At 35.4% G+C, this 115,343-nt stretch carries 100 protein-coding genes and 4 tRNA genes (2 of these 104 running past the window's edge); 38 read left to right on the plus strand and 66 right to left on the minus strand.

From position 1 onward, the window contains the following. The 7 genes from QLS97_RS00980 to dnaE all read right to left on the minus strand — a co-directional run. Window positions 1-157 carry the 5' portion of a GIY-YIG nuclease family protein gene (locus tag QLS97_RS00980; protein WP_121340787.1) on the minus strand. Its footprint begins 92 nt before the window's first position, so the window shows 157 of its 249 coding nt (coding positions 1-157); its start codon is at window positions 155-157; the stop codon falls past the left edge of the window. Between the two features lie 66 nt (window positions 158-223). Next, window positions 224-300: transfer RNA gene (locus QLS97_RS00985), tRNA-Asp, on the minus strand. 509 nt (window positions 301-809) lie between these two features. Then, window positions 810-883: transfer RNA gene (locus QLS97_RS00990), tRNA-Asp, on the minus strand. Window positions 884-969: 86 nt separating this feature from the next. Further along, window positions 970-1,896 (minus strand): DUF58 domain-containing protein, encoded by a 927-nt coding sequence (locus QLS97_RS00995; protein WP_282713831.1) that lies wholly within the window; start codon window positions 1,894-1,896, stop codon window positions 970-972. Window positions 1,897-2,120: 224 nt separating this feature from the next. Beyond that, the gene (gene trxA / locus QLS97_RS01000; protein ID WP_024980008.1) at window positions 2,121-2,438 is read right to left on the minus strand and encodes a thioredoxin; all 318 of its coding nucleotides are present in this window, start codon (window positions 2,436-2,438) and stop codon (window positions 2,121-2,123) included. Window positions 2,439-2,791: 353 nt separating this feature from the next. Further along, window positions 2,792-3,655, minus strand: a complete 864-nt coding sequence (locus tag QLS97_RS01005) for an outer membrane beta-barrel protein (RefSeq protein ID WP_282713832.1) — start codon at window positions 3,653-3,655, stop codon at window positions 2,792-2,794. A gap of 162 nt (window positions 3,656-3,817) precedes the next feature. Next, window positions 3,818-8,362, minus strand: coding sequence for a DNA polymerase III subunit alpha (gene dnaE / locus QLS97_RS01010; RefSeq protein WP_282713833.1), 4,545 nt, complete (start codon window positions 8,360-8,362; stop codon window positions 3,818-3,820). A gap of 643 nt (window positions 8,363-9,005) precedes the next feature. Here dnaE and leuC point away from each other — a divergent pair. From leuC to leuB, 4 genes are all read left to right on the plus strand, one after another. Next, window positions 9,006-10,400 (plus strand): 3-isopropylmalate dehydratase large subunit, encoded by a 1,395-nt coding sequence (leuC, locus tag QLS97_RS01015; protein ID WP_282713834.1) that lies wholly within the window; start codon window positions 9,006-9,008, stop codon window positions 10,398-10,400. Between the two features lie 169 nt (window positions 10,401-10,569). Continuing rightward, the gene (leuD, locus tag QLS97_RS01020; protein ID WP_282713835.1) at window positions 10,570-11,166 is read left to right on the plus strand and encodes a 3-isopropylmalate dehydratase small subunit; all 597 of its coding nucleotides are present in this window, start codon (window positions 10,570-10,572) and stop codon (window positions 11,164-11,166) included. Between the two features lie 135 nt (window positions 11,167-11,301). Then, on the plus strand, window positions 11,302-12,828 hold the full coding sequence (locus QLS97_RS01025; protein ID WP_282713836.1) for an alpha-isopropylmalate synthase regulatory domain-containing protein: 1,527 nt from the start codon (window positions 11,302-11,304) through the stop codon (window positions 12,826-12,828). Window positions 12,829-12,861: 33 nt separating this feature from the next. After that, entirely contained in the window at window positions 12,862-13,923 is a 1,062-nt protein-coding gene (gene leuB, locus QLS97_RS01030) for a 3-isopropylmalate dehydrogenase (RefSeq protein WP_282713837.1), read from the plus strand. Window positions 13,924-14,075: 152 nt separating this feature from the next. Here leuB and QLS97_RS01035 read toward each other — a convergent pair whose 3' ends face one another. Next, window positions 14,076-14,438, minus strand: coding sequence for an RNA-binding regulator (locus QLS97_RS01035; protein ID WP_099713722.1), 363 nt, complete (start codon window positions 14,436-14,438; stop codon window positions 14,076-14,078). Window positions 14,439-14,593: 155 nt separating this feature from the next. Beyond that, the gene (locus tag QLS97_RS01040) at window positions 14,594-15,079 is read right to left on the minus strand and encodes a DUF6252 domain-containing protein (RefSeq protein WP_282713838.1); all 486 of its coding nucleotides are present in this window, start codon (window positions 15,077-15,079) and stop codon (window positions 14,594-14,596) included. A gap of 201 nt (window positions 15,080-15,280) precedes the next feature. Between QLS97_RS01040 and QLS97_RS01045 the strand changes: the two genes are divergently transcribed. From QLS97_RS01045 to QLS97_RS01055, 3 genes are all read left to right on the plus strand, one after another. Continuing rightward, window positions 15,281-15,838: a 30S ribosomal protein S16 gene (locus QLS97_RS01045; RefSeq protein ID WP_282713839.1), complete on the plus strand. Its 558-nt coding sequence runs from the start codon at window positions 15,281-15,283 to the stop codon at window positions 15,836-15,838. Window positions 15,839-15,853: 15 nt separating this feature from the next. Then, complete coding sequence (rimM, locus tag QLS97_RS01050) at window positions 15,854-16,378, plus strand: ribosome maturation factor RimM (protein WP_282713840.1); 525 nt, start codon at window positions 15,854-15,856, stop codon at window positions 16,376-16,378. A gap of 142 nt (window positions 16,379-16,520) precedes the next feature. Further along, a complete protein-coding gene (locus QLS97_RS01055) occupies window positions 16,521-17,228 on the plus strand; it encodes a tRNA1(Val) (adenine(37)-N6)-methyltransferase (protein WP_282713841.1) in 708 nt (235 codons plus the stop codon). A 56-nt stretch (window positions 17,229-17,284) separates the two neighbouring features. On the opposite strand, the gene QLS97_RS01060 is transcribed toward QLS97_RS01055, so the two are convergent. Continuing rightward, entirely contained in the window at window positions 17,285-18,586 is a 1,302-nt protein-coding gene (locus QLS97_RS01060) for a TlpA family protein disulfide reductase (RefSeq protein ID WP_282713843.1), read from the minus strand. 328 nt (window positions 18,587-18,914) lie between these two features. Between QLS97_RS01060 and QLS97_RS01065 the strand changes: the two genes are divergently transcribed. The 4 genes from QLS97_RS01065 to QLS97_RS01080 all read left to right on the plus strand — a co-directional run bounded on the left by QLS97_RS01065 (window position 18,915) and on the right by QLS97_RS01080 (window position 22,745). Next, window positions 18,915-20,093 (plus strand): acyl-CoA dehydrogenase family protein, encoded by a 1,179-nt coding sequence (locus QLS97_RS01065; protein ID WP_282713844.1) that lies wholly within the window; start codon window positions 18,915-18,917, stop codon window positions 20,091-20,093. 91 nt (window positions 20,094-20,184) lie between these two features. After that, the gene (locus QLS97_RS01070) at window positions 20,185-20,967 is read left to right on the plus strand and encodes a DUF3050 domain-containing protein (RefSeq protein ID WP_282713845.1); all 783 of its coding nucleotides are present in this window, start codon (window positions 20,185-20,187) and stop codon (window positions 20,965-20,967) included. 63 nt (window positions 20,968-21,030) lie between these two features. Then, complete coding sequence (locus tag QLS97_RS01075; protein ID WP_282713846.1) at window positions 21,031-21,768, plus strand: SGNH/GDSL hydrolase family protein; 738 nt, start codon at window positions 21,031-21,033, stop codon at window positions 21,766-21,768. Window positions 21,769-21,848: 80 nt separating this feature from the next. Further along, on the plus strand, window positions 21,849-22,745 hold the full coding sequence (locus tag QLS97_RS01080) for a serine/threonine protein phosphatase (protein WP_282713847.1): 897 nt from the start codon (window positions 21,849-21,851) through the stop codon (window positions 22,743-22,745). A gap of 31 nt (window positions 22,746-22,776) precedes the next feature. On the opposite strand, the gene QLS97_RS01085 is transcribed toward QLS97_RS01080, so the two are convergent. From QLS97_RS01085 to trmB, 6 genes are all read right to left on the minus strand, one after another. Then, window positions 22,777-23,094, minus strand: coding sequence for a 2Fe-2S iron-sulfur cluster-binding family protein (locus QLS97_RS01085; protein ID WP_073205174.1), 318 nt, complete (start codon window positions 23,092-23,094; stop codon window positions 22,777-22,779). Window positions 23,095-23,275: 181 nt separating this feature from the next. After that, window positions 23,276-23,515, minus strand: a complete 240-nt coding sequence (locus tag QLS97_RS01090; protein ID WP_113636516.1) for a NifU family protein — start codon at window positions 23,513-23,515, stop codon at window positions 23,276-23,278. Window positions 23,516-23,583: 68 nt separating this feature from the next. Beyond that, window positions 23,584-24,711, minus strand: a complete 1,128-nt coding sequence (locus QLS97_RS01095; RefSeq protein WP_282713848.1) for an Mrp/NBP35 family ATP-binding protein — start codon at window positions 24,709-24,711, stop codon at window positions 23,584-23,586. A gap of 202 nt (window positions 24,712-24,913) precedes the next feature. Beyond that, entirely contained in the window at window positions 24,914-25,243 is a 330-nt protein-coding gene (locus tag QLS97_RS01100) for an MGMT family protein (RefSeq protein WP_199074752.1), read from the minus strand. Between the two features lie 41 nt (window positions 25,244-25,284). Beyond that, window positions 25,285-25,920 carry a LysE family transporter gene (locus QLS97_RS01105; RefSeq protein ID WP_282713849.1) on the minus strand — a complete coding sequence of 212 codons (636 nt, stop codon included), beginning with the start codon at window positions 25,918-25,920 and terminating at the stop codon, window positions 25,285-25,287. 30 nt (window positions 25,921-25,950) lie between these two features. After that, window positions 25,951-26,628, minus strand: coding sequence for a tRNA (guanosine(46)-N7)-methyltransferase TrmB (gene trmB / locus QLS97_RS01110; protein ID WP_282715517.1), 678 nt, complete (start codon window positions 26,626-26,628; stop codon window positions 25,951-25,953). Between the two features lie 179 nt (window positions 26,629-26,807). On the opposite strand from trmB, the gene QLS97_RS01115 reads away from it, so the two are divergent. Further along, entirely contained in the window at window positions 26,808-28,412 is a 1,605-nt protein-coding gene (locus tag QLS97_RS01115) for a L,D-transpeptidase family protein (protein WP_282713850.1), read from the plus strand. A 264-nt stretch (window positions 28,413-28,676) separates the two neighbouring features. Next, a complete protein-coding gene (locus tag QLS97_RS01120; RefSeq protein WP_282713851.1) occupies window positions 28,677-30,722 on the plus strand; it encodes a M13 family metallopeptidase in 2,046 nt (681 codons plus the stop codon). Window positions 30,723-30,815: 93 nt separating this feature from the next. On the opposite strand, the gene QLS97_RS01125 is transcribed toward QLS97_RS01120, so the two are convergent. Then, the gene (locus QLS97_RS01125; RefSeq protein WP_282713852.1) at window positions 30,816-31,325 is read right to left on the minus strand and encodes a nuclear transport factor 2 family protein; all 510 of its coding nucleotides are present in this window, start codon (window positions 31,323-31,325) and stop codon (window positions 30,816-30,818) included. 13 nt (window positions 31,326-31,338) lie between these two features. Then, a complete protein-coding gene (locus tag QLS97_RS01130) occupies window positions 31,339-33,795 on the minus strand; it encodes an AsmA family protein (RefSeq protein WP_282713853.1) in 2,457 nt (818 codons plus the stop codon). Between the two features lie 507 nt (window positions 33,796-34,302). Between QLS97_RS01130 and QLS97_RS01135 the strand changes: the two genes are divergently transcribed. Next, window positions 34,303-35,880 (plus strand): L,D-transpeptidase family protein, encoded by a 1,578-nt coding sequence (locus QLS97_RS01135; protein ID WP_282713854.1) that lies wholly within the window; start codon window positions 34,303-34,305, stop codon window positions 35,878-35,880. Window positions 35,881-35,973: 93 nt separating this feature from the next. Here QLS97_RS01135 and QLS97_RS01140 read toward each other — a convergent pair whose 3' ends face one another. The 4 genes from QLS97_RS01140 to QLS97_RS01155 form a co-directional block, all read right to left on the minus strand. Further along, window positions 35,974-36,288: an HPF/RaiA family ribosome-associated protein gene (locus QLS97_RS01140; RefSeq protein WP_282713855.1), complete on the minus strand. Its 315-nt coding sequence runs from the start codon at window positions 36,286-36,288 to the stop codon at window positions 35,974-35,976. 250 nt (window positions 36,289-36,538) lie between these two features. After that, a complete protein-coding gene (locus QLS97_RS01145; RefSeq protein WP_282713856.1) occupies window positions 36,539-36,886 on the minus strand; it encodes a GIY-YIG nuclease family protein in 348 nt (115 codons plus the stop codon). A 664-nt stretch (window positions 36,887-37,550) separates the two neighbouring features. Continuing rightward, window positions 37,551-38,324, minus strand: coding sequence for a protein NO VEIN domain-containing protein (locus tag QLS97_RS01150; RefSeq protein WP_282713857.1), 774 nt, complete (start codon window positions 38,322-38,324; stop codon window positions 37,551-37,553). Between the two features lie 506 nt (window positions 38,325-38,830). Next, on the minus strand, window positions 38,831-40,918 hold the full coding sequence (locus QLS97_RS01155; protein WP_428831778.1) for a prolyl oligopeptidase family serine peptidase: 2,088 nt from the start codon (window positions 40,916-40,918) through the stop codon (window positions 38,831-38,833). A 305-nt stretch (window positions 40,919-41,223) separates the two neighbouring features. On the opposite strand from QLS97_RS01155, the gene QLS97_RS01160 reads away from it, so the two are divergent. After that, window positions 41,224-42,351, plus strand: coding sequence for a Fic family protein (locus QLS97_RS01160; protein ID WP_282713859.1), 1,128 nt, complete (start codon window positions 41,224-41,226; stop codon window positions 42,349-42,351). 106 nt (window positions 42,352-42,457) lie between these two features. Here the strand turns inward: QLS97_RS01160 and QLS97_RS01165 are convergent, their stop codons facing one another. From QLS97_RS01165 to QLS97_RS01185, 5 genes are all read right to left on the minus strand, one after another. After that, window positions 42,458-44,665 (minus strand): TonB-dependent receptor, encoded by a 2,208-nt coding sequence (locus QLS97_RS01165; protein WP_282713860.1) that lies wholly within the window; start codon window positions 44,663-44,665, stop codon window positions 42,458-42,460. A 124-nt stretch (window positions 44,666-44,789) separates the two neighbouring features. Then, window positions 44,790-45,143 carry a hypothetical protein gene (locus QLS97_RS01170; protein WP_282713861.1) on the minus strand — a complete coding sequence of 118 codons (354 nt, stop codon included), beginning with the start codon at window positions 45,141-45,143 and terminating at the stop codon, window positions 44,790-44,792. 100 nt (window positions 45,144-45,243) lie between these two features. Further along, window positions 45,244-46,233, minus strand: coding sequence for an aspartate-semialdehyde dehydrogenase (locus QLS97_RS01175; RefSeq protein ID WP_282713862.1), 990 nt, complete (start codon window positions 46,231-46,233; stop codon window positions 45,244-45,246). Between the two features lie 211 nt (window positions 46,234-46,444). After that, window positions 46,445-46,864, minus strand: coding sequence for a large conductance mechanosensitive channel protein MscL (gene mscL, locus QLS97_RS01180; RefSeq protein WP_282713863.1), 420 nt, complete (start codon window positions 46,862-46,864; stop codon window positions 46,445-46,447). Window positions 46,865-46,955: 91 nt separating this feature from the next. Then, a complete protein-coding gene (locus tag QLS97_RS01185) occupies window positions 46,956-49,403 on the minus strand; it encodes a bifunctional UDP-N-acetylmuramoyl-tripeptide:D-alanyl-D-alanine ligase/alanine racemase (RefSeq protein ID WP_282713864.1) in 2,448 nt (815 codons plus the stop codon). Window positions 49,404-49,626: 223 nt separating this feature from the next. On the opposite strand from QLS97_RS01185, the gene QLS97_RS01190 reads away from it, so the two are divergent. Continuing rightward, window positions 49,627-50,232, plus strand: coding sequence for a hypothetical protein (locus tag QLS97_RS01190; RefSeq protein ID WP_282713865.1), 606 nt, complete (start codon window positions 49,627-49,629; stop codon window positions 50,230-50,232). Here QLS97_RS01190 and QLS97_RS01195 read toward each other — a convergent pair. Then, window positions 50,227-50,928: a porin family protein gene (locus QLS97_RS01195; RefSeq protein ID WP_282713866.1), complete on the minus strand. Its 702-nt coding sequence runs from the start codon at window positions 50,926-50,928 to the stop codon at window positions 50,227-50,229. The two genes, QLS97_RS01190 and QLS97_RS01195, sit on opposite strands and share 6 nt — an antisense overlap. Before the next feature lie 296 nt (window positions 50,929-51,224). Here QLS97_RS01195 and gnd point away from each other — a divergent pair, with 296 nt between their 5' ends. From gnd to QLS97_RS01210, 3 genes are all read left to right on the plus strand, one after another. Further along, window positions 51,225-52,124, plus strand: coding sequence for a phosphogluconate dehydrogenase (NAD(+)-dependent, decarboxylating) (gene gnd, locus QLS97_RS01200; RefSeq protein ID WP_282713867.1), 900 nt, complete (start codon window positions 51,225-51,227; stop codon window positions 52,122-52,124). A 63-nt stretch (window positions 52,125-52,187) separates the two neighbouring features. Further along, the gene (locus QLS97_RS01205; protein WP_282713868.1) at window positions 52,188-53,507 is read left to right on the plus strand and encodes a gluconate:H+ symporter; all 1,320 of its coding nucleotides are present in this window, start codon (window positions 52,188-52,190) and stop codon (window positions 53,505-53,507) included. Next, entirely contained in the window at window positions 53,432-54,946 is a 1,515-nt protein-coding gene (locus QLS97_RS01210; protein WP_282713869.1) for a gluconokinase, read from the plus strand. Before QLS97_RS01205 ends, QLS97_RS01210 begins: the two co-directional genes overlap by 76 nt. A 252-nt stretch (window positions 54,947-55,198) precedes the next feature. Here QLS97_RS01210 and QLS97_RS01215 read toward each other — a convergent pair. From QLS97_RS01215 to QLS97_RS01230, 4 genes are all read right to left on the minus strand, one after another. Continuing rightward, window positions 55,199-55,285 (minus strand) — tRNA-Ser (locus QLS97_RS01215). Between the two features lie 61 nt (window positions 55,286-55,346). Further along, complete coding sequence (locus QLS97_RS01220) at window positions 55,347-56,375, minus strand: asparaginase (protein WP_282713870.1); 1,029 nt, start codon at window positions 56,373-56,375, stop codon at window positions 55,347-55,349. Next, the gene (locus tag QLS97_RS01225; protein WP_282713871.1) at window positions 56,365-57,501 is read right to left on the minus strand and encodes a 1-acyl-sn-glycerol-3-phosphate acyltransferase; all 1,137 of its coding nucleotides are present in this window, start codon (window positions 57,499-57,501) and stop codon (window positions 56,365-56,367) included. Before QLS97_RS01225 ends, QLS97_RS01220 begins: the two co-directional genes overlap by 11 nt. Before the next feature lie 65 nt (window positions 57,502-57,566). Further along, window positions 57,567-58,334 carry a TatD family hydrolase gene (locus QLS97_RS01230; protein ID WP_282715518.1) on the minus strand — a complete coding sequence of 256 codons (768 nt, stop codon included), beginning with the start codon at window positions 58,332-58,334 and terminating at the stop codon, window positions 57,567-57,569. Window positions 58,335-58,483: 149 nt separating this feature from the next. Between QLS97_RS01230 and QLS97_RS01235 the strand changes: the two genes are divergently transcribed. Continuing rightward, window positions 58,484-58,924: a retropepsin-like aspartic protease gene (locus QLS97_RS01235; RefSeq protein ID WP_282713872.1), complete on the plus strand. Its 441-nt coding sequence runs from the start codon at window positions 58,484-58,486 to the stop codon at window positions 58,922-58,924. 56 nt (window positions 58,925-58,980) lie between these two features. Here the strand turns inward: QLS97_RS01235 and odhB are convergent, their stop codons facing one another. Together odhB and QLS97_RS01245 are read right to left on the minus strand one after the other, a co-directional pair. Continuing rightward, window positions 58,981-60,207, minus strand: coding sequence for a 2-oxoglutarate dehydrogenase complex dihydrolipoyllysine-residue succinyltransferase (gene odhB, locus QLS97_RS01240; protein WP_282713873.1), 1,227 nt, complete (start codon window positions 60,205-60,207; stop codon window positions 58,981-58,983). 159 nt (window positions 60,208-60,366) lie between these two features. After that, complete coding sequence (locus QLS97_RS01245; RefSeq protein WP_282713874.1) at window positions 60,367-63,141, minus strand: 2-oxoglutarate dehydrogenase E1 component; 2,775 nt, start codon at window positions 63,139-63,141, stop codon at window positions 60,367-60,369. A gap of 119 nt (window positions 63,142-63,260) precedes the next feature. Here QLS97_RS01245 and QLS97_RS01250 point away from each other — a divergent pair, with 119 nt between their 5' ends. Then, complete coding sequence (locus QLS97_RS01250) at window positions 63,261-63,803, plus strand: hypothetical protein (protein ID WP_282713875.1); 543 nt, start codon at window positions 63,261-63,263, stop codon at window positions 63,801-63,803. A gap of 60 nt (window positions 63,804-63,863) precedes the next feature. On the opposite strand, the gene QLS97_RS01255 is transcribed toward QLS97_RS01250, so the two are convergent. After that, entirely contained in the window at window positions 63,864-64,217 is a 354-nt protein-coding gene (locus tag QLS97_RS01255; RefSeq protein ID WP_282713876.1) for a hypothetical protein, read from the minus strand. Between the two features lie 160 nt (window positions 64,218-64,377). Further along, window positions 64,378-65,352 (minus strand): polyprenyl synthetase family protein, encoded by a 975-nt coding sequence (locus QLS97_RS01260; protein WP_282713877.1) that lies wholly within the window; start codon window positions 65,350-65,352, stop codon window positions 64,378-64,380. Window positions 65,353-65,548: 196 nt separating this feature from the next. Between QLS97_RS01260 and QLS97_RS01265 the strand changes: the two genes are divergently transcribed. The 5 genes from QLS97_RS01265 (at window position 65,549) to QLS97_RS01285 (ending at window position 72,458) form a co-directional block, all read left to right on the plus strand. Then, on the plus strand, window positions 65,549-66,070 hold the full coding sequence (locus tag QLS97_RS01265) for a YceI family protein (RefSeq protein ID WP_282713878.1): 522 nt from the start codon (window positions 65,549-65,551) through the stop codon (window positions 66,068-66,070). A 126-nt stretch (window positions 66,071-66,196) separates the two neighbouring features. Next, the gene (locus tag QLS97_RS01270) at window positions 66,197-66,793 is read left to right on the plus strand and encodes a TetR/AcrR family transcriptional regulator (protein ID WP_282713879.1); all 597 of its coding nucleotides are present in this window, start codon (window positions 66,197-66,199) and stop codon (window positions 66,791-66,793) included. 3 nt (window positions 66,794-66,796) lie between these two features. Then, a complete protein-coding gene (locus QLS97_RS01275) occupies window positions 66,797-68,137 on the plus strand; it encodes a TolC family protein (protein WP_282713880.1) in 1,341 nt (446 codons plus the stop codon). 5 nt (window positions 68,138-68,142) lie between these two features. Further along, on the plus strand, window positions 68,143-69,204 hold the full coding sequence (locus QLS97_RS01280; protein WP_282713881.1) for an efflux RND transporter periplasmic adaptor subunit: 1,062 nt from the start codon (window positions 68,143-68,145) through the stop codon (window positions 69,202-69,204). A 77-nt stretch (window positions 69,205-69,281) separates the two neighbouring features. Further along, window positions 69,282-72,458, plus strand: a complete 3,177-nt coding sequence (locus tag QLS97_RS01285; protein WP_282713882.1) for an efflux RND transporter permease subunit — start codon at window positions 69,282-69,284, stop codon at window positions 72,456-72,458. Between the two features lie 108 nt (window positions 72,459-72,566). Here the strand turns inward: QLS97_RS01285 and QLS97_RS01290 are convergent, their stop codons facing one another. Then, on the minus strand, window positions 72,567-73,007 hold the full coding sequence (locus QLS97_RS01290) for a LexA family protein (RefSeq protein WP_282713883.1): 441 nt from the start codon (window positions 73,005-73,007) through the stop codon (window positions 72,567-72,569). Next, window positions 72,998-74,272 carry a Y-family DNA polymerase gene (locus QLS97_RS01295; RefSeq protein WP_282713884.1) on the minus strand — a complete coding sequence of 425 codons (1,275 nt, stop codon included), beginning with the start codon at window positions 74,270-74,272 and terminating at the stop codon, window positions 72,998-73,000. Before QLS97_RS01295 ends, QLS97_RS01290 begins: the two co-directional genes overlap by 10 nt. Window positions 74,273-74,675: 403 nt before the next feature. On the opposite strand from QLS97_RS01295, the gene QLS97_RS01300 reads away from it, so the two are divergent. Next, on the plus strand, window positions 74,676-75,338 hold the full coding sequence (locus QLS97_RS01300; RefSeq protein WP_282713885.1) for a hypothetical protein: 663 nt from the start codon (window positions 74,676-74,678) through the stop codon (window positions 75,336-75,338). Window positions 75,339-75,437: 99 nt separating this feature from the next. Here QLS97_RS01300 and QLS97_RS01305 read toward each other — a convergent pair whose 3' ends face one another. Further along, the gene (locus tag QLS97_RS01305) at window positions 75,438-76,310 is read right to left on the minus strand and encodes an AraC family transcriptional regulator (RefSeq protein ID WP_282713886.1); all 873 of its coding nucleotides are present in this window, start codon (window positions 76,308-76,310) and stop codon (window positions 75,438-75,440) included. 189 nt (window positions 76,311-76,499) lie between these two features. On the opposite strand from QLS97_RS01305, the gene QLS97_RS01310 reads away from it, so the two are divergent. Next, complete coding sequence (locus QLS97_RS01310; RefSeq protein ID WP_282713887.1) at window positions 76,500-77,096, plus strand: T9SS type A sorting domain-containing protein; 597 nt, start codon at window positions 76,500-76,502, stop codon at window positions 77,094-77,096. Window positions 77,097-77,174: 78 nt separating this feature from the next. On the opposite strand, the gene QLS97_RS01315 is transcribed toward QLS97_RS01310, so the two are convergent. From QLS97_RS01315 to aspS, 18 genes are all read right to left on the minus strand, one after another. Continuing rightward, complete coding sequence (locus QLS97_RS01315) at window positions 77,175-78,158, minus strand: Gfo/Idh/MocA family protein (protein ID WP_282713888.1); 984 nt, start codon at window positions 78,156-78,158, stop codon at window positions 77,175-77,177. Between the two features lie 53 nt (window positions 78,159-78,211). Further along, window positions 78,212-78,928, minus strand: coding sequence for a DsbA family oxidoreductase (locus QLS97_RS01320; protein ID WP_282713889.1), 717 nt, complete (start codon window positions 78,926-78,928; stop codon window positions 78,212-78,214). A gap of 183 nt (window positions 78,929-79,111) precedes the next feature. Continuing rightward, on the minus strand, window positions 79,112-80,482 hold the full coding sequence (locus tag QLS97_RS01325; RefSeq protein ID WP_282713890.1) for an NADH-quinone oxidoreductase subunit N: 1,371 nt from the start codon (window positions 80,480-80,482) through the stop codon (window positions 79,112-79,114). 12 nt (window positions 80,483-80,494) lie between these two features. Next, window positions 80,495-81,937, minus strand: a complete 1,443-nt coding sequence (locus QLS97_RS01330) for a complex I subunit 4 family protein (RefSeq protein ID WP_282713891.1) — start codon at window positions 81,935-81,937, stop codon at window positions 80,495-80,497. 9 nt (window positions 81,938-81,946) lie between these two features. Beyond that, window positions 81,947-83,833, minus strand: a complete 1,887-nt coding sequence (nuoL, locus tag QLS97_RS01335; protein ID WP_282713892.1) for an NADH-quinone oxidoreductase subunit L — start codon at window positions 83,831-83,833, stop codon at window positions 81,947-81,949. A gap of 6 nt (window positions 83,834-83,839) precedes the next feature. Further along, window positions 83,840-84,160, minus strand: coding sequence for an NADH-quinone oxidoreductase subunit NuoK (nuoK, locus tag QLS97_RS01340; protein WP_066079401.1), 321 nt, complete (start codon window positions 84,158-84,160; stop codon window positions 83,840-83,842). A 1-nt stretch (window position 84,161) separates the two neighbouring features. Continuing rightward, entirely contained in the window at window positions 84,162-84,674 is a 513-nt protein-coding gene (locus QLS97_RS01345; protein ID WP_282713893.1) for an NADH-quinone oxidoreductase subunit J family protein, read from the minus strand. Next, entirely contained in the window at window positions 84,674-85,219 is a 546-nt protein-coding gene (locus QLS97_RS01350; RefSeq protein WP_282713894.1) for a NuoI/complex I 23 kDa subunit family protein, read from the minus strand. Before QLS97_RS01350 ends, QLS97_RS01345 begins: the two co-directional genes overlap by 1 nt. A gap of 111 nt (window positions 85,220-85,330) precedes the next feature. After that, window positions 85,331-86,383 (minus strand): NADH-quinone oxidoreductase subunit NuoH, encoded by a 1,053-nt coding sequence (gene nuoH, locus QLS97_RS01355; RefSeq protein ID WP_282713895.1) that lies wholly within the window; start codon window positions 86,381-86,383, stop codon window positions 85,331-85,333. Next, complete coding sequence (locus tag QLS97_RS01360) at window positions 86,376-87,425, minus strand: NADH-quinone oxidoreductase subunit G (protein ID WP_282713896.1); 1,050 nt, start codon at window positions 87,423-87,425, stop codon at window positions 86,376-86,378. The genes nuoH and QLS97_RS01360 overlap by 8 nt, the downstream gene beginning before the upstream one ends. 18 nt (window positions 87,426-87,443) lie before the next feature. Continuing rightward, a complete protein-coding gene (gene nuoF / locus QLS97_RS01365) occupies window positions 87,444-88,811 on the minus strand; it encodes an NADH-quinone oxidoreductase subunit NuoF (RefSeq protein ID WP_282713897.1) in 1,368 nt (455 codons plus the stop codon). Between the two features lies 1 nt (window position 88,812). Beyond that, window positions 88,813-89,343 carry a complex I 24 kDa subunit family protein gene (locus QLS97_RS01370; protein WP_282713898.1) on the minus strand — a complete coding sequence of 177 codons (531 nt, stop codon included), beginning with the start codon at window positions 89,341-89,343 and terminating at the stop codon, window positions 88,813-88,815. Window positions 89,344-89,429: 86 nt separating this feature from the next. Continuing rightward, window positions 89,430-90,668: an NADH-quinone oxidoreductase subunit D gene (locus QLS97_RS01375; RefSeq protein ID WP_282713899.1), complete on the minus strand. Its 1,239-nt coding sequence runs from the start codon at window positions 90,666-90,668 to the stop codon at window positions 89,430-89,432. Between the two features lie 35 nt (window positions 90,669-90,703). After that, window positions 90,704-91,225: an NADH-quinone oxidoreductase subunit C gene (locus tag QLS97_RS01380; protein ID WP_282713900.1), complete on the minus strand. Its 522-nt coding sequence runs from the start codon at window positions 91,223-91,225 to the stop codon at window positions 90,704-90,706. A 3-nt stretch (window positions 91,226-91,228) separates the two neighbouring features. Then, on the minus strand, window positions 91,229-91,777 hold the full coding sequence (locus QLS97_RS01385) for an NADH-quinone oxidoreductase subunit B (RefSeq protein ID WP_131991280.1): 549 nt from the start codon (window positions 91,775-91,777) through the stop codon (window positions 91,229-91,231). 87 nt (window positions 91,778-91,864) lie between these two features. Further along, the gene (locus tag QLS97_RS01390) at window positions 91,865-92,230 is read right to left on the minus strand and encodes an NADH-quinone oxidoreductase subunit A (RefSeq protein WP_091172430.1); all 366 of its coding nucleotides are present in this window, start codon (window positions 92,228-92,230) and stop codon (window positions 91,865-91,867) included. Between the two features lie 298 nt (window positions 92,231-92,528). Continuing rightward, a complete protein-coding gene (locus QLS97_RS01395; protein ID WP_007137066.1) occupies window positions 92,529-92,723 on the minus strand; it encodes a cold-shock protein in 195 nt (64 codons plus the stop codon). Window positions 92,724-92,855: 132 nt separating this feature from the next. After that, window positions 92,856-94,601 carry an aspartate--tRNA ligase gene (gene aspS / locus QLS97_RS01400; protein ID WP_282713901.1) on the minus strand — a complete coding sequence of 582 codons (1,746 nt, stop codon included), beginning with the start codon at window positions 94,599-94,601 and terminating at the stop codon, window positions 92,856-92,858. A gap of 228 nt (window positions 94,602-94,829) precedes the next feature. On the opposite strand from aspS, the gene QLS97_RS01405 reads away from it, so the two are divergent. After that, window positions 94,830-95,177, plus strand: a complete 348-nt coding sequence (locus QLS97_RS01405) for a toxin-antitoxin system YwqK family antitoxin (protein WP_282713902.1) — start codon at window positions 94,830-94,832, stop codon at window positions 95,175-95,177. A 388-nt stretch (window positions 95,178-95,565) separates the two neighbouring features. Here the strand turns inward: QLS97_RS01405 and QLS97_RS01410 are convergent, their stop codons facing one another. The 7 genes from QLS97_RS01410 to QLS97_RS01440 form a co-directional block, all read right to left on the minus strand. After that, window positions 95,566-97,251, minus strand: a complete 1,686-nt coding sequence (locus tag QLS97_RS01410; RefSeq protein ID WP_282713903.1) for a sodium/sugar symporter — start codon at window positions 97,249-97,251, stop codon at window positions 95,566-95,568. A gap of 350 nt (window positions 97,252-97,601) precedes the next feature. Beyond that, window positions 97,602-98,621, minus strand: coding sequence for a UDP-glucose 4-epimerase GalE (gene galE / locus QLS97_RS01415; RefSeq protein WP_282713904.1), 1,020 nt, complete (start codon window positions 98,619-98,621; stop codon window positions 97,602-97,604). Beyond that, on the minus strand, window positions 98,618-99,670 hold the full coding sequence (locus tag QLS97_RS01420) for a UDP-glucose--hexose-1-phosphate uridylyltransferase (RefSeq protein ID WP_282713905.1): 1,053 nt from the start codon (window positions 99,668-99,670) through the stop codon (window positions 98,618-98,620). Before QLS97_RS01420 ends, galE begins: the two co-directional genes overlap by 4 nt. Continuing rightward, window positions 99,671-100,840, minus strand: coding sequence for a galactokinase (galK, locus tag QLS97_RS01425; protein WP_282713906.1), 1,170 nt, complete (start codon window positions 100,838-100,840; stop codon window positions 99,671-99,673). Between the two features lie 96 nt (window positions 100,841-100,936). Further along, the gene (locus QLS97_RS01430; RefSeq protein ID WP_282713907.1) at window positions 100,937-103,363 is read right to left on the minus strand and encodes a DUF4982 domain-containing protein; all 2,427 of its coding nucleotides are present in this window, start codon (window positions 103,361-103,363) and stop codon (window positions 100,937-100,939) included. 34 nt (window positions 103,364-103,397) lie between these two features. Further along, the gene (locus tag QLS97_RS01435) at window positions 103,398-104,453 is read right to left on the minus strand and encodes a glycoside hydrolase family 53 protein (RefSeq protein WP_282713908.1); all 1,056 of its coding nucleotides are present in this window, start codon (window positions 104,451-104,453) and stop codon (window positions 103,398-103,400) included. 1 nt (window position 104,454) lies between these two features. Continuing rightward, window positions 104,455-105,510, minus strand: coding sequence for an aldose epimerase family protein (locus QLS97_RS01440; RefSeq protein ID WP_282713909.1), 1,056 nt, complete (start codon window positions 105,508-105,510; stop codon window positions 104,455-104,457). Window positions 105,511-105,608: 98 nt separating this feature from the next. Here QLS97_RS01440 and QLS97_RS01445 point away from each other — a divergent pair, with 98 nt between their 5' ends. Then, on the plus strand, window positions 105,609-106,607 hold the full coding sequence (locus QLS97_RS01445; RefSeq protein ID WP_282713910.1) for a GntR family transcriptional regulator: 999 nt from the start codon (window positions 105,609-105,611) through the stop codon (window positions 106,605-106,607). A gap of 40 nt (window positions 106,608-106,647) precedes the next feature. On the opposite strand, the gene QLS97_RS01450 is transcribed toward QLS97_RS01445, so the two are convergent. Beyond that, window positions 106,648-106,727, minus strand: a tRNA-Leu gene (locus QLS97_RS01450). Window positions 106,728-107,017: 290 nt separating this feature from the next. Between QLS97_RS01450 and QLS97_RS01455 the strand changes: the two genes are divergently transcribed. From QLS97_RS01455 to bioB, 8 genes are all read left to right on the plus strand, one after another. Further along, a complete protein-coding gene (locus QLS97_RS01455) occupies window positions 107,018-107,959 on the plus strand; it encodes a ribose-phosphate pyrophosphokinase (RefSeq protein ID WP_282713911.1) in 942 nt (313 codons plus the stop codon). 98 nt (window positions 107,960-108,057) lie between these two features. Then, window positions 108,058-108,669, plus strand: a complete 612-nt coding sequence (locus QLS97_RS01460; RefSeq protein ID WP_282713912.1) for a 50S ribosomal protein L25/general stress protein Ctc — start codon at window positions 108,058-108,060, stop codon at window positions 108,667-108,669. Between the two features lie 319 nt (window positions 108,670-108,988). After that, entirely contained in the window at window positions 108,989-109,663 is a 675-nt protein-coding gene (gene pth, locus QLS97_RS01465) for an aminoacyl-tRNA hydrolase (RefSeq protein ID WP_282713913.1), read from the plus strand. A gap of 153 nt (window positions 109,664-109,816) precedes the next feature. Next, window positions 109,817-111,856: a T9SS type A sorting domain-containing protein gene (locus QLS97_RS01470; protein ID WP_282713914.1), complete on the plus strand. Its 2,040-nt coding sequence runs from the start codon at window positions 109,817-109,819 to the stop codon at window positions 111,854-111,856. Between the two features lie 98 nt (window positions 111,857-111,954). Then, window positions 111,955-112,884, plus strand: a complete 930-nt coding sequence (locus tag QLS97_RS01475) for a bifunctional riboflavin kinase/FAD synthetase (RefSeq protein ID WP_282713915.1) — start codon at window positions 111,955-111,957, stop codon at window positions 112,882-112,884. A gap of 116 nt (window positions 112,885-113,000) precedes the next feature. Continuing rightward, on the plus strand, window positions 113,001-113,450 hold the full coding sequence (locus tag QLS97_RS01480; RefSeq protein ID WP_282713916.1) for a hypothetical protein: 450 nt from the start codon (window positions 113,001-113,003) through the stop codon (window positions 113,448-113,450). A gap of 225 nt (window positions 113,451-113,675) precedes the next feature. Beyond that, the gene (locus QLS97_RS01485) at window positions 113,676-114,113 is read left to right on the plus strand and encodes a hypothetical protein (RefSeq protein WP_282713917.1); all 438 of its coding nucleotides are present in this window, start codon (window positions 113,676-113,678) and stop codon (window positions 114,111-114,113) included. Window positions 114,114-114,178: 65 nt separating this feature from the next. Next, window positions 114,179-115,264, plus strand: coding sequence for a biotin synthase BioB (gene bioB, locus QLS97_RS01490; protein WP_282713918.1), 1,086 nt, complete (start codon window positions 114,179-114,181; stop codon window positions 115,262-115,264). A 65-nt stretch (window positions 115,265-115,329) separates the two neighbouring features. On the opposite strand, the gene QLS97_RS01495 is transcribed toward bioB, so the two are convergent. Then, window positions 115,330-115,343, minus strand: partial view of a T9SS sorting signal type C domain-containing protein gene (locus QLS97_RS01495; protein ID WP_282713919.1) — the end only. Its footprint extends 3,844 nt past the window's final position; only the last 14 of its 3,858 coding nucleotides appear in the window; the start codon falls outside the window, past its right edge; the stop codon is at window positions 115,330-115,332.

The following is a 115,343-nucleotide window of genomic DNA, read 5'->3' on the forward strand; positions in this document are numbered from 1 at the left end:
TTTCAAATTCTTTGAAATACACCAAAACCCATGGACTTTTTCCAGAAGTGTATCGGCTTAAATCATTATTGTGTTCTAAAATACGCTTACCAAGATCTTGTGTAAATCCTTTGTAAAATAATCCTTGATGATTTTTTATGATGTAAACAAAATACATATCGATTACTATTTGAATTTTACAAAAACAAAAAAAGCTTTTCTATTACGAAAAGCTTTTTGTTACTGGCGGTCTGGACGGGACTCGAACCCGCGACCCCATGCGTGACAGGCATGTATTCTAACCAACTGAACTACCAAACCAGTATTTTAATCTATAACATTCTAATCCTTAAACCCAGTTCTGGAATCGAACCCGTCTCGTCCCAAAAGACGAGATGACAGGCATGTATTCTAACCAACTGAACTACCAAACCAGTATTTTAATCTATAACATTCTAATCCTTAAACCCAGTTCTGGAATCGAACCCGTCTCGTCCCAAAAGACGAGATGACAGGCATGTATTCTAACCAACTGAACTACCAAACCAGCATTTTAATCTATAACATTCTAATCCTTAAATCCAAGTCTTGAATCGAACCCGTCTCGTCCTAAAAGACGAGATGACAGGCATGTATTCTAACCAACTGAACTACCAAACCAGCTTTCTTTTTAAATCAAAAAAGCTATCCACAAAAGTGGAAAGCTTTTCATTGGTCTAACTACTAAACCCGCTACGAGTTACAAATTCGTAGCAAACAACACAACTAACTTTAGATACTTTATAGGGGCAAAAAAGCCTTTCTGTTACGAAAGGCTTTCCCCAATATTGCGGTCTGGACGGGACTCGAACCCGCGACCCCATGCGTGACAGGCATGTATTCTAACCAACTGAACTACCAAACCTCTGCGTTATTGCGGTGGCAAAGATACAATAGATTTCCGTTTACACAAGCGTTTTTTGAAAAAATAATTGATAAATTTTAACCTTATTATCCAAAGTTTTGTTTTTCAACCAAGTATGTCATTAAAATTTTTTCAAAACTTTCCCCAACACTTACCGGAATGTACTTTATTCGGTTTTGCGAGCAGGTCAAAGCGAGTTTCTTAAAGTAACTTTCTGTCTGTTTTTCGTATTCTTCTTTGACATTATCGGCAAAAACCGCTACTTCTTCTCCCGTTTCCACATCAATAAACTTCCTTGGAGCATTATCAAAGTCAAAATTTAACTCTGTTTTATTATCGACAACATGAAATAAGACCACTTTATGCTTATTGTGTTTCAAATGTTGCAGCGCATTGAACAACGCTTCTTCATTACCGGATTGAAACATATCCGTAAATAAGATAATCATCGAACGGCGGTGGATTTTCTCTGCTATTTGATGCAGGAAAGTAATTGTATCAGTACTTTTCTTAGTCGTAGGTTTCTCTAAAAGCCCTTCAAGTGTATTTAAAATCATTCTATGATGGCGATCACTGCCTTTTTCAGGCGCGTAGTACTCGTATGTATCCGAAAACACACTTATTCCCACAGCATCGCGTTGCTTCTTTAAAAGATTCATTAAAACCGCCGAAGCCAAAACCGAAAAGCCAATCTTATTCTCAAAAAAATTCTGACTGTCTTTTAGCTTCGGATAATGCATCGATGAGGAATTATCAATGATAATATGACACCGCAAATTAGTCTCTTCCTCGAAGCGCTTGGTGTACAAACGATCCGTTTTGGCAAACAATTTCCAATCAATGTGCTTCGTACTTTCCCCTACGTTATAAACTTTATGTTCCGCAAATTCAGCCGAAAAGCCATGAAACGGACTTTTATGCATTCCTGAAATAAAACCTTCCACAACCTGATTGGCCAGCAACTCCAGATGCTGAAAACTGGAAATGTTCTCTATTTGCGATTCGATTTTCATATTCCAAATATATTAAAAGATTGAACGATTTAAAAATTTAAAGATTGAAAAGAAAATAGAACCACCTTTGATTCTCTGATTTTAAAATCATGTTTAATCTGTTAATCTGCATTGTTTATTATATACCTGATTGAAACGCTGTAAATCCCACAAAAAAAGGCTTGACTTTCGCCAAACCTTTTTTTTGAATCTTTTCAGATTCTATATAAATCATAATCTACCGATTACAACAAAGCGTCTAAACTATCAGCGTAAGTTTGTTTTGGAGCAACTCCTACTTGTTTTCCTACCACTTCTCCGTTATGAAAAACCAATACTGTTGGGATATTTCTCACTCCGTATTTGGCTGCAAATTCTTGATTTGCATCAACATCTACTTTCCCTACAACAACTTTCCCTTCGTATTCATTGCTTAACTCATCAATGATTGGCCCTACCATTCTACAAGGTCCACACCATGCTGCCCAAAAATCCACCATTACCGGTTTGTCTGATTTCAAAACTACTTCTTCAAAAGTAGCATCTGTTATTGCTAATGCCATATTTATTTTTATTTAAGTTTATCGTTTGAATATTTAAAGTCTCAAACTCGGTTACAAATTTAGAAATTAAAAACTAATCAAACGCCATTCATAAATTAGTTTTGACTATTAATATATCGTCAATTCTTATCACTCGATTTCAATGTATTTAAGATTACAATAATCAAGAGCTACTTCCTGCTGTACGCTGTATCTTTTCCGGCTTAAAGAAAGCCAGAAAAGGATGCCACTCCCATCAGGGCTAGGACATTTGTGTCACAACAAAATCAATTTCCAAAGAAAATTCCTTCGCCTGCAAACAAAAAAAGCCATCTTTTCAGACAGCCTTTTGATAAATATTTAAAAATGGTTTATTACAAACTGTATTTGACCCCAAGAGTCAATCCCAATCCACTGATACCAACATAAGAACTCAATTCATCCATTGGTTTCGTTGTATCTACCGTATTAAATTGCGCGTTATTAGAATTACTGTCTAATCGATCCGTATAATTAGAATGCACCTGAGAAGTGTTACGTGTACTCAATCGATCTGTTCCATTAACGGTAAATTCAGTAGTTTCCTTATCTTTTCCATGCACCGTAAAATTACGGTATTCTAATTCTGCAAAAGCCGATAGATTTTTAGCTAATTTATAAGAAGTCCCTAAAGCCGCTTGAAAACCTACAGTTGGTTTTGGCCTGATTACATCTTTACTGAACACATTTACTCCCGGAGCAGCAACTGCATTTGTTTTAATCGTTAAATCTCCGTGAACCGGAACAATTACCCCTACTTTAGAATAGGTTTCAAATCCTTTTACTTCACCCAAGAACAACACAACTGCCGGAGCTAAATCAAAAGCAGTAATTTGACCAACAGATTTTAAGGTAGTTATTCCATCATCAACCCTTTTAACCATTGTTTTATCAGTACTGTTATAATAATTAATACCCATTTCCAAGCCTAAACGATCTGTAAAACGGTATCCAACAGCGCCACCAGCACGAAAACCCTCTCCAAAAGAACCTGTAACGCTTTCTTCAGAAACCAAATCTCCACCAACATAAACCTTGCTTAAAGCCTCTTGACCACCTACAGTAGGAAACTCAGTAGCAGCAGTTTGAACAAAATAAGATCCGCCTAATTTAAAATACCAACTTTCCTTTTTTTCAGTTTGCCCTATCATAACTATAGAACAAAACATAAATCCCAACAAAAATAATTGCTTTTTCATAATTTAGTATATTACCATTTTTACAAAAATAAACCATTTTTGATAAAAATTTCGCACTATTTAATACCAAATATATGTTAAAACTGATTAAAGTTTAAGCCCCAAGCACTTATAGACATTCAAATCTATTTTATTTTCTTGAACTATCAGCATTTGAAAAACCTAATTCAACTTAAAGTTAATCTGCATTTTTTCCAGTTCCACTAACAATTCATTCGAAATCTTGATTTTCAGTTTTCTGCTTGGCATAGTTAACTTGGTTACAACCTTAATTTCTTCGACTTCTTCGACTTTTGCTTCGGTATTTGTCTCTGGAATTTCGAGAGTTTCCATTTCAGAATCTTCATTTCCATCAACAAAAGCTACCTCTTCATTTTCAATTTCGACAGAAGCAATGGCAACGAGTCGTTTCGTTTTTTCCAACTCCATGATTTCAAAAGACACTGTATTATCCCCTTTATTATCTTGAAAAAGATGACTTAATTTATGGATAAAATCAGTTTCTAAATCCTTTATATTTAATAGTACAACTAATTTTCTAGCAAAAGTTTCTAACACATCTTGCAATTGCTTTACTTCCACAAATTGCAATCTCGGCTCTCCTTTTTTCCCAGTATCACGGTCTGTCCAGCCTTCTTTTACCAACACTTTCATGAAGGTAAAATTATTTTGAATAAAGAAATGACGGAACCTTAAATACTCTTCCCCAAAAATCCGAAATTCATAACTTTCATCATAACCCTCCAGAGTAAACATACCCCAGCCTTTTCCGTTTTTAGCCACACGATGCTGCACATTATTGATAATTCCCCCAAACGCGAGGTTTTTACTGACATGAAGCTCCATATTCTTCAACGCTTCCAATTTGGCATTACAAAAATGTTTCATTTCAAATTTGTAATCATCCAGCGGATGTCCCGAGATATAAATCCCAACAACTTCCTTTTCTTTAGCCAATTTCTCCATCGTACTCCAATCCTCGCAAGGCGGCACAATAGGCTCTGCGATTTGCACATCGCTACTTTCGCCAAACAAACTCACTTGCGATGAATTTTCATTTTCCTGAAACTTCGACCCATACCGAATCGCTTTCTCATAAAAGGTAATTCCATCACCATCATCATGAAAATATTGTGCTCTCGTTGTTCCTAAAAACGAATCGAAACCACCAGCCAAAACCAAATTCTCTAATGCTTTTTTATTCGCTGCACGTAAATCGATGCGCTTGGTCAAATCAAAAATCGATTTATATCTTCCGTCTTTTCTATTCTCCACAATTGTTGCCACAGCTCCAGAACCAACACCTTTTACAGCCCCCATTCCAAAACGAACGGCATAATCATCATTTACGGTAAACTTGTAAAACGACTCATTTACATCAGGTCCTAAAACTTGTAATCCCATGCGCTTGCATTCCTCCATAAAGAAAGAAACTTGCTTAATGTCACTCATATTATTAGACAAAACCGCAGCCATATATTCAGCAGGATAATTCGCTTTCAAAAAAGCCGTTTGGTACGCAATCCAGGCATAACATGTCGAGTGCGATTTATTAAAGGCATATTCCGCAAAGGCTTCCCAGTCTTTCCATATTTTCTCCAGTTTATCTTCGGCATGACCTTTGGCGGCAGCCTGAGAGATAAATTTAGGTTTCATTTTATCCAGAACGTCCTTTTGTTTTTTTCCCATCGCTTTACGCAAAACGTCGGCATCACCCTTGGAGAAATCCGCGAGTTTTTGGGACAAAAGCATTACCTGTTCTTGGTAAACGGTAATTCCGTACGTATCTTTTAGTAATTCTTCGCAAGCTTCAAGGTCATAAATAATTTCCTCTTCGCCGTTTTTTCGCTTGACGAAACTCGGAATATAAGCAATCGGTCCCGGACGATACAACGCATTCATGGCAATCAAATCGGGGAAAACCGTCGGCTTCAATTCCTTCATGTATTTTTGCATTCCCGGACTCTCATACTGGAAAATCCCTACTGTTTCTCCACGCTGGAAAAGCTCATACGTCTTCAAATCATCAATAGGAAACGTATCTGGATCGAGATCAATTCCAGTTCTGTATTTTACTAATTTGACCGTATCTTTTATCAAGGTTAGGGTTTTCAAACCCAAGAAATCCATCTTCAACAAACCGGCACTTTCCACCACCGAGTTGTCAAATTGAGTCACATACAAATCTGAATCTTTGGCGGTAGCCACAGGAACAAAATTCGTAATGTCGCTTGGCGTAATAATCACTCCACAAGCGTGAATCCCAGTATTTCTTAGATTCCCTTCTAAAACTTTGGCTTGCTGAATGGTTTCTCCACCCAAATCACTTTCATTAGCAAGACCTATTAATTCTTTTATTTTATCGTATTCTTCCGGACGAACCGCTTTCTTAATTATATCTTCTTTTTCACTCAAAAAACGCGCTAAATTCCATTTTGACGGCATCATGCCCGGAATCAACTTCGCAATTTTATCCGCTTCGAATAAAGGTAAATCCAGCACACGAGCGGTATCACGAATCGCCGATTTCGTTGCCATTTTACCATAGGTGATAATTTGCGCCACCTGTTTCGAACCGTATTTCCTGATCACATAATCCATTACGCTGCTTCGTCCTTCGTCATCAAAATCGATATCAATATCGGGTAGTGACACACGATCCGGATTCAGGAAACGCTCAAAAAGCAGGTTGTACATTAATGGGTCAATATTGGTGATTTTCAAACAATACGCCACCACGGATCCTGCCGCAGATCCCCTTCCAGGCCCAACCGAAACGCCCATACTTCTCGCCTCGGCAATTAAATCCTGTACAATCAGGAAATAACCCGGATAACCGGAATTGGATATCGTCAACAATTCAAAATCCAATCGTTCTTGAATTTCTTCAGTAATAACAGGATATCGTCTTCTTGCTCCTTCAAAAGTCAAATGCCTCAAATACGCATTTTCTCCTCGTACACCGCCATCAACTGCATCTTCGAAATTATTAAATTCAACCGGGATTTCAAATTTTGGAAGTAAAACTTCACGAGCCAAATCGAAAATTTCAATCTTATCCACAATCTCCGAAATATTGGAAATCGCTTCGGGCAAATTTGCAAAAAGCTGTTTCATCTCCTCTCCCGTCTTGAAATAGTATTCCTGATTCGGCAATCCATAACGATAGCCACGACCACGGCCTATAGGTGTAGTTTGCTTTTCACCGTCACGCACACAAAGCAAAATATCGTGTGCATTCGAATTCTCCTTGTCTATATAAAAGGTATTGTTTGTCGCAATAATTTTGACCTCATGTTTCCTTGCCAATGAAATCAAAGACGCATTCACCCGATTTTCATCTTCCTGATTGTGACGCATCACCTCAATGTAGAAATCTTCCTTGAACTCGTTTTTCCACCAGATCAAAGCTTCTTCGGCTTGGTTTTCACCAATGTTTAAAATCTTATTTGGGATTTCGCCATAAAGATTTCCAGACAAAACAATAATATCTTCTTTGAATTCCTGAATGACTTTCCTGTCGATTCTTGGCACATAATAAAATCCTTCAGTATAAGCTATGGAAGACATTTTAGCCAAATTATGATAACCTTTTTTGGTCTTCGCCAAAAGTACTATTTGGTATCCATTATCCTTAACCGACTTGTTTTTATGGTCTTCACAAACAAAAAATTCACAACCAACTATTGGTTTCATTAGAACTTCGGTAGGTGCTTCACCATTTTCGATTGCCGCTTTATTTTTGGCTTCAGCCGCTTTATTATGGTATAAAATATCGCGAACAAAATGAAAAGCACCCATCAAATTCGCATGATCGGTCATGGCAACCGCAGGCATTTTTTGTTGTGCCGCTGCTTTTACCAATGCCGCAATACTAATTGTAGACTGCAACACCGAAAACTGCGTATGATTGTGCAAATGCACGAAAGGTGCATCAATAAGTACTTTTTTATTCTCAGAAAGTTCTTGTCTTGAAACGGCCGGCGCTTGTTTTTCTCCAAACTGCTGACGGATTTTATCCGAAGCTTCCTTGAGATTTATATGTTTTAAACCAATGAGCTTAATCTCGCTTGGATTCTTACTTTGAAAGTCTTGAAAGTAACTGGCTGGAACATCCAGTTCCTCTTTTGTGAAAACGTCACGACGAATCAACTCCAAGAAACAACGTGTAGTTGCCTCGACATCGGCAGTAGCGTTGTGTGCTTCACCGAAAGGTTTATTAAAAAGATAAGAGTGCAGTTCCGTTAAAGTAGGCAGTTTGAATTTACCACCACGACCACCCGGCAATTTCAATAAAGAAGCGGTTACTTCGGTACAGGTATCCAGAATTGGCATGGAACTCATTTGACTTTCAACGCCCATTCTGTAAAATTCACAACCCATAATATTGATATCAAAACCTAAATTCTGACCTACAATAAATTTGGCTTTGCCTAAAGCTACATTGAATTTTTCTAAAACTTCTGCCAACGAAATACCATCGGCCTCCGCCAATTCAGTAGAAATACCGTGAATTCGTTCTGCGTCATACGGAATATTAAAACCTTCGGGCTTCACCAAATAGTCTTCGTGCTCGATGAGTTTTCCCATATCATCGTGCAACTGCCAAGCGATTTGAATACAACGCGGCCAGTTATCCGTATCTGAAATGGGAGCGCCCCAACGCTTTGGTAATCCTGTAGTTTCGGTATCGAATATTAAGTACATATCTGGATTTGAAGTGTTTGTGATTTTAAAAAATCGCAAAAAATGAATTTCAAATTTAGTTTTTTTTGAGTAGAATAGAAGTTAAGTTATCAACAAAAAACAAATTTATTTTCCAGAACTATTCTCCTATTAAAACTACAATCACTTTCAACAAATCACCTTGATATTCCCTTGTTAAAAAGATAAAAAGAGTCCGTATTGATTTTTTGGATGTCGTAGTATTTCATCAAAAAAAAATACTGAAATACGGCTAAAAAATATGCATTTTACTAATAAAATCAAACTAAAAAACAGCCTCAATAAAAATCAAATAGCGAATTTAAAATTAAAAAAAAGTTGATTTTAATTCCATTTTATTAAATATTCACAAACATAACAGCTTTTTATAAGTAAATTTTATCAATTTGATAAATATCAAAAACCTCCAAAAATTAATTTTTTATTGTATCTAAATAAAAAACTACACTACTAAAAAAGAAGCTTAAAAGATAAAAACCAGCAAAGAAATACCCTAATCTGATTTTGGGTATCGTATATAATGAAATATTAAAAAATAAAGACTTGATTCTTTTTTTAGTTTTGCCTTCATTGTTATCATCTTAGCCAACTTGGCTATAAAAAAATACATTAAAAACATATTAAAATGAGTACTACATTATTTGACAAAGTATGGGATTCGCACGTGGTGCGTAAAATTGAAGATGGACCAGACGTGTTTTTTATTGACCGTCATTTCATCCATGAAGTTACTAGTCCTGTAGCTTTTTTAGGTTTAAAAGAAAGAGGAATTTCAGTTTTATATCCAGAGCGCACTTTTGCTACTGCGGATCACAACACGCCAACTATAAATCAACATTTACCAGTTCAAGATGCATTATCTGCCAATCAACTTAAGGCATTAGAAGACAACGCAGCAGAATATGGTATTTCGCATTGGGGATTAGGTCACCAAAAAAACGGAATTGTGCACGTAGTAGGTCCTGAAAACGGAATTACTTTACCGGGTGCCACTATTGTTTGTGGAGATTCGCATACTTCTACGCATGGTGCTTTTGGAGCTATTGCTTTTGGTATCGGAACTTCTGAGGTTGAAATGGTTATGGCTACTCAATGTATCATGCAACCGAAACCAAAGAAAATGCGTATCAACGTAAATGGTGAATTGAGCAAAGGTGTTGGTCCAAAAGACGTTGCACTTTATATCATTGCACAATTAACTACTTCTGGAGGTACAGGATATTTCGCAGAATATGCAGGAGATGTTTTTGAAAACATGTCTATGGAAGGTCGTATGACTGTTTGTAACTTGAGTATCGAAATGGGTGCTCGTGGTGGTATGATTGCTCCGGATCAAAAAACATTTGATTTCTTAGAAGGAAGATTATACGCTCCAAAAGGTGAAGCTTGGACAAAAGCAGTTGAATATTGGAAAACCTTAAAAACTGATGCTGATGCAATTTTTGATGCAGAATTAAACATCAATGCTGCAGATATTGAACCAATGATTACGTATGGTACGAACCCTGGAATGGGAATTGGTATCTCAAAAAATATTCCAAGCGCTAACCAAGTAGAAGGTGGCCCCGAAACATATAAAAAATCTTTAGCCTATATGGGTTTTGAAGAAAACGACGTAATGATTGGTAAACCAATTGATTTTGTTTTCTTGGGAAGTTGCACCAATGGTAGAATTGAAGATTTCAGAGCTTTTACAGAAATTGTAAAAGGGAGAAAAAAAGCAGATAATGTTACGGCTTGGTTAGTTCCAGGTTCTCACGTAGTAGAAGCTCAGATTAAAGAAGAAGGGCTTTTAGACATTCTTACTGAAGCTGGTTTTGTATTACGTCAGCCAGGTTGTTCCGCTTGTTTAGCGATGAATGATGACAAAGTACCTGCAGGAAAATATGCGGTAAGTACTTCAAACAGAAACTTCGAAGGTCGCCAAGGTCCTGGTTCAAGAACATTATTGGCAAGTCCAATTATGGCCGCTGCGGCTGCAGTTACTGGAAAACTAACAGATCCTAGAGATTTGTTTTAAAAGATTTCAGAATGTAGAGTAACGATTTTTGATTTCAGATTTCGTTAAAATCGACACAGCATTCAGTTTAAATTATAGAATATAAAATAATATTAGTTAGCGTTTACGATTCCATTTTCCTTGAGGTAAATCTAAAATCATAAATCGTTAATCATAAATAAAAAATAAAATGGCATACGATAAATTTAATATCCTTACCAGTAGCGCAGTGCCGTTACCTATAGAAAATGTAGATACCGATCAAATCATTCCAGCACGTTTCTTGAAAGCGACCGAACGTGTTGGTTTTGGAGACAATCTTTTCAGAGACTGGAGATACAATGGAGATGGTACTCCAAAAGCAGATTTCGTATTGAATGACGCAACTTACAGTGGAAAAATATTAGTAGGCGGAAAAAACTTTGGTTCAGGTTCTTCTAGGGAACACGCGGCTTGGGCCGTTTACGATTACGGATTTCGTGCAGTTGTGTCTAGTTTTTTTGCAGACATCTTTAAAGGAAATTGCTTAAACATTGGTGTTTTACCAGTACAAGTGAGTCCTGAATTTGCAGAAACTATTTTCAAGGCTATTGAAGCTGATCCAAAAACAGAATTGGAAATAAATCTTCCGGAACAAACCATTACATTAAAAGCAACTGGTCAAAAAGAATCTTTTGATATTTCCGGATACAAAAAAGACAATATGGTTAACGGTTTTGATGATATTGATTATTTACAAAACATCAAAGAAGAAATTGTTGGGTTTGCCAATAAACTTCCTTACTAGAAACTAACAATAAAAATGCAGTTATCTCAAGCTCAATAGTATTGTTAAGCCAGATAACTGCTTTACCTTTTATAAAACACATCGGCAAGATTTCAAATTACCGAAGTCAAAACCACTTTTAGCATCAAATTTATAATGAAAAAAAGAAAAATTGAAATAATGGATACGACGCTCCGTGATGGTGAACAAACCTCGGGAGTATCATTTTCTGCTGCAGAAAAACTAACCATTGCGCAATTATTGCTGGAAGAATTAAATATTGATAGAATCGAAATTGCTTCAGCACGTGTAAGTGAAGGTGAGTTTCAAGGTGTAAAAGGGATTATGGCTTGGGCTAATGAGAAAGAATATTCTAACCGAATCGAAGTCTTAACCTTTGTTGATGGTGGACTTTCAATAGATTGGATGAAAAAAACGGGAGCTAAAGTTCAAAATTTACTAACCAAAGGATCTCTCAACCATTTAACGCATCAGTTAAAGAAAACGCCCGAACAACATTTTACCGAAATTGCTCAAGCCATTACTTTGGCTAAGGAAAATAATATTGAAACAAATGTTTATCTTGAAGACTGGAGTAACGGAATGCGCAATTCACCTGAATATGTGTTTCAATATTTAGATTTTCTGACCAAACAACCTATAAAAAGAGTATTACTACCGGACACTTTAGGCGTTTTGATCCCTTCAGAAACTTTTGAATTTATTTCGGAAATTATAGCAAGATACCCTGATACTCATTTTGATTTTCATGCCCATAATGACTATGATTTAAGTATCGCTAATGTAATGGAAGCTGTAAAAGCAGGAATACAAGGACTTCACGTAACCGTAAACGGAATGGGAGAACGCGCCGGAAATGCACCACTTGAAAGTACTGTTGCTGTAATAAATGACTTCTTTCCGCAAATAGAAATCGGTGTAAAAGAATCATCATTATACTCCGTAAGTAAATTAGTGGAGACTTTTACCGGTTATAGAATTCCTGCTAACAAACCTATCGTTGGCGACAATGTGTTTACGCAAACTGCCGGTATTCACGCTGATGGAGACAATAAAAACAATTTGTATTTTAATGATTTGCTTCCAGAACGTTTTGGAAGAAAACGAAAATACGCCTTAGGAAAAACATCCGGCAAGGCCAATATCGAAAAAAATCTTCAGGAATTAGGATTAAAATTAAATCAAGAAGATCTAAAATTAGTTACGCAGCGAATCATTGAGTTAGGCGACAAAAAAGAGACAGTCACCAAAGAAGACTTACCTTATATTATCTCTGATGTTTTAGACAGCCAGTCTTATCAAGAAAAAGTTGTTGTTGAATCATATATATTGTCTCACGCCAAAGGATTACGCCCATCGACCACTTTATCTCTAAAAATAGATGGGGAAGTCATTGAAGAGCATGCACAAGGCGACGGTCAATTTGATGCTTTTATGAATGCTTTGGCAAAAATATATAAAAGCAAAAATTTAGAATTGCCTAAATTAATCGATTATGCCGTACGAATCCCACCAGGAAGTAGTTCTGATGCTTTATGTGAAACCATAATTACCTGGACAAATAATGGAAAAGAATTCAAAACCAGGGGACTGGATTCAGACCAAACAGTTGCCGCAATTATAGCAACCCAGAAAATGTTGAATGTGGTTGCAGCCCAATAACAAATAGAAATACATTAATATAAAATAGACCTAATGAAATTTAACATAGCCCTTTTAGCCGGAGACGGAATTGGACCAGAAGTAATCAATGAAGCTGTAAAAGTTTCGGATGCTATAGCAAAAAAATTTAACCACGAAATCAATTGGACTCCAGCTCTTACAGGAGCTTGTGCTATTGATGCTGTTGGAGTTCCTTATCCTGATGAAACGCATGAAATTTGCATGGCTGCAGATGCAGTTCTTTTTGGAGCCATTGGGCACCCAAAATACGATAACGACCCAAGTGCTCCTGTAAGACCGGAACAAGGTTTATTATTGATGCGTAAAAAATTAGGGTTGTTTGCAAATGTACGTCCAACATTTACTTTCCCATCTTTGATTGACAATTCTCCTTTGAAAAGAGAACGCATCGAAGGAACTGATTTGGTTTTCTTGAGAGAACTTACTGGAGGAATCTATTTTGGAGAAAAAGGAAGAAAAGACGATGGCGAAACTGCATTTGACACCTGTACTTATACCAGACCTGAAGTACAGCGTTTAGCCAAAAAAGGTTTTGAATTGGCGATGACCCGAACTAAAAAACTATGTTGTGTGGACAAGGCCAATGTAATGGAAACTTCACGATTGTGGAGAGAAACTGTACAAGCTATGGAAAAAGACTATCCTGAAGTAACAGTAAGTTATGAATTTGTTGATGCGGTTGCCATGCGTTTGGTACAATGGCCGAATTCATATGACGTCTTGATTACTGAAAACTTATTTGGAGACATCTTAACGGATGAAGCTTCTGTAATATCAGGTTCTATGGGATTAATGCCATCTGCATCTGTAGGAGAACACACTTCATTGTACGAACCTATTCACGGGTCGTATCCACAAGCTACAGGATTAAATATTGCTAATCCATTAGCGACGGTTTTATCTGCTGCGATGATGTTTGAAGATGCTTTTGGATTAAAAGAAGAAGCAGAAGCTATTAGAGCAGTAGTTAACAAATCATTGGAACAAGGAATTGTAACAGAGGATTTAGCTGGAAAAGATGCAAAAGCGTATAAAACTAGTGAAGTTGGCGACTGGTTAGTTGCTAATCTATAAAGTTTCTTTTGTTTAAAAATTGAGTAATAGCTAAGATTACAACCTGAAAAACAACACTCACTTTTAGCTTTTACTCAGCTTTAAACAAAATAATAAGCAACAAAAAAGGTGTCAATAAATTGACACCTTTTTTTATATTGTAGAAAAAAATATTAATATCCTCCTCTGTTTCCACCACCACGGTTATCTCCACCACGGCTGTTTCCACCACCATAACCACCGCGTGAATCTCCACCACGACTGTTATTGTTAAAACTTCTTCTTTCACCTTCTGGTTTAGGCTCAGATTTGTTTACTACAATTGCACGTCCTTGAACAGTAGCTCCGTTCAATTCATCAATTGCTTTTTGAGCTTCGTCATCATTTGGCATCTCAACAAAACCAAATCCTTTACTTCTTCCAGTAAATTTATCAGTAATAATTTTAACTGAATCAACTGCTCCGTAAGCCTCGAAAGACTCTCTTAAATCTGCTTCCTCAATACTGAATGGAAGGCTTCCAACAAAAATATTCATATGTACTTATTTAAATAATAGAACAAATGTACTCTAATTTTTTTCTAATCTACTATATATTAGCTTATTTATGTTTTTATTTTAATTTCAAAAAAAGAAAACGAACATCCTAAAGCAAATGCTCAAAGTGTTTTAAGAAACCAACTCCTCGTAGATTACTGAACAAGAGAACGAACTACAGGAACCTTATAAAAAACTCCGTGCTGAAAATTAACAACCTGGCTGGCTAACGAGTTACTATTTGTATTTTCAGCATTAAACTTAAAAGTACCAGTGATGGTATTATTAACAGCGTCATATTCGGTTATTACAATTTGCCCCTCTCCTATCCCAAAACCTGTAGAAAAAGTAACCAAACCATTTGTAGCATCAGTGACTGTATAAATCGCTTTTTTGGACTCACTGGTTCCTAAAAAATAAGTTTGAGCAGTTGTAGATGTAGTTTTTAAGGATAGTGTTTCATTTGCTGTAAAGGATTCTATGAGCAAAGACCCATCAGCCGCTAGTGTTGCTCTAGATTGCACCCCTCTCCAAAACACATTATCCTTCATGCCTTGTAGTGAAGGATTATTAAAACTAATATCTTCTTCACAAGAGATTAAAGAAAAAAGCACGACAATAAACAAAAAATATTTTTTCATAAAATGCATCTTTTAGAGAAACAAAAGTATGACATTAGACCTTAAAAAAATAAAATTGTACTGAAAAATAAAAACAATAGCCATACCTAAAACAGTATCATTCATTAAAATACCAATCGAATTAGTATTTATCGATAAAAAATGTATCTTTGCACCCTTAATTAATCGAGGTCGAGTACCTCAAAATTTAATCACAAGATTATGTCAGTAAAAATTAGATTACAAAGACACGGTAAAAAACAAAAACCTTTTTACTGGGTTGTAGCAGCAGATGCTCGCTCAAAAAGAGATGGTAAATACTTAGAGAAAATAGGTACTTACAATCCAAACACTAACCCAGCAACTATCGAATTAAACCTTGATAGCGCAGTAAAATGGTTGCACAATGGTGCTCAACCAACTGATACTGCAAAAGCAATTCTTTCTTACAAAGGAGCTTTATTGAAACACCACCTTGATGGAGGTATCCGTAAAGGAGCTTTAACTCAAGAACAAGCTGATGCAAAATTAGCTGCTTGGTTAGAAGCAAAATCTGGAAAAGTTGATGCTAAAAAAGAAGGCTTAACAAAAGCGCAAGCTGATGTTAAAGCTAAAGCTTTCAAAGCAGAACAAGATGTTAATGCTAAACGTTTAGCTACAGCTGCTCAAGCAGAAGCTGATGCTATCGCTGCTGCAACTCCTGCTGTTGAAGAAGTTGCTGAAGTTGAAGTTGAAGAAGCTCCAGCTGCAGAAGAAAATAACGAAACAACTGAAGCATAATTTTAGAAGGCGAACATGCGTAAAGAAGATTGTTTCTATTTAGGTAAAATCGCTAAAAAATTTAGTTTCAAAGGGGAAGTTCTTGCCTATTTAGACACGGACGAACCTGAGTTATACGAAAACTTGGAATCAGTGTTTGTTGAATGCAACAAACACTTGGTTCCTTTTTTTATTGAAAGCAGTTCACTGCACAAAAACGACTTTCTTAGAATTCGTTTTGAAGATATGAATACCGAAGAAGATGCCGATGCTATTATAGGCAACGCCATTTATCTTCCTTTAAATATGTTGCCAAAACTTTCCGGCAATAAATTCTACTTCCATGAAGTAATTGGTTTTGAAGTTGAAGACAAACGTCTTGGCGTTGTTGGAAAAATCCAATCCATAAATGACACTACTGCCCAACCTCTTTTTGAAGTTTTAAACGGTGATGTAGAAATTCTTATCCCTATGATTGACCATTTTCTTGTAAAAATTGACAGGGAAAACAAAAAAGTCATCATGGATTTACCTGAAGGGTTGATCGAAATGTATCTTTAGAAAGTTTAATCGGTTATTTGTTTATTCGGTTAATCGATAAAATCAAAGACTTCATTTTACTATACTATTTATTGAAATCCAGTAAATCCGCATTTACAAAAAATCCGAAATCAAAAATCGTTAATTTACAATCTTAATCATCATGTTTTCATTCAAGCAATTCTCCATCCAACAAGACCGTTGTGCCATGAAAATTGGAACTGATGGTGTTTTACTTGGCGCTTGGACACCCATTGAAAACAATCCATTTAGTATTTTAGATATTGGAGCCGGAACAGGCGTAATCGCTTTAATGCTGGCGCAAAGAAGCAACGCGGAACAAATTGATGCTTTAGAAATAGACGAAGAAGCCTACGAGCAATCTGTAGATAATTTTGAAAATTCCCCTTGGAGTGATCGCTTATTTTGTTTTCATGTCGGTTTAGATGAATTTGTAGAAGAACCAGAAGACGAGTACGATTTAATTGTTTCCAATCCCCCATTTTATACTGATGATTACAAATCTGATAACGAGCAGCGTGATTTAGCCCGTTTTGCAGACGCTATGCCTTTTGAGGATTTGATTGAGGCTGCTGATTTATTACTTTCGGAAAACGGAATATTCGCTTTAATTATTCCTTTCAAAGAAGAAGAAAATTTCTTGGCACTAGCCTCAGCATACGAATTATACCCAGTAAAAATCACAAGAGTAAAAGGAACTCCAACTACCGAAATCAAACGCAGCTTACTCGCATTTACGCGAAAAGAAACTATTGATTTTCAAATTGACACATTAATTATCGAAACTTCAAGACATCAATATACTCCCCAATACATTGAATTGACTAAGGATTTTTACTTGAAGATGTAAGTGTCATAAAACCTAACAATAAAAGGTTCTAAATAAATGTAACACCAAAACGTGAACTATTTTTCAATTATTTTAGCAATCAACTCTAAGGAAATCTTATCTCCAGCACCGACAAATTTAATTTCACCTCTTTTATTTAGCAAAACGACTGTCGGATATGCTTTTATATTTAGTTGTTTTATAAAAGTATTGATACTATTTAATTTTATAAATGCTTGCTGCCATTTGACATTATTTTTTTTCACATATTCTAATACTTTTTCATTAGATTGATCAACAGCAATGCCAAGAATACTTATTTTTTTTTCGTTTAAATTATAGAATTCTCTAATTTGTGGATTAAATTTAAGACAAGGACCGCACCAAGTACCCCAAAATTCTAAAAGTAAAAAATCCTTATCTTTTAAAACATTTTTTAGAATAAAATTATTGTTGTCTAAATCTCTAAAAGAATAATTTAACGGTATTTTATTCTCAATTGCAAATCGTTTGATAGGCCCTTTTTTGATTGGACTTAGATACAATGAATCCATTTCAGACTGTCTTTTAATGGTGTAATTTGAATTATTGATAGTAATTGTATCATTAAAGGAATATTTGTACTGATTATTAAAAACAAAATCTTCTGAAAAATTAGTGTTTTTATCTTTAACATAGAATTGACTTTTAGTATAAAAATCAGAAAAATAAAACTCATAACCATCTACTTTCCCTACCCAAGCATCTACAAATTTAATAAAAGATAAATAAGGACTATCTTCTTTACTAATCTTTTGGGATATTGCATTCTCTCTATCAGGTACTAAAACAAACTTTCTTTCAAAATTTTTAATTTGATTATTTTCAAAATACTCAAATTTATAAACTGAAGGTAAATAACTGTTCACCAAAGCGTCCTCGTCAGCATTTTGATTTACTTCATATTCATATTTAATTTCATCACTAAAATCCTTATTCTTATTGGTATCTGCAATTAGTATTTGTTTATTCTTTTTAAACCCTATTAGTATAATTAGTTCTTGATCAATTTTCTTTTGCGATAAGGTTAGCGTATCTATTTTTAATTTTCTAAAATATTCAAGCGCTCTTTTCTTTTCGACTTTATTATTTTTAAGCAGATCGAAAGTATTTTGAACATAATCAATTGCCACGAAATGAAACCTTAAGGAATCTAGCAGAGGGATCCCTATGAAATTATCAGTATAAGACAAAGGTCTTAAATCCGACTCATATTGGTTTAAGTTAAAGGTGTCAGCATTACTTGTTAACTTTAATTTTATTTGCTTTGTTTGAGAAATTGAGACTTGTGCTAACAAACCAAACAAAATTACTGTAATTCGTTTTAAGGTCATATCCATGCTTTAGAGGCAACTTTTTAGTTAATGAAATGCAATGATTTAATTCTAATCTCAAGCAAATTAGGGATAAATTACAGAATTTTATCAATATATAAACCTACAAATTTATGATTAAATAAATAACTAAAGATTTTTATTCGGAGACATAAAGATCCTGCTTTAATACAATCCCCAAAATTCCATAGTTTCCTGTTTAATTGAACCTTTATTTGTACTTTAGACACTTGTATTCATTACAAAACGAATCGAATTCATAAAAATATAACATTTATTAATGCTTTTGTTATATTTCTTTCTGTAAATTTGCATCACTTAAAATTACCAAACCATGAAACCAGACTTATTTCAAGCTCCAGATTATTATAACTTAGACGACTTACTGACTGAAGAACACAAACTAGTGCGCGAATCTGCACGAGCGTGGGTAAAGCGTGAAGTATCTCCTATTATAGAAGAATATGCTCAAAAAGCAGAATTTCCAAAACAAATCATAAAAGGTTTGGGTGAAATTGGTGGTTTTGGCCCTTATATTCCTGAAGAATATGGTGGTGCCGGTTTAGACCAGATTTCATACGGTTTAATCATGCAAGAAATTGAACGTGGTGATTCTGGCGTTCGTTCTACCTCTTCAGTACAATCATCTTTGGTGATGTATCCAATTTGGAAATACGGAAATGAAGAACAGCGTATGAAATATTTACCAAAACTGGCTACTGGCGAGTTTATGGGATGCTTCGGATTAACTGAACCAAACTATGGTTCAGATCCAGGAAGTATGATTACCAACTTTAAAGATATGGGTGACCATTATTTATTGAACGGAGCTAAAATGTGGATTTCAAATGCTCCGTTTGCAGATATCGCCATTGTTTGGGCAAAAAATGAAGAAGGAAGAATTCACGGTTTAATTGTAGAACGCGGAATGGAAGGTTTCACCACGCCGGAAACCCATAACAAATGGTCGCTTCGTGCGTCTTCAACCGGAGAATTGATTTTTGATAATGTAAAAGTGCCAAAGGAAAACTTATTGCCAAATAAATCTGGATTAGGAGCACCACTTGGCTGTCTTGATTCAGCACGTTACGGAATTGCTTGGGGTGCTATTGGCGCTGCTATGGACTGCTACGATACCGCTTTGCGCTATGCCAAAGAAAGAATCCAGTTTGACAAACCTATTGCAGGAACTCAATTACAACAAAAAAAATTGGCCGAAATGATTACTGAAATTACCAAAGCACAATTATTGACTTGGAGATTAGGCGTTTTAAGAAATGAAGGCAAAGCAACAACTGCTCAAATCTCTATGGCCAAAAGAAACAATGTAGATATGGCCATTCATATTGCTCGCGAAGCCAGACAAATGTTGGGCGGAATGGGAATTACAGGAGAGTATTCTATCATGCGACACATGATGAATCTTGAATCTGTAATTACGTATGAAGGAACCCATGACATCCATTTGTTAATTACTGGAATGGATATCACTGGAATTCCAGCTTTTAAGTAGTAACAAACAACTATTAAAGTATTTATAAAATTGATAGAAAAAGCTTCTTGGAAACAAGAAGCTTTTTTATATTTACATAAAAATACCACTCATGAATATTGAAACAATCAACAATAGCATTCAGCCCCAAAAAGAACTATTGTTACAACATTCTTTATATAAAAAAGTAAAAACAATTGAGGACTTACAGTGCTTTCTTGAAAATCACGTGTATGCAGTTTGGGATTTTATGTCTTTATTAAAAGCATTACAGTCCAAATTAACGTGTACAACAACTCCTTGGTTTGCCACTGAAAATCCTGAAACCAGGTATTTGATAAACGAAATAGTCCTAGCTGAAGAATCTGATTTGACAATTGATGGTCGTCGCCAAAGTCATTATGAAATGTACATTGAAGCGATGGAAGCTTGTGGAGCAAATACTGCTGGAATCGAACATTTTTTATCCGAAGTAAATTCGCTTAAAAACATATTTGTTGCCATCAAAAAAAGCAATTTACACCCTAATATTAAAGCTTTCTTAGACTTTACTTTCAGAGTTATTGACGAAGGGAAATCTCATGAGATTGCAGCTGCATTCACTTTTGGAAGAGAAGATTTAATCCCAAGTATGTTTACCGCTATTTTGAAAAACTTTCAAGAAAATTTCCCGCAAACTGATTTGAGCAAACTCATTTATTATTTCGAAAGACATATCGAGTTAGACGCTGATGATCATGGTCCAATGGCAATGAAAATGATAACAGAACTTTGTGGAACTGATGATCAAAAATGGTCTGATGTAGAAGAAATTTCAATTTTAGCCTTAGAAAAACGCATAGGACTTTGGGATGCTATCGAAGAAACAATTATGATGAATGTAGAATTGGCTTAAAACCAATACTTCCAAATAAACGTAACTATTATTTAGAAATGAACTATATCAAATTTCAAAATAATGAAAAAACAATTCCAAGTAATAGTTACGTTCTTTTCATTGCTTTTTATGGTGAGTTGCAGTACTGAAAACCCAATTTCTGAAACAACTTCCATACCAATAGTTACAGTTCCGCAAACACAAGCCAAGTCTTATAATTATTTAGCCCTTGGAGACAGCTACACTATCGGACAGAGCGTATGTGAAACCTGCAGATTCCCAGCACAATTATCCAAAAGTTTAGGCAATTTGAATGTGAGCAATACTTATTCTTTGAAAATTATTGCACAAACCGGCTGGACTACTTCCAACTTAATTTCGGCAGTAAACACACAGAATCTAGCTTCTAATTATGATTTGGTCACGTTATTAATTGGCGTAAACAATCAATATCAAAACAGGAATTTTTCGTTGTATGAAAAAGAATTTCCTGAATTAGTAAAGAAAGCTATCGCTCTTGCAAAAGGGGATAAAACAAATGTAATTTTGGTTTCTATTCCAGATTACGCTTATACTCCTTTTGGTCAAACATCGGGAAACCAAACAACAATTTCTACAGAAATAGATCAGTATAATGCTTTTGCAAAAAAATACTGCGATGACAATGCGATAGTATTTATAAACATAACAGACATCACCAGACAAGGCTTAACAAACAAGAACCTTGTCGCTTCAGACGGATTGCATCCTTCTGAATTAGCGTATTCTTTATTTGTAGAGCGAATTTTACCAAAAGCAACGACTGCTTTAAACAATTAAAAACAATTCGGTAAAAGAAGTATCAATGAAAAAACAGCTTTCTTCGCTATTTTTTTTATCTTTATTTTTAAAATAAATAAATGTCCTCCCAAGAACGATTAACAAAAGCTTACAAAGAAGCCAAAAGAATTCCTTTTGACAATCAATCAAAATTTATCCTTTTTAGTGACTGCCACAGAAGCGACAACAGTTTTGCTGATGATTTTGCCAGTAATCGAAACGTCTATTTTCATGCGATGACCCAATATTATAACGATGGCTTTACGTATTGTGAGTTGGGTGACGGGGATGAATTATGGGAAAATATTTTTTTTAAAACTATTTTCGAAGCACACAAAAACGTCTATCTTTTACTAAAGAAATTTCATGATTCTAATAGGTACCATAAAATTTGGGGTAATCATGAAATGACTTTTCGAGATAAAGATCATGTAGAAAAAACGCTTACGACGTATACAAACACACAAAACGACAGAATTGAACCCTTGTTCACTGGTATACAATGCCACGAATCCATCGTTTTAGTGCATCAGGAAACCAATCAGGAATTGTTTTTAACTCATGGTCATCAGGCCGATTTCATGAATTATGTGGGTTGGAAAATCAATAGATTTATGGTGCGCATCTTATGGAAACCGTTGCAAATTTGGGGAATATCAGATCCCACAAGTCCCGCTAAAAATTATGTAGAACGAATAAAAATCGAACTGCGCATCAAAAAATGGATTGAGAACAATAATCGAAAAATTACTATTGTGGGCCATACGCATCGTCCTAGTTTTTCTTATCCAAGTCAGAACACGACACCCTACTTCAATGACGGAAGCTGCGTACATCCTAGAAGTATCACTGGAATTGAAATTGTAAATGGAACGATAACACTTATAAAATGGTTTATCGACACAAAGGAGAATGGCATTCTTCAGGTTGTAAGAGAAGTACTTGAAGGCCCGACAAATCTAAAAGATTACAAATAAAAAAGCGTTTGCCGAGGCAAACGCTTTTTTATTAATTTTCAGGAGCCAATTCCAGTTCTAATCCTTCGAGGCTTTCCGTGATTGGGATTTGACAGCCCAAACGACTGTTTGATTTTACGTAAAATGCTTCTGAAAGCATCGCTTCCTCATCATCACCCATTTCCGGTAAAGGTACGTCATTAAGAACATAACATTGACAAGAAGCACACATGGCCATTCCGCCACAAGTTCCTTCTACAGGAAGTTCATAGGCTTTACATAATTCCATGATATTCATGGCCATATCTGTAGGAGCCTGTAATTCATGCACTACTCCTTCTCTATCTTTAATTTTTATTAATACATCCATTTTTAAATTTGGAATTGGTTGGTTAATCAATTGTATACTTTTGGAATGCGGATTTTTTGTGCGTGAGGGATAGCAGCAAGCTACCGAAGTAGCGCGGATAGCCCGACGCTTTTAAGAAAAAAGGCAACTACCCATTATATCGAGTAGCCTTTTTTCTTAAAAGGGTCACGCCCCAAAAAAATTATAGAATATTTACAACGGTTTCTATTTGTGGTGCAAACTTTTTGATGGTGGTTTCCACGCCTGCTCTTAGTGTCATTTGGTTTACACTGCAACTGGTGCATGCTCCTTCGAGACGTACTTTTACGTGTTTGTCGTCCTCGATGGAAATCAGTGTGATATCACCACCGTCAGAATTCAAAAAAGGTCTGATTTCTTCGAGTGCTTTTTGAACTTCTACAAATAATTCTTCTGTTGTCATTTTCTTTATTTAAAGATTGAAAGATTAGAAAATTGAAAGATTAAAAATCATTTCAACCATTCTAGCTTCTATTTTTTTACTGCGGAACAACCGGCCATAGTTGTTATTTTAACAGCCTCTGTCGCAGGTAAATTTTCGTTTCTGCTTACTACTTCCTGCACTACGTTTCTAGTGATTTCTTCGAAAACAGTTTCGATAATTGAACCTGTTTGCATTGCTGCCGGACGACCGTAATCTCCTGCTTCACGAATAGATTGTACGATTGGCACTTCGCCAAGGAATGGAACTTCTAAATCTTCAGCAAGATTTCTGGCTCCTTCTTTTCCAAAGATATAGTATTTATTTTCAGGTAATTCTTCCGGTGTAAAGTATGCCATGTTTTCAATAATTCCTAAAACAGGAACATTTATAGCCTCTGACATGAACATAGAAACTCCTTTTTTAGCATCGGCCAAAGCTACTGCTTGTGGAGTACTTACTATAACAACACCCGTAATTGGTAATGATTGTACGATAGAAAGGTGAATGTCTCCTGTTCCTGGTGGCAAATCGACTAACATAAAATCCAATTCTCCCCAGTCTGCATCAAAAATCATTTGGTTCAACGCTTTAGAAGCCATTGGTCCTCTCCAGATTACCGCTTGACTTGGCGCCGTAAAAAATCCAATTGAAAGAATTTTTACTTCATAGCTTTCAACGGGTTTCATTTTTGATTTCCCATCGACTGTTACAGAAACTGGTTTTTCATTTTCTACGTCAAACATGATGGGCATAGACGGTCCGTAAATATCGGCATCAAGGATTCCAACTGAAAAACCCATTTTAGCTAGTGATACCGCTAGATTTGCAGTCACAGTAGATTTTCCTACTCCTCCTTTTCCAGAAGCAACTCCGATAATATTTTTTATTCCTGGAATTGATTTTCCTTTGATTTCTGGTTTGTCCGGAACCTCAACTTTACTATTGATTTTGATTTTTGCATCCGGAGATACTAATTCAAGAATTGTTTTTTTGATATCGTCTTCTGCACGCTTTTTAATGTGCATCGCCGGTGTGTGCAATACTAAATCTACCACAACCTCATCACCAAAAGTAATTACGTTTGCTATTGCACCACTTTCAACCATATTTTTCCCTTCTCCAGCTATAGTAATCGTTTCTAAAGCTTTAAGAATGTCTTTTCTATCTAATTTCATTTTTAGTTTACTGTTTTCTATTGGCATTTCAGCGCCAGAATATTATCTTTATTTAAACTGATTTCAGATTACAAAGATACTATGAAAAGTTCTTATTATAAAGGATTTGTATTGCATTTATTGATGACGAAATTGAGGGCGATTATTTAGAGAAAATACCGCTTTTGACCACAAAAAAGCTACTGTATTGAACTTTCAAAAACTACTCAATCCTAACTTCTGGTTGCCAGAAATGTTTTTCGAAATCTACAATTTGGTTATCAACAACTTCTATGCCTTCGTTTTCCAATAATTGTTGCATCAGATTTGTTCCGTCAAAATGAAGTTTTCCTGTGAGCAATCCTTTTCTGTTTACGACACGATGCGCCGGAACATCTTCAAGATTATGCGAAGCATTCATTGCCCAACCCACCATTCGAGCAGAACGAGCAGTTCCTAAAGCCTTTGCAATAGCGCCATATGAAGTGACTTTTCCGTAAGGAATTTGTCTGGCGATGGCGTACACACGTTCAAAAAAGTTGTCGTTTGACATATTTATAAAATCAGATAAAAAGATATTTATTCTGTTTAAAACTACCTCAAATAATATCGAATAATATTAATCAAGGTGATTAAAGCTATCAATCCTGTTATACTTCCTATGATGGTATTCATGTTTTTCATCATATAATCTGTTTTGCCTTCTATTTTCTGAAAGAAAGTGATGTATAAATAAAAAACTAAAAAAGAACCCAATACCACACCGGTAACAAAAACAAAAACATGGGAAATATCAAACACAAACAAATTATAAGAAGCTAAAGTGATGCTTACAAAAACATAATACGGAATGGGAAAAAAATTAAGTGCAGAGAGTAACATTCCAAGAAAAAAACGAGTAGAAGTACTCTTCTTTTTAATTTTCCCCTTCTTCGCTTTTGGCTTTTTGGCAATCAGCAAGAAGTAAATGGTCAGTACTGAAAATATAACAAATCCCACTTCTCGCAGCAACACAATAACATCTGGTCTGCCTTCAATATACCTTGCAAATAATATTGCCAATGTAGCTTGAAAAAAAATCACAATTACCGCTCCTAAAACAAACCAATACGCGCTTGTCTTTCCTTCTTTCAGATTCACTTTGGCGGCTGTCATATTGATTAACCCCGGAGGTGTAATCCCTACAAAAGCTGTAATTAAACCCAAAAACAAAGAAACAATTAAATTCATAGGCAAGATACGAGGATCAAAAAAGCAAAATTATTCTTTAATTTTAAATCGAATATACGTAATTGCTTTGTTAATTTCCAAATATTGTTTTTCATAAAAAGTTTGAAATGCGGTCACTTCCTCCGGACTTCCCTCATTTACATATACATTATGATTGGCATATAAAACTTCGTGTCCTTCGCCGTGCAATAACCCAAGGGTGTATCCGTGCATGAACTCGCTGTCGGTTTTTAAGTTTACGACACCGTCTTTTTTAAGGATTTTTTTATACAATTGCAAAAACTCCGAATTCGTCATTCTGTGTTTTGTGCGTTTGTATTTAATTTGTGGATCTGGGAAAGTAATCCAGATTTCGTCCACTTCATTTTCAGCAAAAATGTGGTTGATTAATTCGATTTGGGTTCTGATAAAAGCGACATTGTGCAACCCAGTATCAACAGCCGTTTTAGCTCCACGCCAGAAACGCGCTCCTTTGATATCGATTCCTACAAAGTTTTTATTTGGATATCTTTCGGCAAGACCTACTGAATATTCTCCTTTACCACAGCCTAATTCCAGCACTAATGGATTTTCGTTTTTGAAGAATTCCGAATTCCATTTGCCTTTAAGCGGAAACAAATCTCCTACTACTTCTTCTCTCGTTGGTTGAAAAACGTTATCGAATGTTTCGTTTTCCTTGAACCTTTTTAATTTATTTTTACTTCCCACTTTTTCAGAATATTTCGGCAAAATTAAGGAAATATATAAGACCGAACGACCAACAGACGAAAAAATGAAAAAACGTTTTGAAAATTAGTCCAATTACAACCCTTTCAACTCTTAACGGCACTGTTAATTCACTTTTAACCTATAAAATATTTCTTTACCTTTATACAAATAATCATGCCATGAGACACTTTGTTTTATCCATTGCAATTATATTATTTGGTTTTTTACCCTCTTCAGCTTACCGTAATAAAAACAAAACGGCTAATGAAACCACTTTTGCTCTAACACTATCAAAGTATAAAATTGACAAATCCACAATTCCAATTGACAGCACTTTAGTTCCCGTATTTTTCAAGAAATATCCCAATTTAAAAAAATACCAATCCGATGTAAAAGCGCTGTACAGAAAACGAAATTACCACTCCATTTGGTTTGATAAAAAAGGACTCATTGAGTTTGCCAATTTATTATATTCCAAAGTAAATCAACTGGAAGAAGAAGGTTTAAAATCGCGAATAGCTTACAAAGAAAAAATTGACGGTGTTTTTAATGACACTAATTCGGATGATCTATATCAAACCGAAACAGAACTGATGTTGTCATCCATGTATGTTTTTTATGCTAAAAAAGTATACAAAGGAATTGACACTGAAAAAATAGAAGAAATGGGATGGTTTTTACCTCGAAAAAATCTATCCTATGAAAATCTTTTAGACTCTTTATTAGTTGATCCTGGGCTATTAAGTAAAAACGAAAAACAACTGTTTGGGCAATATTACAAACTGCGAGATGTTTTAAAAAGATACCGCCAAATAGAGCAAAATGGTGAATGGAATACCATAACAATAGATTCTGTGGAAAAAATATTCAAACCAAAAGACAGTTCTAAAACCATTGGACAAATAAGACAGCGACTTGCCGTTACGGGAGATTTAAAACAAGACTCTAAAAGTAATGTGTACGATGCTGAATTAATGGAAGGCATATTGAATTATAAAAAGAGAAATGGCTACAAAACAGATTATCTCATTGCAGCCAAGCACATTCAACGCATGAATATCCCGATAGAGAAATATATTAAAACCATCATAGCAAATATGGAACGCTGCCGATGGATTGACCCAAAGCTCACAATAGCAGACGAACACATCATTATAAACATTCCTTCCTATAAACTCTTTTATAAAAAAGATGGTGTAAATATATTAGAGTCAAAAGTCCTTGTGGGGAAAAACATGACCGAAACAGTTGTTCTCAGTAGCAATATAACTAAAATAGTGTTTAGTCCTTATTGGAATATTCCCAAAAGCATCATTAAAAATGAATTAAACGATGCCATTGCACGGGACGAAAATTATCTGGAAAAACACAACATTGAATGGAACAATGGCAATGCCAGACAAAAACCCGGTCCCAGAAACTCCTTGGGGCTCGTTAAGTTTGTCTTTCCAAACTCTGATGATATTTATTTACACGATACGCCGTCTAAAGATTTATTTCAATACGAATACCGGGCGTATAGCCATGGCTGCATTAATATTGAAAAAGCGAAAGATCTGGCGCTTTTGATTTTAAAAGACGATCCGGATTGGCCTATAACACGCATCAATGAGGCCATGAAAGGCGAAAAGGAAACGGCTTACATCCTGAAAAAGAAAATCCCAATTCACATTGGTTATTTTACCGCCTGGGTAAATGATTTAGGAGAAATTAATTTTTACAACGACATTTATATAAGGGACGAGCGTTTAGCCGAACTGCTTTTCTCCGATGATTCTAAATAAATTTATTGTTTGGACCGCATCGTTTTATCATTCTATTTTACTCCTATTCAAATGCATATCATAATTCACTTTTACTTTCTATAAAGTGCCAATGTTGTAGTGCTTTAACATTTATCTATTTCGTCTAAAAAACCATTCAAATGAGGAAAACCAATGGTTGAAGTCTCTTAGTTAAAAACTAATTTTGTTTTAAGTATTTAATAATCAATTTATTATAAAAATGTGGCTTTTTTTTAATTACATTTATATTCTAAAATCCAACTTATGAAACCAAAACCATACCCAATTAAAACACAGCTCGTGTTGGTATCTTCCATTTTGTTGTTAGGTGCTTTTAACACTTCTGAAAAATCAGACCTGCTCCTTTCCGGGATTAACAAGGAAAACATGGACACATCTGCTAAACCAGGTGATAATTTTGATACCTATGTCAACGGAACCTGGAAAAAAAACACTAAAATACCAGATGACAAAGCCTCTTACGGTGCTGGCTATATGGTTTATGAAAAATCACAAGAAGACGTAAAAGCCATTATCGAAGCTTCTTCCAAAGGTGATTTTGCAGCCGGTTCTGATGAACAAAAAATTGGGGACTTTTATGAAGCCTACATGGACACTAAAACAAGGGATCAAAAAGGAATTGCGCCCTTACTTCCGGAATACAAAAAAATTGATGCAATAAACAACTACACTGATCTGTCTGCTTATTTTGGATACGCCAATAAATCCGGAAGCAACATTCCTTTTTCCGTTTCGGTAATGGAAGATTTAAAAGATCCAACCCAATACATGCTTATTTCTTGGCAAGGTGGTTTAGGATTGCCGGATAGAGAATATTACTCCCTTGAAGATGCCAAATCTAAAGAAATTCAAAAAAAATATGTAACCCATATCGAGAAGATGCTGCAACTAGGCGGAATAGCCAATGCACCTGATTTATCTAAAAAAATCATGGCATTAGAAACTGTTTTGGCTGCCCAACACATGAAAAAAGAACAAACCCGTGACATTGTAAAACTGTACAACAAATATGCTATTAAAGATTTGAACCAACTCATGCCTGATTTTAATTGGGCCAGCATGTTACAGAACGCAGGAATCCTGAACCAACAAAACATCGTCGTTGCACAAGTTGATTACATCAAATCACTCAATACAATCATAAAAACAACACCTTTAACCACTTGGAAAGCCTACCTGAAATGGAATACCATTCATGGATCGGCAACATCATTGAACACCGCTTTAGACAATGAAAATTTTGACTTCTATGGCAAAACCCTTAACGGAATACAAGTACAACAACCGTTATGGAGAAGAGGTGTTGATAGAGTAAACAATAGTCTTGGTGAAATCGTTGGAAAGGTTTATGTAAAAAAACACTTCTCTCCTGAAGCCAAAGAACAAGTAACACTTTTAGTTAAAAACCTTCTTAAAGCTTACGGGGAAAGCATAAAAAATCTGGATTGGATGAGTCCGGAAACCAAAAAACAAGCCTTGGACAAACTCTCAAAATTCACTCCAAAAATTGGTTATCCTGACAAATGGAGAGATTATTCTACCTTGAAAGTCGTAAAAGGTGACTTGTATGGAAACCAACAAAAAGCCACCACTTTTGAATACAACAGACAAATTAACAAATTAGGAAAACCTGTTGACAGAACCGAATGGGGAATGACTCCACAAACCGTAAACGCATATTACAATCCGCCACTTAATGAAATCGTATTTCCTGCAGCCATATTACAACCCCCTTTCTTTGATGTAAAAGTAGAAGACGCGGCAAACTATGGCGGAATTGGAGCTGTAATTGGTCATGAAATAGGTCATGGTTTTGATGATCAAGGAAGCACCTTTGATGGTGACGGAGTATTGCGCAATTGGTGGACAGCTGAAGATTTAACCGCTTTTAAACAAAAAACAGGCGCATTAGTTGCGCAGTACAACACATTCAAAGTATTTCCTGACCTCAATGTGAATGGGGAATTTACCCAAGGGGAAAACATAGGGGATTTAGGCGGATTATCCATTGCCCTAAAAGCTTACAAAATGAGTCTGGAAGGAAAAGAATCGCCCGTTTTAGAAGGTTTCACCGGTGAACAACGCGTGTTATTAAGCTGGGGACAATGTTGGTTAAATAAAACTCGTGACGAAGCTTTGCGAAATCAAATCGCTACTGATCCACATTCGCCGGCAAAATTCAGAGTTAATGGTGTAGTGCGCAATATTCCTGAGTTTTATACCGCTTTCAACATACAACCTACCGATTCCTTGTATCTGGCTCCAGAGAAAAGAGTCAAAATCTGGTAAGTATTAGGATTTATATCTAATAAAAAACCTCTGCTAAAAAACAGAGGTTTTTTTATGTAAAAAAAGTAATCCTACCAAAAATGCTAAACGGATTTATTGTTTCGATTTCAATGTTTTTATCATTGCATCTTCAAGAGAAGCCTTAACTTTTATAACTTCATCCGAATTTTCATTTGGAATCGTCATTGACAAAACGTAGTGTTTTATTTTCCACCCCTTACCTATTTTTATCAAAACACCTGAACCACGACAAATCTTCATTTGGGTATTCAACAATTCATCAAACCAAGCAGTTTTACCCGTTTCATCAAAATAAATATGACGTTCCAAAGCAGTAAAACTCCAAGCTTTCCCTTTATCGAAATGCGGTTTTGCATAGGCTTGAAAAGCAGTTTTATTCCAATTCTCGGTTGCATCGGTACCAATGAAAATAGCATCATCAGCCATCAAACTGAAATAGGCATCATAATTAGCTTCTGCGGCGGCTTTATGCCAGGCATCAAGTACGGAATTGATGTTTGCTTTTGAAACTGTTTGATTCTCCATCATGGTTTTGCATCCGGATAAAGTAATAACGATAAGAACAGCCAGTATTTTTTTCATGTGATATAGGTATTTATTCGTGGTTTTTATTCCATCTGATTTTTATTTTCCCATCTACGTCAACAGCCAGTAAATGCAATACAATTCCTTTATTGCGCTTTTCAGCTCTTTCTATTTTATCGGTGATGAACTCATCCTTTTTTGGATTTCTCAGCGGAATTGTCATAGCCAAATTTGTTCCTCTGTTAAACGAATATATGCCATTTACATCTAAATTTAAAACGTTAGAACTCACTTTCAAATCATTCACATACACTAAATCGCCATTTATTTTAAAGTTTCCGGACAAATCCCTGAACACGATATTGTCGACATCTCTAAAAGGAAAAGCGAACTTACCAATATTTTTAATAGGTTCAAAATCGACCAACGCCCCTTGATTCACATCAAATTTAGCAGCCCCGGAAAGTGAATTTGTTTTTAATTGTCCTCCGGAAAGCAGTGTTCCATTAACCGATGCCGAAGCGGTCAGAAACCCTTTTATATTTTTAGGTTTAAAAGACTGAATCCCAAAATTGTTCAACGAAGTTAGAAAACGGGCAATATCCACCCGATTGATTTTTGCATTGGATTCCAATAAGAAAAAATCTCCTCTTGGAGCTAATTTCCCGTCAAAAGAAATCGTTCCGCCAGAACTCTGTACCCAACCATTTTTTACGATTAACTGGTTATTGACCAATAAAACCGTGGCTTTAGCATTAGTCGCCTCTAATTTACTATACACCATTTTATCTGCTTTTAAATGCAAAACCACTTGGCATTTATCAATTACGGAATACAGTTCCTCTGAAAAATCATCTTTTTTATACTGCTTTTTTGGGGATTTCTGCCCTGAACGAGTAATGACACCCACAAACTGTTTGACATCCAGAAAAGGAGCGTAAATATCCCAATTCACAATCATTTTTTCTGGGTTTTCGTAATACAAAGTCAGGAAATTATCAATTTTTCCCTCCATAAAAACCGCGTTGCGACGGTCTTTAAAATTAATTTTTTTTATCAAAAGCGCTTCTTCCGTAAAGTCAAGCTGAATGTCTGTTTTTACGAAAGTCAAATTCCGCGGACCATAATTTACCGTTGCATTTTTAACGGCTACATTTCCCGTGAACAACGGTTTTTGTATTTTTAAATCCAAAATATCAAATTTAAATTCCAGATTCACTTTGGCTTGACCATCAGAAAAATGGATAAAATCCTTAGTAACTATCTCGTTCAATCGGGACACATTAAAATCTGATTTAAAACTTCCTGCCGCCGTTGTTTTTTCAAAATTGGAAATAATTCCGATTGGAATTGTAAAAGGAATCGTTTTATATTTCCCCGAAAGATTCGTTAAAGTAATGGTAGAATTAACATCATTACAGCCAGCGCCTTTTTCATATTGATTGGTAAAACTGGCTTCAAAACTACAGTCGGAAATAATTCCGTCCGGTATCTTCAGTTCATTATTTTTTATTTTTGTAGTCACCACAATTTCCGGATCGCCCGTGGCATTCATATCGCCAATAATCGTACAACCCACACGTATTGGCTTTTTCAAGTCAAATTGATTGATTCGGTTGCTGATATTAGCACTCAATAATGCCGAAGCATCCTTCCATAAAATAGTTGTGGCAATGGCAATATCAAAAGGCGACTTGTTTTTGTCCAAACTAAAATGCGCGTTAATGTCAAACCGTTCTTTTCCTATTTCGAGATTCTCGGTTGCCACACTAATCTGGTTTTTCTGGTTCGAAAAGTCAACTATCAAAACGCCTTCCACGATTTTATCCTTAATAAAACTCCCTCTTTGGGTATTGAAAGCCATGTTTTTGGCAAGCGTTTTCAGATACAGTTTCGTATGCCAATTGTCATCATTGAAATCTATTTTACTTCGTAAAGCAAGAACATCAAAATCAAATAACTTATTTCCCAGTTGATTCTCGGAGATGAAATGCACTTGGTCTAAAACAATTTCATTGATGGAGGAAGTGGTCGAGCTTTTTGGTTTCGCACCTTTTGGCTGAGGCCTAAAAATAGCGGTATTTACGATTCCGTTCTTTCCTTTAAACAAATACAAAGTAGCTTGCTGAATTTCGATTTTGTCGATGTTAATCTCATTTGAAAGCAAGTCCAAAAGATCGATGCGAATCTCAATTTGTTCCGCTTTGAGTAACGTACGCTTGTGAACGGCCCACAAACTGTCTTTCAATTCTACTTGGCTTAACACCAAAGTCATATTGGGAAAACCCTTTAAAAACTTATATCTGATATCGCCAATATCGATTGTACCCGTAATATTTTCGTTGATTTTAGCATTAATCTGGGTTATAATTTCCGCTTTATTATTGTTAAAATAAAGCGCTAAAACCGCTGAAGATATTAGAAAAAGCGCAACTACTCCCAGAAAGAAAAAACCAACTCTTTTGATTATTTTCCTGAAACCCGCTGTTTTAAAATATGTTTTTGCGCCCTGCCAAAATTGATTCATGCGTATTCCTTTACTGTTTAAGATACAAGGTAGCATAAAAACTGGTTCTCCTGCTGATTTGAAACTACAAATTACAATTCTAGTTCTCGTGTGTCAGTTCGAGCGGAGCACCATTTATAATGAAAAATCTGGAAATCATCTGGAATACTTGCGAGCTACAACACGCTCAAAAAACAGTTACTTTACTCTAAATTAATACCTTACTCTACTGAAATAAAGGATAAAAACAGCAAAATAGTTACATCAAGTAGTACTATTTTTTTCATAATTTTTGGATTTTTAAAAGTTTATTGGACAAAAATATTTTATTTAGAAAACAAAAATAAAATCATAACTAATTTATTTATAGATACTTATAAAATATTTTACCTTCACTTATGCCGTTAAATTAAGGATGCGATTTCAACCTTGAAAAACACAGCCCGTTCAGCACTGGTAGTAGCATACGTGATTTGACGTATTTTTGTAATGCCCTAAATGAATTCTTTACGAATTAAAAGTTACCCTATGAAAAAGTTATTTTCCCCCATACTAATTGTTGTTTTTACACTATTACTCACCATCGTTTCCTGTAAAAAGAAAGAAGGAAAGGAAGCTAAAAAGGAAACAAGTTTAAATACCGTTGAAATTGCTTTTGACAGCACACAAATCAAAACCTTCTTTGGAAAATATCCAAAACTGAAAAGCTACCAAGGCGACGTAGAGCAATTATACCGCAAGCATCAATTTCATTACATCTGGTTTGACAAGGATGGCCTCAATGAATTTGCAGGTTTGCTATACAATAAAGTGAATAATTTGACTCAAGAAGGAGTTGAAACCGTGATTCCGTACAAGGAAAAATTAGATGATGTCTATGATAATCCAGAGGACAATCAAAAAGCAAGTATTGACACCGAGTTATTGAGTTCTGCGTTATACTTTTTTTATGCAGATAAAGTATACGATGGTATCAGCACTCAAAAATCGAAAGATTTAGGATGGTTTTTGCCTCGAAAAAGACAATCGTATGTCAATTATTTAGATTCGTTGTTAATCAATCCTTCGTTAATCAACAAAGAAGAAAAAGGAGTATTGAAACAGTATTACCTGCTTAAAGATGTCTTGCAGGAATACCGTAAAATAGAAAAAAAAGGCGGTTGGAAAACCATTGCACTGGATCCAAATATCAAATCGTATAAACCTGGCGATAGCGCCACAGCCATTGCGCAAATCAGAACCCGTCTATTTATAACAGATGATCTTTCCCGAGATTCTAAAAGCGCCGTGTATGATGACGAATTAGCAACCGGAATTTTGAAATTTAAAAAGAGAAGTGGTAATCTCTTGAACAAAACGATTCTTCCGGAACATATCAACTACATGAATGTTTCTGTTGCGGATCGTATCAAAACTGTTATGGTCAATATGGAACGTTGCAGATGGATTTCGAATGACATCACCAAATCCAAGGAATTAATTGTAGTGAATATTCCAGCCTATGAACTTACTTTTTTCAGAGACGGAAAACCGGAATTACGCTCTAAAGTTGTGGTGGGAAAAGCCATGCATAAAACGGTAATTTTTAGTGCCCCAATGAAGTTTATTGTTTTTAGACCGTATTGGAATGTGCCCACCAGTATCCTTAAGAAAGAAATTCTTCCTGCCATTGAGAAGAATCCAAACTACTTGGCAGAACACGACATGGAATGGAAAGACAGCAACGTAAGACAAAGACCCGGACCTGAAAATTCATTGGGATTAGTGAAGTTTTTATTCCCCAATTCGAATGCGATTTATTTGCACGATACGCCATCCAAAAGTTTATTTGGTAAAGAAGATCGAGCTTTTAGCCACGGTTGTATTCGTGTAGCCAAGCCAAAAGAACTTGCTGCCATGATTATGAAGAACGATAAAAAATGGAATCCTGAAAAAATAGAAACTGCCATGAACAGCGGAGAAGAATATTGGTATACGCTTAAAAACAAAATTCCGGTGTACATCGGTTATTTTACCGCGTGGGTAGATGCGGACGGCGTGGTTCATTTCTATGAAGATGTCTATAAAAGAGATGAGGCATTAGCAACCTTACTGTTTGACAAATAAAAGACAATCTCTTTCTCCAGAGAATAACTAACAAAAAAATGACACTATCTTATTTAGACAGTGTCATTTTTTTGTTTGCCAAAAGGCAACTATTTAGTACGCTTTCTGTTTTTCGAAAGCGGTATCCAACACTTTTTTAATTTTGTCTAAGGCACCGTGAAAGGCTTTTTCGGTAGTATCGGCATGATTGGTAACTGCAACGGGTTGCATATTCACCGGTCTGGCTTCGATAAGGCATCGTTTGTCGTTGATTCCGAATTTATCACTGTTTTCGTCTGCAAGATGTACTTCTAAACGGGTTATTTTATCTTCAAAACGTGCCAAAGCTGTTCCTAATTCCTCCGCAATATACGCTTTCAAACGTGCGTGTCCTTCTACATTGTTGTCTGTGTTGATTTGTACTGTCATGTTTTTATTTATTTAATGTTGTCTTTCAAATTTACCGATTGCAGTATGAAAAACCGAGCCAATTAATAAAACATTGTGAAAATAAAAGAGCGAAAAAGTGGATTTAAGGAAGGGATTGGATTCAAGTTTGGAGTTTAAAGTTTGAAGTTTAGAATTCACTTTTTTGATTTTGTCTCGAAATAATTTCAGATTGGATTTTAGTGACGCAATCTTCTAGATTTTTTATATTACTAGAGCAGTTCTTTTTTTGTCATTCCGACGAAGGAGGAATCTCATTATCCTTTATAAAATAGGGATTCAAAAATTCAAAATTGTGATTGAAGGAACGTATCAAATCTAATTTCTTATCTCTTCGCCAACCCTTGATTTCTTTTTCTCTCGCAATGGCGAGTTGAACCCAAGTAAACTTTTCATAATAAACTAGAAACTCAATATTATATTTTGATGCGAAAGTTTTGTTCCCATTAATAATATTTTGCTCGTGTTGTTGTACTCTCACTTTAAGATTATTAGTCATTCCAGTATAAAACGTTGTCCGATACTTATTAGTAATAATGTAAACATAATAGGTATGATAGCCTTCTGTAAATTCAATCATGACTCTTGTTGTTTAAGTTATTCCTAAGGTCTCATAGACTCTAAGACGAAGCTATAAACCGCTATAATTAATCCCCGAAATTCATTCTTTTTATACATTTTCAAGATCAAAAGAGTCCTCATATTGTGTGATTCCTCCTGCGTCGGAATGACAAATTGTACCTATTACGTCCCTTTTAACCAGTACCTTTGTCATCTCGACAAAGGAGAGATCACACAAGTAACTCGACAATAGTAGTAGAATTCATTCTTACTTAGCTCCTTGAAATAAAAGCAATTACTAACTTAAATATTACTTTTTTTGTCATTAGTATTATCCGTTTTCTAGATCAAAAAGCGTAAACCTATTATGTGATTCCTCCTGCGTCGAAATGACAAGACGCACGTATTGCGCCGCTTTAACCCAGTACCTTTGTCATCTCGACGAAGGAGAGATCACATAAGTAACTCGACAATAGCAGTTAAATTTTTATAATTTTAAGTTTGATTTTGTGGTCACAATTTTCACATCTTATAAAACTATTGTTATCTACAATCATATCAATATCAATATCATAATCACAAACAGGACAATTATAAATAATATCTTTAAGTATAATAGGTGGATTAAGAACAGTGGGGATATTTAATATTGAATAATCTATCATGTGTTTTTTTTAATAATTTCAACATATTTCTCTAATTAAATGGTATTCTTTAGTTTTCTTTGAATTTATGATTCTTTCAACAAAATTTAGATTTTTAATTGGATTCTCAATTGTTTTAAAAGTTGGCAAATCGTTAAGGTTTAGTACTAAGGTAATGATGTAATCATTTTTATATTCCATCGCTTTAAGATATTCTTTTTCAGTCAATCTGAATTTGCCTTTTTTTTCTCTAATGCCTTTAACTTCAGATAAATAATAACTGTCATTTACATTTATTTGAAAATCATAACCGTCACCAAATAATCTTGCATCTTCAATTATTCCGTGTTTAAAAGTTTCTATTATATTATAATTATTTAAGAAATATAATTCGGCTTCAAGGCCCGTTTCCTGTAATCGTTTGAATCTTGATCTAACTATCGGATTAACGGAAACAGCAATGCTTTCGATATTTAGATTTTCTTTTAAATATAATTTTACAATATTGGAAAACCCAATTACATTTTCAGTTCCAAATAAAGAATCAATTAGCAGTTTCCGATGTATGTAAGCATCTCCTTTTTGCCACCATCCTTTTCTCCCGTTTTCTGGAAAAAACTGATCAAATAAATCCATTCTGTTTTTTACTGTTCCCGTTGTATCTGCAATTCCCAAATCAACAAAATATTGATAGAAAGAAGTCTTTGTTTTAAAACCAAATTCCTGAATAAAACCATCATTAAATTTAGAAAGGCCATAGCCAATTAAATTTAAGATTTCATAGTTTTTATGTTTGTTAGAATTCTTGTCCATAACTAAGTGATTTTGATTTCTAACAAATATAAATATTTAAAATTATCCTTTGAAGAGAAAATATAGGTTCTGTCTACATTTGATATATTGGCCAAATATTCAATTGAGAAGCTTTTTTGTTCTCGTAATTGTTTGACTTTAAATCCAAATTTTTCCTTAATATTCATAACCTATAAAAATAGTTTTGCGTGGACAATTGACCTGCTTACAATTGTCCACATTAATTTTTAGTTTTCAACTTGATTTTTTGATAAGTAAATTCATTCCACAAAAAAACGCTACTCTTTCGAATAGCGTTTTTTTGAATTTCTTATCAATTTGTGATGTGATTGCTTTGCCGCGTACCTCGCAACTCCTCGCAATGACAATCGTCTGGAAAATCCAATGCCCTAGCCCTGATGGGAACGGCATCCTTTTCCTTCCGCCATTTTCGGCGGAGGAAAAGATACAGTGTACAGCAGGAAACAGCTCCTAAAATAAATTCAGAATAAATCCTGTTAGTCCAACTATGGCAATAACACGACTCCCATGTTGAATAAGGTAAAGGCCTGAATATCGACATTTTCCTGAATGGTTGCCGCCACGGATTTTCCGGCGCCGTGTCCTGCATTGATATCAATACGGATTAGGGTTGGGTTTGTTCCGGTTTGTTTTTCCTGTAATTCGGCAGCAAACTTGAAACTGTGCGCCGGCACTACTCTATCATCGTGATCGCCCGTAGTGACCATGGTTGCCGGATATTGAATCCCTTTTTTTATGTTGTGTACGGGAGAATACCCTTTGATGTAGTTGAACATTTCCTTGCTGTCCTGCGCCGTTCCGTAATCATACGCCCAACCTGCTCCTGCGGTAAAGGTATGGTAGCGTAACATGTCCATCACGCCCACCGCCGGCAAAGCAACTCGCATCAACTCCGGACGTTGCGTCATGGTAGCACCTACTAGCAATCCTCCGTTTGACCCACCACGAATGGCTAGGTATTGTGAAGACGTATATTTCTGAGCAATCAGGTATTCAGCCGCTGCGATGAAATCATCAAATACATTTTGTTTTTGCATTTTGGTTCCGGCATCGTGCCATTTTTTTCCGTATTCGCCACCACCACGTAAATTAGGCACGGCATAAACGCCTCCGTTTTCCATCCAAACGGCATTGGCAATGCTGAAACTTGGTGTCAAACTCACGTTAAATCCTCCGTAACCATACAGCATCGTTGGGTTTGTCCCATCGAGTTTCAATCCTTTTTTATGGGTGATAATCATTGGGATTTTGGTTCCGTCTTTGGACGTATAAAACACTTGTTTGGACTCGTATTGCTCGCTATTAAAATCTACTTTTGGTTTTTGATACACCGCCGAAGTTCCGGTTTGTGGTTCGAATGAAAAAGTAGAACCCGGAGTAATGTAATTCGTGAAGGAATAATACAATGTTTTCTCTTTTTTCTTTCCGCCAAAACCACCTGCAGTTCCTACGCCCGGCAATTTTATTTCACGTACCAATTTCCCGGAATAATCGTATTGTTTCACCACCGAAACAGCATCTTTCATATAATTAGCAAAGAAATATCCGCCACCTGTTGATGGAGACAACACATTCTCAGTCTCTGCAATAAAGTCTTTCCAGTTTTCCGGTTTCGGGTTGTTGACATCCACGGTAACGATGCGTTTGTTGGGCGCATTCAAGTCGGTTTCTATGAATAATTTTCCGCCTTCGTTTTCGATGATGTTGTTGTCGCTCTTGAAATTATCCACAATAGTCACAATAGGACTGTTCGCTTTTGTCAAATCTTTGATGTACAATTCGTTTCCGTACGTAGAATTAGACGCTGTGATAACCAAATAATGATCATCTTCGGTCACGCCACCGCCTACATAACGGCGTTTTTGGTCGGCACCAAAAATTACTTTATCATCCTTTTGTGCGGTTCCTAACTTATGGAAATACAGTTTATGTTGGTCGGTTTTTGCCGATAATTCGCTTCCTTTTGGTTTGTCATAACTGGAATAGTAGAATCCTTCGTTTCCTTTCCAAGACACACCGCTGAATTTTACATCGACAATAGTGTCTTCAATTATTTTTTGGGTAATGGCATCCATAATAATGACTTTTCTCCAGTCGCTTCCACCTTCTGAAATGGCATATGCCACTTTAGAACCGTCTTTGGAGAAATCCAATCCGCCAAGCGAAGTGGTTCCGTCTTTAGAAAATGTATTGGGGTCCAAGAACACAGTTTCGGTTCCTTTGGCGTCTTTTCTATACAACACCGATTGGTTTTGCAAACCGTTATTTTTATAGTAATACGTAAAATCTCCTTCTTTGAAAGGCGCTCCTATTTTCTCATAATTCCACAGTTTTTCCATTCTTGCTTTTAACGCATCACGAAACGGAATTTGGGATAAATAACCATACGTCACTTCGTTTTGGGCTTTTACCCATGCACCGGTTTCAGCAGATTTGTCGTCTTCGAGCCAGCGGTACGGATCCGGAAGTTTAGTGTCGAAATATACATCAACGGTTTCCCCTTTACTCGTAGTAGGATAGGTTACCGGTTTTTGGTTTTGGCCAAAAGTCGCCATTGCAGAAGATACAGCCATTATTAAAAAAGTTTTTTTCATTAGATTCTGTTTTAGGTTGTTACAAAAATAGGGAAATAGTTAGTGTTGTAAAGGTGGGAAAGTCTTAAATAAAACCAAAAAAACTGGTGTTTAGAGAAATGTGATTTTATAAAATATTTTTTTAAGTTCAAAAACACTAATTAAGATTCTCTTTCATTTACTTAAATTATTTATTCCTTATTTAAGCTTTTTGTCGATTTACTTAAATAAAGAAAAAGTTATTTAAGTTTTTTGTCGATTTACTTAAATAAGAATACATTTGTTTAAGTTTTTAAATCATCAAAATGGAAAAATTTACTTCTGGCAAATATATCAATCAAGGATATTACAAAAGCTTTCAACCCAACACCATTCACAGAGACTGGATATTGAATGATATGGAAGTTATTCGCCTACTAAGTAAAGCCGACAGACATTTAGGCAGATTAGATATGTATTCAGAATGCGTAAACATTGACTTGTTTATTAGAATGCATATCGCCAAAGAAGCTACTCAATCTTCAAAAATTGAAGGTACTCAAACCAATATGGAAGAAGCTTTTTTAAGCAAAGAAGAAATCGCTTATGAAAAAAGAGACGACTGGGAAGAGGTACAAAACTATATCAGTGCAATGAATGAAGCGGTTAAACTATTACACCTACTTCCTTTTTCATCCCGACTTATAAAACAAACACATAAGATACTTTTGCAGGGTGTACGTGGCGAACACAAATTACCTGGAGAATATCGAACTAGCCAAAACTGGATTGGAGGAGCCAGTATTAGTGACGCAGCCTTTATTCCTCCCATTCACTCTAGTATTAATGAGTTAATTTCAGATCTTGAAATATTTGCAAACGATGAAATATCACCACTGCCTGATTTAATAAAAATTGCAATTATACATTATCAATTCGAGACTATTCACCCTTTTTTAGATGGAAACGGTAGAGTTGGCAGATTACTTATAACCATATATTTAGTCAGCAAGGGAATCCTAAAACAACCCATTTTATATCTTTCTGATTTTTTTGAAAAAAACAGAATATTATATTATGATAATCTAATGCGAACCAGAACCCACAACGACATTAACCAATGGTTAAAATTTTTCTTAACCGGTATTATTGAAACTGCAAAAAAAGGGGTAACTACTTTTGATGGCATTTTGCAACTGCAAAAAAGTTTAGAAGAAAAATTAAAGTCATTGGGAAATCGCAATATGGACGCACGAAAAGTAGTAGATTACCTCTATACTCAGCCTATAATTGAGGTAACAAAAGTGGAAGAACTATTACAAAAGTCATCAGTTACAGCTTATAAACTTTTGGCAGATTTAGAGCGACTGGATGTCATAAAAGAAATATCTGGAGCACAACGAAACAAGTTATATGTTTTTAAAGATTATTTAGATTTATTCAATCACGATTAACATTCATCTGTCAAAAAATTAAAAATTCGTGCCCAGTACTTAAAAACCAAAAAAAACGCTACTCTTTCGAATAGCGTTTTTTTGGTTTTTTGCTCAAGCAAATGAATTACAAATTAAAATTCACACCAAAAACGATGTTTCTTCCAATGTTTGGAATACCATCCGTTTTTAAACGAGAAAGGTGTGCAATGTATCTTTTATCAAATAAATTATTCCCGTTGATATTGACGTCAAAAGCGGTTTTACCCAGTTTTACTGTTCCGCCAAAACCTAAATTCACCAAGTTATACCCATTCGATTCTGTTTCAAATCCACTTACATTTTTTTGATTGAATGTACTGGAAACGTTTAAAGTCGCAAAACCATCTTCCAACCAGTTTTTTACTTTAAATTCGGTTCTAATGGTGTTGTTCCAATTGTTAGCCGGGATTAACGGCAAGTAATCTCCATTTTGTTTTTCGCCTGTTACGGTTTCAAAACTCGTTTCAAAATGCAACCAATCCAATGGATGCGGGTGAAAATGCAATCCGATTTCGCCTCCGTATAATTTGGCGTTATTCTGAATATAATCGAAAACAGCATTCTCGTCAATCACTGCTCCTGTTGGCGAAGTGTAGATATAATTGTTGATGTGATTGTAAAATCCGTTTACAAAAAACTCAAAATGATCCGTTTTATATTCTAAATTTAAATCCGTTTGCACGTTTTGCTCGGTTTCTAAATCGCTGTTTCCTACTTCATAGCGATTCGTTCCTTCATGCACTCCATTAGAAGTTAACTCAGCAAGATTTGGCGCTCTAAAACCAGTAGCAACGTTCAAACGCAACGTCAAATCATCGGCAAGATTGGTTTTATAACCCAACGACGCATTAAAACTGTCGTATGATTTATCGATGGCTTCAAAAGAACCTTCTTCACCTGCAATTCCTTGTGCATCCGTAGTAATATTTCTATTGTCGAAACGCAATCCAGCTTGCAACACATTAGAATTCCACTCATAATTAGCCGTTCCAAAAACACCAAAATCATTCGTAACCGCATCCGGAATTAAATATTCCTCTCCTGAATTCGTATTGGTTTGGTACATTCCTTGAACTCCCACTATGGTTTCTATTTTTCCCATTTTTGGCAAATGGTATTTTGCGTTGTAATTGAAAGTCTTCAATTTCATATGTAAAACGGCCACATTGCTGTCTTCAAACTCACTTCGATCATTGGCAACATAACCCAAATCAAGATCCAGTTTTGATTTTTCGAAAAAGAAAACATTGTTTAAACTCAATAAATGATTAAAAACACCTTGTTTTGGAAATCCGGTTTTCTTACTTGTCGTTTGATCTGCTATGCCATCTTCCGGAATTCCTAAATCCAATTCATTGTAATTGTAACGCAATACACTTGAAAATTTTGCATTGCTATAGCCAATTCCTGTTTTGAAATCGGTTTCATTGTAACGGGTATTTGTCACTCGTTCGCCATCTGCAATTTTATAATCAGAATGCGTATTGTAACTTCCACGAGCCATGAATTTCCAGTTGTCTGTAGATGTTTTCAAACCCAAAGAAGAACTGCTTCCGGCGGTATTCGAGAAATATTTTTGACTAAAGTTCGCTTTAAAAGTATTCGCATCAGCAAATTTTTCTGGGTTAAAATACAAAACACCACCCAAAGCATCGGAACCATACAACAAAGAAGCGGGGCCTTTAATCACCTCAACGCTCTCTATTCCTGAGTCGTTCAATCCCAAACCGTGTTCGTCACCAAACTGTTGATTTTCTATTCGAACGCCTTGCGAATACACCAAAACACGATTGCCGCTCAAACCACGAATTACCGGTTTCCCAATAGATGTTCCGGTAGAAACCTGAGAAACTCCAGGAATAGTTGCCAATCCTTCAATCAAAGTGGCGGTTCCTTTTCGTTGTAAATTTTTGATGCTTTCGTGCTCCACTTTCATCACGTTTTGCGATTGAATTTTATTGAAAGCCGTAGAGACGATTACCTCGTCCATTTCGAAAATTGCTTCTTCAAGGACAATATCAAGTGTGTTTTCTTTTTGAAGACTGTTTATGGTTTTATTTTGAGTTGCAAATCCTACGAACGTAAAGCTGATTTTTAAGTTTCTATTTGGAAGATTGGAAAATCTGTATTTTCCGTTTTCATCTGTTGTGGTTCCTTTATGCAATTCTGATGCATAGACTGAAACGCCCTTTATGGGTTGGTTTTTTAAATCAGTTACGGTTCCCGAAAGGGTATTTTGCGCTTGAAGCATCGCCGAAAACCCCAAGAATAGGGCTATGATAAATTTTTTCATTGAAAATGATTGTAGTATTCCTCTGTTCAGCCTTCTACGAAAAGAAGGAGCCAAGACCGGAATTATTTAGTAAATAAAAAGAGTAAGACGTGCTGAAATAAATTCAACAGAAGCAGAAATGAATTCAGCTTAAACTATCTACTGGAGGGCCTCGAAGGGAATACAAACTGCCGGAAAACGAAATAACCGTTTCCGCTGCAGTAAAAAAATAAGGGATTTCTTCACTACTGGAGTACAATAGGTAGGAAAAATCTTTTGGAGTTATATAACTGCCAAAAGCAAATTCACAAACATAACAATGGTCTAATTTGTGGTGCTGGTGCGTTATCTCTGTACCGGTAACATTGTATTTATGGTGGCACTGCTTTTCGGAAAGCTGTTTAGCCAAATGCTCATACGTGTGCAATGACTGAAACAGCATTGAGAACAATACTGTAACAACCAGAGAAAGACTTACTATGAGTTTATTCTTTTTCATTCGAGCCAAAGGTAACAAAAACAAGAAAAAAGAAAACCATTTGTCTCACAAAATATATTTTTGCGAAACAAATGGTTTCATTTTTAAAATAAAAATTGATTTACACCAATTTAGCTGCAATTAAATATTCTGCAATTTGTATCGTGTTTGTTGCTGCTCCTTTTCTCAAGTTATCCGCAACAATCCACATATTCAATGTGTTTTCTTGGCTTTCGTCACGACGAATTCTACCTACAAAAACGTCATCTTTTCCTTGTGCATACATGGGCATTGGGTACGTATACGTGTCATTATTATCCTGAACTACTACGCCATCGGTATGATGCAAAATGTTTCTTACTTCATTTACGTCAAAGTCATTCGAGAATTCTACGTTTACCGCTTCACTATGTCCGCCTACAATTGGTACACGAACTGCAGTAGCCGTAACAGCAATTGTATTATCACTTAAGATTTTTTTAGTTTCACGAACTAGTTTCATCTCTTCTTTAGTGTATCCATTTTCTTCGAAAGAATCACATTGTGGAATCGCATTTCTATGAATTGGATATTTATATGCCATCTCACCTTGAACACCTGCGTATTCATTTTCCAATTGTTGCACTGCTTTTACACCTGTTCCGGTGATGGATTGGTAGGTAGAAACAATCACACGTTTGATGTTGTATTTTCTGTGCAAAGGAGCCAAAACCAATACCATTTGAATAGTAGAACAGTTAGGATTCGCAATGATTTTATCAGCTGCAGTCAATTCCGTTGCATTGATTTCCGGAACGATTAATTTTTTGGTTGGGTCCATTCTCCAAGCCGATGAATTATCGATAACAGTTGTTCCTGCTGCCGCAAATTTTGGAGCCCACTCCAATGACGTGTCGCCACCTGCAGAGAACAAAGCAATATCTGCTTTCATGTCTACTGCCGTTTGCATGCCCACCACTTTATATTTTTTACCCTTGTACTCAATTTCTTTACCCACTGATCGCTCAGAAGCAACCGGAATTAATTCTGTTACGGGGAAATTTCTTTCTGCCAAAACTTTCAACATTACCTCGCCAACCATTCCGGTAGCGCCTACAACTGCTATTCTCATCTTATATTTTTATTATTGAATATTAAATTTGAAGTACAAAAGTAAGTAATATTGAAATCAAAACAAGTGGCTTCACAAAAAATAACAAAATGTTATATTTGCAACAAATAGTTAGTCTCAAATCTGCGGTATCATTTTATTTCATAAAAGCCCAAAGAAAAACCGCCTCAATTACGAAGCGATTTAGTTAGAATATATACTGTAGCGGAAATTATTTTTTCAATAAATCTCTAATCTGAGTCAATAATTCTTCTTGAGTTGGTCCAGCTGGAGCAGCTACAACAACAACTTCTTCTTTCTTTCTGGCTTTTTCAGCAGCTCTCAAAACAACGAAAATAAAGAACGCAATAATGATGAAATTAATAATCGCCTGAACCAAGTTTCCGTATGTAATTACAGCGGCACCGGCAGTTTTGGCAGCAGCTAACGTTTCGTAACTGTTCCCGTCCAGCGTTACGAATTTTTGGGTAAAATCAATTCCGCCTGTTAACAAACCAACAATTGGCATAATAACATCGTCAACAGCAGACCCAACAATTTTACCAAATGCACCACCAATAACTACTGCAGTTGCTAAACTTAAAACGTCTCCTTTCATTAAAGAAGCTTTAAAATCATTGAAAAATCCCATAATTTATTTTTTTTAGGTTAAAATTTATCTTTACAAAAACGAATTTAATAAAAATCATAACACAATTAACAGTCTTTTACCCAATATTTAATTACTCCCTGTAAAATACCCGTTTCACTCGTTGGGAAATACTGGTCAGAATTTCATAAGGAATTGTGTTTAGTTTTTGCGCCATATACGTTACCGTTGGGCTTTCGCCAAAAATAATTATCTGATCTCCTTCTGCACATTCTATGTCAGTAACATCAACCATCAGCATATCCATACAGATACTGCCAACAATCGATGCTTTTGATTTTTTAATCGTTACAAAACCAACACTATTTCCCCAACTTCTGGAAATTCCATCGGCATACCCAATAGGAATTGTGGCAATTTTTGTGGGCTTCTCCGCAATGAATCGTCTGCCATAGCCTACACTTTCACCGGTACTAATACTTCTGATTTGTGAAATCACTGATTTTAGCGTACCCACATTTTCCAACTTTTTTTGTTCTTCGGCATCATTCGAAACTCCATAAAGACCAATGCCCAACCGAACCATATCGTATTGGGAATTAGGATAATTACTGATTCCCGAGGTATTCAAGATGTGTCGCAATGGTTTTATTTGCAATTCTGCCATCAATTTAGACGATAATTTTTCGAATAAATCAATTTGTGAATGTGCAAAATCCTTATATTCCAAGTCATCACTTGTCGCCATGTGCGACAAAATACTTTTTACTTTAACGGTTTTATTTCCTTTTAAAGTCGCAATCAAATCATCAATTGTATTGTTCTCAAAACCCAAACGATGCATTCCCGTGTCGAGTTTGATGTGTATCGGAAATTGGTTTAAACTCTTTTGTTCGGCAATTTTCAGGAACGCATGGAGTCCTTTTAAACTGTAAATTTCAGGTTCCAATTGGTGTTGAATAATCGCAGAAAAACTGGTCGTTTCAGGATTTAAAACCATAATAGGCAAATGAATTCCTGCGCTTTTCAGCGAAATTCCCTCATCGGCGAAAGCCACACCCAGATAATCCACTTTGTGATGTTCCAGTAATTTAGCGATTTCAAAACCGCCATTTCCATATCCGAAAGCCTTCACCATCACCATAATCTTGACATTCGGCTTCAATTTTGATTTAAAGAAATTCAGGTTATAACTAATCGCATTCAGGTTGATTTCCAGAACAGTTTCATGTGTTTTTTCCTCTAATAAAGAAACAATTTCTTCAAATTGAAACGTTCTCGCTCCTTTGATTAAAATGGTTTCATTGGCAAAATTCAAATCATCGAATTTTGATATAAACTCGGCTGTATTTTTATAGGTGATGCAATTGGCAAACTTCTTTTCGAATGCCGAAATGGTTTCTCCAATCCCGATAACGCGATCTATTTTATTCGAAACAATCAACTGGGAAACTTTGGTATACAATTCGTCATTAGACAAACCACTTTGAAAAATATCCGAAAGAATCACCGTTTTCTTCTTGTATTGTTTTTGACTTTCGAGAAAATCCAACGCTATTTTCAACGACTGGAAATCGGAACTGTAACTGTCGTCAATAATACTGCAGTTGTTGATTCCGTTCTTGACTTTCAAACGCATTTCTACCGGGTACAACAATTCCATTCTATTTTGAATGGTTTTTTCATCGTATTTAAAATACAATAAAACCATCAAACAGGAAATTGCATTTTCAACAGATGCTTTATCCTGAAAGGGAATTATCAATTCGAATGAATCTCCTTTATATCGGTATTGAATGATGGTGGTGTCGTTTTTTATCGCTGCATTATAGACAAAAACATCCGCTTCTTGTGAGTCAAAACTCCAAGTAAACACATTTGTTTTTGGAAAAATAATGGCATCAACCATTTCGTTTTTTTGGTAAATAACCACTTCTGAATCTTCAAAAAGAGTAATTTTCTCTCTTATTTTATTCTCTAAACTTATAAAACCTTCATCATGTGCAGAACCAATACTGGTAAGAATCCCAATCGTAGGCTTGATTATTTTCTGCAGTTTCTCCATTTCAGAATGCGTAGAAATTCCTGCTTCAAAAATTCCCAGATTGTGTTGCTCATTGATTGCAATTACTGACAATGGTACGCCAATTTGTGAGTTGTAGCTCTTTGGACTTCGAATAACATTATAATCAGGACTCAATAAAAAATTAAGCCATTCCTTAACTATCGTTTTACCATTACTTCCGGTCAATCCGATAATAGGGAAGTCAAAAAGACTGCGATAGTTTGCCGCAAATTGTTGCAAAGCGGTTAGTGTATTTTCGACAACAAAGAAATTAGCTTTACCCTCGCATTCTTCCGGAATATGGGTAACCACAAAATTCTGAACGCCAGTTGCAATTAAATTCTTGATGTATCGATGTGCGTCATTATTGGCTCCGACCAATGCAAAAAACAAAGTCTGCGGTCCGTTTTGCAAAGAACGGCTGTCTATAGCAATCGTATCTACGGCTAAATTAGCGTTGTTACCAATGAATGTAGCAGGAATATTTTGAATACTTTTTAGGATTTTCTGGCTCATGGTATTAGAAAGAGATTGAAGTAGATTTTTTATAGAAATTACTCTTTTAATAGTTGGTCTATTTGTAAAACTTCCTCAAAAATAACACTTCTTTTCAAAACGAGGACTTAGATATACTATAATTATACCCAATTCCGTTTATTTAAGAAAAAGAAACAATAGCATTAGCTTTACTAATTTTGACAGATTACTTATATTTGTTTTTAGATAAAAATCAGACGTTTTGAAAAAAATCCTCCCATTGTTTTCCTATGTTTTCCATCCGATATTCATACCGGCAATGGCTACGTTGTTTTATCTTTCTTTCAGCGGCGGTGAATTTGTAAATCAAGAAAAACTATTCATTTTTTTTCAGGTTCTGGTGGTAACGGTAGTTCTGCCTTCTTTGGTGTTTTTATTATTACGCACGGCAGGAAACATAGATTCCATAATGCTTGCCGAAGTATCCCAACGCAAAATTCCATTAATACTTCACTGTTTTTTGCTCATCCTTTTGGTAAAAAAAAGTATTACAATAGACCGATATCCTGAGTTGCACTTTTTTCTGCTGGGTGCGCTTTTGAGTACTATATTGGCGCTTATTCTTTTGTTTCTCAATATAAAAGCGAGCCTTCATATGATAGCAATCAGCTCCTTAACGGTTTTTATAATTGGATTGAGCTTACACCTACAAATTCAGATTACATTTACTATTGCAACATTGATTCTCCTAAATGGTTTTGTAGCTTCTTCACGATTAGAAATGAAAGCACACACGAATAAAGAATTGATTATAGGTTTTATACTGGGAGCAGTACCTCAGTTGCTTTTGTTGGTGCTGTGGCTATAAAATGTAGAATATAATTCCAATATTCAGTGATTTCATAGCAACCGATTCGTCATTGACTTTTGCAGATTTAAACAGCGAATTCAAACCGTAATACGCATATAAATTAATCGTATTATAACCCGATGAAATATAAGCGCCGTACTGAAATTTATTAAAATCTTGATTTCCTGTCACTATGACTTTCCCATCAGCACTATTGAAAATAGATCTGTCATAGAGCAAATAACTCAATTTAAATCCTCCGTAAATTCTCCAAAATTTATGACTTTCATAAGTAGAAGTTCTCCATCTGAACTCAAGAGGGACATCAACAGAAAGCAGAGAGAATTTATTTTTATCGTAAACAATATCCGAATCGATAATAGTATATACCGGCGTTCCTGCGGGTGAAGAAATAGCAAGATTCTGATTGTAATTATTGTATGAAAAACCAATACCGGAAGCTATTGCAACCGTTCTTTTTTTATTAATGGGCATGTCTCTTAGAAAACCTGCCGAAAGACCCGAAGAAAATTTACTTTGGGACAATCCAGACGACTTATTCATCAAGGTATTGTACGTTATTGCAAAATAAAACTGATCTTCTCTATACAAAGAATCAACTTTTACAATGACAGTATCCTGATTTGCTGCGTTTTCTTGGGAAAAAACATTCAAAACCGATAAAAGAAGAAAACAACTAAGAAAAATTCGCATATTGTTTTGGGTTTAAATTGCTCAATGGTTGTTTAAAACACCTTCTAGGTTTCAATTCTCATTATAACGTTACAAATATAACATTTTGATGGTTTTCTTATAGATAATGGTGACAAATAAACTTTCACGAAAATGAATCGATACAAAACCAAAAAATAATTAACATATTGACTCTGCCAAGTTTAATATTTTTCGAATAAATTGCTTGTTAAAAAATTAAAACCAATATTTTTACTTTAAAATATTTTTACGATTACTCAAAAACGTCTTCAAATCAGACTTAAAACAATACAACGATGCAAATTGGAATTATAGGATTAGGAAAAATGGGCTTCAACCTTGCCCTTAATTTACAGCGAAATGGCTACGAAGTAGTAGCCCAAGATGTCAATACTGACTTTGTTACAAAAATTGGTCAGGAAGGAATCACAACCGCACTTTCCGTGAAAGAATTATGTCAGAAATTGAACGACCGAAAAGTGATTTGGCTAATGGTTCCTGCAGGAGAAATTGTAGATGGAGTAATCACTTCATTGCTTCCTTTTTTAGAAAAAAACGATATTATCATTGACGGAGGAAACTCTAACTATAAAGATTCCAAGCGTCGTTATTCACAACTAAAGGAACTTGGTATTGACTTTTTGGATTGTGGAACTTCAGGCGGAACTTCGGGAGCTTTGAATGGTGCTTGTACAATGATTGGGGGAGAACCAGCCGTATTTGATTATGTCGCACAAGTTTTCAAGGATATTTCTGTTGAAAATGGTCATTTATATACTGGTGCAGCCGGAAGTGGACATTTTACTAAAATGGTTCACAACGGCATCGAATACGGAATGATGCAATCTATTGCCGAAGGTTTTGAAGTTTTTGAACATTCTGAATTTGACATTGATTTCGAAAAAACAGCCAAACTGTTCAATCACGGTTCCGTCGTGCGCAGTTGGTTAATGGAACTCACCGAAAATGCTTTCTCAAAAGACCCAAAACTAGACAGCATCAAAGGAATTATGCATTCCTCCGGCGAAGGAAAATGGACATTGGAAACCGCTTTAGACTTAGGCGTTCCTACTCCGGTTATTGCACTTTCCATCATGATGCGCTACCGTTCCCAAATGCAAGATACTTTCTCTGGAAAAGTGGTAGCGGCACTTCGCAATGAATTTGGCGGTCACGCTGTCGAAAAAAACGAATAACCTGATTACTCAATACCCGCAAACCAATTCGAAGATAATTTTTAATTTTTCAAATTCAAGTACATGTCAATATTGATCTTAATTGCAAGTATCCTTTTATTACTTGTCTTGATATCCGCAGTAAAACTCAATGCGTTCATCTCGTTGATTATCGCTTCTTTTTTTGTGGGAATTGCCAAAGGCATGCTCTTTCCTGACATCATAAATTCCCTCCAACAAGGAATTGGAAGCACACTAGGTTCTTTGATTTTGATTATTGCCCTTGGAGTTATACTAGGAAATATACTTTCAGATAGTGGCGCGGCACAACGAATAAGTTCAGTTATGATTCGGTCTGTTGGAGTGAAACACATCAAATGGGCGATGTTGCTTACGGGTTTTGCAGTAGGAATTTCGATGTTTTACAATGCCGGATTTGTGATTTTGATTCCAATGGTTTTCGCTGTTGCAAAAAGCACGAAGCAACCTATAATTTATCTTGGAATTGCCATGGCATCTGCACTTTCGGTGACACACGGTTTTTTGCCGCCTCATCCGGGACCTACAGCCATTGCCGTAATTTTCAAGGCTGATATTGGCAAAACGCTGTTGTTCGGATTGATAATTGCTATTCCTACTTTATTGATTGCCGGAATTGTTTTTCCAGAGTTCATTAAGAAGATAGTCGCCAATCCGCCCAAAGGATTATTCGAAAGCAAAATATTCGCTGACAACGAAATGCCTTCTTTCATAATCAGTTTTATAACGGCTCTTATTCCTGTTATCTTAATGGCTTTGGCAACAATAAGTGAGTTAACCTTGCCTGAAATATCTTCTTTACGTCATACACTTGGATTTATTGGGAGCCCAACCACTTCCATGCTTCTCGCGGTATTGTTTGCAATTGTTTTTTTAGGCATCAATCGCGGTAGAAAAATGCAGGACATTATGGATAAATCCAGTTCGGCACTGAGTTCAGCAACTATGATTATTATGATTATTGCGGCTGGAGGAGCTTTCAAACAAGTACTGATTGACAGTGGTATTGGTACGGATTTAGCTGTTTTTTTCGAAACATCAACACTTTCTCCATTAGTATTAGGTTGGCTTGTGGCAACGATTATTCGGATTGCTTTGGGTTCAGCAACTGTGGCAGGATTAACTGCGGCAGGGATTGTGCAACCTTTGGTGGTCAGTTCAGGAATAAGTCCAGAATTGATGGTATTATCAATTGGAGCCGGAAGTTTAATGTGTTCTCACGTGAATGATACTGGATTCTGGATGTTTAAAGAGTATTTCGGAATCAGTATTTCAGATACGTTTAAAACATGGACTGTAATGGAAACTATCATTGGAGTAATGGGATTGATTGGCGTACTATTACTGAATTTACTAGTGGGATAACCCCAATTAAACTAAAGAAAATGGAGCAATTTTACATCGGGATAGACATTGGCACCACAGCAACAAAAGCCGTGTGTTTTGACAGAACCGGAAAAGTGATTCGGGAATGTAGTCAATCCTACTCCATGTACCATCCGAAAGCCGATTGGAGCATTCAAAAACCCGATGAAATTGTAGCGGCTGTTTTAGGATGCATCCAAGAAATCACAAAAGGGGTTCAGCCTCAATTCATCAGTTTTAGTTCGGCTATGCAAAGTATAATAGCAATCGACAGCAATGGAAAACCGCTCACCGATGCTATCATTTGGGCCGATAATAGAGCGCATTCATTAGCCGAAGCGTTAAAAAAATCGGAACAGGGAAAAAATTTCTATCAAAAAACAGGAATTCCCATTCATACCTTTTCACCCATGACCAAAATTGCTTGGTTGAAAGAACATGATGCTATAACTTTTTTAAAAGCGCATAAATTCATTAGCATCAAAGAATACATTTGGCATCATCTCACCGGTGAATATGTAATTGATTCCTCGATGGCATCCGGAACTGGCCTCATGAACATTCATACACTACAATGGGAATCGGATATTTTAGATTATTTAGAAATAGCAGCATCTCAACTTTCTAAAATTGTGAGTTCTACCCATCAAAGCAAGGGACAATCTGATGAATTCCATTATGTTTTGGGTGGCGGTGACGGTGTATTGGCAAATTTAGGAACCGGAGCTATGGAAGCCGGCCGAATGGCATTATCCATAGGAACCAGTGGTGCGGTGCGTTTACCTGCTGACAAACCTTTTATTGATCCGGAAATGCGAACGCAATGTTACCATTTGATGGACAATCGCTATTTGAAACTGGGAGCGGTTAATAATGGTGCAATTGTTTTGCAATGGCTCAAAGAATCCATCTTAAAAACAGATGAATCTTTTGAAGAATTGTTCAAACAGGCTGAAACTATTTCTGCCGGATCCGAAGGCTTGCTATTTGTCCCTTACTTATTGGGCGAAAGAGCTCCCATTTGGGATGCTTCCGCTCAAGGAACACTTTTAGGAATCCGAATTATCCATACCAAAGCACACTTAATTAGAGCTACACTGGAAGGCATCTTATTTGGACTATTGAGTATTACCGAAATCTTACTTCCACATCCGGAAGAAAGACACAAAATCACAATAATGGCGAGTGGTGGTTTTGGAAAAAGCGAACTTTGGTTGCAAATGGTCGCTGATATTTTTCAAATGAAAGTAATCGTAGCCGAAACAATCGAAGCTTCAGCTTGGGGAGCCGTTTTGATTGGCTTTAAAGCCACTGCTATTGCCGTTCTATCCGAAAATAAAGTTGAAAAAACCTTTTTACCAAATAAAGATTCCAAGGAAATCTACGAACAAGGTTTTAAAAAATTTAAAAAGATTTATTCCTTGTTGAAAGATATTTAAAAAGAAGAAATTAATGCTCGGCACTTCATGCCTGATCCTTTTTTGTTTTATACGCTTGGACAAACTAAAAAGGATGCCACGCTATAACTAGAGATTAACTTCGTTGATCCCAAGAAGGGCGTCTCACAAAAAAATTAATACTCGGCACTTCGTGCCGGATCCTTTTTTGTTTTATACGCTAAGACAAACTAAAAAGTTTGCCACGCTATAAAGCAAAAAATGCTCCCCTTTCAGGAAGCATTAGTTTTTTTGCAGAGAGGATGGGATTCGAACCCACGATGCAGTTACCCACATACTAGCTTTCCAGGCTAGCTCCTTCAACCACTCGGACACCTCTCTATTTTATTTGAGGTTGCAAATAACCATAAAAAAAATGAGTTAGAAAAGTAAAATCTAACTATTATGCTATTTCTCCTCGCAAAGCAGTTTCAAAAATACTTTTGAAGTCTTTTTGAGCTATTTTTTGACCTAACAAATACATTAATTTGGTTATAGCAGCTTCAGTTGTGATGTCTTTTCCAGAAATTACTCCTATTTTTTTCATCCCTGTACTGGTTTCATATTGCCCCATACTCACGCTTCCGCCGGAACATTGTGTAACATTGATGATGTGCAAACCTCTACCAATTGCTTTTTTTAATAAGTTCAAAAACCAATCTTCTGTGGGTGCATTTCCAGCTCCATAGGTTTCTAAAACAATCCCTTTAAGATCTGGAATGTCTAAAATTGCCGACAAAACCGCTTCGCTTATCCCCGGAAACATTTTTATAATAGCTACGTTGTTATCCAAGTTTTTATGAACCTTGAATTCTTTATTTTCATTTTTAGTCAAGAACAATTCGGGATTCAATTTTAAATGCACACCAGATTCAACCAATTCAGGATAATTAGGCGAGGTAAATGCTTTGAAATGTTCAGCATTAATTTTAGTGGTTCTATTTCCTCGGTATAATTTGTATTCAAAATAAAGACACACTTCACTGATAACAGGTTCGTCATTGTTTCGTAAAGAGGCAATTTGAATAGCGGTAATCAGATTTTCTTTTGCATCAGTACGTAAATCTCCAATAGGCAATTGTGAGCCTGTGAAAATAACTGGTTTCGATAAATTTTCGAGCATAAAACTCAATGCCGATGCCGAATAAGACATGGTATCCGATCCATGAAGCACCACAAATCCATCAAATGAAGTGTAGTTATCTTCAATAATCGTCGCAATTTTAGCCCATTTTTCAGGATTCATATTCGAGGAATCAATTGGATTTTCGAAAGAAATAGTTTCGATTTCACAATCCAATTGTTTCAATTCGGGAATTCGCTGTAATAATTTGCTGAAATTAAAAGCCTTGAGCGCGCCCGTTTCAAAATCTTTCCTCATACCGATGGTTCCACCGGTATAGATTAAAAGTATTTTGGATTTATACAACATCGTGATATTTTAATTTATTCACAACCGGATTGGCATACATCGCCAGAAAACCATCTAAAGCTACCGGATTATCATGATCAATTCGCATTTCGAGTCTGCGTTCAAATAGTGATTTTTCATTTTCTGTATACAAATGAGAATAGATATTGGTTTTATTAACAATATCATACGCAATAAAATTCGTTGACCACAACTTATAATTGCTCAATATTGCATCATCAATTACTTGTGCCAAAGTTACTATCTGCTTGTTCGAACTGTCATTTTCAGCACTAATTGCATCAATTTCAGTATCCAGCACTTTCCCAACATGAATGTGAATTCTTTTCTTTTGTCCCAAAGCACCACTAAGAATAGTCATGAAATCTTCATTCTTTTCTTTAATATAGATTTCATTATTGGCTTCAGCCATCAATTGCGGCATTTTCAAAGCATCCGTCGGATCGTATTCATAAGAAATAGAAACGGGTACGATTTTGATTTTTTTGAAGTAATCCATCAAATTCTTCTCGTCAGAAGCCATTCCTAACATTTTCAAAACGCCAGGATTTGTTTCGTCATTTCCATCTTTCGTTCTTCCTTCGCGTTGCGCAATCCAAACGGAACGATTTTCATGAAGCAATAAATTGCCAATGTATTCCGATAATAATTTTGAACTCTGCAGCATTTCCCTTGGCGTTAAGCCACGTTGCACTAAAAAGTTCCGGTTCAGTTTCGCTAACGTCTTTAGAAAAGCTTTTTTGACTAAGTTGTCTCCTATAGCTGATGCTGTCATCACTAATCCATGTTCAAATAAAGCCGTATTCAATAAAGTGGTATCTAAAAGAATATCACGGTGATTCGAGATAAACAAATAAGAGGTATTAGGCTTTAAATTTTCAAAACCCGAAGTTGTCAAACCTTCAGAGCTTTTTTCCAACACTCTTTGAACGGATTGGTAAATAAAATTACACTGAAAATCACGAATGGAGTGCGTTTTACGAAGTTGTTCTTTCCAAACTTCATCCTCAACATCCGGGAAAGTAAAATTCATCAATGCTTTCATCATTGGATGATTAACAACATTTTGAAGTGCTTCGTTTATTTCGGAATCATAAAAAGGCCGAATAGCGTCAAATTTCTGCATTTTGGTTCTCAATTTTTGTGTTGGCAAATGAACAAAAAAAATATCAAACTAATGTAAATTCTACTTTAAATCCCAAAAATAGCTTTAGAATTCTCAGTGGTTATCTCCGCAATCTCTTTTGTCGAAAGGCTATAAATTTGTGCTAACTTTTCTACTACGGTAACGATATAACTGCTTTCGTTACGTTTACCCCGAAAAGGAATCGGTGCTAAATACGGCGAATCTGTTTCTAAAACAATATGTTTCAAATCGATTTGATTCAAAAATTGATCGATTTTTCCGTTTTTGAAAGTTACCACTCCGCCTATTCCAAGCTTCATATTGTACGAAATAGCCTGTAATGCCTGCTCATAAGTACCTGAAAAACAATGGAAAATTCCGAATAAATCAACCGATTTTTCTTCTTCCAGGATTTCAAAAATTTCCTCGAAAGCTTCCCGACAATGAATTACAATGGGTAATTTGTATTGTTTGGCCAATTGAATTTGCCTTTTGAAAGCGATTTGTTGCTGTGGCAAATGGGTTTTATCCCAATACAAATCGATTCCAATTTCACCAATGGCATAGAATTTTCTTTTAGCCAATTCATTTTCCACATGTTGCAATTCTTCCAGATAGTTGTCTTTTACATACGTTGGGTGTAAACCCATCATCAAGAAAACATTATTTGGATGATTTTTCTCCAATTGATACATCGATTGGGTACAACTAGAATCGATTGCAGGAATAAAAAAACGAGAAACACCGGCATCAATGGCGCGCTGGATCATTTCGTTTCTATCTTGATCAAATTCCTCTGAATATAAATGTGTATGCGTATCAGTGATTGTTATAGTTGCTTCCAAGTGTAAAGTTTAAGGATACAAAATTACAAGAATAAAAGTTGTCGAAAAAATGGTTTTAAAAAGATTCATACAATTCCTTCACTAACTCCATGTATCTTTGTAAAACAGAAATAAATCACTGAAATAAATTCAGCATAATGAAGAACTTACACGATATCCTTAAAAAAGAAAACTACAGAAAAGTAAAATTTAAGATAACTAAAACACAGCATCTTTTGATAAAAGCAAAAATCAATGGTGTGACAGGCAACTTCATTCTAGACACAGGAGCTTCAAACAGCTGTGTAGGATTTGAGAGTGTCGATTTATTTTTACTGGAAGCCAAAAAATCAAAGACAAAAGCAGCTGGTGCGGGAGCCACCGGAATGTTTACCCAACTGGCTTTAAAAAATCAATTGCAGCTTGGTTCTTGGAAAGATTCTGATTTTGAACTCGTTATTTTTGATTTGTCTCATGTAAATGAAGCGCTAACACAATACAAAGCAAAACCGGTTCATGGCATTATAGGCGCTGATATTTTGATGAAAGGAAAAGCAATTGTGGATTATTACAACCATTATTTATATTTATTAAAATAAAAAATCCTGTTTAGAAAACACTAAACAGGATTTTTTTATATTCTAAAACCTTAAAATTATAGTTCTAAAGCTTTTTTAGGATTGTTATCCATCAATAATTCCATTGGGTTTTCTAACGCTTCTTTAACAGCCACTAAGAACCCAACAGACTCACGTCCATCAATAATTCTGTGGTCATAAGATAACGCTACATACATCATTGGGTGAATTTCCACTTTACCGTTTACGGCAATTGGACGCTCAATAATGTTGTGCATTCCAAGAATTCCTGATTGTGGAGGATTGATGATTGGCGTACTCAACATACTTCCAAAAACACCACCATTAGTAATCGTAAAGGTTCCGCCAGTCATATCATCTACTGTGATTTGTCCGTCTCGTGCTTTAAGCGCTAATCTTTTAATGTCTGCTTCAACTCCACGGAAAGTCAAATTCTCTGCATTACGAACTACAGGAACCATTAATCCTTTTGGTCCTGAAACCGCAATTGAAATATCGCAAAAATCGAAAGCAATCTTATGATCACCATCCATCATTGAGTTTACATCCGGGAATAATTTTAATGCTCTAGTTACTGCTTTAGTAAAGAAAGACATGTATCCTAAACCAATTCCACCATGTTTTGCTTTGAATGCATCTTTGTATTCATTACGAATCAAGTTGATAGGCGTCATGTTTACTTCGTTGAAAGTAGTCAACATTGCTGTTTCGTTTTTAGCGGCAACTAATCTTTCAGCCACTTTACGACGCAACATCGATAATTTAGTACGCTCTGTTCCACGAGAACCACCTGTAGGAGTTCCCATTGAAGGCACAGCATTTACTGCATCATCTTTAGTGATTCTTCCGTCTTTTCCAGTTCCTGTTATTGAAGCTGGTGCTATATTTTTTTCGTCTAATATTTTTCTTGCTGCTGGAGATGGAGTTCCTGAGGCGTAAGTTGCTGCTGGAGCTGCTGCTACCGGAGCCGCTTTTGGAGCTGCTGCTTTAACTTCAGCTTTTGGAGCTTCTACTGCAACTGCTGGCGCATCACCTGCTGGTTTTGCTGCACTTGTATCGATTAAACAAACTACTGCTCCTACCGCTACTGCATCGCCTTCTTCTGCTTTTAAGGTAATGATTCCGCTTGCTTCTGCTGGCAATTCTAATGTTGCTTTATCAGAATCAACCTCAGCAATTGCTTGGTCTTTCTCTACATAATCTCCGTCTTTTACCAACCATGTTGCGATTTCAACTTCCTTTATAGATTCCCCTGGTGATGGGACTTTCATTTCTAAAATCATGTTCTATTATTTTAAATTATGAATTTTAAGTTTTAAATTGTTCTCGAACAACTTATGTTTATTATATGTACTATTTTTTAGCCCTGATGGAAACGGCATCCTTTGTCTAGCTTCTTTAGCTAGGAAAAGATAGAGTGAACAGTAGGAAATAGCTCCTTATTATCTAAATAAATTTTTATCAAAAACCATTTTTATCGCATCGGCCTGACGACGTTTTGCTCTGGTGTAACTTCCAGCTGCTGGAGCTGCATACGCTTTTAGCGAAGCCAATCTCCATTTTACTAAATCGAAATTCATTAACATGTAACTGTAAGCTCCCATGTTTTTTGGTTCTTCTTGTGCCCAAACATAATCATCAGCGTTTGGATATTTAGCTATAATCGCTTTTAATTGCTCTACTGGTAATGGGAATAATTGTTCGATTCTAACAACCGCAACATCTTTACGACCGTTATTTTCTCTCTCGGCAGTAATGTCATAATAAAATTTACCCGTACAGAAAACCAGTGTTTTCACATCGGCTTTATTTACTGTTTCATCATCGAATGTTTCTTGGAAACTACCTGTTGCAAATTCTTCAACAGTAGAAACACATCTTGGATCACGCAACAAACTCTTTGGTGTAAACACTATAAGCGGTTTACGGAACTTTGTTTTCATTTGTCTTCTCAACAAGTGAAAGAAGTTGGCCGGTGTTGTACAATCCGCAACATACATATTATGCCTGGCGCAAAGTTGTAAATAACGCTCCATTCTAGCCGAAGAATGCTCTGCACCTTGACCTTCATATCCGTGAGGCAATAGTAAAACAATTCCGTTTTGGTTGTTCCACTTGTCTTCTCCACAAGAGATGTATTGGTCAATCATAATTTGGGCTCCATTACTGAAATCTCCAAACTGTGCTTCCCAAATGGTTAATGTGTTTGGATTTGTCAAAGCATATCCATAATCAAATCCTAAAACACCATATTCAGATAAAAGAGAATTGAAAATATTGAATTTCCCGGTTGCTCCTTCTAAATTGCTTAATAAGGTCACTTCTTCTTCTGAATCTTCCACTTTTACAACGGCATGACGGTGAGAGAATGTACCACGCTCCACATCTTGTCCGGAAATACGAATATCGTATCCTTCTTTTAAAAGAGATCCATACGCTAAATGTTCGGCCATGGCCCAATCCAGCTTGTTGGTTTCGAAAAACATTGTTTTTCTGTCGTTGATCAGTTTTTGTATTTTACTGATAAACTTTTTATCTGTTGGCAGGTTACAAATTACGTTTGCAACCTCAGTAAGTCCTGCTGCAGGGAAAGTAGTATCCACTTTTTTAAGCATTTCAACATCTGAAACTTGCTCAAAACCTTTCCATTCATTTTTCATAAATGGAGTAATAATAGTCAAATCTTTTTTACGGGATTCTTCTAAGTTTACCTCCAAGTTTGATTTGTATTCTTGTTCTAATCCTTTTACAAAAGTGCTGTCTATTACTCCTTCTGCAAGCAATTTCTCCATGTAAATGTCTCTTGGATTTTTGTGCTTTGCAATGATTTTATACAATACCGGTTGAGTAAAACGAGGCTCATCACCTTCATTATGTCCGTATTTTCTATATCCTAATAAATCGATAAATACATCTTTCCCAAATTGCATTCTAAAATCCAAAGCAAATGACATCGCGTGAACGACTGCTTCAGCATCATCTGCATTTACGTGTAATACTGGGGAAAGTGTTACTTTAGCAACATCTGTACAATACGTAGAGGAGCGTGCATCAAGGTAATTAGTGGTAAATCCTACTTGATTGTTGATTACAATATGGATTGTCCCTCCAGTTTTATAACCGTCAAGTTGAGCCATTTGTACAATCTCATAAAGAATTCCCTGACCTGCAATTGCAGCATCACCGTGAACAGCGATTGGCAATACTTTAGAGAAATCGTTAGGAAAATATTTGTCTTGCTTTGCTCTTGTAATTCCTTCGATAACTGCGCCTACAGTTTCAAGATGCGAAGGATTTGGTGCCAAATTGATATTTATATTTTTTCCCGTACTCGTAACTTTGTCAGCGGTAAGTCCTAAATGGTACTTTACATCTCCGTCAAAATATTCCTGATCGTAATCTTTACCATCAAACTCTCCAAAAATGTCTTGGGTTGATTTGCCAAAGATATTTGCCAAAACATTCAATCGGCCGCGGTGTGCCATTCCCATTACAAATTTTTCCACTCCTTTTTCCGCAGCTTTTTCAATTAAAGCATCTAAAGCTGGTATGATTGACTCTCCTCCTTCAAGAGAAAAACGTTTTTGACCTACATATTTAGTATGCAAAAAGTTTTCAAAAGAAACGGCTTGGTTTAATTTATTCAGAATTGATTTCTTTTCGTCCAAAGAAAATTTAGGTTGATTGTCATTAACCCCTAATTTTTTCTGAATCCATTCCACCACTTCTGGATTACGAATGTACATGTACTCCACCCCAATGTGCTGACAATATATAGTGTCAAGGTGAGTTATAATTTCCTGAAGCGTGCAAGGCTGTATATTAATAACCTTTGCCGCATCAAAAACAGTATTTAAATCTGCTGCTGAAAGTCCGAAATTCGAAATTTCAAGTGTAGGCGATGAAGTCCTTCTTTCACGAACCGGATTTGTTTTGGTAAACAAGTGACCTCGAGAACGGTATCCATCTATTAATTTCAATACATTAAATTCCTTTTGAAGCTTATCTGATACTAAATTGATATCTGAATTATTAGCTGCAAAATTAGCGATTTGTTCCACCTTGTTCTCCTCATTGTAAGTAGTCATCCCAAAATCGAAACCTTGAAAAAAACTTCTCCAACTTGGCTCAACGCTATCTGGATTCTCTAAATATTGATCGTATAATTGTGCGAAAAATTCGGTGTGTGCTGCGTTTAAAAATGAAAACCTATCCATAATGTTTAGTGAATATACTTTTTTGTTAAAATAGTTTGGCAAAAGTACAATAATAGAATAAATTTATAATTTATTTTAAGATACTTTTACATTGAAAAATGTTAAAAAACTGAAAACTTATGACAAAGAATAGCTTTTTAGAAGATTCCAAATCATTATTGGTGATTATTATCCTATTTTTTTCAAGTTGCCTACTTGCACAACAAAACACGCCAACTCCTAAAACTCAAAATCAGTTTTGGAGAAATGTACAATTTGGAGGCGGAATTGGTTTAGGCTTTGGTTCTGGTTATACGGACATTGCATTGGCACCAAGTGCTATCTATAATTTCAATGAATATGCAGCTTTGGGTGTTGGCTTACAATATAAATATTTAAAACAAAGAGATTATTACGCTTCTCATTTGTATGGCGGCAGTGTTATAGGTCTTTTTAATCCAATACATGAAATCCAACTTTCAGCTGAACTGGAACAATTAAGGGTTAATGTAAATTTAGATGGATCCAATAGCAATTCACAAGATTACTGGAATACGGGATTATTTCTTGGTGCAGGTTACCGATCCGGAAATGCCACAATTGGAGCCCGTTACAATGTTTTAAACGATAAAAATAATATTTACGGCAGTGCCTTTATGCCGTTTATCAGAGTTTATTTTTAATCCTGCCCCCGCCGAAGGAGAGGGAGAGGGAGAGGGAGACAAAGCCGTAGAAAAAGGGAATTATCGGTATTTATTTCTGAACCAGACTTTTTGCCATTCTCTTTTTAGAATCAGAAACGCGACTTGTTCAGCGAGAATTACCAAATCAGAGCCATCAAGTTTTTTTATTTCTTCTTCAGAAACATCAATTATGTAAAGTAAATTGAGGTATTCAGCAAATTTGTATTGAATGAGACGGTAGATTTTTTCATGCAACTGCAACTTCAATTCATTCGGAGAAATACTCAAAGGAAAATCAATTGCTTCGTTAGCCAAATTGAAATCCTTATTCATTTGTTCGATTAATTTCAAATATAAGTTTTCGCTTTCCGCTTCAATAAGCAGTAAATCGGTATTTTTTGGAACTATAAACATTTGAGGTAAGATTTTTGATTAACAAATTCAGATGTAAGATTTGGCAATAGCACTGATTTTTATTTTTGGAAGTTATGGCATTTTGAAATAGAACAAATTATTTATCCGAAGTAAAACTTCTGCAATGCATGGCCAGTTCGCTGCTGATTGGGTCAAAAATCTAAACTTTTCTTCCCATTAAATTCTCCCCAAAGGTTTTTAGTAATGTTTTTTTATCAGCACCAATATTCATTTTATCCAAAGTTTGGAAAGCCTTAAAAGTAAAATCCTGAATCGCATCTTGAGTTGCTTTTGAAGCACCTGAGCTGTTAAAAAGTTCTTTTACCGTTTTGATTTTTTCAGTACTATCTTCTGGCTGTATGGAGAACAATCGTCTCAATTCTTTTGCTTCCGTTTCTTTAGAAAAAGCAACCGCTTTTAGATATAAATACGTTTTTTTATTTTCGATAATATCACCCCCTACTTGTTTTCCAAAGGTTTCCGGATCGCCAAAAGCATCCAGGAAATCATCCTGTAATTGAAAAGCCAAACCTAAATTTAATCCAAAATCATAAATCAGATTTGCGTTTTCTTGTGAAGTTTCTGCAATAATTGCTCCCATTTTCATGGCGGCAGCAACCAAAACTGCTGTTTTATATTGAATCATTTTAAGGTATTCCGGAATGGTAACATCATTTCGTTCTTCAAAATCGACATCCCATTGCTGACCTTCACAAACTTCAAGAGCGGTTTTGCTAAATAACTTCGCTAAATCCCGAAAAACAATTGGCTCATATTGCTCAAAATATTGGTACGCTAAAATCAGCATGGCATCACCCGATAAAATTCCGGTGTTTAAATTCCATTTCTCGTGAACCGTTTCCTTCCCTCTTCGCAAAGGCGCATCATCCATAATATCATCATGAACCAAGGAGAAATTATGAAATACTTCTACTGCCAAAGCTGCCGGCAACGCTTTCTTATAATCTGCATCAAAAACCTCGGCACTCATTAACGTAAGTACCGGACGCATTCTTTTACCTCCAAGATCTAGAATATAATGTATGGGTTCGTATAGATTTCTAGGTTCTTTGGTTTCATATTGTGATTGCAAATAATCCGAAAGAAACTCTTGATACTGGTAAATAGAATGCATAAAATAAATTTTTGGCTAATTTACAGTATTCAATTTGCATTACAAACTCCCTTTTGTCCTCAAATGTTAAATAAATCAAAATACATTGGAAACTATTTTAGTATTCAAAGTTTCCTTATTACATTTGCAAACGAAAATTTAACAGCTACAATTTATTCCGATTTTAAAATAAATTGCACATACAATTCAACTAATTATGAAAACAAAATGGACAGTTGACTCGAGCCAATCTGACGTTCTGATAAAAATGAGACACTCAATAATTGCTTATCTGGCAGGTTCCATAAATAAATTTAACGGACATATTGACATTGAAGATAATCAAATAGAAGATGCTTCAATCGAATTCTCTTTGGATGTCAATAATAAAGATGCAAAACTGGAACAAATAGATACTCATCTGGGGCTGAATGATTTATTTGACATTAATAAATTTCCAATTATTAGTTTCAAGTCTACTTCATTTGAAAAAGTTAATAAAAACATTAATTTTTTGAAAGGAAATCTAACCATAAAAAACATTACAAAAGTAGTGGAGCTTGATGCTGAATTCATTGGATTCAAAACGTATGATGGCGATCAAAAAGCTGCTTTTGAAATAACGGGTCAAATCAATCGCAAAGATTTTGGATTGAACTTTACTTCATTTAATCAAACTGGCGGTTTAGCTTTAGGACAAGACATTAAGTTTATGGCAAACTTAGAATTAACCGCTTAAGAAGAAAGCCAAATGTTAAATAAACATAAAATTTAAGGAAACTATTTTGGTTTTCAAAGTTTCCAAATTACATTTGCACCAAATTTAACAGTTTTAACAAATCACAACTGATTAAGAATAAAGAAAATGAAAGAGAAAATTATATCCAAAGCAAAAGAAATGTTTTTGAAACTGGGTTTCAAAAGTATAACAATGGATGATATTGCTGGTGAAATGTGCATTTCCAAGAAAACCATTTATAAATATTTTGCCAATAAAGAATTGTTGATAGAGGAAAGTGTTCAAGTTATTCATACAGAAGTTAATGGAATAATTGCCGAAATCACTTCTAAAGATTTTAATGCAATCGAAGAAAACTTTGAAATAAGACGAATGTTTGCAGAGATGTTTAAAGCCACTGACACTTCCCCCCTTTATCAGTTAAAAAAGCATTATCCTGAAATCCATGAAAAAGTGTTAACCTACCAAGTGGAAATGTGCCAAACTTGTTTTCGAGAAAATATTGAAAAAGGAATTTCACAAGGTTTATATCGAAATGACATAAATATCGAGGCTTATATTAATTTTTATTACTCATTAATTTTTACGATTAATGAAAACATAAGGTCTGAAAGAGAAGTGTTCTCATTAGAAATGGAAGCTTTACAATACCACACCAGAGCAATGGCTACCAAAAAAGGAATAGCCGAATTAGAAAGAAACTTACTTAATCCAATTACATAAACAATGAAAAAAATAATCATATTACTAACCCTAACATTTGTACTTGGTGCTAATGCACAAGAAGTCAAATCGCTCACACTGAAAGAAGCCATCAACTATGCTTTAGAGAATAAAGCAGAAGCAAAAAAAGCAAAACTACAAGTGGAGAACAGTGAGTACCAAATTCAAGAAGTGCGTTCACAAGCGTTACCACAAATTTCAGCCAACGGTAATTTGACTTATAACCCTGTAATACAAACAACCGTTATTGATGGAGCAGGATTTGGCGCTCCTGGAACAACCATTCAAGCCGCTTTTGGTCAAACATGGGTTTCAACCGCTGGTGTTTCTTTGACACAAGCTATATTCGACCAAACGGTTTTTACAGGCTTGAAAGCAGCAAAATCTACTAGAGAGTTTTACCAAATTAACGAACAATTAACTGAAGAACAAGTAATTGAGCGCGTAGCCAATAATTATTATCAGGTCTATGTTCAGAGACAAAAACTAACTGTTATTGACAGTACGTATAAAAATACCACTAAAGTAAGAAACATCATTAAAGGTCAATTTGATAATGGTCTAGCCAAAAAAATTGATTTGGATCGAATTTTAGTAAGGATTTCAAACATCAATACGCAACGCCAACAAGTTTTGAATGCAGTACAAATTCAAGAAAACGCATTGAAATTTTACATGGGAATGCCAATAGAAACTCAAATCGAGATTCCACAAACGGCATTTGAAGTAAGTCCACAATCGTTGTCAGAAATTCCAAATACAGCAAACAGAACAGAATATTTGCTTTTGAAAAAACAAGAACAACTTTTATTTTATCAAAAAAAGGCTGTTGAAGCGGGTTATTACCCAACATTATCATTAAACGCAGGATATAATTATATTGGTCAGGGGCCCGTAATGCCTCTTGGAGGGAAACCATCTGACGGCGTATATTGGTCAGATTTCTCTTCTATTGGTTTGAATTTAAAAGTGCCCATTTTTACAGGATTTAGCACTCGTGCCAAAGTAAGACAAGCCGATATTGATTTGAGAACCATAAAAGAAGACCTCAACGATACAAAATTATCTCTTGACTTAGCTTTCGCCAATGCAAAAACTCAAATTGACAATAGCTTAACCACTATCAACAATCAAAGAGAAAATGCGCAATTAGCTAAAGAAGTTTTAGACAACACCAGAAACAATTATGTACAGGGCTTAGCCTCATTAACTGATTTACTGGATGCAGAAAACTCATTGACTGAAGCGCAAAACAACTACACATCTGCAATCCTAGACTACAAACTAGCAGAAATACAATTAATCAAATCAAAAGGCGAATTAAAAACACTTATAAATAACTAATAAAAATGAAAAAAAATATACTAATCATAGTAGCAATCGTAGCAGCTTTAGGCGTTATCGCATATACTTTAATGAATAACAAAAAAGAAAACGAAGCTAAAACAGCAATTGTAGCCGAGAAAAACGCCAGTGTTTCCGTAAAAGTTGCAACGGTAAAAATCGAAGAAGTTTCTCTTGACTTTTCTGCCAATGGAAATTTTGCACCACTTCAAGAATTAAGTTTTTCTGCTGAGAAACCAGGAAGAGTGGTTCGCGTTTTAGTTGAAGAAGGAGACAGAGTAAGAATCGGTCAGACTTTAGCAATTGTAAGAAGCGAACAAATTTCGGCTGACTTGCAAACTGCACAAGCTACTTATCAAAATGCATTAACGGATTACAGCCGTTTTGAAAATGCTTTTAAAACTGGTGGTGTGACTAAACAACAATTAGACCAAGCCAAATTAAATTTGGTAACTTCAAAATCAAGATTACAACAAGCAAAAGTTAATATCGGCGATACCAATATCAAAGCGACTATTAACGGAATTGTAAACAAAAAATACATTGAACCAGGATCAGTTCTTGGCGCTGCAACGCAAATGTTTGACATTGTAAATGTTTCAAAATTGAAATTGAAAGTAAATGTTAACGAAAATCAAGTTGCAGGTTTAAAATTAGGCAACACGATTAACGTAAAAGCAAGTGTATATCCTGAGGCTACATTCTCTGGAAAAATCACATTCATCGCGCCAAAAGCAGATGCAAGTTTGAACTTTCCAGTAGAAATAGAAATTGCTAATAACGCTTCAAATGATTTGAAAGCCGGAATGTACGGAACTGCTGAATTTGCTTCAAACCAACAAAAACAATCGTTGATGATTGTTCCTAGAAATGCTTTTGTAGGAAGTGTGAGCAGCAACGAAATATTTGTAATCGAAAATGGAACTGCTAAACTGAAAACGGTTACAGCTGGAAGAATTCTTGGTGATAAAGTAGAAATTTTAAACGGACTTTCCGATGGTGAAACTGTAATTGTTACAGGTCAAATCAACCTTCAAGACGGATCTAAAGTGGACGTTATAAAATAAGTCTTAAAGTCGAAAGTCTTAAAGCCATAAAGAAACCGCTTAAAGCCTAAAGCTTAAAGCCTAAAGCAAAGAAAAAAATGAAATTAGCAGAAATATCTATAAAACGTCCTTCATTAGTAATCGTATTATTTACGATTCTAACATTAGGAGGACTGTTCAGTTACAGCCAATTGGGCTACGAATTGATTCCAAAATTCGAAACCAATGTAATTACTGTTGCCACTATTTACCCTGGAGCATCTCCAAGTGAGGTAGAAAATACGGTGACTAAAAAAATTGAAGATGCGATTGCATCCTTAGAAAATATTAAAAAAATAGACTCTAAGTCCTACGAAAGTTTGTCAACAGTATCTATTACATTGACCTCTTCGGCTGATGTTAATATCTCTATGAACGATGCGCAACGTAAAATAAATGCTATTCTTAGTGATTTACCGGATGATGTTGAAACGCCTTCGTTGAGTAAATTTTCCTTAAGCGATTTACCAATTATGACTATTGGTGCCAACGGAAAAATGGATGAAGTTGCTTTTTACGACTTAATTGATAAAAAATTAGCACCCGTTATTTCTCGAGTAGAAGGTGTGGCACAAGTAAATATTATTGGTGGACAAGAAAGAGAAATTCAAGTCAATCTTGATGCTGTAAAAATGCAAGGCTACGGACTTTCTGTTCCACAAGTGCAACAAAATATTTTATCTTCTAATTTGGATTTTCCAACAGGAAATATTCAAACTCGTGAGCAGAAAATATTAATTCGTTTGGCCGGAAAATATAAAAATGTTGACGAATTAAGAAACTTGGTCGTATCATCTAAAAACGGAATCCAAGTTCGTTTACGCGATATTGCTGATGTTCAAGATACTCAAAAAATCACTGAAAAAGTAGCGCGTATCAATCAAAAAAGCGCGATTATTTTACAAATTATTAAACAATCGGATGCCAATGCGGTTGCGGTAAGTGAAGAATTAGTTAAAACAATTGCTAAACTGGAAACCGATTATAAAGCCAATGGTCTACAATTAGAAATCGCTAAAGACAGTACTATTTTTACACTCGAGGCTGCTGATGCAGTTGTGCACGATTTACTTATTGCGGTACTTTTGGTTGCGCTTGTGATGTTGTTTTTCTTGCACAGTATTAGAAACTCGTTGATTGTAATGGTTTCTATTCCTGCTTCATTAATTGCTACTTTCATAGGAATTTATTTGATGGGATATACTTTAAACTTAATGAGTTTATTAGGACTTTCTCTTGTTGTAGGTATTCTTGTGGATGACGCCATTGTGGTTCTGGAGAATATTTACAGGCACATGGAAATGGGTAAAAACAAGGTTCGTGCAGCCTATGATGGAACTGCGGAAATTGGTGGAACCGTTGTATCGATTACTTTAGTAATTGTGGTAGTGTTTTTACCAATTGCGATGAGTACCGGATTGGTTTCTAATATTATTACGCAATTTTGTGTAACGGTAATTATTTCAACTTTGTTGTCTTTAGTAGCTTCATTTACAATAATTCCGTGGTTGTCTTCACGATATGGAAAATTAGAACACATTGAAGGCAAAAACCTTTTTGGAAGAATCATCCTTGGATTTGAAAGCTATTTAACACGATTTACAAATTGGGTTTCAAGATTATTGGAATGGTCTCTGGATCATTATTTTAAAACACTGGCTATCGTTTTAGTAATCTTTTTTGGTTCTATGATTAGTTTATTTGGTGGTGGATTTATTGGTGGAGAATTCTTTGCAGCGTCTGATAGTGGTGAGTTTTTAGTTCAAATAGAAATGCCAAAAGATGCTTCATTAGAGCAAACCAATTTCATGACGCAAAAAGCAGAAGCATTTTTGAAGAAAGAAGCGTATGTTTTTAGTCAAATTACAACAATTGGTCAAACCAGTGAAGGTCTTGGTGCTTCGCAAGCAACGGCGTACAAGTCTGAGATAAACGTTAAAATGGTTGGATTAGACAAACGTGATGAACCTGCAAATGTGTATGCTGCAAAAACAAAACGTAAATTAGAAAAAATATTAGTTGGAGCAAAAGTTAAAACGGTTCCAGTTGGTATTTTAGGAACTGCAGAAGATGCGACTTTAGGATTAATTGTAACTGGTCCAAATGTAGAAAGCGCCATGCAATTTGCAAAAGCAGCAGAAAAAGAATTACGTACCATTCCAGGAGCAACAGAAATCGAATTGTCAGTAGAAGATGGAAATCCAGAAGTGAACGTAAAAGTGGATAGAGATAAAATGGCAGCTTTGGGATTGAGTTTGCAAACAGTAGGTATTACCATGCAAACTGCTTTTAGCGGAAATACTGATGGTAGATTTAGAGCTGGTGAATACGAATACGACATCAATATTAAATACAATGCATTCGACAGAAAAAGTATCGCTGATGTAAGTAATTTAATTTTCATAAACGATAGTGGTCAACAAATAAAACTGAATCAATTTGCAACCGTAACCGAAGGTTCTGGACCAAGTGAATTAGAACGAAGAGACAAATCGGCATCAGTAACTGTAAAAGGTCAGAATGTGGGTGTAGCTTCAGGAACAATTGTAACACAATGGCAAGAAAAAATTGAAAAATTAAAAAAACCAATAGGTGTAAATTACATTTGGGGTGGAGATCAGGAAAATCAAAGTGAAGGTTTTGGTACATTAGGAATTGCGTTATTAGCTGCGATTATCTTAGTTTACCTAGTAATGGTTTCGTTATACGATAGTTTTGTACATCCATTTGTGGTATTGTTTGCGATTCCGCTTTCATTTATTGGAGCAATGTTGGCTTTGGCTTTAACCAATAATACACTGAATATATTTACTATTTTAGGTATCATCATGCTTATTGGTCTAGTTTGTAAAAACGCGATTATGCTTGTAGATTATACCAACCAAAGGCGTAAAGCTGGCGAAACGGTTAGAACAGCATTAATTCAAGCGAATCATGCGCGTCTTCGTCCAATTTTGATGACAACTATCGCGATGGTGTTTGGTATGTTCCCAATTGCACTAGCCTCTGGAGCTGGAGCTGAATGGAAAAACGGTTTGGCTTGGGTAATTATTGGAGGATTAATTTCCTCATTATTCTTAACTTTGGTGGTAGTTCCGGTGATTTACCAAATTATGGAAAAAGCCATCAATAGACTTTCTAAAGGAGAAAAAGTTGATTATGAAGCTGAAATGGTTGCTGATTACGTACACACCGAATTAAGCGAGGATGGATTTAATCCAAAACATACGGTATAAAACGTAATTGTTTTTAAAACAGAAAACCTGTTCATTTATTTGAACAGGTTTTTTTTATGGCAAAAATCCCAATAAGAATTCCATTTTAATAATGGCAACAACTGGCTTTTATACCTTTTTAATCACATAGGTGACAATCCCCCAAATGATTAATTGATTTTCTTCGGTGACTTTTATCGGAGAATAATTGGGGTTTTCTGGCATCAGATACAAACAGTCTTTCTCGAGTTGCATGCGTTTTACAGTAAATTCTCCATCGATAAAACAAATTGCAATTTTATTATTCTGCGGTTCCAAGCTTCTATCCACAACGAGAACATCTTTGTCATTTATACCGGCATCAATCATGGAATTTCCTTTGACTTTGATGTAAAAAGTCGCCAACGGATTTTCACTCAATTCCTTGTTCAAATCGATATTCGTTTCCATAAAATCAGCTGCCGGCGATGGAAATCCAGCCGAAACACCTTCGTTTATGAAAGGAATTCGCAATTTACTTTCAAAATCAGGCAGAAAAAAATTCACTTTTTGCTCTTTGTTTATTGACATTTGATTTCGAGAATATGTTTAAAATTAGTGGTGTATCTGGGCGATAAATGATTCTGATTCATGTTCCAGGTCAAGCTTAAATTTTGGGTAGCCAACTTTACTTTTTTATCGCCAATTTTGTTATTGAGGCCATCCATTACTTTCATCAGCACCAAATGTTTTGGATTTTCCTCATCAAACAACTGCAACTGTTTCTTGTCCTGATCAATCAATTCGGTAACGATAACGCCCGCTTTCTTAAATTTTATAGTTTCATTTCCTTTGTGTAGTTTTTTCAACATATCGATGGCTGCATTCGAAATCGTCAACGTAGAATTTGACGCATAAGGCAATGTAATCGCCATATTAAAATAATATTTTGAGGTTTGCACTTTATGTTTATCAACGACTAACATTACAATAATGGTATGACAGCAGGAGTTTTGTTTTCGCAATTTCTCTGCACAAACCGCAGCAAAAGTAGCAACACGCTCGCGCAGCAAATCAAAATCAGCAATCTGTTTTGGAAAACTTCTGGTGGTAGCGATACTTTTCTTTTGGTCAACAATGGGTTCTAAATCCAAAACTGATTTTCCTTCGAGTTCATATTTTAAACGCAAACCCGTCACACCCATTTCTTTCCTGATCCAAGCCTCGTGTTGCGGTGCAATAAAATCTAAAGCAGTTACAATGTTTTTGGCTTTCATCTTTTTATTCATCCGATAGCCAATGCCCCAAACATCTTCAATCTTTGTCCATTTCAAGGCTTTGATTCGTTTTTCTTCGGTGTCAATAACATAAACCCCTTGCGTCCTGTCTTGAAACTTCTTGGCAATTTTATTGGCTACTTTTGACAATGCTTTCGTTGGTGCAAAGCCAATGCAAACGGGAATTCCTACCCATTTTTGCACACGGGTTTTCATTTGGATTCCATAATCCTGATAATCGGAAACAGTCAAACCATCAAAATTCAGGAAGGCTTCGTCAATGCTATAAATTTCTAGATTCGGTGTAAACTGACCTAAAATTGACATCACCCGATTGCTAAAATCTCCATAAAGCGGATAATTTGAAGAAAATACTTTTACATTTTTCTCTTTTACCAATTCCCTAATTTTGAATATTGGCGCGCCCATAGGAACTCCAACATCCTTTGCTTCATTGCTTCTGGAAATCACACAGCCGTCATTATTTGACAATATTGCAACGGGTTTCCCTACGAATTCCGGTTGAAAAACACGTTCGCAGGAAGCATAAAAATTGTTACAATCGACTAAAGCATACATGTTACAAAATTACTCAATATCCCTCGATGCGAGTTTGTAACTAAAGTTAATTTTAAGGATTGTTGATAAGTAGTTTTATACAAAAAAGTTTTAAAAAATGAAATGATTTTTCTTTTATTGAGATTCGTTCTTTATCAAAACCACAAAAAAACGCATCAAGTCCAACAAGAATTGTATTAAAAAAATCTTAATGTTCGCTTCTGTATAAAATTATTTTCTATTTTTTTAAAATACTAACACATTGATTTAAAGTAAATTAAATATTTAAAATCAATCTATAACCTAAAAACACAAAACCGTGATTCAAATCTTTGGCACGCTACTTGGATATACCTAATCAAATAAGTAAAAAAAGCGAAAGCCGAAAAGCTCAAGAGTAGGCAAAATTCAAAATATAATTATCATGAAAAAAATTACCCTTTTAGTAGCTAGTATCTTCGTATTTGGAGGTAGTGTAGTGAATGCCGCAGAGAAAATCGATTTTTCTGTAGAAAGAAGATCTCCCGTAGATTTTAGAAATGCCGACCCAATTGTGTTCACAGAAAGAGGAATTGAGTTCTTCATATTCCCTGATGGACAATTTGATTTTAATACACGCCCTTCAACCGGTTCAACTGGTGGGATGTATTATAAAGCAGGCAAAAAAAATGGCATGAATAAAACGTATGGTGCACCCGCAAATTATCGAAATGGAAATTATGGTGTAAAAGTGGAACACGACAACATGGGCAGAGTAAGACGTATTGGAAATGTGATGATCAACTATGACTCAAATGATAGAGTTAAACGAGTGGGTTCAGTTTATATGACCTACAACCGTTATGCTTTGGAACGAGTAGGTGGTTTAGAAATCATCTACAACCGTCGTGGTCAAATTGTTGATATTGTTGGAGCCGTAAAAGGTGGCAGAGGTTATGAATATAGCCAAAATAGCAATGGAAACAACGATTATGGCAACAGCCAAAACTCGAATGATGATGACTATTACAGAACAAATGGTACAAAAGCCAAAATCGAGGATACGAAAGTATCAGGAAGTGTAGCCATCAGAATAGACAGAAGATAGTTAGTTAGTTATATAAATGGTTTGTTTGAAATTCCTGCTGGTAGTTGTATCAGCGGGAATTTTTTTTGAATTACTACACATTAAAATCTTTCGTAGTATTTACTTGAGTACGGATTTCAGTTCCTGGCGGTATTGCGAAGCGCTTTTACCAGTGAATTCTTTGAACGATTTATTGAAGTAACTGAAGTTATTAAAACCACTTTCATAGCAAATCTCAGTGATGCTGATGGGTTTTTCAGCCAACAGTTTAGATGCGTGAACCAAGCGGTAATCATTTACAAATTTGGTAAAAGTTTTGTTGGTTATCTTTTTGAAATACCTGCAAAAAGAAGGTTCTGTCATACTTACCAATTCCGAAACTTCTTCCAGCGCAATATGTTCCTGAAAATTATCTTTTACATAATTAAAAACAGCGTTGATGCGGTCATTATCCTGCATTTGCATTTCCATCGAAAATCCATCTGCATTCAAAACAGTAGATTCATTGGATAATTCCAGTTCATTCAGAATACTTAACATGGTCAACAACCTTTCAAATTGCGACTGTTGTTCCATCAATTCTATCTTCTTCCCTATCTTTTTTTTGGTCTCTCCTTCAAAAGCAATTCCGGCTTTGGCTTGACTAAAAAGATTCCGAATATTCGTCATTTCGGAAATATCAAAAAATCCATTCCCTAAGAAATCCGGTTTCATCTGTATCACCGTTTCGTTTTTGTTTCCAGTTTCTTCATTGGTAAACCCACAATGCGGCAGGTTACTTCCTATCAGGATCAAATCCCCATCGGTGTAATACGAAATGTGACTCCCAATCTGGCGTTTTCCGGAACCACCATTTACAAAAACAAGTTCAATTTCAGGATGATAATGCCACAAGTGCGCTTTACTGTTCGCATTTTCAACATATTTCGAAAAGTAAAAAGAGCTCCCGAAAGAAGGCGCTATAATTTCAAAAGCTGGCGGTATAATTTTCATACGAATCCGTATTTAGAATTAGCACAAATTTACCAAAAATAGATACTCAATTAACTTTTTTAACCTTAATCGATTTCGTAAAAGGTAAAATAGCACACAAATTAGAAAATTGAGCACTACTCATACTGAATAGGTTAGACTAATTTAGCCCCAGATAAGTATCATTATAAATCTAAAAAGATTACAATTATGAAAAAGATTTTAAAATTTAGTTTAGTGTTAGCCGCAGTAGTATTGACTGCCGTACAAGCACATGCAGGAAACGCAGATTTTTCACTGGATTTAATAAAAGAAGAAGGAAAAACTGTAAGTTTTAGTTTGAAAGAGATTAAGAAAATTAATTTGTCTATTTATGACACCAATGACAGTTTAATCTATCAGGAAAAAGTTACTTCTGAAGACAATATCAATAGAACCTATGATTTGACTGCTTTGCCAGACGGAATCTACTTCTTGAAAGCGGAGAGCGATCTTAAAATTTCAAAGTATAAAATTGAAGTAGTGGGTAACAAAGCAAAATTATCTGCTGATGCTATTTCTGAAGTGTACAAACCAGTTTTGGTAAACAAAAACGGAATCGTTACCGTTAACATTTTAAACCCGAAAAAAGCTCCGGTTACTGTTGCCATTTACAACTCAGATCAAACTGAAGTGTACAATGAAACTTTGACTGCTGATTTTTATGTTGGCAAAATATTTGACTTAACTAGCGCTCAAAACGGTAAATATACGTTTGATATAACGTACAATGGTAAAACATTTAGCGAAACAGTTGCTATCAAATAGTGATTAAATAAATTGTAGTAGTTAAGAGGCTGTCTTTATCGGACAGCCTCTTTTTTTGTTTTAAACAATTGAAAAACACTATAAATTCCCGATAATCTGGTCCATAACCCAACTCGTATGAGCTCCTGTCAAACCTGTAGAAGGATGTTTACTGTTCCCCAGAAGGTCTTCTCGCATTTGCTGAACATGATACAACTGAATATTTTCAGGATGGTCAATGAATACTTCTGTTTGCCCTTGTTCGTTAGAAAGCAATACGGGATCATTTTCAAATACAGAAAACGTTATTTTTCCTTTGCTTCCATAGATGTCCACTTTATCTTCCCGTTCATAGCAACCAAAGTTCCAGCTGCCTGAACCCGTAGTTCCAGACTCATGTAACCAACTAGCGGCAGCAGCATCTTTAGCCGAATACAATCCCTGTTGATTGAGACTTAACCCGGAAACCTGTTTTATATTTCCCAAAAGATGTGTGAATAAATCCAGACCATGACTTGCTAAATCATCAAAATAACCACCTGTAGCAATAGCGGTATCAGTTCGCCAATTGTATTCTCCAGATAAATCTTTAGCATTTGCCGGTTTACTCAAATGCCATCTTATGTGCCTGATTTTGCCAATGCAACCTGTATCAAGCCACGTTTTCACCTGTTCAAAACGAGGTAACGAACGGCGGTAATAGGCAACAAACAAAGGAATATTTTCTGCTGCAAAAGCAGTATAAATGGCGAGACTGTCTTGATAATTTGGTGCCAAAGGTTTTTCGACACAACAAATCTTCCCGGCTGCAGCGACCTTGAGTCCGTAAAATTTATGAACATCTGGAGGTGTGGCAATATAAATCGCATCAATCTCAGGATCATTAATCAAATCATCAGCATTTGTGTAATACTTGCTAATTCCATGCCTTTTAGCATAATCCGCAGCCTTAACCACATCTCTTCGCATTACTGCGACCACTTCAAAACCATCCGTTTTCTGGTATGCAGGACCACTTTTCAGTTCGGTAACATCACCACAGCCTAATATTCCCCAACGGATTACTTTTGTACGTTCACTCATAATTACTAATTTTTCAATGCTTCTGACAATTTAGAATAAAATGGTTTATAGTCTTAATTACAACCATCGATTCCACAACTGTCTCCATCGGTAGTATTCAATACCGTAACTTTCGAATCAAATTTACCTTCTTCCCATACTTTTTCAAGTGTTTTCACAAATGTTTCGACATGTTGTGCACCCGAAACTGCATATTTATTATCGAAAACAAAGAAGGGAACACCTTGAACACCCACAGATTGCGCTTCATTGATATCTTGCTGCACTTCATTTGCGTAGGCATTAGAATGCAATACTTCATCAATGGATTCAGCATTCAGTCCTACTTCCAATCCCAATGCTTTCAATGTATCCAAATTATTTATGTTCTTACCATCAATCAAATAGGCTTTGAACAGTAATTCTTCTAAGTCATTTGCCAAATTATACTTTTTCGCCAAATGCAACAAGCGATGTGCATGCAATGAATTCGCCATAACCGCTTTTTCGAAATGGAAATCCAATCCTGAATTTTTAGCATTTTGAGTCATATTATCAAGCATCTCTTGTGCCCAATCGGTATCTTTTCTATATTTTTCTGCCAAATGCTCGACCATATTATCATCGGGAGAAGCAATAAAACTTGGGTCCAACTGAAAGCTTTTCCATTCAATTTCAACTGCATCTTTATGCTCGAAATTTTGTAAAGCACCTTCTATTCTCCTTTTTCCTATATAACAAAACGGACACATGATATCCGACCAGATTTGTATTTTTAATGTATTTCCCATCTTCTTTTATTTAGTAAACGATTAAAATCATTTGTATATACAAATTTAATGAAAGTAGTTTGAAAACAATTCGACATTAAGCTTTTATTAGGAAATGGAAGATTAGTAAATATTCGAAAAAGCCAATAAAAAAACCATCAAAATTGCTCTTGATGGTTTTTTGTATATTTTTAAAATTTTGGTTTATGCCAATAAATCCAATACTAAAGATGGGAACAACCCTAATGCGATATTCAACACAATTGCTATAACAGCAACTGCATAAATAATAACTGGAGTTCCTTTTCGTTCTTCGTTTGGTTCTTTCGTGTACATCGCCAAAATCAATTTGAAGTAGTATCCAACGCTTATAATAGAGTTCACCACTGCCACGATTACTAAAGCCAAATAACCCGCTTGAATCGTTTGACTGAACAAAACCAACTTAGCAAAGAATCCCGCAAAAATTGGAATACCAGCCATAGACAGTAAAGCTGCCGTAAGAATGGCTGCTAACAATGGGTTGGTTTTTCCTAATCCGTGGAAATTCACAATATCTTCGTTGTCTCTATTTTTACAAACGTATAAAATCACACTAAAAGCTGCGATTCCAGATAAAGAATACGCTGAGGCATAATACAACAAACTTCCTGCTGATGTAGACAAACTCAATAAAGTCATCAACATAAAACCGGCGTGAGAAACCCCTGAAAAAGCCAACATACGTTTTACATTCGTTTGTCTCAAAGCCATAATATTACCAACGGTCATCGAAGCCATAGCAATAATAACTACTACCATTTTGAATGACTCAGAAACATCAGCATTCATAACCGATAATAATTTGTACAAACTCGCCATAGCAACTACTTTCGCCAAAGTACTCATCAAGGCTGTTGTCAAGGCTGGAGAACCTTCATAAACGTCCGGTGCCCAGAAATGAAATGGAACTGCCGCCACTTTAAACAACATTCCTATTGTTACCAATACAATCCCTATTGGGAACCAAACCGGCAATTCAGCTGATTGTGATAATTCACTGATTTCAGTAACATCAAAACTTCCCATAGCTCCGTAAATTAAACAGATACCAAACAGAATGATTCCCGATGCAAAAGATCCCATTAAGAAATACTTCATTCCTGCTTCGTTACTTTTTAAATTCATACGATCACTTGCCGCAAGAATATAAAGCGCAATAGATAATACTTCGATTCCTAAAAAGAACATCGCTAAGTTTCCAAAAGAAACCATTGCTACTGCTCCTGCCAATAAAAATATTTTTATGGCAATATAATCCGAGATTTTAGATTGATGATTTTCGTAAAAATTATGTCCTAAAGCCACCAAGAAAATGGTAAGCACAATAAACAAAGACGAAAAAGTACTTGAAAATTTACTCACAACAATCATGTTGTTGTAGTAACTCTCCGTTGAATTAAATTCAGATATGGTTAAACCCAGCACTCCCAATAATCCAAGTATTGTTATTGGAACAATGGCTTTCCTTAAATTAAAAATTTCAAATAAAAGGCATAAAACACCTAATCCTATTATAGCTATTAATGTATTCATTTTTTATTTGACTTAGTTAATTCGGTTTATTTGAGTTAAAATTTCTTCCAGACTTGGGGTAATCAAATCGGTAATTGGCTTTGGATACATCCCAAAAAAGAATAAAACACCAATTATAAGTACCAAAGTTATTCCTTCATTGATCGTTACATCAGTAAAAACTTTAGAATTGGTTTCTCCCAACATTGCATGTTGAAACATTTTCAACATATAATACGCCCCTAAAATAATGGTTGTTCCTCCTAAAATGGCAAACCAAATATTAATTTGTGAAAGACTGTATAAAACGGTGAATTCTCCAATAAAGTTAAAAGTAGTAGGCAAAGCAACAGATGCCAATACCAAAATCAAAAACATTGAAGTAAATTTTGGTGATTGCGTACGAATACCGCCCATTTCAGCAATTGCTCTGGTTTCGTATCTTCTGAAAATAATTTCAGCTGCATAAAACAATCCAACAACTACAAATCCGTGTGCAATCATTTGTAAAACTGCTCCACGCAATCCGTCTAAAGTCAAAGTGTAGGTTCCTGCTGCAATCAAACCAACGTGAGCCAAAGAAGAATACGCTAATAATTTCTTCAAATCTTTTTGTTTCAATGCAACGATAGATCCGTAAATCACACCTGCAATTCCAAGTCCAATGAAAATATACATGTATTCTTTGGCTGCCAATCGCGCCAATGGCAATTGCCAACGGATAACACTGTACAATCCCATTTTTAGCATGATACCAGATAAAAGCATTGTCCCAACAGTTGGTGCTTTTTGATACACATTTGCTTGCCAAGTGTGAAAAGGAATTAATGGAATCTTAATTGCATACGCCAAGAAGAAAGCCAGGAATATCCACAATTGTTCCGTTGCTGATAAATTCAATTTGTATAAATCTTCTAATAAAAGACTTCCAGCTTGTTGGTACATATAAACAAAAGCCACTAACATAAATAAAGAACCAGCAAGCGTGTAGATAAAGAATTTAACTACTGCTTTTTTGCGTTCTTCTGCGTCTCCGTTACCCCAAATTAAAGCGATGAAGTAAATTGGAATCAATGATAATTCCCAGAAAATATAATACAAAAGACCGTCTGATGCTAAGAATGTTCCTGCCATTGCAAACGACATAAACAAGATTAACGCATAAAATGATTTTGAATTTTTATAGTCATTTCCAAAAGAGGAAAATATAATTATTGGAGTCAAAACCGTGGTCAATAAAAGCATCGCCATCGATAATCCGTCTGCTTTTAAAGCAAAAGAAATATTAGGTTGCGTAATCCACTGGTTGATGAAACTGATATTTTCACCTAAATTATAGTGATCTAATAATACAATAGAAGCGCCTGCAGCAGCTAACCCAAAGAACAAAGCCACTTTTGAAGCCAGTTTATCGCCTGCAAGAAAAGTTGCAAACGCACCAACCAAAAGTATAATTAATATTAGAGATACATTCATGATATATGATTATTGTTGAGCTAAAAATAAATAAGAAACAATGGCGCAAAGCCCCAATACGAAAGCAAAAAGATAAAGACCAATGCTTCCATTTTGTATTTTCTTTCCTTGGTAACTTATTTCGTTGGTAACTTTTCCGAATCCAAAAACTAAAGCTGACAAACCAGTTTCTAAAGTATCTCTGAAAAAACGAGACAAGAAATTAATTGGTTTAACAAAAATAGCATCATAAAATTCATCAACATAATATTTATTGTAAAGCACTTTAGAAAAGCCTGTAATGGCAGCATCTTCTGTCGGAACTGTATTTTGTTTGATGTATTTGGCGTAAGCCATACCAATACCTACTAATCCACCCACAACAGCTATAGCCATCAAGATATATTCAGTAGTTCCTAAATGGTGTTCAGCGGTTGCTAATTTTGGTAAAATGGGAGTCAAATATTCATTCAACCAACTGTTTCCTGGTAAACTAATCAAACCACCGATAGTAGCCAAAATTGATAGAACAATCAAAGGAATGGTAATCAAGGATGGACTTTCGTGCAAATGGTGTTTTTGTTCTGCGGTTCCTCTAAATTCTTGAAAGAACGTTAAAAACATTAAACGGAACATATAAAAAGCAGTCATTATAGAGGCAACCGATGCCACAACCCATAATGGAATATTATGATGGAAAGCCACTAATAAGATTTCGTCTTTCGAGAAAAATCCTGAGAATAATGGAACTCCGGAAATCGCTAAAGAAGCAATAAGCATTGTTACAAACGTAATCGGCATTTCTTTTTTCAAGCCGCCCATATTACGCATATCTTGTTCTCCATGTAAAGCATGAATTACAGAACCAGAACCCAAGAACAAACAGGCTTTGAAGAAAGCGTGAGTGATTACGTGGAAAACAGCCACTTCATAAGCGCCTAAACCTAAAGCCAAAAACATTAATCCCAATTGAGAAACGGTAGAGTAAGCCAAAACTTTCTTGATATCATTTTGAACCAATCCAATGGTTGCAGCTACTAAAGCAGTCACTGCTCCAACGACAGCAATTATCGATTGCACATCGGGAGTCAAATCAAATAAGAAATTCAATCTGGTAATCATAAAAATTCCTGCAGTTACCATCGTAGCCGCGTGAATCAATGCTGAAACTGGTGTTGGACCTGCCATCGCATCCGGTAACCAAGTATACAATGGAATTTGTGCTGATTTACCGCAAGCTCCAATAAATAAAGCGAAAGCAGCAACAGAAAGCCAATACATATTAAGATCAGTTGCACCGGCAATAGCCGTCTTTAAAGTAGCGTAATCTAAAGTAGAGAATAAATTTCCAATAATGAAAATTCCAACTAACAACCCTAAATCACCAATACGGTTCATGATGAATGCTTTCTTTGCAGCGTCATTGTACTCTTGGTTTTTGTGCCAAAATCCAATTAACAAATACGAACAAAGACCTACGCCTTCCCAACCGATGAACAATACTAATAAGTTACTTCCTATTACTAAAGTAATCATGAAGAATATAAACAGATTCAAATACGCGAAAAACTTGTGCATATTTTCATCATCGTGCATGTAACTAATCGAGTACAAATGAATCAAAGACCCAATTCCGGTTACGAAAAGCAACCATAAAATAGATAATTGGTCCAATTGAAATCCAAAATCAACATTGAAATTACTGATTTGGATCCAATCAAAAAGTGAAATTCGAATTCCTTCTGGTTGCGCAGCTATTCCCCCAAAGAAGTAAGCAGTCGCAATAAAAGAAACCAAAACGGAAAGCGTTCCAATTATTCCCGAAAGTGATTTTCCAAGGCTTTTGCCAAAGAAAACATTGATTAAAAATCCTAAAAAAGGAGCAAGAACTAAAACTAAAGCTATATTGGTATTCATTTCCATTTATCCTTTTAAGTTTTTTAAATTATCGATAGTAATTGAACCTAAATTTCTAAAAATAGAAACCAGAATTGCCAATCCTACCGCAACTTCTGCCGCAGCAACAGCCATCGAAAAGAACACAAAAACTTGTCCTTGTGCATCTTGATGATAGGTCGAAAATGCTACAAACAATAAGTTTACTGCATTCAGCATAATTTCAATTGACATAAATACGATAATGGCATTTCGTCTGTACAACACTCCGAAAACGCCAATACAAAAAAGTATTACGCTTAGGAATATATAATTTTCAATACCAATGTGGTTTAAAATATTGTTCATCTTATTTTTGCAATTTTTCTTTTTTAGACAATAACACAGTTCCAATCATAGCAACCAAAAGTAATATAGAGGCAAATTCAAACGGAACCATATATTCATTCAGCAGTATTTTACCCAATACTTTTATAGATTGATAATCTTCGCCGGTAGTTACGTATTCTCCAACAATAGGTTTTGAGTTGATAAAAATGGTTATCAAAACCAAACAAATCAAACAAAAAGAAACAATAGCACCTAACCTTGTGATCCTTGGTTTATGCACTTCATGTTCTTCATTTAAATTCATCAACATGATGGTGAATAAAAACAAAATCATAATCGCTCCAGAATACACAATAATGTGAACTATCGCCAAGAATTGAGAATTCAATAATAGATAATGACCCGCAATCGAAAAGAAACAAATCACTAAATAAATAGCGCTGTGAATCGGATTTTTGCTAAAAATTGTCAAAAATGCGGTTGCTAATGTGATAGCAGCCAATACACAAAAAATTATAAGTATCGTAGACATTAGTTAGCGTTTTTAAGTTGAGCGTTTTTCATTGCCATTTCCAGAGGCATGACCAATTTGTCTTTTCCAAAGATAAAATCTTCTCTTTCGTAACTAGACGGAACTAAAACTTTAGAAGTTGTCAGGTAAATGGCGTCTTTAGGACAAGCCTCTTCACACAATCCACAAAAAATACAACGCAACATATTAATTTCATATATCGACGCATATTTTTCTTCTCTGTACAAATGTTTTTCATCTGCTCTGCGTTCTTCAGCCTTCATCGTAATCGCTTCTGCAGGACAAGACAACGCACATAAACCACAAGCCGTACAATTCTCACGACCTTGCTCATCACGCTTCAACATGTGCTGACCGCGATACACCGGACTCATTTCACGTACTTGTTCCGGATATTGAATCGTTACTTTTCTTTTAAACAAATGCTGAATCGTAATCATCAAACCTTTGACAATCGCAACAAGATACATTCTTTCCCAAAAAGTCATCTCCTTGTTAGAGACTAGCTTTTTTCTTCCCGATAAGGATATACTTTCTATTGACATTTTTTATTTTTATTTGAAGCTTAATCCTGCTATTCGCTATATCTTTTATTTTTTAAAGAAAAAAATAAAAGGATGCCGCTACTATCAGGGCTAGGGCTTTTTCGGTACTAATTAAAATCCTAAATAAGTTGCAATTTCACTTCTCAAAATTACAATTCCGGTAATCATAATATTGATAATGGATAATGGAATCAAAATTCTCCAACCCAAATGCATCAATTGATCGTATCTGAATCTTGGAATAGTCCAACGAACCCACATATAGAAAAAGATGAATCCGCATAATTTGATAAACAAAGCACCAAATCCTATAACGTTAGCAATATTTACACCCCAATTTTCTACTGCCCAACTCATTCCAGGATAATTATATCCTCCGAAGAATAAAACCGCTAAAATCGTAGAAGAAATAAACATATTCGCATATTCAGCAAATAAATAGAATCCCATTTTCATCGATGAATATTCCGTGTGATATCCTCCAATTAATTCCGTTTCGCATTCCGCTAAATCAAAAGGTGTTCTGTTGGTTTCTGCAAAAGCACAAATTAAGAATATAATAAAAGATAACGGTTGGTAAAACACATTCCAATTCATTCCTGCTTGTTGTGCCGAAATCTCTCTTAAACTCAATGTTCCGGTCATCATCAACAAAGCAATTATCGAAAGCCCCATGGCAACTTCATAAGATACCATTTGTGAAGCAGCACGAATGGCGCCAATCAAAGAAAACTTATTATTAGATGCCCAACCACCAATCATGATTCCATAAACACCCACTGAAACAACTCCAAAAAAGTATAATAATCCAATGTTTAAATCCGTTGCCTGCAATAAAATATCTCTTCCAAACAAATGCAGCCTGTCTCCCCAAGGAATAACGGCACTCGTCATTAAAGCGGTACTCATAGCAATAGCCGGACCTACAAAAAACAAAAATCTGTTTGGAGTGTTTGGCTCAAATTCTTCTTTAGAGAATAATTTTAAACCATCGGCAAGCGGTTGAAACAATCCAAAAGGACCGGCTCTATTTGGTCCAACACGATCTTGAAGCCAAGCGGCAACTTTTCGTTCAGCCCAAGTGGAATACATTGCCATCAACATTGTCAAAGCAAAAACTGCAACAATAATGACACTTTTTTCTATGATAATAGTACTATCCATTATTACCCAAGCTTTTTTGATTAATAATGTCTTCTTCGGTCAATGGAATCTCGACCATACTTATTTTCTTACGGTCTTCTTCTCTACCTAAAAGGATATGATTTTCGGTAGCGATTTCAACTTTCTGTAATTTTCTGTTGTACTTATTTTGATTGATAACCGAATCTTTTTCAAATGCTCTCGGCCCTTCAATAGTCCAATCTGCAATGTCTTTGTGGTCAAAACGACATCCATTACAAATAAATTCATCTACTTCATGGTACTCATCTTTTCTTCCGGTAACACGTTGGATTTCATCACCAAACATCCAAACGGTAGTTTTTCCAGAACAAGTAGGGCAATTTCTGTGTGCATTATAAGGCTTGCTGAACCAAACTCTAGATTTAAATCTAAATGTTTTATCAGTCAAAGCGCCTACCGGACAAACATCAATCATATTTCCGGAGAACTCATTATCAACCGCTTTTGAGATACAAGTCGATATATTAGAATGATCTCCTCTATCCATTACTCCGTGAACACGATCGTCAGTCAATTGATCTGCAACCATTACACAACGGTAACAAAGAATACAACGGTTCATGTGCAATTGAATATTTGGTCCAATATTTTCTGGCTCAAAAGTTCTTTTTTCTTCGATAAAACGAGTTTCTGATTTCCCGTGCTCAAAGCTTAAATTTTGCAAATCACATTCTCCTGCCTGATCACAAACCGGACAATCTAATGGGTGATTGATCAATAAAAACTCTGTTACAGATTTTCTGGCTTCTTGAACTCTTGGTGAAGATTTACTGTTCACTTCCATTCCGTCCATACAACCGGTTACACAAGATGCCATTAATTTAGGCATTGGTCTTGGATCGGCCTCACTTCCTTTTGCAACTTCCACTAAACAACAACGGCATTTTCCACCGCTACCTTTTAGTTTAGAATAATAGCACATCGCTGGCGGAACTACTTCTCCACCTATCATACGTGCTGCCTGCAGAATTGTTGTTCCTGGTTCTACTTCTATGCTTTGACCGTCTATGGTTACTTTCATTTGCTGAAATTCTTGACTTTATACGATTACTTTAGAAACTAAATGCTTTACCTTTTCAAAAGGTTCAGCAACAAAATGATCTCTATTTTTTATTTTTTCCGGGAAACGGATATGGTATTCAAACTCCTCTCTAAAGTGACGAATTGCTGCTGCTACTGGCCAAGCTGCTGCATCACCTAACGGACAAATTGTATTTCCTTCTATTTTACTTTGAATACTCAATAGCAAATCGATATCTTCTTCACGACCGTGTCCATTTTCGATTCGGTGCAATACTTTTTCCATCCATCCTGTACCCTCACGACAAGGGGAACATTGTCCACAGCTTTCATGGTGGTAAAAACGAGAGAAATTCCAAGTATTACGAACAATACAAGATGTATCATTGTAAACAATAAATCCGCCTGATCCTAACATAGAACCTGTAGCAAATCCACCGTCACTTAACGATTCGTATGACATCAAACGATCTTCACCGTTTGCCGTTTTATAAATTAAATGTGCTGGTAAAACGGGAACAGAACTTCCTCCCGGTACAAATGCTTTCAAAGGTCTGTCAGAACTCATTCCTCCTAAATATTCATCAGAATTCATGAATTCGTAAACACTTAAACCCAATTCAATTTCGTAAACACCCGGATTTTTGATATGCCCAGAAGCTGAAATTAATTTGGTTCCTGTAGAACGTCCAATACCAATTTTAGCATATTCCGCTCCTGTATTATTGATAATCCAAGGCACAGAAGCTATAGTTTCTACGTTATTTACTACCGTTGGATTTGCCCAAAGCCCTGAAATAGCAGGAAATGGTGGTTTGATACGAGGATTTCCTCTTTTTCCTTCCAATGATTCAATCAATGCAGTTTCTTCACCACAAATATAAGCTCCGGCACCACAATGAACATAAAGTTCTAAATCATACCCTGAACCTAATATATTTTTACCCAAAAATCCAGCAGCTTTTGCTTCGTTAATGGCTCTTTCTAATATTTTATAAACCCACATGTATTCTCCACGAATATAGATGTAGGATAGGTTTGCACCCAAAGCATAACTGGAAGTAATCATTCCTTCGATCAATAAATGAGGAATAAATTCCATCAAATAACGATCCTTGAACGTTCCCGGTTCTGATTCATCCGCATTACAAACTAAATGTCTTGGTTTTCCTGATTTTTTATCAATAAAACTCCATTTCATTCCTGCGGGAAAACCTGCTCCACCACGACCACGTAATCCTGAAGTTTTTACTTCTTCGACAACTTCGTCTGGCGTTAATATTTTTATGGCTTTTTCTACTGAAGCATAACCCCCGTTTTGACGGTATACTTCGTAGGTTTTAATTCCTGGAATATTTATTTTGTCTAATAATATTTTTTGTGACATATTATTTATCGTGTAATATTATTGTATCGTTTTTGCAATCTTCAATTAACTGGTCAATTTTTGCTGCCGTCAAATGTTCTTTGTAAAAATCGCCTAATTGCATCATTGGAGCGTAACCACAAGCACCTAAACATTCAACTCCTCTAACTTCAAACAGACCGTCTGGAGTAGGTTCCCCCACTTTTACACCTAATTTTTCACAGGTATAATCCATTAAATCCTCCACTCCATTCAAACAACAAGGAGAAGTTTGACAAAATTCGAACATGTATTTTCCAATTGGTCTTTGGTTATACATCGTATAGAACGAAACTACTTCGTAAACTTCAATTGGTTTAATCAAAAGGATTTCGGCTACTTTATTCATCAATTCAATACTCAACCAATTCTCGTGAGCATCTTGAACTTCATGTAAAACAGGCAATAATGCCGATTTTCTTTTGTCTTCAGGATAATGACTGATCAATTCATTGATGCGAGTCATCAATGCTTCAGTCATATTTATTTCTTGTTTGTGATACGTACGTTCCATTTTTTATTATTTCAAATTTTGAATTCTAAATTTTAAATGTTTTTTGACTTCCATTCCTAATTTACAATTCATCATTTATAATTTTATTAAGCGTCTAATTCTCCGGCAATAACATTTAAACTTGACAAAATAACAATTGCATCCGATAGTAATGAACCTTTAATCATTTCCGGATACGCTTGATAGTAAATAAAACAAGGTCTACGGAAATGCAATCTATAAGGAGTTCGACTTCCGTCAGTAACCAAATAAAAACCTAGCTCTCCGTTTCCACCTTCAACAGGATGATATATTTCAGCAACAGGAACAGGAACTTCTCCCATCACAATTTTGAAATGGTAAATCAACGATTCCATACTCGTGTAAACATCTTCTTTTGGAGGAAGGTAATAATCCGGAACATCAGCATGAAAATCATTTCCTTCCGGCATTTTTTCTAATGCTTGACGAATGATACTCAAACTCTCCCAAACTTCGGCATTACGAACACAAAAACGATCGTAAGTATCTCCAGATTTTCCAACAGGAACAATAAAATCAAAATCTTCATAAGAAGAATACGGTTGAGACACCCTAACATCATAATCAACACCTGCAGCACGTAAATTTGGACCTGTAAATCCGTAAGCCATCGCTTGTTCAGCTGTTATCGCTCCAACATTTACAGTTCTGTCAATAAAGATTCTATTTCTTTCGAATAAGTTTTCAAATTCTTTCCAAGCTGCTGGAAAGTCTTGTAAAAACACATCTAATTTTCTAAAAGCTTCTGGTGACCAATCTCTTTCGAAACCACCAATTCTTCCCATATTAGTTGTTAAACGAGCTCCACAAATTTCTTCGTAGATTTCGTATACTTTTTCTCTAAACTGGAATACATATAAAAATCCGGTATACGCTCCGGTATCCACTCCAAGGATTGAATTACAGATGATATGATCCGTGATTCTTGCCAACTCCATTACAATTACTCTTAAATATTGCGCTCTTTTAGGAACTTCAATATCTAATAGTTTTTCTAATGTCATCCACCAACCCATATTATTTATAGGAGATGAACAATAGTTCATTCTATCAGTAAGTGGGGTGATTTGATAAAAAGGACGGTTTTCAGCAATTTTTTCGAAAGCTCTGTGAATGTAGCCAATGGTTGGTTCCGCTTCCAGAATCCTTTCTCCATCCATCAACAGGATATTTTGAAAAATACCGTGTGTAGCTGGGTGAGTTGGCCCTAAATTCAGGATCGAAAGCTCGCTTCCATCCTCGTTTAGTTGTTCTTTTATTCTTTTAGCATAGCGATGCTCTGGTGGTAATAATAGTTCTGACATTTATTTAATGTGAAAAATTATAATAGTGTGTGTTTTTAATAATTGTCGGTTGTTCTTCCAAAGAAACGGTCATCTTTGTCCGTTCTTCCGCTGTCTTCCATTGGAAATTCTTTTCGCATTGGAAAAGAAATCATTTCATCCATATTCAAAATACGTTTCAATTGTGGATGACCAATGAAGTTTATCCCATAAAAATCATACGTTTCTCTTTCCATCCAATTTGAACTTAAGAAAATATTAGATATCGTTTTTATTTCTGGGTTTTCACCGTTGATAAACGCCTTAATTTTAATCCTTTTGTTTTCGTACCAATTGTGTAAATGATAAACAACTGCAAACTGATGATCAACATCATTGTCAGGATAGTGAATCCCACACAAATCAGTTAAAAAATGAAAACGTAATATTGGATCATTTTTCAAAAAAAGAATCACTGCCGTAATTTTATCAGCAGCGACTTCAAATGAAAATATATCTTTTTCCTGCTTGAATTCAAAAACAGCTGAATCAAATGTTTCAACTAATTTTTCTTGGATTTGTATCGTTTCTAGCGCCATTATTTATTTGATATTATAAGAAGCTAATAATTCTTGGTATTCTGGAGAACTTCTTCTTCTTACTGATTCCGTTTTAACCAATTCTTGCAATTTCATAACTCCATCAACAATTTGTTCTGGTCTTGGCGGGCAACCCGGAACATAAACATCAACCGGAATTACTTTATCAATCCCTTGCAAAACAGAATACGTGTCAAAAATTCCACCAGAACAAGCACATGCGCCAACAGCGATAACCCAACGAGGCTCCGACATTTGTTCATAAACCTGACGTAAAATTGGTGCCATTTTTTTCGAAATCGTCCCCATTACCATTAGCATATCCGCTTGACGAGGAGAAAAGCTCACTCTTTCAGAACCAAATCGTGCCAAATCATAATGCGAAGCCATCGTTGCCATAAACTCAATACCACAACAAGACGTTGCAAAAGGCAAAGGCCACAATGAATTTGCACGAGCCAATCCCACAACATCATTCAGTTTTGTAGCGAAGAAACCTTCACCAACAACACCTTCCGGAGGGGCAACCATATTTATATTTGAATCACTCATTTTTTATTATTTTGAATTATAAATGTTTGAATTATAAATTAAAATGAAATCCTTTAAAATTTAAAATTCAGTATTTAAAATAAATCTTTACTCCCACTCTAACGCTTTCTTTTTGATGATGTAGAAAAAACCCACCAAAAGCAACATCATAAAAATTACCATTTTCACCATTCCTTCCATTCCCAATTCCTTGAAGTTGATTGCCCATGGGTACAAGAAAATCACCTCAACGTCAAACAAAACAAACAAGATGGCTACAAGAAAATATTTTACTGAAAATGGAATTCTCGCATTTCCCACGGATTCAATACCGCATTCGAAGTTTTTATCTTTAATTTCAGAAGATCTTTTAGGTCCTAATTTTCCTGAAACCAATATAGTTCCTACAACAAATCCTACAGCTAAGATAAACTGCATTAAAATAGGAATATAATTTAATTGATCGGATTGCATATTACGTATTTTTTGAATGAGAATAAGCGACAAAGATAACTTTCAAATTACTAAATAACAATTAAAACTTAAAAATACATCGCAACTACAACGTTGTAAATTTACAATTTTTATTAATTATAAATAAGAAAAGATTTTTATCTTAAGATCTGTTTAACGTTTGTAAAATTTAATAATCCTAAAAAGAGAGCTCATTTATTCCGAAAGTGACAAAATTTTGACTAAAAAAAAACGCTCCGAAATAAATCGGAACGTTTTTTTAAACATTCGTAGGCAAAAAAAATTAATTTTTTTATGCTTAGATAACTGCTACTTTCGCAGCAACTTTTCCTTTTCTTCCTTCTTCTTCTTCATAGCTAACTCTGTCACCTTCGCGTAATTCTTCCGCGTTGATTCCTGATGCATGAACAAAAATGTCTTTTCCTGTTTCTTCGTCTGTAATGAATCCGTAACCTTTAGATTCATTGAAAAATTTAACTGTACCTGTACGCATTGTAATAGTAATAATAATTTATAATGAGGCAAATGTAATATTTAATATAATACGAAAGACATTCTTCTCTTTTTATTTTGTAAAAATATTGATATTCAACGTTTTCTAACAAAATTAAACGATAAAGTACAGCTACGCTAATTTTATATGCAACTCTTTTAATTGCAAATCATCAATTGCTGATGGAGCATCAATCATAACATCTCTTCCTGAATTATTTTTTGGAAAAGCAATGAAGTCACGAATCGTTTCCTGACCACCTAAAATCGCCACCAATCTATCCAATCCAAAAGCCAAACCTCCGTGTGGCGGCGCACCAAACTGGAATGCATCCATCAAGAATCCGAATTGAGCCTTAGCTTCTTCTTCGGTGAAACCTAAATATTTAAACATCAATTGTTGTGTTGCTTTATCATGAATACGAATTGAGCCTCCACCAATTTCGTTTCCATTCAAAACCATATCATACGCATTAGCACGAACTTTCCCTGGATCCGTTTCCAATAAATGCATATCTTCCGGCTTAGGAGATGTAAAAGGATGGTGCATGGCATGGTAACGACCGCTTTCTTCGTCAAATTCCAATAAAGGAAAATCAACTACCCAAAGCGGTGCAAATTCAGCTGGATTTCTCAATCCTAATCGCGTTGCTAATTCCATACGTAACGCACTTAACTGTGTACGTGTTTTATCAGCTGGACCCGAAAGCACAAAAATCATATCGCCGGGCTGAGCACCTGTAGTTTTTGCCCAATTACTCAAATCATCTTGATCGTAAAATTTATCTACTGATGATTTATAAGTACCGTCTTCATTGCATTTTACATACACCATTCCGGATGCACCTACTTGAGGACGTTTTACCCAGTCAATTAATCCATCTATTTCCTTACGAGTATAGTTTCCAACTCCTGGAACTGCAATTCCCACCACTAATTCCGCAGCATTAAAAACTGGAAATTCTTTGTGTTGTGCTACTTCATTCAACTCACCAAATTCCATTCCGAAACGGATGTCCGGTTTATCATTTCCGTATGTTTTCATGGCATATTCGTAGGTAATTCTTGGAAATTTATCTACTTCGATGCCTTTTATTTCTTTTAATAGATGTCTTGTCAATCCTTCGAAAACATTCAAAATATCTTCTTGTTCCACAAAAGCCATTTCGCAATCGATTTGTGTAAATTCCGGCTGTCTGTCTGCACGTAAATCTTCATCGCGGAAACATTTCACGATTTGGAAATATTTATCCATTCCGCCCACCATCAACAATTGCTTGAACGTTTGCGGTGATTGTGGTAATGCATAAAACTGTCCTTCATTCATTCGAGAAGGCACCACAAAATCTCTGGCTCCTTCTGGAGTAGATTTAATCAAATAAGGTGTTTCTACTTCACAAAAGTCTAAATCTGAAAGGTATTTACGCACTTCCATGGCTACTTTATGGCGAAACATCAAACTGTTTTTTACCGGATTTCTTCGAATGTCAAGGTAACGGTATTTCATTCTAATGTCTTCACCACCATCCGTTTCATCTTCAATAGTAAAAGGAGGGGTCAACGAAGCATTAAGAATATTCAGTTCTGTAACTAAAATTTCTATTTCACCAGTTGCAATGTTTTTATTTTTAGCTTCACGCTCAATAACAGTTCCTTTTACCTGAATTACAAATTCACGACCAAGAGTTTTTGCCAGTTCAAAAACTGATTTTTCTGAACGACCTTCGTCGAAAATTAATTGCGTAATTCCATAACGGTCACGTAAATCAACCCAGTTCATAAATCCCTTATCACGAGATTTTTGAACCCATCCCGCAAGTGTAACTTCTGTATTAATATGTGAGGCATTTAATTCGCCACAATTATGACTTCTATACATTATTCTAATTTTAGATTGTTTTACCTTTTAGGCTCGGGTGCAAATTTAGGACTAATTATGAATAATGAATTGAGAAATACCATTTTTTAGTGTTAGATTTTTACTGAAAATTTAATTTCCAATGTTAAGTTTTACTCCAATGTTACCAAATTGTTAAGTTAAAGTTTTTTTATTGTAAAATATTTTTTATATTTGTTAAGCTAATATGAATTTAAAAATCCAAACGACATGAAAAAATATATAATCTTAACCGCATTAATCTTCTCAGGAATAGCATTTGCTCAAGAAAACAATCCAAAATTAGAAGCTGTAGGTGAATTAGTAAAAACAACTTACTACTTTGAAAATGGAAAAGTACAACAGGAAGGTTTCTTCAAAAACGGAAAACTGGAAGGAGTTTGGACTTCATATGATACAAATGGTAACAAACTATCTGTTGCTAATTATGAAAATGGAAAAAAAACTGGAAAATGGCTTTTTTGGAATGGTAACAATTTAAACGAAGTAGATTATTCTAACAGCAGAATTGCTTCAGTAAAAACCTGGAAACAAGATGCATTGGTTAACAGAGACTAATAAAGCATCTATTAAAATACAAAAAAAGCTTCCGAAATTAACGGAAGCTTTTTTTGTATCTACTATTGGCTAAATAATCAATAAACCGTATTCTTTCAATGACTTATTAGAATCTATAAAACAAAGCAACTAATTACATAAAACATATATTCTCACAGAATCCATCAGTATTTATTCTGCGATTAAAATATCATACTGAGCTTCAATTTATTTTAAACGGTTCAGAGATTCTTTTATAAGTAAGGAATTCAAATTCTATTGCAACTTAATCCAAATGTATTTAAAATCAAATGCCGTTTAGTTACGTTTTCTGTTAGTGATTTACCAACTGATCTTAACTAAACGGCACTGATTTTATTCCTATATACTGAAAATAATTGCTATCCTACTACCAGAACTTAGCGTACAAAGCAAAAATAATCAATAATGTAATCACGATTAATACTGTTGTTTGCGGTTTTACTTTGAACATTTCAGTATCTAACTCAAAAGCTTTTGGATTCACTTTTGGTCCAGCAAAACTCACTGCAATCATAATAAGCATAGTAAACATAAATGATAATCCCATACAAATGTGAAATGGTATTTCATATCCGCCTTTTCCATTGGTGTAAGCTGTGTATAATAATGTTTCATTACCAAACAATGCCGGTGCAAATTCGTTAAACAAAACCGACAATAAGAAACCGGAAATCACCCCTATTATTGCAGCCGTACCAGTAGTTCTTTTCCAGAACATTCCAAGGAAAAACATGGCAAAAACTCCCGGACTGATAAACCCCGTATATTTTTGGATATAAGTAAATCCACCTACACCACCAATTCCTAATATATCATTCCAAGTAAATAATACCGCAAGAAGCATGGCTGCAAAAACAGCATATCTTCCTATATTCACCTGACTTCTGTCACTCGCATCTTTTTGAATGTATTTTTTATGCACATCTAAGGTATAAATAGTAGAAATACTATTCACTTTTCCAGCCAAAGAAGCCACAATTGCTGCCGTTAAAGCAGCTACAGACAATCCTTTTAAACCTGTTGGCAAAAACGTTAGCACTGCAGAATACGCACCATCCTTGCCACCTACCAATTGAGGTAAATGTCCGTTTTCATACAAAACGTAAGCGGCAATACCTGGCAACATAACAATAAGCGGCATTAATAATTTCAAAATACCTGCAAACAAAATACCGGTACGGGCAGTTTGTAGATCGGCACCCAAAGCTCTCTGCGTAATGTATTGGTTACAACCCCAATAATTAAGATTAATAATCCAAATACCAGCCAAATACGACATCATTCCTGGAAAAGTAAGATACTTATTAATATCATTTTGAGAAGAAGTAGCAGTTGGTTCCGGGATAATCATTTTGAAATGCTCCGGAGCTTCTCTCATTAACACCTTGAAACCTGCAATAGCATTTTCTCCAACTCCAAAATATTGTCCAACTGTAGTCAAAGCAATATATGACGTAACCAATCCACCGATAATTAAAACAGCGACCTGAATTACATCCGTATACGCCACCACTTTCATACCTCCTAAAGAGATTACCAAAGCAAAAACGGCAAGTCCAATCATAATAGCATGTAAATAATCACCACCAGCTAACCCATTAATGGCAACAGCACCTAAATATAAAATAGAAGTAAGATTTACAAATACATATAAAAACAACCAAAATACGGCCATAATTAAAGCAGTTGATTCGTTATACCTTGTTTTTAAAAACTGGGGCATCGTGTAAATCTTATTTTTTAAATAAACCGGAATAAACCAAACGGCCACAATAATCAAAGCAATAGCAGCAATCCACTCATAAGCAGCAACTGCAATTCCTAAAAAGAATCCTTCCCCACTCATTCCAATAAACTGTTCAGCAGAAATATTAGAAGCAATCAAAGAGGCTCCAATAGCCCACCATGTCAATGTTCCTTCAGCAAGGAAATAAGCTTTGGCATCATGTTCGTTTTTCTCACGTTTGCGATAAACGGTATATCCGTAAGTGGATACCACGATAAAATAGATAATAAATACTGCGTAATCAGCAAAAGCAAGGTTCTGGTTCATGAGTAATTTGTGTTTAAGAAATTAATATAAATGAATGAGATTATTGTCTTGTATTATATATTGTTTTTTATAAATGTAATTATACTCTTTTTTCTAAACAAATCACACTTAACTTGGCTTAAAACCATACAATTCCATTATAAAATTGATTATAAAATGTGATATGTATTTTAATTTTATTGTTTTTTTATGAATTATGAAAGTAAAATAAAAATATTTATTTTCATCATTTATAAATGTATTTTTTACATTTATTATTATTGCATCAGTTAAATCTTAAAAAAGTCCTTAATCTACCATCTTCAATCCCCTTTCATTCGCATTTCACAAAAAATTGATTCCAAAAATTTTTAACGACTATTTCTAACCTTCTGCTCCCATTTCCAGGCACTGGCAATCGCTTCTTCAAGTGTTGATTGTGTTTTCCATCCAAGAACTGTATTCGCTTTATCCGTATTAGCATAAACCGAAGTCACATCGCCTTCTCTTCTTGGAACTATAGTATAAGGTAATTTTTGTCCGCTAACTTTCTCGAAAGCGCTAATTACCTCCAGCACTGAGCTTCCTGTTCCAGTACCCAGATTAAAGATTTCTAATTTATCTGAATTCTTTTTATTCACTAATCTTTGCAAAGCTATAACATGGGCTTTCGCCAAATCAACTACGTGAATATAATCGCGAACACTAGTTCCATCAACCGTTGGGTAATCATTACCATAAACGGATAATGATTCACGCAAACCCATTCCGGTTTGAGTAATAAAAGGAACTAAATTTTGCGGTACACCCATAGGCAGTTCCCCAATTTCAGCTGATGGATGCGACCCAATTGGATTAAAATAACGCAACAAAATAGCATTAATATTACTTACTTTAGTAACATCGGTAATGATTTCTTCGCCAATTTGCTTGGTATTTCCATACGGCGACATTGCCGTTTGTACAGGCGTAGTTTCAGCAATTGGCATCACTTCGGCTTGACCATAAACGGTACAAGAAGAGCTGAAAATAAAATTAGCTTCTGGTTTTTTCTGTAATTCCTGCAAAATATAAACTAATGAAACAACATTGTTTTCATAATATAACAAAGGTTCTTTTACGCTTTCGCCAACTGCTTTTGAGGCAGCAAAATGAATCACTCCAGCCACATCATCATGCTTCTCAAAGAAAGCTTGAACCGCTGCTTTATCTCTTAAATCTATTTGTTCAAAAAATGGTTTTTTACCTGTAATTCGTTCTATCCCATCCAAAACATCAATGGAAGAATTAGACAAATTATCAATAACAACTACTTCAAAATTCTCGTTTTGCAATTCCACTACGGTATGCGAACCAATAAATCCCAAACCTCCTGTAACAACTATTTTCATGAATTATTTTTATAATGTACATTCGATTGCTCTCTTAAAACGGCAGCACTTTTCTCTGGCGTGATGTCTCTTTGCGATTCGCCCATCATTTCATATCCTACCATAAATTTCTTAACGGTTGCAGAACGCAACAATGGCGGATAAAAATGCATGTGGAAATGCCATTCCGGATGCAATTCTCCATCTGTAGGCGACTGATGAATTCCTGATGAATACGGAAATGACGTTTCAAAAAGATTATCGTATTTGGTCGTCAATTGTTTTAAAATAATCGCAAAATCTGTTACTTCCGTTTCCGTGAAATCAGTTATTTTACTCACATTTCGTTTGCTGACAATCATCGTTTCATAAGGCCAAATCGCCCAAAAAGGAACCAATGCCACAAAATGATCATTCTCAACAACAATGCGTTCATCTAATTTCATCTCCTCCTTTATATAATCCTCTAAAAGCGTTTTGTTGTGAATATCAAAATAGGCCTTCAAGTTATTTTGCGTTTTCTCTACTTCGGTTGGCAACGAGGATTGCGCCCAAATTTGCCCATGCGGATGCGGATTACTGCAACCCATCACACTTCCTTTATTTTCAAAAATCTGAACATGGTTGATATAATCTACATTCCCTAAATCTGTATATTCTTTTTGCCACGTATGAATGATATTTTCAATCGCTTCTGCCGGCATTTCAGGCAATGTCAAATTGTGTTTTGGCGAAAAGCAAACCACTCGAGAAATTCCTCTTTCCGGTTTAGCTCTAAAAAAAGTCTCGTTCTTGTTTTCCTCAAAAGCAATTTCTTCTTGCTTTAAAGCGGCAAAATCATTCTCAAAAACAAAAGAACTTTCATAATCCGGATTGACCATTCCATTCGCTCGAACATTTCCCGGACACAAATAACAAGTCGGGTCATATTCGGGCAATGCATCCGAAGTTACTGTTTCATTTTGTCCTTGCCAAGGGCGTTTCGAACGGTGTGGAGAAACCAAAACCCATTCGTTAATTAACGGATTATAGCGTCTGTGCGGATCTTCGTTGATATCAAAATTTTTCATTTATTTCGCGATATAAAGTGATGTTCCGTTTCCAATTTTGACATCATAAATTTTTAATTCTATTCCAAATTCGTCCTGATACAACTTTGACAATTTGTTTTTTACAGTTTCTTCTTGTCCTTTTTTAATCAAATTAATGGTACAACCACCAAAACCGCCGCCCATTAATCGGGAACCTATAACTGATTTATCTTCTTTAACCGTGTTTACTAAAAAATCTAATTCGGCACAACTCACTTCATAATCCAACGACAATCCTTCGTGCGTTTCGAACATTAACTGTCCTAAAACTTCAATGTTTCCAGCATCCAAAGCATCACAGGCCAGTTTCACGCGATTAATTTCTTTCACCACAAAAATGCTCCTTTTGAAAACATTCGCTGACATTTTATCTTTCAGACTCAAAACTCGCTCTTCTTTGCAATCTCTAAAGCTACTAATTTCTGGGAAATTAGCGTTAATTATCGAAATCCCTTCTTCACATTCTTCTCTTCTGGTGTTGTAAGCCGAGCTAAACAAGGAATGTTTCACGTTCGAATCGAATAAAATCAAAGAATAATCATTAAAATCCGCATTATGGTATTCATATTCCAATGTCTTGCAATCAATTTTTATGACTTTATTTTCTAAACCCATAACACTCGAAAACTGATCCATTATCCCGCAATTGATTCCTACCCAATGCTCCGCACTTTGCCCCATTAAAGCAATATCCACGGGTTTAATTTTCAAGTCAAAAAGTTCATTGATTCCAAATAAAAAGCCACATTCCAATGCCGCCGATGAAGATAATCCGGAACCAACCGGAATATTACTGCTGAAAACACAATTGAATCCATCAAATTTAAAACCTTTAATTTTCAATTGATTGATAACTCCACGGATGTAATTCGTCCAAACAGTATCTGTCAATTCCATCTCCGTTGTCAAATCAACTTCAAACGAATCGTCAAGGTCAATCGCAATAATTTTCGAGGTATTGGAATTACTTTTTTCGAAAGCAAAACATATAATTTTATCGATCGCTGCCGGCAAAACATAACCATCATTATAGTCAATATGCTCTCCAATAATATTAATTCTTCCTGGAGAAAGAACTATTTTTTTGGGTGTTGAACCAAAACTTTCTTCAAAGAAAGCTGTCGTTTTTTTAATTAATAAATCGTTCATTTTCTTTAAATTACTGTTATTTTGAAATTGTTAAAGTATTCGCTTTTAAAGCCGTACTTGATACTGGAACAACTATTTTCTTTTTAAGATTTTTATTTATTTGGCAGCTGCCAAAGTCAATTTACCGCTCTTAAGCCCAGCACCATTTACTTCAAGTTTTATATCACCCGCAGTTGTAGTAGATTTTACGAGGACTACCAACTTTCCACTAAAAAGTTTCATGGTATCTTTATGGAACATTTCGAGTGAAGTGGCATCGCCATTGCAGGCAGCTCTGTAAGTCCCCGCTCCTGAAACCTTAAATTTTAACTGATTCGTCGCCGTTGGGCAAGGAATTCCATTTTTATCAACTACAGATACGGTTACAAAGGATATATCTTCGCCATTGGCAGTGATTGTTTTCCTGTCCGCGTCTAAAACAATTTGGTAAGGCTTGCCGGCAGTATGCACTTCTTCTTCAGCAACAGCTTTACCATTGTCATCAAAAGCCACTACTTTTACTGTTCCCGGCTCATATTTCACATCCATCCACATCAAACGATAGCGATTTTGGGGGGTATTCTTATTTTTCGTCTGCACTCCCATGCTTTTACCATTGATAAAAAGTTCAGCACTGTTGTAGCTTGTATAAACAAAAACAGGAGTTGTTTCTCCTTCACGGCCTTCCCAGTTCCAATGTGGCAAAATATGAAGCGTTGATTCCTTCGTATTCCAACGGCTGCGGTATAAATAATAGCGGTCTTTAGGTAAACCCGCTAAATCGTTAATTCCAAAATAAGAACTTCGAGACGGCCAGCTTTCATCATAAGGCGTAGGTTCTCCTAAATAATCAAAACCTGTCCAAACAAACTCTCCAATTACCCACGGTTTATCATCTTGAAGTACAAAATCTTCATCGGGTACATTAGACCAGCTGCAGGCTTCCAAATCATATGAGGAGGATTGAAAATCTGGATATTGCTTGTTTTTTTCTTGAACCACAGGGAATTTATAAATCCCTCTGGAGCTAACAGTTGAAGCTGTTTCTGAACCTAAAATAAACCCTTGCGGAAATTTTGAAAAGGCCTCATCATATAAATGTACCCGATAATTCAATCCAGGAACATCCAGCAGCGCTCCAAAACCTGATTCCATAGTTGCTTTTACCTGATCCATACCAACAGTTACCGGACGTGTTGGGTCTTCTCTATGAAATAGTTCCTGCAGCCATTTGGCTCGTTTTACACCAGCTTCTCCCCATTGATCCGGGACTTCATTTCCAGAACTCCACATCACAATAGATGGATGATTTCTTGTTGCCTGCACTAAATTTACGATGTCTTTTTCGGCATAATCCTCAAAAAACCGATGATACCCATTTTCTACTTTTGGCTTTGCCCATTCATCAAAACTCTCCGCTAGAAACATAAATCCCATTTCATCCGCCAACTCAAGCTGCTCGAAAGAGGGCATATTGTGCGAACTGCGAATCGCATTACAGCCCATATCTTTTAATATCTCCATTTGCCTGCGCAATGCGGCTTTATTTACTGCAACTCCGAGGGGACCAAGATCGTGATGAAGACAAACTCCTTTAAATTTGGTTATCTTTCCATTAAGACTAAAGCCTTTATTGGCCTCATATTTTATTTCTCGAATCCCAAAACGGGTTGAAATTTCATCTTTCAGTTCTTTTCCAACATACAATTGAGAAACCGCTTTATACAAATAAGGAGTTTCGGGGCTCCACAATCTTGGGTTTTCTACTTTTATGTTTTGATCGAATTCCTTTCCGAATTCCATAGTCGACTCCTCTGAACTTAGTTTATGTCCTTCAGCATCAAAAATAGTGGTGACTAAACGAGTATTTTCCCCAGAAGCTTTGGTCTTAATGTTAACTTTAGCAATTTCTGAACTTATAAAAGGTGTCGTTACAAACTGTCCCCATTGGTCAATGCTTTCGTTATTTTTTACAATAACACTTACTTTTCGATATAAACCAGCACCAGGATACCAGCGGGAAGCAAATTCTTTATTAGTTAGTTTTACTGACAATGTGTTGGCTCCTTCTTGTATAAATTGGGAAACATCAAAATAAAAATAACTATAGCCATACGCCCATTCACCCACTTTTTTTCCGTTTAAATACACTTGAGGTTCGCTCATCGCACCTTCAAAAAGTAAAATTATTTTTTTGCCTTTTGAATCTTTAGGTAATGTAAATGTATTGCGGTACCACGCTGTTCCAATATGGGGCAAAGCTCCTGTTCGTCCTGTTTTTTCGGTGGCTATATTTTCTCCATTTTGAACAATGGCAACTTTTTGTATGTCTACATTTTTATCAAAAGGGCCGTAAATTGCCCAGTCATGCGGAACAGTTACAGATTCCCATTTCGAATCATTAAAATTTACTTTAATTGCCTCTTCAAAATCGCCTTTTTGAAATTTCCAATTGGTATCTAACACTTTAACTTCTCGTGTTTGAGACAAAGCCATTTGTGTAAAAGTGAAACATACAAACAGAACGTGTATTACTTTCTTCATTTTTAAACCTTTTTTAAAATTTTATTAATCTGAATTATTCTTTGAATGCGTCTAAAGCCATTGACGGCTTCCCGTCAGACTGCCAAGCGCTCAAGGAATAACCGCTCCAACTTTTTTCACCCTGTGGTTCCCAATAAATAACACCTAATCCTTTATTGTTAGGGACATTTTTTACTGCTTTGATAGTTGCTACCAACATATCGAATGTATTTTGAACCTTGTCATATTCGCCTCCAACTTCTACTACCATCACTTCTTTATTATATCGGGAAGCCATGTCTTTTAAATTGAATTCCAAATCGGCAACAGTTTCTTTGTAATCTTTTTTAATCCAATACGGATAATAGGACAATCCAATCACGTCATATTTTACATTATTTGCTTTGGCATTATCAAAAAACCATCTGAATTTTGCGTTGTTATTCCCTTCATCAACGTGAACGATTACTTTAATGTTTGGATTTATTGTCTTTGTCGCATCATATCCTTTATTGAGTAATTGTGCTAATTGACTCCAATTAGAAGTGTTTCCCTCCGGCCATAACATTCCACCAGGAATTTCATTACCCACCTGCACCCATTCCGGAGTCACTCCCGCTGTTTTTAATGCACTCAACACATCAAAAGTATGATTGTAAACATCATTTAATAATTCTGAAAAACTGTGATTTGCCCATGCTGCAGGTTTGGCTTGTTTGGCCGGATCTGCCCAAGTATCACTGTAATGAAAATCAATCATAATGCGCATTCCCAATTTTTTTGCTCGTACAGCCATCACAACTGTTTCTTCCTTGCTACAATGTCCACTCGCTTTATCATTAGATGGATTCACCCACACACGAAGCCGAATGGTATTGATTCCTCTGTCTTTTAGCAGTTGCAAACAATCTTTTTGAGAACCATCAGTATTATAGAACTTATATCCCGTAGCCTCCATTTGTGGTAACCAACCTACGTCAGCCCCTTTTGCAAAAGTAGAAACTGTTGGTGTTGGCATTAGATTTTGATCTGCGGGCATTTGTGAATTACACGAAGTAAAAAACAATGCTATTGTTGCAATGAAATAAAATTTGTCTTTAAGATTTTTCATTTTAAAAAGATTGAAATTTATAAATAGTTTTATGATGATACAAATCCCCTTTTCTCAAAACGGAACTTGGAAAATATTCGTGATTAGGCGCATCCGGAAAATTTTGGGTTTCAAAACAAATTCCGCTCAAAGCATGGTAATCGACATTTTCTTTTCCTTTTATAGTATTGAAGCAATTACCGCCAACATAGATATGAACTCCGGGCTGGTTGGTATAAACTAACATTTTGAGATTATTTCTTTTATTGAAAAGTGATGCTGCAAATTCCTTTTCTTTATTTAAAACAAACGTATTGTCAATTTTTGATGGACAGGTTCTGGCTGAAGTAAAATCAAACGGACAATTGGCAACGTTTAGAAACCTACCAGTTGGAATGCTGTCACTTGTTGTTTCTAATAATCTTTGGGAATTTACCCTCATTTCTTGCTCAGAAATTGTAGATTGATGACCGTCAAGATTAAAATAGCTGTGATGTGTTAAATTCACAATAGTATCTTCCGTTGTACTGGCGATGTATTCTATGATTACTTCATTTTCTTCAGATAACGTATACGTTAGCTCCACAGACAATTCGCCCGGATAATTTTCTTCCTGAGCCGGACTAACATAGGATAAGGTAATCGATGGGTTTCTGCCACTGCTTAGATTTTTAACTTTCCAAATTTTTTGGCTAAAGCCAATGTTACCGCCATGTAATGAATGTATGTTGTTATTCTTGTATAGGCGAATTGTTTTCCCGTTGAGTTTAAATTCTCCATCATTTATCCTGCCGGCAAATCTACCTATGGTTGCCCCAAGGTAAGGAGCGCTTTTCAAATCAAAGGATTTTATATAAGCTTGCAAAGTATCAAAACCTAAAACCACATCAACCAGTTCTCTGTTTTTTAATGGTACTTTTAATGCGGTAAGGGTTGCTCCATAATTAGTAACCTTCAATTGCATGCCATTTCCATTCGTTAACTGATAAAGAGACACCGCTTCACCATCTGGCATCAAACCAAATAATTCTACTTCAGAATTGGCTTTAAAATGTGATATGTATTTTATTTTGGTCATTTAATTATGAAATATGAAAACCAAAAGTAAAATAATTGTCATCATTAGCATACCAGTACCTACCGGTTTTTGTATATTGCCAAGAAATTCACTCCTTTATGAAAATAATTTCAATTCAAAATAATCTCGGAGTCCCTAAATACAGACAAATAATTAGTTCCGTAGAGAAGGCAATTGAAGTAGGTCAAATACTAAAAGGCGAAAAACTCCCCTCAGTAAACAAAGTCTGTTTGGAATTCTCATTGTCCCGTGATACGGTTTTACAAGCCTATGAAGAATTGAAAAAAAGAGGTATTATTTACGCCATTCCGGGGAAAGGATATTATGTAAAAAGTGTTGAAGTCACCATAAAACAAAGGATATTTTTACTTTTTGACGAATTGAATATTTTCAAGGAAGATATCTACAATTCGTTTCTGGAAAACATGGGAAATAATGTTCAGGTGGACATTTTCTTTCATCATTTTAATACTCCCGTTTTCAGAAAATTGATCGCTGACAGTAATGGCAATTATACGAAATACATTATCATGCCAACGAATTTAGCCGAAGCAGCTTCGGTGATAAAAACCCTACCAGTTAACGAAGTTTATATCTTAGATCAAACCAACCCAGAACTAAAATCCTTTCCGGCAGTATACCAAAATTTTGTCAAAGACATATATGACGGATTATTAAAAGGAAAATCCAAATTAAACAAATACGAAAAACTGATTATGATTTTCCCGGGATTTCGCGAACCGCTAGGCATGAAAATAGGTTTTGAGAATTTTTGCAGAGACTTTGCTTTCGATTATGAAATCATAACTGAGTTTAGAAATCGGGAAATAAAAAAAGGCGAAGTGTATATTATTCCGAGCGACCGGGATTTGGTTCGTGTTATTGAAAAATCTAAAATTCAGAAGCTTCAATTAGGTAGTGATTACGGCATTATTTCGTACAATGAAACACCACTGAAAAAAGTAGTCGAGAACGGAATCACAACCATTTCTACAAATTTTGAAGCCATGGGCAAAATTTTGGCACAAATGATTTTAGAAGGTAAAAAAGAACAAATTGAGAATAAATGTGATTTGATTATTAGGAATTCGTTGTGATATAAAACCAAAAAAACCGCTTCTTTCGAAGCGGTTTTTGTACCCGGAGCCGGAGTCGAACCGGCACGGTTTCCCACAGGTGTTTGAGACCAGCGCGTCTACCAATTCCGCCATCCGGGCTTAGCAGACATGAAATAACGACAGTTATCTCAACGCAATAAAAGATGTGATTGTGTTTAAATCAACCATCAATTCCTTTAACACGGTGCAAATGTAAAAAATAATATTAAATGTTCTACTAAAAATACTTAATTTTTTCCTTTCAGAGTTGAATAAATTTTATAAATTTGCACCTCGGTAAAACGAAACACACTAACTAACTACACCCGAGGCAAATACAAACATAAGGCTTTATTGGAAATGAAAAAGCCGAACTGTATGGAGCGCAGCGGAATAAAAACAACAAATTAATGTCACACCTAGAACCAGAAGCTAAAATTTTTGCTTGTTCACAAAGTGTCTATCTTGCAGAAAAAATTGCTGAGAAATACGGAATTCCGTTAGGAAAAGTTACCATGTCTAAATATAGCGATGGTGAATTCCAACCTTCTTACGAAGAGTCTATCAGAGGATTACGGGTTTTTATTGTTTGCTCAACTTTTCCAAATGCAGATAATTTGATGGAATTGTTATTAATGATTGACGCTGCAAAACGTGCTTCGGCAAGACATATAACAGCAGTAATTCCTTATTTTGGATGGGCAAGACAAGATAGAAAAGACAAGCCAAGAGTTCCGATAGGAGCAAAATTGACAGCAAAACTATTAGAAAGTGCTGGTGCAACACGAGTAATGACTATGGATTTGCATGCTGATCAAATTCAAGGATTCTTTGAAAAACCGGTGGATCATCTTTTTGCTTCAACTATCTTTTTACCTTATGTAGAAAGTTTAGGTTTAGACAATTTGACCATTGCATCACCTGATATGGGAGGTTCTAAAAGAGCATATGCCTATTCTAAATTTTTAAATTCAGATGTGGTTATCTGTTACAAACAGAGAAAAGCAGCCAATGTGATTGACACAATGGAATTAATTGGTGAGGTTAAAGGTAGAAATGTAATCTTAGTAGATGACATGATTGATACCGGAGGCACTTTGGCGAAAGCCGCAGATTTAATGATAGAAAAAGGAGCATTGAGCGTAAGAGCGATTTGTACCCACGCTATTTTATCTGGTGACGCATACGAAAAAATAGAAAAATCGCAATTGAGCGAATTAATAGTTACCGATTCTATTCCTTTAAAGAAAGAATCAAATAAAATAAGAGTGTTGAGTTGTGCACCTCTTTTTGCTGAAGTTATGCACATGGTGCACCACAACAATTCCATTAGTGGAAAGTTTATAATGTAAGACACAAGTCAAATGTCTCAACGTTATAAAGTCATGCCAATAGCCAAAAGCTAGAAGCCAAACAAGTAATATTATTTAATAACTATATTTTTTTTACAATGAAATCGATTACAATTAAAGGATCAGAAAGAGAAAGCGTGGGCAAAGTAGCAACTAAAGCCTTACGTAATGCTGGATTGGTTCCTTGCGTATTATACGGAGGAAATCAGGCAGTTCATTTCTCAGCAGAAGTTATGGCTTTCAAAAACTTGGTTTACACTCCAAACGCTCACACAGTTGAGATCGATCTTGGAAAAGGAAAATCATTTAACGCTATTTTACAAGATATCCAGGTTCACCCGGTGTCTGACAAGATTTTACATATTGACTTCTTTCAAATCTTTGAAGATAAAGAAATCACTATGGAAGTTCCTGTAAAAATCGTTGGTAACTCTAAAGGAGTTATGGCTGGTGGAGATTTACGTTTGAACAACCGTAAGTTAAAAGTAAGAGCTTTACCTAAAAATCTTCCTGATTTTGTTGAAGCTGATATTACTCCACTTGACATGGGTAACAAATTATACGTTACTAAAGTGGCTTCTCCAAACTACAAAATCATGCACCCAGACAATACAGTTATTTGTCAAGTGAAGATTTCTCGTGCAGCTATGAAAGCAGCTCAAGAAGCAGCAAAAGCAGCAAAAGCTCCTGTAAAAGGAAAGAAAAAATAATATTTTTTCAATCATTCAAAAAAGCGTCAGTTACACAACTGGCGCTTTTTTTATGCGCATAACTTTTTTCAATTGTGCGGAGTTGCGAGGAACGTGGCAAAGCAATCTCATATCCTGATTTTTATTTTTAGAAGCACAGCTATCCGTTTTCAGAACAACACTCCTCCTGCTGTACGCTCTATCTTTTTTCATTCACCCTGACGGGTAAATAAAAAAAGGATGCTGCTTCCATCAGGGCTATCCAGAAATATTTTCTTCCCAATAACGATTTTCCAGCAATCTAATAGTCCAATACTCTAATTAAGTTTATTTTTGCAGCATGATAAAATGGATTTCAAATTTATTCTCATCAACAAAAACAGAAGACAACACGGATTGTATGAAACCAGAGGTTCATGAACACCAAAAAAACAATATAGAAAGCGTGAGTAATAAATTTTTAATAGTTGGACTCGGTAACATTGGTGCCGAATATGTAAACACAAGACACAACATCGGTTTTAAAATAGTCGATTTTTTGGCTCGCAAGGAAGGTGTTTCTTTTGAAACCGTAAAACTGGGTTCGCTTGCTGAATACAAATTCAAAGGAAGAACCTTCTTACTGCTCAAACCAAATACCTATATGAATTTGAGCGGAAAAGCAGTACAATACTGGATGGATAAAGAAAACATCCCTTTAGAAAATATTTTGGTAATCACCGATGATTTGAATCTTTCGTTTGGAACCATCCGCATCAAACCAAAAGGAAGTGATGGCGGACACAACGGGCTAAAGAACATCAATCTGGCCCTAAATACACAAAACTATACTAGATTCCGTTTTGGTATCAGCGACGAATTCAAGAAAGGAAAACAAGTCGACTATGTTCTTGGAGACTGGGATGATGCTGAAAAAGCCGCGCTTCCGGAACGACTGGAACTGGCTTCTGAGATAATAAAATCATTTGGAACCGCTGGTTTAGAAAACACAATGACCACATTTAACGGGAAATAAAATCAATACTCCTCTGAGCGTTAATTAAATGGATTCTGAATTAATTTGTATTAGACGATAATAATAATTAATTTTAATGCATCTTTATTAATTATCAGAAAAATTGGCATCTTATTTCAAAATTTTTTAGATAAAAACCAACAAGCCTATAACATGAAAAAAATTACTTTTATACTCCTACTTTCCCTTTTTTTTTCAGCCAATTATTCGTTTGCACAAGTAAACAATACTGCGGAGGTTATGCTTTTTGGCAAAAAAAAAATAATTAAACAAGGTTCTTTTATTCGCTGTGCAACTACAGAATACGAAGAATATTTAAAGTCCAAAAATCCAAATAGGCTGTCTACTTCCGAGTTTGAACAATGGATAGCCCCAAAAATTACAATTGAAAAAGAAAAAAGAAAAAATACCCCTAAAGGATTAAGACAAAACGCAGTCATAACAATTCCGGTTGTAGTTCACGTTATTCATAATGGAAATCTAATAGGTTCCGAGGAAAACATATTTGACCAACAAGTAATCTCGCAAATTCAAGTACTGAACGAAGATTTTAGAAAAAAATCAGGAACTCCTGGTTTTAACACCAATCCTGTTGGAGCCGATGTTGAAATTGAATTTGCCCTGGCAAAACAAGATCCATCCGGGATTTTATCAAATGGAATAAACCGTGTAGACTTAGGACAAGAAAGCTGGTCAACTGATGAAATTGATGCCATTGTAAAACCTCAGACACAATGGAACCCTGAAAAATATCTTAACATTTGGGTAGTTAAATTCACGGGAAACAATCTTTTAGGATATGCACAATTTCCAAACGCATCCGGCTTACCGGGAATAAATGCAAATGAAGGTCCAGCTAACACTGATGGTGTAGTAATAGGTTATGCCTTTTTTGGTTCATCAAGCTACTTTCCAGGAGGAACATACGTAACCGATTATGACAAAGGGAGAACAACCTCACACGAAGTAGGACATTGGCTCGGACTAAGACATATTTGGGGAGATGGAGGTTGTGACGTAGATGATTTTTGCGCGGACACTCCAAATGCAGGTCAAGAAAATCAAGGGTGTCCGGTAGGAGTTGATTCCTGCCCAACATCGCCAGGGTTTGACATGATTGAAAATTATATGGACTATACGAATGATGCCTGCATGAACATATTCACAGCAGACCAAAAAACTCGTATGATAACCGTTATGAACAATTCCACAAGAAGAGTTTCGTTAAAAACTTCTGATGCGCTTGTTCCAGGAGTCACTTTTACCAATGATGCCTCAACTATGATTGTAACTCTAAATATTAACTGCAGTAAAAATTTCTCGCCAGTCATAAAAATTACAAATAAAGGAACCTCACCTTTAACACAAGCGTCTATACAATATGGCATTGATAATCAAAATTTACAAACTTATAACTGGACTGGCAATCTTGCCAATAATCAATCACAAGACATTACTTTAAGCGGCTTAACTACAACCGTGGGGAGCCATAATTTTAGCTGTACTATAATCAGTTCAAATGGAACAACTGATCAAAACACTTCTAATAATGGCAGTGCAATTAATTTTAACATTGAAAACAATTTAAACTATTCGTCTAATACCGTAAACTTCTCGCTTCAACTTGACCATTACGGCTCTGAAACCACATGGAGACTTACAAACACTGCTGGAGTTATATTATATGAAGGCGGACCTTATACTGATACTCCGGTAGCTGGACCGCTGCCAGCACTAATAACCACCAGTTTTAATCTTGCTAGCAACGACTGTTACACTTTTTCAATATTTGACAGTCAAGACGATGGTATTTGTTGTAAATACGGAGCGGGATCTTATGTTTTAAATACTCCGACAGGTGACATTATTGCTTCAGGAGATGCTTTTGGAGGAGGTAAAATAACAAAATTTAGCATCAATGCACTATCAACTAATGAGGTTAAAAACTTAAATTCGGTTTATCTCTATCCAAATCCTACGTCTAATATATTGAACATAGTTGTTGAAAATAAATTGGATTCTCCAGAAGCTTACACTATTATAAACAGTTTAGGTCAAATAATAAAATCGAAAAAAATCGAATCAGAAGAAGACCTCAGTGTAAATGTTTCTAATTTATCGCAAGGCATTTATTTTTTAAAATTATCGAAAAATCAATCCGAAACAAATACAATTCGGTTTATTAAAAAATAAAAAACATAAAATGAACTAAAAAAGGATTGAAGTTTTCAATCCTTTTTTAGTTATATCGATTGGATACCTTAAATTTGCACTATTATAAAACACTTGCTTTGAAGATTTTTCATTCTATAAACGATTTCAGCTCCACAAAAAAAACGATTCTAACCTTAGGCACTTTTGACGGAGTACATATTGGGCATAAAAAAATTCTAAAAAAAATAACCCAAAATACTGAAAATCACAAATACGAAAGTTTAGTTCTTACTTTTTTTCCGCATCCCAGAATGGTATTGCAGGAACATTCTGATATAAAACTACTCAATACGATAGACGAAAAAATAGATTTGCTCGAAAAGATTGGTATTGAAAATCTTGTTATCCATCCTTTTGATGAAGCTTTTTCCAGACTAACTGCTGAAGAATTCGTAAGCACTATTTTAGTTAATCGATTTCATATCCAAAAAATAATTATTGGTCATGATCATCGATTTGGAAGAAACCGAACGGCGAACATCGACGATCTTATCGCTTATGGAAAGGAGTATGGTTTTGAAGTAGAGCAAATATCAGTTCAGGAAATTAATGACATTTCTGTGAGTTCTACAAAAATCAGAAACGCTCTATTAGAAGGAGATATGGCTTTGGCCAATGATTATTTAGGATACGATTACTTCCTAACCGGAATTATAATCAAAGGAAAACAACTAGGAAGAACCATCGGTTTTCCAACGGCTAACTTAAAAATTGAAGAAAACTACAAACTAATTCCGCAAAACGGAGTTTATATTGTAAAAAGCATAATTGATGAACAAACCATTTTTGGAATGATGAATATTGGATTCAATCCTACTGTTGACGGACAAAAACAATCTATTGAAATTCATTATTTTGATTTTAATGCTGATTTATACAATCAAAAAATTAGTGTTTCAATACTGCAACGGATTCGTTCAGAACAAAAATTTGAATCTGTTGACCTCCTAAAAGAACAACTTGAGAAAGACAAAAAAACGGCACTCGCCTACTTGAATAAATTTTAATTCTGAATCAAAATCTTTTGTATTTTTCTTAAAATATTGCTATTTTTTCTGTAAATTTGATTATAATATACTGTTTATCATAAAGGTGTAATTTTTTAAATTTTAAAACTGGCCATATGAAACTACCGAAAGAATTATTAAACGGATTTATTATTTTCATTGGAATTGGACTTTATTTCTTATTAATGGAGACTTTAGGTCTTGCCGATTTATATTATTTACGTCTGGTTAACGTGCTATTTGTATTTTATGGAACCCAAAAAACCTTAAAATCAAATTTTGCCGAAGGCAAAACTATCTTAGTTTCTAATGCTGTTTCAGCATTAATAACATCACTCACAGGAATATTTTTAAGTATCATTGGACTGATAATTTACAGCTATTCAAAGGGAGGCGATGCTTATGTAAGCTCATTATCAAAAACCTTTTTATTTGGAGGAGATCCATCCGTGATGACCTATTCAATTTCCTTATTATTTGAAGGAATCGTATCAGCCGTAATTGTTACATTCATGCTAATGCTGTATTGGGACACCCGTTACGCTTCAGACAAACACCAAAATTGATTGAATATATTTTACTTTTAGACCTTTAAAGAAGAAATAATTCATATCTGTAATAAAGAATACAGAACAAATATTTCACTAAAAACACACCAAAAGTATTTATCGGAAAACGATAAATCAGGCAATTATACGGCAATAGATTTCAAAAAAGAATACTATTTTTCACTTCATACCTCTATTCTGTTGCGTAATGAAGCTTGTTTTTTAATTTTAAAAACGAATCGTATGAAACTACCAAAAGAGTTATTAAACGGGGGAATTATTTTTATTGGAATTGGCGCATATTTTTTACTCATGAATGCACTCGGTTATGCTGATTTATTTTATTTACGTCTTTTGAATGTATTTTTTATTTTTTATGGCGTAAACAGAACAATCGAAATGAACATCAATGAAGGCAAAAAAAACTTTGTTGACAATGCTATCTCGGCAATGATCACTTCACTGACAGGAGTATTTTTAAGCATTGTAGGATTAGCGGCTTACAGCTACATGAATGGAGGAGACGCCTATGTAAAAAACCTGCCTGAATCTTTCTTATTTGGTGGAAACCCATCCGTAAATACTTATTCCATCTGTTTACTTTTTGAAGGAATCGCTTCTTCAGTAATTGTTACCATGTTACTGATGTTATATTGGAACAACCGTCATATAACTGATTAACTTAGCTATTGCGTTGCTTCTTTAGAACAATTTAACTACTTTTGGTGCATCAAAAAATCGCATCGATGAGTATTACAAAACACAATTGGACGAAAGACGAAATTATCGCAATATATAATAAACCTATGATGGATTTGCTTTTTGAAGCAGCTTCAATACATAGAGAACACCATGATCCAAACGTGGTACAGGTTTCAACATTATTATCCATAAAAACGGGTGGATGTCCTGAGGATTGTGGCTATTGTCCACAAGCAGCAAGATATCATACTGAAATTGAAGGCAATGATTTAATGTCAGTTAGCCAAGTGAAAGCGCAAGCTTTACGTGCAAAATCAAGTGGATCCTCACGTGTATGCATGGGTGCTGCCTGGAGAAATGTAAAAGATGGACCTGAATTTGACCAAGTACTTGAAATGGTTCGTACAATAAACAAACTGGACATGGAAGTGTGTTGTACCCTTGGAATGATTACTGAAAATCAAGCACACCGATTGGCAGAAGCAGGTTTATATGCCTACAACCACAATTTAGACACTTCAGAAGAATATTATAAAGAAGTAATTTCAACACGCGGATTTGAAGACCGTTTGCAAACCATAGAGAATGTTCGTAAAACAAATGTTACTGTTTGTAGCGGAGGAATAATTGGTATGGGTGAAAGCATCGAAGACAGAGCAGGAATGCTTGTAGCACTTTCTACATTAAACCCACAACCAGAATCTGTGCCAATAAATGTGTTGGTAGCTGTTGAAGGAACCCCGATGGAAGAAGAAAAACCGGTAGAAATCTGGGAAATGATTCGAATGGTTGCCACTACGAGAATCATCATGCCGGAAACTCAAGTGCGTTTATCAGCTGGAAGAATGAATATGAGCCGTGAAGGTCAAGCGATGTGTTTCTTTGCTGGTGCCAATTCTATTTTTGCAGGAGATAAATTGCTTACTACACCAAATCCTGATGTAAATGAAGACATGAAAATGTTTGAAATGTTAGGTTTAAATCCACAAAAACCATTTACAAAAGTTTCTCAGCCACAAACCGTTGAAGCCGAAGATTCTCAATTTGCACCATTAGGTGAAAAACCAAAATGGTCAAGACCTGGACATACAATTGAAAGAAATCTTGAAGCATCAGGTAAAGAAAAATAAACATCGATTCTAAATCAACATACAAACCATCTGTTTTGAGCAGGTGGTTTTTTTATGCCTGTATTTTAATACACTACCT

Origin of the sequence: Flavobacterium yafengii (assembly GCF_030010375.1) — a bacterium.
Taxonomy (GTDB): Bacteria; Bacteroidota; Bacteroidia; order Flavobacteriales; family Flavobacteriaceae; genus Flavobacterium; species Flavobacterium yafengii.

Bases quoted from the DNA above. Each gene is read 5' to 3' on its own strand.
- nuoF (WP_282713897.1), bottom strand. From the start codon at position 88,811: ATGTCACAAAAAATATTATTAGACAAAATAAATATTCCAGGAATTAAA.
- nuoH (WP_282713895.1), bottom strand. From the start codon at position 86,383: ATGGATAGTACTATTATCATAGAAAAAAGTGTCATTATTGTTGCAGTT.
- QLS97_RS01220 (WP_282713870.1), bottom strand. From the start codon at position 56,375: ATGTTGTATAAATCCAAAATACTTTTAATCTATACCGGTGGAACCATC.
- QLS97_RS01070 (WP_282713845.1), top strand. From the start codon at position 20,185: ATGAATATTGAAACAATCAACAATAGCATTCAGCCCCAAAAAGAACTA.
- QLS97_RS01350 (WP_282713894.1), bottom strand. From the start codon at position 85,219: ATGTCAATAGAAAGTATATCCTTATCGGGAAGAAAAAAGCTAGTCTCT.
- QLS97_RS01205 (WP_282713868.1), top strand. From the start codon at position 52,188: ATGTCAATATTGATCTTAATTGCAAGTATCCTTTTATTACTTGTCTTG.
- leuC (WP_282713834.1), top strand. From the start codon at position 9,006: ATGAGTACTACATTATTTGACAAAGTATGGGATTCGCACGTGGTGCGT.
- aspS (WP_282713901.1), bottom strand. From the start codon at position 94,601: ATGTATAGAAGTCATAATTGTGGCGAATTAAATGCCTCACATATTAAT.
- QLS97_RS01420 (WP_282713905.1), bottom strand. From the start codon at position 99,670: ATGAAAAATTTTGATATCAACGAAGATCCGCACAGACGCTATAATCCG.
- QLS97_RS01285 (WP_282713882.1), top strand. From the start codon at position 69,282: ATGAAATTAGCAGAAATATCTATAAAACGTCCTTCATTAGTAATCGTA.
- QLS97_RS01005 (WP_282713832.1), bottom strand. From the start codon at position 3,655: ATGAAAAAGCAATTATTTTTGTTGGGATTTATGTTTTGTTCTATAGTT.
- QLS97_RS01145 (WP_282713856.1), bottom strand. From the start codon at position 36,886: ATGATTGAATTTACAGAAGGCTATCATACCTATTATGTTTACATTATT.
- QLS97_RS01370 (WP_282713898.1), bottom strand. From the start codon at position 89,343: ATGGAACGTACGTATCACAAACAAGAAATAAATATGACTGAAGCATTG.
- QLS97_RS01075 (WP_282713846.1), top strand. From the start codon at position 21,031: ATGAAAAAACAATTCCAAGTAATAGTTACGTTCTTTTCATTGCTTTTT.
- QLS97_RS01140 (WP_282713855.1), bottom strand. From the start codon at position 36,288: ATGACAGTACAAATCAACACAGACAACAATGTAGAAGGACACGCACGT.
- gnd (WP_282713867.1), top strand. From the start codon at position 51,225: ATGCAAATTGGAATTATAGGATTAGGAAAAATGGGCTTCAACCTTGCC.
- bioB (WP_282713918.1), top strand. From the start codon at position 114,179: ATGAGTATTACAAAACACAATTGGACGAAAGACGAAATTATCGCAATA.
- QLS97_RS01150 (WP_282713857.1), bottom strand. From the start codon at position 38,324: ATGGACAAGAATTCTAACAAACATAAAAACTATGAAATCTTAAATTTA.
- QLS97_RS01300 (WP_282713885.1), top strand. From the start codon at position 74,676: ATGAAAAAAATTACCCTTTTAGTAGCTAGTATCTTCGTATTTGGAGGT.
- QLS97_RS01290 (WP_282713883.1), bottom strand. From the start codon at position 73,007: ATGTCAATAAACAAAGAGCAAAAAGTGAATTTTTTTCTGCCTGATTTT.
- QLS97_RS01305 (WP_282713886.1), bottom strand. From the start codon at position 76,310: ATGAAAATTATACCGCCAGCTTTTGAAATTATAGCGCCTTCTTTCGGG.
- QLS97_RS01055 (WP_282713841.1), top strand. From the start codon at position 16,521: ATGTTTTCATTCAAGCAATTCTCCATCCAACAAGACCGTTGTGCCATG.
- QLS97_RS01330 (WP_282713891.1), bottom strand. From the start codon at position 81,937: ATGAATGTATCTCTAATATTAATTATACTTTTGGTTGGTGCGTTTGCA.
- QLS97_RS01325 (WP_282713890.1), bottom strand. From the start codon at position 80,482: ATGAATACATTAATAGCTATAATAGGATTAGGTGTTTTATGCCTTTTA.
- QLS97_RS01195 (WP_282713866.1), bottom strand. From the start codon at position 50,928: ATGCGAATTTTTCTTAGTTGTTTTCTTCTTTTATCGGTTTTGAATGTT.
- QLS97_RS01100 (WP_199074752.1), bottom strand. From the start codon at position 25,243: ATGTCAAACGACAACTTTTTTGAACGTGTGTACGCCATCGCCAGACAA.
- QLS97_RS01430 (WP_282713907.1), bottom strand. From the start codon at position 103,363: ATGAAGAAAGTAATACACGTTCTGTTTGTATGTTTCACTTTTACACAA.
- QLS97_RS01160 (WP_282713859.1), top strand. From the start codon at position 41,224: ATGGAAAAATTTACTTCTGGCAAATATATCAATCAAGGATATTACAAA.
- QLS97_RS01390 (WP_091172430.1), bottom strand. From the start codon at position 92,230: ATGCAATCCGATCAATTAAATTATATTCCTATTTTAATGCAGTTTATC.
- QLS97_RS01480 (WP_282713916.1), top strand. From the start codon at position 113,001: ATGAAACTACCGAAAGAATTATTAAACGGATTTATTATTTTCATTGGA.
- QLS97_RS01410 (WP_282713903.1), bottom strand. From the start codon at position 97,251: ATGAACCAGAACCTTGCTTTTGCTGATTACGCAGTATTTATTATCTAT.
- QLS97_RS01125 (WP_282713852.1), bottom strand. From the start codon at position 31,325: ATGAAAAAAATACTGGCTGTTCTTATCGTTATTACTTTATCCGGATGC.
- rimM (WP_282713840.1), top strand. From the start codon at position 15,854: ATGCGTAAAGAAGATTGTTTCTATTTAGGTAAAATCGCTAAAAAATTT.
- QLS97_RS01090 (WP_113636516.1), bottom strand. From the start codon at position 23,515: ATGACAACAGAAGAATTATTTGTAGAAGTTCAAAAAGCACTCGAAGAA.
- QLS97_RS01280 (WP_282713881.1), top strand. From the start codon at position 68,143: ATGAAAAAAAATATACTAATCATAGTAGCAATCGTAGCAGCTTTAGGC.
- QLS97_RS01295 (WP_282713884.1), bottom strand. From the start codon at position 74,272: ATGTATGCTTTAGTCGATTGTAACAATTTTTATGCTTCCTGCGAACGT.
- QLS97_RS01105 (WP_282713849.1), bottom strand. From the start codon at position 25,920: ATGAATTTAATTGTTTCTTTGTTTTTGGGTTTAATTACAGCTTTTGTA.
- QLS97_RS01025 (WP_282713836.1), top strand. From the start codon at position 11,302: ATGAAAAAAAGAAAAATTGAAATAATGGATACGACGCTCCGTGATGGT.
- QLS97_RS01175 (WP_282713862.1), bottom strand. From the start codon at position 46,233: ATGAGAATAGCAGTTGTAGGCGCTACCGGAATGGTTGGCGAGGTAATG.
- QLS97_RS01460 (WP_282713912.1), top strand. From the start codon at position 108,058: ATGAAATCGATTACAATTAAAGGATCAGAAAGAGAAAGCGTGGGCAAA.
- QLS97_RS01405 (WP_282713902.1), top strand. From the start codon at position 94,830: ATGAAAAAATATATAATCTTAACCGCATTAATCTTCTCAGGAATAGCA.
- pth (WP_282713913.1), top strand. From the start codon at position 108,989: ATGATAAAATGGATTTCAAATTTATTCTCATCAACAAAAACAGAAGAC.
- QLS97_RS01270 (WP_282713879.1), top strand. From the start codon at position 66,197: ATGAAAGAGAAAATTATATCCAAAGCAAAAGAAATGTTTTTGAAACTG.
- QLS97_RS01345 (WP_282713893.1), bottom strand. From the start codon at position 84,674: ATGTCTACGATACTTATAATTTTTTGTGTATTGGCTGCTATCACATTA.
- QLS97_RS01130 (WP_282713853.1), bottom strand. From the start codon at position 33,795: ATGAATCAATTTTGGCAGGGCGCAAAAACATATTTTAAAACAGCGGGT.
- QLS97_RS01045 (WP_282713839.1), top strand. From the start codon at position 15,281: ATGTCAGTAAAAATTAGATTACAAAGACACGGTAAAAAACAAAAACCT.
- trxA (WP_024980008.1), bottom strand. From the start codon at position 2,438: ATGGCATTAGCAATAACAGATGCTACTTTTGAAGAAGTAGTTTTGAAA.
- QLS97_RS01155 (WP_428831778.1), bottom strand. From the start codon at position 40,918: ATGGCTGTATCTTCTGCAATGGCGACTTTTGGCCAAAACCAAAAACCG.
- leuB (WP_282713837.1), top strand. From the start codon at position 12,862: ATGAAATTTAACATAGCCCTTTTAGCCGGAGACGGAATTGGACCAGAA.
- QLS97_RS01445 (WP_282713910.1), top strand. From the start codon at position 105,609: ATGAAAATAATTTCAATTCAAAATAATCTCGGAGTCCCTAAATACAGA.
- dnaE (WP_282713833.1), bottom strand. From the start codon at position 8,362: ATGTACTTAATATTCGATACCGAAACTACAGGATTACCAAAGCGTTGG.
- QLS97_RS01395 (WP_007137066.1), bottom strand. From the start codon at position 92,723: ATGCGTACAGGTACAGTTAAATTTTTCAATGAATCTAAAGGTTACGGA.
- QLS97_RS01035 (WP_099713722.1), bottom strand. From the start codon at position 14,438: ATGAATATTTTTGTTGGAAGCCTTCCATTCAGTATTGAGGAAGCAGAT.
- QLS97_RS01310 (WP_282713887.1), top strand. From the start codon at position 76,500: ATGAAAAAGATTTTAAAATTTAGTTTAGTGTTAGCCGCAGTAGTATTG.
- leuD (WP_282713835.1), top strand. From the start codon at position 10,570: ATGGCATACGATAAATTTAATATCCTTACCAGTAGCGCAGTGCCGTTA.
- mscL (WP_282713863.1), bottom strand. From the start codon at position 46,864: ATGGGATTTTTCAATGATTTTAAAGCTTCTTTAATGAAAGGAGACGTT.
- QLS97_RS01260 (WP_282713877.1), bottom strand. From the start codon at position 65,352: ATGCATTCTATTTACCAGTATCAAGAGTTTCTTTCGGATTATTTGCAA.
- QLS97_RS01250 (WP_282713875.1), top strand. From the start codon at position 63,261: ATGACAAAGAATAGCTTTTTAGAAGATTCCAAATCATTATTGGTGATT.
- QLS97_RS01065 (WP_282713844.1), top strand. From the start codon at position 18,915: ATGAAACCAGACTTATTTCAAGCTCCAGATTATTATAACTTAGACGAC.
- QLS97_RS01245 (WP_282713874.1), bottom strand. From the start codon at position 63,141: ATGGATAGGTTTTCATTTTTAAACGCAGCACACACCGAATTTTTCGCA.
- QLS97_RS01315 (WP_282713888.1), bottom strand. From the start codon at position 78,158: ATGAGTGAACGTACAAAAGTAATCCGTTGGGGAATATTAGGCTGTGGT.
- QLS97_RS01060 (WP_282713843.1), bottom strand. From the start codon at position 18,586: ATGGATATGACCTTAAAACGAATTACAGTAATTTTGTTTGGTTTGTTA.
- QLS97_RS01170 (WP_282713861.1), bottom strand. From the start codon at position 45,143: ATGAAAAAGAATAAACTCATAGTAAGTCTTTCTCTGGTTGTTACAGTA.
- QLS97_RS00995 (WP_282713831.1), bottom strand. From the start codon at position 1,896: ATGAAAATCGAATCGCAAATAGAGAACATTTCCAGTTTTCAGCATCTG.
- QLS97_RS01375 (WP_282713899.1), bottom strand. From the start codon at position 90,668: ATGTCAGAACTATTATTACCACCAGAGCATCGCTATGCTAAAAGAATA.
- nuoK (WP_066079401.1), bottom strand. From the start codon at position 84,160: ATGAACAATATTTTAAACCACATTGGTATTGAAAATTATATATTCCTA.
- QLS97_RS01470 (WP_282713914.1), top strand. From the start codon at position 109,817: ATGAAAAAAATTACTTTTATACTCCTACTTTCCCTTTTTTTTTCAGCC.
- QLS97_RS01095 (WP_282713848.1), bottom strand. From the start codon at position 24,711: ATGAAATTAGATAGAAAAGACATTCTTAAAGCTTTAGAAACGATTACT.
- QLS97_RS01385 (WP_131991280.1), bottom strand. From the start codon at position 91,777: ATGAGTGATTCAAATATAAATATGGTTGCCCCTCCGGAAGGTGTTGTT.
- QLS97_RS01275 (WP_282713880.1), top strand. From the start codon at position 66,797: ATGAAAAAAATAATCATATTACTAACCCTAACATTTGTACTTGGTGCT.
- QLS97_RS01225 (WP_282713871.1), bottom strand. From the start codon at position 57,501: ATGCAGAAATTTGACGCTATTCGGCCTTTTTATGATTCCGAAATAAAC.
- QLS97_RS01165 (WP_282713860.1), bottom strand. From the start codon at position 44,665: ATGAAAAAATTTATCATAGCCCTATTCTTGGGGTTTTCGGCGATGCTT.
- QLS97_RS01040 (WP_282713838.1), bottom strand. From the start codon at position 15,079: ATGAAAAAATATTTTTTGTTTATTGTCGTGCTTTTTTCTTTAATCTCT.
- QLS97_RS01235 (WP_282713872.1), top strand. From the start codon at position 58,484: ATGAAGAACTTACACGATATCCTTAAAAAAGAAAACTACAGAAAAGTA.
- QLS97_RS01135 (WP_282713854.1), top strand. From the start codon at position 34,303: ATGAAAAAGTTATTTTCCCCCATACTAATTGTTGTTTTTACACTATTA.
- QLS97_RS01115 (WP_282713850.1), top strand. From the start codon at position 26,808: ATGAGACACTTTGTTTTATCCATTGCAATTATATTATTTGGTTTTTTA.
- QLS97_RS01210 (WP_282713869.1), top strand. From the start codon at position 53,432: ATGGACTGTAATGGAAACTATCATTGGAGTAATGGGATTGATTGGCGT.
- QLS97_RS01185 (WP_282713864.1), bottom strand. From the start codon at position 49,403: ATGAGCCAGAAAATCCTAAAAAGTATTCAAAATATTCCTGCTACATTC.
- QLS97_RS01255 (WP_282713876.1), bottom strand. From the start codon at position 64,217: ATGTTTATAGTTCCAAAAAATACCGATTTACTGCTTATTGAAGCGGAA.
- galK (WP_282713906.1), bottom strand. From the start codon at position 100,840: ATGAACGATTTATTAATTAAAAAAACGACAGCTTTCTTTGAAGAAAGT.
- QLS97_RS01485 (WP_282713917.1), top strand. From the start codon at position 113,676: ATGAAACTACCAAAAGAGTTATTAAACGGGGGAATTATTTTTATTGGA.
- QLS97_RS01320 (WP_282713889.1), bottom strand. From the start codon at position 78,928: ATGGGAAATACATTAAAAATACAAATCTGGTCGGATATCATGTGTCCG.
- nuoL (WP_282713892.1), bottom strand. From the start codon at position 83,833: ATGAATACCAATATAGCTTTAGTTTTAGTTCTTGCTCCTTTTTTAGGA.
- QLS97_RS01380 (WP_282713900.1), bottom strand. From the start codon at position 91,225: ATGGCGCTAGAAACGATACAAATCCAAGAAAAATTAGTTGAAACATTT.
- QLS97_RS01360 (WP_282713896.1), bottom strand. From the start codon at position 87,425: ATGAAAGTAACCATAGACGGTCAAAGCATAGAAGTAGAACCAGGAACA.
- QLS97_RS01435 (WP_282713908.1), bottom strand. From the start codon at position 104,453: ATGAAAAATCTTAAAGACAAATTTTATTTCATTGCAACAATAGCATTG.
- QLS97_RS01120 (WP_282713851.1), top strand. From the start codon at position 28,677: ATGAAACCAAAACCATACCCAATTAAAACACAGCTCGTGTTGGTATCT.
- galE (WP_282713904.1), bottom strand. From the start codon at position 98,621: ATGAAAATAGTTGTTACAGGAGGTTTGGGATTTATTGGTTCGCATACC.
- QLS97_RS01265 (WP_282713878.1), top strand. From the start codon at position 65,549: ATGAAAACAAAATGGACAGTTGACTCGAGCCAATCTGACGTTCTGATA.
- QLS97_RS01080 (WP_282713847.1), top strand. From the start codon at position 21,849: ATGTCCTCCCAAGAACGATTAACAAAAGCTTACAAAGAAGCCAAAAGA.
- QLS97_RS01085 (WP_073205174.1), bottom strand. From the start codon at position 23,094: ATGGATGTATTAATAAAAATTAAAGATAGAGAAGGAGTAGTGCATGAA.
- QLS97_RS01455 (WP_282713911.1), top strand. From the start codon at position 107,018: ATGTCACACCTAGAACCAGAAGCTAAAATTTTTGCTTGTTCACAAAGT.
- odhB (WP_282713873.1), bottom strand. From the start codon at position 60,207: ATGATTTTAGAAATGAAAGTCCCATCACCAGGGGAATCTATAAAGGAA.
- QLS97_RS01440 (WP_282713909.1), bottom strand. From the start codon at position 105,510: ATGACCAAAATAAAATACATATCACATTTTAAAGCCAATTCTGAAGTA.